Annotated in this window: 114 protein-coding genes, 3 riboswitches and 1 other annotated feature (1 of these 118 cut by a window edge); of the genes, 32 read left to right on the top strand and 82 right to left on the bottom strand. The window is 34.8% G+C overall.

Features of this window, described 5'->3' with window-relative positions; genetic code table 11:
- Both AB1K81_RS14325 and AB1K81_RS14320 read left to right on the top strand, forming a co-directional pair.
- A protein-coding gene (locus AB1K81_RS14325; RefSeq protein ID WP_412977334.1) for a biotin transporter BioY crosses the window boundary here: on the top strand, positions 1–87 show its final stretch. It extends 504 nt beyond the left edge of the window; 87 of the gene's 591 nt are visible here — the last part of the coding sequence; the start codon falls outside the window, past its left edge; the stop codon is at positions 85–87.
- A gap of 121 nt (positions 88–208) precedes the next feature.
- The gene (locus AB1K81_RS14320; RefSeq protein ID WP_412977333.1) at positions 209–682 is read left to right on the top strand and encodes a divergent PAP2 family protein; all 474 of its coding nucleotides are present in this window, start codon (positions 209–211) and stop codon (positions 680–682) included.
- A gap of 39 nt (positions 683–721) precedes the next feature.
- On the opposite strand, the gene AB1K81_RS14315 is transcribed toward AB1K81_RS14320, so the two are convergent.
- From AB1K81_RS14315 to AB1K81_RS14305, 3 genes are all read right to left on the bottom strand, one after another.
- Positions 722–1414, bottom strand: coding sequence for a 3D domain-containing protein (locus AB1K81_RS14315; protein ID WP_412977332.1), 693 nt, complete (start codon positions 1412–1414; stop codon positions 722–724).
- Between the two features lie 78 nt (positions 1415–1492).
- A complete protein-coding gene (locus tag AB1K81_RS14310) occupies positions 1493–1804 on the bottom strand; it encodes a YuiB family protein (RefSeq protein ID WP_412977331.1) in 312 nt (103 codons plus the stop codon).
- Between the two features lie 117 nt (positions 1805–1921).
- Positions 1922–3136 carry an NAD(P)/FAD-dependent oxidoreductase gene (locus tag AB1K81_RS14305; protein WP_412977330.1) on the bottom strand — a complete coding sequence of 405 codons (1215 nt, stop codon included), beginning with the start codon at positions 3134–3136 and terminating at the stop codon, positions 1922–1924.
- Positions 3137–3408: 272 nt separating this feature from the next.
- On the opposite strand from AB1K81_RS14305, the gene AB1K81_RS14300 reads away from it, so the two are divergent.
- A complete protein-coding gene (locus AB1K81_RS14300) occupies positions 3409–4398 on the top strand; it encodes an NAD(P)/FAD-dependent oxidoreductase (RefSeq protein WP_412977329.1) in 990 nt (329 codons plus the stop codon).
- A 56-nt stretch (positions 4399–4454) separates the two neighbouring features.
- On the opposite strand, the gene AB1K81_RS14295 is transcribed toward AB1K81_RS14300, so the two are convergent.
- From AB1K81_RS14295 to AB1K81_RS14285, 3 genes are all read right to left on the bottom strand, one after another.
- Positions 4455–4811 (bottom strand): HesB/IscA family protein, encoded by a 357-nt coding sequence (locus AB1K81_RS14295; RefSeq protein ID WP_412977328.1) that lies wholly within the window; start codon positions 4809–4811, stop codon positions 4455–4457.
- Between the two features lie 79 nt (positions 4812–4890).
- Complete coding sequence (gene dapF / locus AB1K81_RS14290) at positions 4891–5745, bottom strand: diaminopimelate epimerase (RefSeq protein WP_412977327.1); 855 nt, start codon at positions 5743–5745, stop codon at positions 4891–4893.
- Between the two features lie 9 nt (positions 5746–5754).
- Complete coding sequence (locus AB1K81_RS14285) at positions 5755–6093, bottom strand: YuzD family protein (protein ID WP_412977326.1); 339 nt, start codon at positions 6091–6093, stop codon at positions 5755–5757.
- A gap of 157 nt (positions 6094–6250) precedes the next feature.
- On the opposite strand from AB1K81_RS14285, the gene AB1K81_RS14280 reads away from it, so the two are divergent.
- Positions 6251–6478, top strand: coding sequence for a NifU family protein (locus tag AB1K81_RS14280; protein WP_412977325.1), 228 nt, complete (start codon positions 6251–6253; stop codon positions 6476–6478).
- A 44-nt stretch (positions 6479–6522) separates the two neighbouring features.
- On the opposite strand, the gene AB1K81_RS14275 is transcribed toward AB1K81_RS14280, so the two are convergent.
- Positions 6523–7500, bottom strand: coding sequence for a protein kinase family protein (locus AB1K81_RS14275; RefSeq protein ID WP_412977324.1), 978 nt, complete (start codon positions 7498–7500; stop codon positions 6523–6525).
- 85 nt (positions 7501–7585) lie between these two features.
- Here AB1K81_RS14275 and AB1K81_RS14270 point away from each other — a divergent pair, with 85 nt between their 5' ends.
- Positions 7586–8086 (top strand): phosphatidylglycerophosphatase A family protein, encoded by a 501-nt coding sequence (locus tag AB1K81_RS14270; RefSeq protein ID WP_412977323.1) that lies wholly within the window; start codon positions 7586–7588, stop codon positions 8084–8086.
- Between the two features lie 32 nt (positions 8087–8118).
- Here AB1K81_RS14270 and AB1K81_RS14265 read toward each other — a convergent pair whose 3' ends face one another.
- Positions 8119–8889 (bottom strand): TIGR01457 family HAD-type hydrolase, encoded by a 771-nt coding sequence (locus AB1K81_RS14265; protein ID WP_412977322.1) that lies wholly within the window; start codon positions 8887–8889, stop codon positions 8119–8121.
- A gap of 12 nt (positions 8890–8901) precedes the next feature.
- Entirely contained in the window at positions 8902–9339 is a 438-nt protein-coding gene (gene hepT / locus AB1K81_RS14260; protein WP_412977321.1) for a type VII toxin-antitoxin system HepT family RNase toxin, read from the bottom strand.
- A 153-nt stretch (positions 9340–9492) separates the two neighbouring features.
- On the opposite strand from hepT, the gene AB1K81_RS14255 reads away from it, so the two are divergent.
- Positions 9493–9774 (top strand): hypothetical protein, encoded by a 282-nt coding sequence (locus AB1K81_RS14255; RefSeq protein WP_412977320.1) that lies wholly within the window; start codon positions 9493–9495, stop codon positions 9772–9774.
- 63 nt (positions 9775–9837) lie between these two features.
- On the opposite strand, the gene AB1K81_RS14250 is transcribed toward AB1K81_RS14255, so the two are convergent.
- The gene (locus tag AB1K81_RS14250) at positions 9838–10110 is read right to left on the bottom strand and encodes a YutD family protein (RefSeq protein ID WP_412977319.1); all 273 of its coding nucleotides are present in this window, start codon (positions 10108–10110) and stop codon (positions 9838–9840) included.
- Between the two features lie 139 nt (positions 10111–10249).
- Here AB1K81_RS14250 and AB1K81_RS14245 point away from each other — a divergent pair, with 139 nt between their 5' ends.
- Positions 10250–10819, top strand: a complete 570-nt coding sequence (locus AB1K81_RS14245; protein WP_412977318.1) for a YhcN/YlaJ family sporulation lipoprotein — start codon at positions 10250–10252, stop codon at positions 10817–10819.
- 44 nt (positions 10820–10863) lie between these two features.
- Positions 10864–11835 (top strand): M23 family metallopeptidase, encoded by a 972-nt coding sequence (locus AB1K81_RS14240; protein ID WP_412977317.1) that lies wholly within the window; start codon positions 10864–10866, stop codon positions 11833–11835.
- A 45-nt stretch (positions 11836–11880) separates the two neighbouring features.
- Here the strand turns inward: AB1K81_RS14240 and AB1K81_RS14235 are convergent, their stop codons facing one another.
- From AB1K81_RS14235 to AB1K81_RS14160, 16 genes are all read right to left on the bottom strand, one after another.
- Positions 11881–11982, bottom strand: a complete 102-nt coding sequence (locus tag AB1K81_RS14235; protein ID WP_412977316.1) for a MetS family NSS transporter small subunit — start codon at positions 11980–11982, stop codon at positions 11881–11883.
- A 1-nt stretch (position 11983) separates the two neighbouring features.
- Positions 11984–13513, bottom strand: a complete 1530-nt coding sequence (locus AB1K81_RS14230; protein ID WP_412977315.1) for a sodium-dependent transporter — start codon at positions 13511–13513, stop codon at positions 11984–11986.
- Between the two features lie 255 nt (positions 13514–13768).
- Entirely contained in the window at positions 13769–15304 is a 1536-nt protein-coding gene (locus AB1K81_RS14225; protein ID WP_412977314.1) for a Na+/H+ antiporter NhaC family protein, read from the bottom strand.
- Between the two features lie 135 nt (positions 15305–15439).
- Positions 15440–15616, bottom strand: a riboswitch (Lysine riboswitch).
- Between the two features lie 47 nt (positions 15617–15663).
- On the bottom strand, positions 15664–16443 hold the full coding sequence (yunB, locus tag AB1K81_RS14220) for a sporulation protein YunB (protein ID WP_412977313.1): 780 nt from the start codon (positions 16441–16443) through the stop codon (positions 15664–15666).
- 56 nt (positions 16444–16499) lie between these two features.
- Complete coding sequence (locus AB1K81_RS14215; protein WP_412977312.1) at positions 16500–17582, bottom strand: HD-GYP domain-containing protein; 1083 nt, start codon at positions 17580–17582, stop codon at positions 16500–16502.
- A 136-nt stretch (positions 17583–17718) separates the two neighbouring features.
- A complete protein-coding gene (locus AB1K81_RS14210) occupies positions 17719–18024 on the bottom strand; it encodes a YunC family protein (RefSeq protein WP_412977311.1) in 306 nt (101 codons plus the stop codon).
- 71 nt (positions 18025–18095) lie between these two features.
- Complete coding sequence (locus AB1K81_RS14205; protein WP_412977310.1) at positions 18096–19493, bottom strand: bifunctional metallophosphatase/5'-nucleotidase; 1398 nt, start codon at positions 19491–19493, stop codon at positions 18096–18098.
- A gap of 12 nt (positions 19494–19505) precedes the next feature.
- Positions 19506–20324: a sulfite exporter TauE/SafE family protein gene (locus AB1K81_RS14200; protein WP_412977309.1), complete on the bottom strand. Its 819-nt coding sequence runs from the start codon at positions 20322–20324 to the stop codon at positions 19506–19508.
- A gap of 231 nt (positions 20325–20555) precedes the next feature.
- Complete coding sequence (sufB, locus tag AB1K81_RS14195) at positions 20556–21953, bottom strand: Fe-S cluster assembly protein SufB (RefSeq protein WP_412977308.1); 1398 nt, start codon at positions 21951–21953, stop codon at positions 20556–20558.
- Positions 21954–21986: 33 nt separating this feature from the next.
- Positions 21987–22418 (bottom strand): Fe-S cluster assembly sulfur transfer protein SufU, encoded by a 432-nt coding sequence (sufU, locus tag AB1K81_RS14190; protein ID WP_412977307.1) that lies wholly within the window; start codon positions 22416–22418, stop codon positions 21987–21989.
- Positions 22408–23628: a cysteine desulfurase gene (locus AB1K81_RS14185; RefSeq protein WP_412977306.1), complete on the bottom strand. Its 1221-nt coding sequence runs from the start codon at positions 23626–23628 to the stop codon at positions 22408–22410. The genes sufU and AB1K81_RS14185 overlap by 11 nt, the downstream gene beginning before the upstream one ends.
- Complete coding sequence (gene sufD, locus AB1K81_RS14180) at positions 23628–24935, bottom strand: Fe-S cluster assembly protein SufD (protein WP_412977305.1); 1308 nt, start codon at positions 24933–24935, stop codon at positions 23628–23630. The genes AB1K81_RS14185 and sufD overlap by 1 nt, the downstream gene beginning before the upstream one ends.
- Positions 24936–24952: 17 nt before the next feature.
- Complete coding sequence (sufC, locus tag AB1K81_RS14175) at positions 24953–25738, bottom strand: Fe-S cluster assembly ATPase SufC (RefSeq protein WP_412977304.1); 786 nt, start codon at positions 25736–25738, stop codon at positions 24953–24955.
- A 521-nt stretch (positions 25739–26259) separates the two neighbouring features.
- Positions 26260–26430 carry a YuzK family famiily protein gene (locus AB1K81_RS14170; protein ID WP_412977303.1) on the bottom strand — a complete coding sequence of 57 codons (171 nt, stop codon included), beginning with the start codon at positions 26428–26430 and terminating at the stop codon, positions 26260–26262.
- A 264-nt stretch (positions 26431–26694) separates the two neighbouring features.
- Positions 26695–28755 carry a peptidoglycan D,D-transpeptidase FtsI family protein gene (locus tag AB1K81_RS14165; protein WP_412977302.1) on the bottom strand — a complete coding sequence of 687 codons (2061 nt, stop codon included), beginning with the start codon at positions 28753–28755 and terminating at the stop codon, positions 26695–26697.
- A gap of 18 nt (positions 28756–28773) precedes the next feature.
- Positions 28774–30786, bottom strand: a complete 2013-nt coding sequence (locus AB1K81_RS14160; protein WP_412977385.1) for a penicillin-binding transpeptidase domain-containing protein — start codon at positions 30784–30786, stop codon at positions 28774–28776.
- Between the two features lie 200 nt (positions 30787–30986).
- Between AB1K81_RS14160 and AB1K81_RS14155 the strand changes: the two genes are divergently transcribed.
- Positions 30987–32765 (top strand): BlaR1 family beta-lactam sensor/signal transducer, encoded by a 1779-nt coding sequence (locus AB1K81_RS14155; RefSeq protein ID WP_412977384.1) that lies wholly within the window; start codon positions 30987–30989, stop codon positions 32763–32765.
- Positions 32766–32800: 35 nt separating this feature from the next.
- Positions 32801–33196, top strand: coding sequence for a penicillinase repressor BlaI (gene blaI, locus AB1K81_RS14150; RefSeq protein ID WP_412977301.1), 396 nt, complete (start codon positions 32801–32803; stop codon positions 33194–33196).
- A 124-nt stretch (positions 33197–33320) separates the two neighbouring features.
- On the opposite strand, the gene AB1K81_RS14145 is transcribed toward blaI, so the two are convergent.
- From AB1K81_RS14145 to AB1K81_RS14115, 7 genes are all read right to left on the bottom strand, one after another.
- Positions 33321–34136 (bottom strand): MetQ/NlpA family ABC transporter substrate-binding protein, encoded by an 816-nt coding sequence (locus AB1K81_RS14145; protein WP_412977300.1) that lies wholly within the window; start codon positions 34134–34136, stop codon positions 33321–33323.
- A 28-nt stretch (positions 34137–34164) separates the two neighbouring features.
- On the bottom strand, positions 34165–34833 hold the full coding sequence (locus AB1K81_RS14140; RefSeq protein WP_412977299.1) for a methionine ABC transporter permease: 669 nt from the start codon (positions 34831–34833) through the stop codon (positions 34165–34167).
- On the bottom strand, positions 34826–35848 hold the full coding sequence (locus tag AB1K81_RS14135; protein ID WP_412977298.1) for a methionine ABC transporter ATP-binding protein: 1023 nt from the start codon (positions 35846–35848) through the stop codon (positions 34826–34828). The genes AB1K81_RS14140 and AB1K81_RS14135 overlap by 8 nt, the downstream gene beginning before the upstream one ends.
- 103 nt (positions 35849–35951) lie before the next feature.
- Positions 35952–36064: riboswitch (SAM riboswitch) on the bottom strand.
- 81 nt (positions 36065–36145) lie between these two features.
- A complete protein-coding gene (locus AB1K81_RS14130; protein WP_412977297.1) occupies positions 36146–36463 on the bottom strand; it encodes a thioredoxin family protein in 318 nt (105 codons plus the stop codon).
- A gap of 19 nt (positions 36464–36482) precedes the next feature.
- Positions 36483–36839, bottom strand: a complete 357-nt coding sequence (locus AB1K81_RS14125; RefSeq protein ID WP_412977296.1) for a toprim domain-containing protein — start codon at positions 36837–36839, stop codon at positions 36483–36485.
- Positions 36840–36956: 117 nt separating this feature from the next.
- Positions 36957–37340, bottom strand: coding sequence for a glycine cleavage system protein GcvH (gene gcvH, locus AB1K81_RS14120; protein WP_412977295.1), 384 nt, complete (start codon positions 37338–37340; stop codon positions 36957–36959).
- A gap of 68 nt (positions 37341–37408) precedes the next feature.
- Complete coding sequence (locus tag AB1K81_RS14115) at positions 37409–37768, bottom strand: arsenate reductase family protein (protein ID WP_412977294.1); 360 nt, start codon at positions 37766–37768, stop codon at positions 37409–37411.
- 264 nt (positions 37769–38032) lie between these two features.
- Between AB1K81_RS14115 and AB1K81_RS14110 the strand changes: the two genes are divergently transcribed.
- Complete coding sequence (locus AB1K81_RS14110; protein ID WP_412977293.1) at positions 38033–38575, top strand: VanZ family protein; 543 nt, start codon at positions 38033–38035, stop codon at positions 38573–38575.
- A gap of 45 nt (positions 38576–38620) precedes the next feature.
- Here AB1K81_RS14110 and AB1K81_RS14105 read toward each other — a convergent pair whose 3' ends face one another.
- From AB1K81_RS14105 to AB1K81_RS14090, 4 genes are all read right to left on the bottom strand, one after another.
- On the bottom strand, positions 38621–39391 hold the full coding sequence (locus tag AB1K81_RS14105; RefSeq protein WP_412977292.1) for a phosphotransferase family protein: 771 nt from the start codon (positions 39389–39391) through the stop codon (positions 38621–38623).
- 21 nt (positions 39392–39412) lie between these two features.
- Entirely contained in the window at positions 39413–40168 is a 756-nt protein-coding gene (locus tag AB1K81_RS14100; protein ID WP_412977291.1) for a hypothetical protein, read from the bottom strand.
- Positions 40165–40683, bottom strand: coding sequence for a sigma-70 family RNA polymerase sigma factor (locus tag AB1K81_RS14095; protein ID WP_412977290.1), 519 nt, complete (start codon positions 40681–40683; stop codon positions 40165–40167). Before AB1K81_RS14095 ends, AB1K81_RS14100 begins: the two co-directional genes overlap by 4 nt.
- A gap of 138 nt (positions 40684–40821) precedes the next feature.
- Positions 40822–41367, bottom strand: a complete 546-nt coding sequence (locus AB1K81_RS14090) for a redoxin domain-containing protein (protein ID WP_412977289.1) — start codon at positions 41365–41367, stop codon at positions 40822–40824.
- A gap of 107 nt (positions 41368–41474) precedes the next feature.
- Here AB1K81_RS14090 and AB1K81_RS14085 point away from each other — a divergent pair, with 107 nt between their 5' ends.
- Positions 41475–41957, top strand: coding sequence for a CBO0543 family protein (locus AB1K81_RS14085; RefSeq protein ID WP_412977288.1), 483 nt, complete (start codon positions 41475–41477; stop codon positions 41955–41957).
- Between the two features lie 246 nt (positions 41958–42203).
- Here AB1K81_RS14085 and AB1K81_RS14080 read toward each other — a convergent pair whose 3' ends face one another.
- The 3 genes from AB1K81_RS14080 to AB1K81_RS14070 form a co-directional block, all read right to left on the bottom strand.
- Complete coding sequence (locus AB1K81_RS14080; protein WP_412977287.1) at positions 42204–43988, bottom strand: acyl-CoA dehydrogenase FadE; 1785 nt, start codon at positions 43986–43988, stop codon at positions 42204–42206.
- Positions 43989–44139: 151 nt separating this feature from the next.
- On the bottom strand, positions 44140–45315 hold the full coding sequence (locus AB1K81_RS14075) for an acetyl-CoA C-acetyltransferase (RefSeq protein ID WP_412977286.1): 1176 nt from the start codon (positions 45313–45315) through the stop codon (positions 44140–44142).
- Positions 45316–45331: 16 nt separating this feature from the next.
- Positions 45332–47731: a 3-hydroxyacyl-CoA dehydrogenase/enoyl-CoA hydratase family protein gene (locus AB1K81_RS14070; protein ID WP_412977285.1), complete on the bottom strand. Its 2400-nt coding sequence runs from the start codon at positions 47729–47731 to the stop codon at positions 45332–45334.
- A gap of 313 nt (positions 47732–48044) precedes the next feature.
- Here AB1K81_RS14070 and AB1K81_RS14065 point away from each other — a divergent pair, with 313 nt between their 5' ends.
- The 6 genes from AB1K81_RS14065 to AB1K81_RS14040 are packed head-to-tail and all read left to right on the top strand — an operon-like array spanning position 48045 to position 51828.
- A complete protein-coding gene (locus tag AB1K81_RS14065) occupies positions 48045–49061 on the top strand; it encodes a metal ABC transporter solute-binding protein, Zn/Mn family (RefSeq protein WP_412977284.1) in 1017 nt (338 codons plus the stop codon).
- Positions 49062–49074: 13 nt separating this feature from the next.
- A complete protein-coding gene (locus tag AB1K81_RS14060; RefSeq protein ID WP_412977283.1) occupies positions 49075–49827 on the top strand; it encodes a metal ABC transporter ATP-binding protein in 753 nt (250 codons plus the stop codon).
- A 16-nt stretch (positions 49828–49843) separates the two neighbouring features.
- Positions 49844–50692, top strand: coding sequence for a metal ABC transporter permease (locus AB1K81_RS14055; protein WP_412977282.1), 849 nt, complete (start codon positions 49844–49846; stop codon positions 50690–50692).
- On the top strand, positions 50689–51102 hold the full coding sequence (locus AB1K81_RS14050; protein ID WP_412977281.1) for a Fur family transcriptional regulator: 414 nt from the start codon (positions 50689–50691) through the stop codon (positions 51100–51102). Before AB1K81_RS14055 ends, AB1K81_RS14050 begins: the two co-directional genes overlap by 4 nt.
- Positions 51087–51491, top strand: a complete 405-nt coding sequence (locus AB1K81_RS14045; protein WP_412977280.1) for a fluoride efflux transporter FluC — start codon at positions 51087–51089, stop codon at positions 51489–51491. Before AB1K81_RS14050 ends, AB1K81_RS14045 begins: the two co-directional genes overlap by 16 nt.
- Positions 51472–51828: a fluoride efflux transporter FluC gene (locus AB1K81_RS14040; protein ID WP_412977279.1), complete on the top strand. Its 357-nt coding sequence runs from the start codon at positions 51472–51474 to the stop codon at positions 51826–51828. The genes AB1K81_RS14045 and AB1K81_RS14040 overlap by 20 nt, the downstream gene beginning before the upstream one ends.
- Here the strand turns inward: AB1K81_RS14040 and AB1K81_RS14035 are convergent.
- The 7 genes from AB1K81_RS14035 to AB1K81_RS14005 all read right to left on the bottom strand — a co-directional run bounded on the left by AB1K81_RS14035 (position 51811) and on the right by AB1K81_RS14005 (position 58796).
- Positions 51811–52125: a DMT family transporter gene (locus tag AB1K81_RS14035; protein WP_412977278.1), complete on the bottom strand. Its 315-nt coding sequence runs from the start codon at positions 52123–52125 to the stop codon at positions 51811–51813. The two genes, AB1K81_RS14040 and AB1K81_RS14035, sit on opposite strands and share 18 nt — an antisense overlap.
- Positions 52125–52466: a DMT family transporter gene (locus AB1K81_RS14030; protein ID WP_412977277.1), complete on the bottom strand. Its 342-nt coding sequence runs from the start codon at positions 52464–52466 to the stop codon at positions 52125–52127. The genes AB1K81_RS14035 and AB1K81_RS14030 overlap by 1 nt, the downstream gene beginning before the upstream one ends.
- Before the next feature lie 59 nt (positions 52467–52525).
- Positions 52526–52615, bottom strand: a riboswitch (guanidine-I (ykkC/yxkD leader).
- 32 nt (positions 52616–52647) lie between these two features.
- Positions 52648–53859 carry a hypothetical protein gene (locus AB1K81_RS14025; RefSeq protein WP_412977276.1) on the bottom strand — a complete coding sequence of 404 codons (1212 nt, stop codon included), beginning with the start codon at positions 53857–53859 and terminating at the stop codon, positions 52648–52650.
- Between the two features lie 94 nt (positions 53860–53953).
- Positions 53954–55150, bottom strand: a complete 1197-nt coding sequence (locus AB1K81_RS14020) for a hypothetical protein (protein ID WP_412977275.1) — start codon at positions 55148–55150, stop codon at positions 53954–53956.
- Complete coding sequence (locus AB1K81_RS14015) at positions 55140–56357, bottom strand: DUF58 domain-containing protein (protein ID WP_412977274.1); 1218 nt, start codon at positions 56355–56357, stop codon at positions 55140–55142. The genes AB1K81_RS14020 and AB1K81_RS14015 overlap by 11 nt, the downstream gene beginning before the upstream one ends.
- The gene (locus tag AB1K81_RS14010) at positions 56354–57298 is read right to left on the bottom strand and encodes an AAA family ATPase (protein ID WP_412977273.1); all 945 of its coding nucleotides are present in this window, start codon (positions 57296–57298) and stop codon (positions 56354–56356) included. The genes AB1K81_RS14015 and AB1K81_RS14010 overlap by 4 nt, the downstream gene beginning before the upstream one ends.
- A gap of 184 nt (positions 57299–57482) precedes the next feature.
- Positions 57483–58796 (bottom strand): hemolysin family protein, encoded by a 1314-nt coding sequence (locus tag AB1K81_RS14005; RefSeq protein ID WP_412977272.1) that lies wholly within the window; start codon positions 58794–58796, stop codon positions 57483–57485.
- A gap of 301 nt (positions 58797–59097) precedes the next feature.
- Between AB1K81_RS14005 and AB1K81_RS14000 the strand changes: the two genes are divergently transcribed.
- On the top strand, positions 59098–59691 hold the full coding sequence (locus AB1K81_RS14000; protein ID WP_412977271.1) for a YitT family protein: 594 nt from the start codon (positions 59098–59100) through the stop codon (positions 59689–59691).
- A gap of 16 nt (positions 59692–59707) precedes the next feature.
- Here AB1K81_RS14000 and AB1K81_RS13995 read toward each other — a convergent pair whose 3' ends face one another.
- The 4 genes from AB1K81_RS13995 to aceB form a co-directional block, all read right to left on the bottom strand.
- On the bottom strand, positions 59708–61204 hold the full coding sequence (locus AB1K81_RS13995; protein WP_412977270.1) for a BCCT family transporter: 1497 nt from the start codon (positions 61202–61204) through the stop codon (positions 59708–59710).
- A gap of 170 nt (positions 61205–61374) precedes the next feature.
- Complete coding sequence (locus AB1K81_RS13990) at positions 61375–62562, bottom strand: C40 family peptidase (RefSeq protein WP_412977269.1); 1188 nt, start codon at positions 62560–62562, stop codon at positions 61375–61377.
- Positions 62563–62969: 407 nt separating this feature from the next.
- Positions 62970–64241, bottom strand: coding sequence for an isocitrate lyase (gene aceA, locus AB1K81_RS13985; protein WP_412977268.1), 1272 nt, complete (start codon positions 64239–64241; stop codon positions 62970–62972).
- The gene (gene aceB / locus AB1K81_RS13980) at positions 64238–65833 is read right to left on the bottom strand and encodes a malate synthase A (RefSeq protein ID WP_412977267.1); all 1596 of its coding nucleotides are present in this window, start codon (positions 65831–65833) and stop codon (positions 64238–64240) included. The genes aceA and aceB overlap by 4 nt, the downstream gene beginning before the upstream one ends.
- Positions 65834–66285: 452 nt before the next feature.
- Here aceB and AB1K81_RS13975 point away from each other — a divergent pair, with 452 nt between their 5' ends.
- Positions 66286–66435 carry a hypothetical protein gene (locus AB1K81_RS13975; protein ID WP_412977266.1) on the top strand — a complete coding sequence of 50 codons (150 nt, stop codon included), beginning with the start codon at positions 66286–66288 and terminating at the stop codon, positions 66433–66435.
- A 33-nt stretch (positions 66436–66468) separates the two neighbouring features.
- Here AB1K81_RS13975 and AB1K81_RS13970 read toward each other — a convergent pair whose 3' ends face one another.
- The 4 genes from AB1K81_RS13970 to AB1K81_RS13955 form a co-directional block, all read right to left on the bottom strand.
- Positions 66469–67302 carry an undecaprenyl-diphosphate phosphatase gene (locus tag AB1K81_RS13970; protein ID WP_412977265.1) on the bottom strand — a complete coding sequence of 278 codons (834 nt, stop codon included), beginning with the start codon at positions 67300–67302 and terminating at the stop codon, positions 66469–66471.
- Between the two features lie 13 nt (positions 67303–67315).
- Positions 67316–67924, bottom strand: a complete 609-nt coding sequence (locus AB1K81_RS13965; RefSeq protein ID WP_412977264.1) for a DedA family protein — start codon at positions 67922–67924, stop codon at positions 67316–67318.
- 241 nt (positions 67925–68165) lie between these two features.
- Positions 68166–69122 carry an LLM class flavin-dependent oxidoreductase gene (locus tag AB1K81_RS13960; RefSeq protein ID WP_412977263.1) on the bottom strand — a complete coding sequence of 319 codons (957 nt, stop codon included), beginning with the start codon at positions 69120–69122 and terminating at the stop codon, positions 68166–68168.
- A 10-nt stretch (positions 69123–69132) separates the two neighbouring features.
- A complete protein-coding gene (locus tag AB1K81_RS13955; RefSeq protein ID WP_412977262.1) occupies positions 69133–69747 on the bottom strand; it encodes a DUF1836 domain-containing protein in 615 nt (204 codons plus the stop codon).
- A 132-nt stretch (positions 69748–69879) separates the two neighbouring features.
- On the opposite strand from AB1K81_RS13955, the gene trhA reads away from it, so the two are divergent.
- Positions 69880–70527, top strand: coding sequence for a PAQR family membrane homeostasis protein TrhA (trhA, locus tag AB1K81_RS13950; protein WP_412977261.1), 648 nt, complete (start codon positions 69880–69882; stop codon positions 70525–70527).
- Between the two features lie 28 nt (positions 70528–70555).
- On the opposite strand, the gene AB1K81_RS13945 is transcribed toward trhA, so the two are convergent.
- Positions 70556–71317 carry an AraC family transcriptional regulator gene (locus tag AB1K81_RS13945; protein WP_412977260.1) on the bottom strand — a complete coding sequence of 254 codons (762 nt, stop codon included), beginning with the start codon at positions 71315–71317 and terminating at the stop codon, positions 70556–70558.
- Between the two features lie 146 nt (positions 71318–71463).
- Between AB1K81_RS13945 and AB1K81_RS13940 the strand changes: the two genes are divergently transcribed.
- The 5 genes from AB1K81_RS13940 to pgmB all read left to right on the top strand — a co-directional run bounded on the left by AB1K81_RS13940 (position 71464) and on the right by pgmB (position 77935).
- Complete coding sequence (locus AB1K81_RS13940) at positions 71464–72741, top strand: extracellular solute-binding protein (RefSeq protein ID WP_412977259.1); 1278 nt, start codon at positions 71464–71466, stop codon at positions 72739–72741.
- Positions 72742–72834: 93 nt separating this feature from the next.
- Complete coding sequence (locus AB1K81_RS13935) at positions 72835–74061, top strand: carbohydrate ABC transporter permease (protein ID WP_412977258.1); 1227 nt, start codon at positions 72835–72837, stop codon at positions 74059–74061.
- Positions 74062–74139: 78 nt separating this feature from the next.
- Complete coding sequence (locus AB1K81_RS13930; RefSeq protein WP_412977383.1) at positions 74140–74907, top strand: carbohydrate ABC transporter permease; 768 nt, start codon at positions 74140–74142, stop codon at positions 74905–74907.
- 46 nt (positions 74908–74953) lie between these two features.
- A complete protein-coding gene (locus tag AB1K81_RS13925; protein WP_412977257.1) occupies positions 74954–77239 on the top strand; it encodes a glycoside hydrolase family 65 protein in 2286 nt (761 codons plus the stop codon).
- A 27-nt stretch (positions 77240–77266) separates the two neighbouring features.
- Entirely contained in the window at positions 77267–77935 is a 669-nt protein-coding gene (gene pgmB / locus AB1K81_RS13920; protein WP_412977382.1) for a beta-phosphoglucomutase, read from the top strand.
- Between the two features lie 68 nt (positions 77936–78003).
- Here the strand turns inward: pgmB and AB1K81_RS13915 are convergent, their stop codons facing one another.
- The 9 genes from AB1K81_RS13915 to aroD all read right to left on the bottom strand — a co-directional run bounded on the left by AB1K81_RS13915 (position 78004) and on the right by aroD (position 87283).
- Positions 78004–78519 (bottom strand): GrpB family protein, encoded by a 516-nt coding sequence (locus AB1K81_RS13915; RefSeq protein WP_412977256.1) that lies wholly within the window; start codon positions 78517–78519, stop codon positions 78004–78006.
- A 176-nt stretch (positions 78520–78695) separates the two neighbouring features.
- Positions 78696–79751, bottom strand: a complete 1056-nt coding sequence (locus AB1K81_RS13910; protein WP_412977255.1) for a M42 family metallopeptidase — start codon at positions 79749–79751, stop codon at positions 78696–78698.
- A 145-nt stretch (positions 79752–79896) separates the two neighbouring features.
- A complete protein-coding gene (locus AB1K81_RS13905; protein ID WP_412977254.1) occupies positions 79897–80835 on the bottom strand; it encodes a hypothetical protein in 939 nt (312 codons plus the stop codon).
- 108 nt (positions 80836–80943) lie between these two features.
- Positions 80944–82239, bottom strand: coding sequence for a UDP-N-acetylglucosamine 1-carboxyvinyltransferase (gene murA, locus AB1K81_RS13900; protein WP_412977253.1), 1296 nt, complete (start codon positions 82237–82239; stop codon positions 80944–80946).
- Between the two features lie 5 nt (positions 82240–82244).
- A complete protein-coding gene (locus AB1K81_RS13895) occupies positions 82245–83039 on the bottom strand; it encodes a DeoR/GlpR family DNA-binding transcription regulator (RefSeq protein WP_412977252.1) in 795 nt (264 codons plus the stop codon).
- 168 nt (positions 83040–83207) lie between these two features.
- Complete coding sequence (locus AB1K81_RS13890) at positions 83208–85445, bottom strand: hypothetical protein (protein WP_412977251.1); 2238 nt, start codon at positions 85443–85445, stop codon at positions 83208–83210.
- A gap of 1 nt (position 85446) precedes the next feature.
- On the bottom strand, positions 85447–85773 hold the full coding sequence (locus AB1K81_RS13885) for a hypothetical protein (RefSeq protein WP_412977250.1): 327 nt from the start codon (positions 85771–85773) through the stop codon (positions 85447–85449).
- Entirely contained in the window at positions 85733–86311 is a 579-nt protein-coding gene (locus tag AB1K81_RS13880; RefSeq protein ID WP_412977249.1) for an RNA polymerase sigma factor, read from the bottom strand. Before AB1K81_RS13880 ends, AB1K81_RS13885 begins: the two co-directional genes overlap by 41 nt.
- Before the next feature lie 210 nt (positions 86312–86521).
- The gene (gene aroD, locus AB1K81_RS13875; protein ID WP_412977248.1) at positions 86522–87283 is read right to left on the bottom strand and encodes a type I 3-dehydroquinate dehydratase; all 762 of its coding nucleotides are present in this window, start codon (positions 87281–87283) and stop codon (positions 86522–86524) included.
- A gap of 250 nt (positions 87284–87533) precedes the next feature.
- Between aroD and AB1K81_RS13870 the strand changes: the two genes are divergently transcribed.
- From AB1K81_RS13870 to AB1K81_RS13855, 4 genes are read left to right on the top strand one after another with little or no spacing between them, the layout of a single operon-like run.
- Positions 87534–88451 carry an ATP-binding cassette domain-containing protein gene (locus AB1K81_RS13870; protein WP_412977247.1) on the top strand — a complete coding sequence of 306 codons (918 nt, stop codon included), beginning with the start codon at positions 87534–87536 and terminating at the stop codon, positions 88449–88451.
- The gene (locus tag AB1K81_RS13865) at positions 88444–89223 is read left to right on the top strand and encodes a DUF2705 family protein (protein WP_412977246.1); all 780 of its coding nucleotides are present in this window, start codon (positions 88444–88446) and stop codon (positions 89221–89223) included. The genes AB1K81_RS13870 and AB1K81_RS13865 overlap by 8 nt, the downstream gene beginning before the upstream one ends.
- A gap of 10 nt (positions 89224–89233) precedes the next feature.
- Positions 89234–89905: a response regulator transcription factor gene (locus tag AB1K81_RS13860; protein ID WP_412977245.1), complete on the top strand. Its 672-nt coding sequence runs from the start codon at positions 89234–89236 to the stop codon at positions 89903–89905.
- Positions 89906–89924: 19 nt separating this feature from the next.
- The gene (locus AB1K81_RS13855; RefSeq protein ID WP_412977244.1) at positions 89925–90827 is read left to right on the top strand and encodes a sensor histidine kinase; all 903 of its coding nucleotides are present in this window, start codon (positions 89925–89927) and stop codon (positions 90825–90827) included.
- 247 nt (positions 90828–91074) lie between these two features.
- On the opposite strand, the gene AB1K81_RS13850 is transcribed toward AB1K81_RS13855, so the two are convergent.
- Together AB1K81_RS13850 and metG are read right to left on the bottom strand one after the other, a co-directional pair.
- On the bottom strand, positions 91075–91521 hold the full coding sequence (locus tag AB1K81_RS13850) for a GNAT family N-acetyltransferase (RefSeq protein WP_412977243.1): 447 nt from the start codon (positions 91519–91521) through the stop codon (positions 91075–91077).
- Between the two features lie 54 nt (positions 91522–91575).
- On the bottom strand, positions 91576–93243 hold the full coding sequence (gene metG / locus AB1K81_RS13845) for a methionine--tRNA ligase (protein WP_412977381.1): 1668 nt from the start codon (positions 93241–93243) through the stop codon (positions 91576–91578).
- Between the two features lie 31 nt (positions 93244–93274).
- Positions 93275–93542: a binding site (T-box leader), on the bottom strand.
- Positions 93543–93656: 114 nt separating this feature from the next.
- Between metG and AB1K81_RS13840 the strand changes: the two genes are divergently transcribed.
- A complete protein-coding gene (locus AB1K81_RS13840) occupies positions 93657–93794 on the top strand; it encodes a hypothetical protein (protein ID WP_412977242.1) in 138 nt (45 codons plus the stop codon).
- A gap of 49 nt (positions 93795–93843) precedes the next feature.
- On the opposite strand, the gene AB1K81_RS13835 is transcribed toward AB1K81_RS13840, so the two are convergent.
- The 8 genes from AB1K81_RS13835 to AB1K81_RS13800 all read right to left on the bottom strand — a co-directional run bounded on the left by AB1K81_RS13835 (position 93844) and on the right by AB1K81_RS13800 (position 102896).
- Positions 93844–94359 carry an RNA polymerase sigma factor gene (locus AB1K81_RS13835; RefSeq protein WP_412977241.1) on the bottom strand — a complete coding sequence of 172 codons (516 nt, stop codon included), beginning with the start codon at positions 94357–94359 and terminating at the stop codon, positions 93844–93846.
- Positions 94360–94363: 4 nt separating this feature from the next.
- Positions 94364–96610, bottom strand: coding sequence for a sensor histidine kinase (locus AB1K81_RS13830; RefSeq protein ID WP_412977240.1), 2247 nt, complete (start codon positions 96608–96610; stop codon positions 94364–94366).
- Complete coding sequence (locus AB1K81_RS13825; RefSeq protein WP_412977239.1) at positions 96588–97280, bottom strand: response regulator transcription factor; 693 nt, start codon at positions 97278–97280, stop codon at positions 96588–96590. Before AB1K81_RS13825 ends, AB1K81_RS13830 begins: the two co-directional genes overlap by 23 nt.
- 519 nt (positions 97281–97799) lie before the next feature.
- Complete coding sequence (locus AB1K81_RS13820; protein WP_412977238.1) at positions 97800–97976, bottom strand: type II toxin-antitoxin system antitoxin; 177 nt, start codon at positions 97974–97976, stop codon at positions 97800–97802.
- Positions 97977–97988: 12 nt separating this feature from the next.
- The gene (locus tag AB1K81_RS13815) at positions 97989–98834 is read right to left on the bottom strand and encodes an SPFH domain-containing protein (protein ID WP_412977380.1); all 846 of its coding nucleotides are present in this window, start codon (positions 98832–98834) and stop codon (positions 97989–97991) included.
- A gap of 195 nt (positions 98835–99029) precedes the next feature.
- Entirely contained in the window at positions 99030–100520 is a 1491-nt protein-coding gene (gene glpK / locus AB1K81_RS13810) for a glycerol kinase GlpK (protein WP_412977237.1), read from the bottom strand.
- A gap of 58 nt (positions 100521–100578) precedes the next feature.
- A complete protein-coding gene (locus tag AB1K81_RS13805; RefSeq protein ID WP_412977236.1) occupies positions 100579–101139 on the bottom strand; it encodes a glycerol-3-phosphate responsive antiterminator in 561 nt (186 codons plus the stop codon).
- A 104-nt stretch (positions 101140–101243) separates the two neighbouring features.
- Positions 101244–102896: a glycerol-3-phosphate dehydrogenase/oxidase gene (locus AB1K81_RS13800; protein WP_412977235.1), complete on the bottom strand. Its 1653-nt coding sequence runs from the start codon at positions 102894–102896 to the stop codon at positions 101244–101246.
- Positions 102897–103374: 478 nt separating this feature from the next.
- Here AB1K81_RS13800 and AB1K81_RS13795 point away from each other — a divergent pair, with 478 nt between their 5' ends.
- Positions 103375–105405, top strand: coding sequence for an alpha/beta fold hydrolase (locus AB1K81_RS13795; RefSeq protein WP_412977234.1), 2031 nt, complete (start codon positions 103375–103377; stop codon positions 105403–105405).
- 115 nt (positions 105406–105520) lie between these two features.
- Here AB1K81_RS13795 and AB1K81_RS13790 read toward each other — a convergent pair whose 3' ends face one another.
- The 7 genes from AB1K81_RS13790 to AB1K81_RS13760 all read right to left on the bottom strand — a co-directional run bounded on the left by AB1K81_RS13790 (position 105521) and on the right by AB1K81_RS13760 (position 115238).
- The gene (locus AB1K81_RS13790) at positions 105521–108607 is read right to left on the bottom strand and encodes a GNAT family N-acetyltransferase (protein ID WP_412977233.1); all 3087 of its coding nucleotides are present in this window, start codon (positions 108605–108607) and stop codon (positions 105521–105523) included.
- Between the two features lie 383 nt (positions 108608–108990).
- Positions 108991–109218, bottom strand: coding sequence for a hypothetical protein (locus AB1K81_RS13785; protein ID WP_412977232.1), 228 nt, complete (start codon positions 109216–109218; stop codon positions 108991–108993).
- Positions 109219–109307: 89 nt separating this feature from the next.
- Positions 109308–109727 carry a hypothetical protein gene (locus AB1K81_RS13780; protein WP_412977231.1) on the bottom strand — a complete coding sequence of 140 codons (420 nt, stop codon included), beginning with the start codon at positions 109725–109727 and terminating at the stop codon, positions 109308–109310.
- 347 nt (positions 109728–110074) lie between these two features.
- A complete protein-coding gene (locus tag AB1K81_RS13775; protein WP_412977230.1) occupies positions 110075–111229 on the bottom strand; it encodes a mannitol-1-phosphate 5-dehydrogenase in 1155 nt (384 codons plus the stop codon).
- Entirely contained in the window at positions 111230–111667 is a 438-nt protein-coding gene (locus AB1K81_RS13770; protein WP_412977229.1) for a PTS mannitol transporter subunit IIA, read from the bottom strand.
- A 14-nt stretch (positions 111668–111681) separates the two neighbouring features.
- Entirely contained in the window at positions 111682–113778 is a 2097-nt protein-coding gene (locus AB1K81_RS13765) for a BglG family transcription antiterminator (protein ID WP_412977228.1), read from the bottom strand.
- Positions 113779–113810: 32 nt separating this feature from the next.
- Positions 113811–115238, bottom strand: coding sequence for a PTS mannitol transporter subunit IIBC (locus tag AB1K81_RS13760; RefSeq protein ID WP_412977227.1), 1428 nt, complete (start codon positions 115236–115238; stop codon positions 113811–113813).
- Positions 115239–115343: the final 105 nt, after the last annotated feature.

Genomic DNA, 115343 nt, shown 5'->3' with positions numbered 1-115343 from the left:
GATATTGCTTTATCCTGTTTAGCAGCGGTCTTTACCGTTCGAATAGCTAATCGCATACCTTTAAAGTGGAAAACAGTAAAAGCATAATATAATGAGGAGATTCTTCTTGGAATCTCCTCTTTTAGTTCTTTCGCATAATTCTTATCACCATAACCAAAGACTATGATAAAATAACAATCATATAAATATGTCTGAAAGGAACGACATCATGGATCTATTTTCTAATTTCCCGATTACTGCAGCACTATTGGCTATTGTATTTGCCCAACTTATTAAAATTCCTATTCATTTTATTGCAACAAGAGAGTTTGTTCCCGGACTCGCGTTTAGCACTGGTGGGATGCCTAGTAGTCATTCTGCAGCAGTAACCTCGCTATCTACAGCTATTGGAATAATTGAAGGGTTTAGTTCAACAATATTCGCTGTAGCAGCTGTATTTAGTATCATCACGATGTATGACGCTTCGGGTGTAAGAAGGCACGCTGGAAAACATGCTACATTACTTAATCAATTAGTAAAAGATATTCAAGTACTAGTTGAAGGAGCTAAAAACTGGGAAAGTAAAGGAACATATGAGAAACGAGAAGATTTAAAAGAATTACTTGGTCATAAACCTATCGAAGTATTTTTTGGAGCTATAACCGGAATTGTTGTTGCACTAATTCTTAATATCTTTTATTAGCAGAAAGAGAGGAGACATGTTGAAGTCTCCTCTCTTTCACTAGCTTTTATTAATCTGTTCCCGAAACACTTGTAGTGCTTTGTTTTCATTCAGTTTTTGTAATACTTCTTCTGAAAGTTCACCTGAACCTTTTTTAATAATATAGACTTCAACTTCACGTTTTCCCCACTCTGAATATACATCTTCTACAGAGTCAAAATACAAGTCTATTTTATTACCATTTATTGCTCCACCTTTATCTGCAACTACGCCAAATCCATAATCTGGAATCCACAAAACCGTCCCGATTGGATAAATGGATAAATCTGCTGCAATCGTAGAATATAAATCCCGCTTTACTTTAACACCTGAATACGTAATCCCATATTGTGGGTGGTCTGGAGTTTTACCAGTCGATTCCACTCCTGCTGTATAACCGGTAGCAATTACGGTTGCCTTCGGATAATTATCTATATTAATTGCCTCTTCTACAGTTTTAGGTCCTTCAATCTGTTCACTAGAAATGTACCGCTCTTGTTTTGCTAGTAGGATTAAATCTTTTTCTTGTAAAGCTATCTTTCTATGTTCCGCTGGCTTAACTTCATCATAATTTGCCGATACGGAATGATCTTTCCGTAGCATAATCGCTAAATCTGCATAAGTCACATTGGAAATACTGGATAATGTTGTCCAAAATGCAAGCAGAAATAAAACTGTCATGCCAATTCTTCTATATATTTTACTGATTTTCAAATAACAACACCTCTCTGGGTGTCATCTTTTCCAATCTAGTAAGATTTTATTCAAAAGGTAATATATAGGACATCACTATTAAAACATTTGGTAACCATTTTTTCGCAAAAATTTAATAACAAATCCAGATACAATTGTACCTAAAAATCCAGATGATAATATAACCACATCCCAGCCATTTATAGAAACTAACTCTGTAAACGCCTTCGAAAACGCCTGTCCTGGAGAGGAAAAGTAATCCCCAATAGCTATTTTATCTACAATGAATAGTACGATAAACGGATAAATAAATGCCATCAACCATGTTCTTCTCAGTAACATGTTTAAGATAAAAGCTATTCCAAAAAATATAACAAAAAATAAGATAACAGAAACAATTAATTGGATCAATTTATGTAATCTCCCTTTCCTTTTAAACACTAACTATACACACTAATTCTATTAGCATTTCATAAAAAAAGCAAAGACGAGGTTGCGCCTTTGCTTTATTGACTTTAAGTTATGGAATTAATAAAAGAAATTAAATTTTCCTTTTTTAAGTAATAGACTGATTCCGCCTAATTTCAATAGGTAACGGTTATCACTCATCTTCTTCATGAATGTTGCTTTCCAACCGAATAATTTTTTATCTCCGAACACAACACCCATACCATCATTGTGACCAAGAGATGCTAAAGTACCAAGTGGTTTGTATTCAAACCCTTCAAGCTCCTTGTGACCTTTAACAAGTGATTCCACATTATGGGCTACTGTTGCAGATTGTTGAATCGCAATCTGAGCAGTTGGAGGGAATGGTCTTCCACTATTTTCATCCATAATTAACGCACAATCTCCGATAACGAAGACATTGTCATATTCTGGAGAGCGCATGTCTGGACGTACTTGAATCTTACCACGGTTTGTTTCAAATCCGGATTTTTCAACGATAGAGTTTGCTTTTACCCCAGCAGCCCATACAGTTGTAAGAGTCGGGATTTCGTTTAGCTTACCATCTTTTTCATAGACAACAGCATCTGGCTTACTTTCTTTAAGCAAAGCACCTGTAATAAATTCAACTCCACGAGCCTCAAGAGAATTCATTGCATATTCTACTAATTCTGGATCAAATCCAGGTAATACAGTAGGTGCGCCTTCTACATTAATAATACGAACTTGTGATTTATCAATATCATACTCTTTACATAATTCTGGAACTTTATTAGCTAATTCTCCAACAAATTCAATTCCAGTAAATCCGCCGCCACCTACAACAATGTTTAGACGAGCTGGGTTTTTATCTTTATGATATTCTGCAAAATTAAAATCAAGATGTTCTCTAATTAAACGAGATGAATTAATATCATTAATCATTAATGCATTTTCTTCAAGTCCAGGAATACCGAATGTTGCTGATTCAAATCCTAAACCAATTACAAGATAATCATATTCTAATTCGCCATTTTCTAGTTTAACTATATTTTCTTGTGGCTTAATCTCAACAACAGAGTCTTGAACAAAGTTAACCTTATGTTCATTAATAACATCTTTAATAGAAATTCTAGCTTGATCTTGATGAACCGTACCGGCTGATACTTCATGTAACCAAGTTGTTTGGTAATGATAGTCGTTCTTGTTTACTAGAGTAATGTTTGCTTCGTTCGCGCCTAGAGACTTCTGTAATTTCACAGTTGTCATTATTCCACCATAACCTGCACCTAAAACAACAATGTTAGGCTTTTTCATTCATCATCACATCCAATTTTCATATTATTAACCTATTACTTTAAGAATGTGACATTTTTCACTTAATAAAATAAAAAAAGATAATAACTATACTAAAAGTGGATGTCACATATTCGTAATATATTGTCCAACCTATATATTAGACCTTTTCCTTATAATTTTCAAGCATAAAATGAAATGTTAGTTATTAAGTGAAAAGTCAGTTCCATTACAAGTATTCTTAATATGTGTTACTATGTTATTGGTATTTTTGAAAAAGGAGGCAATAGAATATGTCTGACAAAGTATTTGACGTTACGATTATTGGTGCTGGCCCTTGTGGGTTATTTACTGCTTTTTATGGTGGAATGCGCCAAGCTAGTGTTAAAATTATTGAAAGTTTACCTCATACTGGTGGGCAATTATCTGCACTTTATCCAGAAAAATATATATATGATGTTGCTGGGTTTCCAAAAGTTCGCGCACAAGAACTAGTGGACAATCTAGAAAAACAAGCTAGAATGTTTGACCCTACAATTGTTTTAGGGCAATCTATTGAAACCGTAGAACGCTTAGAGGATGAAACATTTAAACTCACCTCAAATACTGGCGAAATCCACTATACAAAAACAATGATTATAACGGCTGGAAATGGAGCATTCCAACCACGACGGTTGAACGTCCATAATTCGGAGGATTTTGAAGGCATTAATTTACATTATTATGTAAAAGATATGAATCGATTCAAGGATAAAAAAGTTGCCATTCTGGGTGGTGGAGACTCTGCGGTAGACTGGGCATTAATGCTTGAGCCCATTGCTGAAAAAGTTTCTTTAATTCATCGACGTGATGAATTTAGAGCACATGAACATAGTGTGGAACAGTTAAAAAATTCCAAAGTGGAAATATTAACACCTTTTACTCCTAGTGATATTGTTGCCTCTAATACAATTGAGAAAATACTACTAGAAGAGGTAAAAGGTGAACGTAAATTAGAGCTTGTTGTAGATGATGTAATTTGTAACTATGGATTTATTTCAACGTTAGGTCCGATTAAAGACTGGGGTCTAGAAATTGAGAAAAACAGCATTGTTGTTAATACAAAAATGGAAACCAATATCCCAGGTATCTATGCAGCTGGAGACATTTGTACATATCCTGGAAAAATCAAACTAATCGCAACAGGGTTCGGTGAGGGTCCAACCGCCATCAACAACGCCAAACAATACATCGATCCAAAAGCAAGAGTACAACCGAAACATTCAACAAGTATGTTTGAATAGGTATAGCAAGAACTAAAAAAAGCATGGAAAGGAATATTCCTCTTCATGCTTTTTCATTAACATTTTTCAGGTGCTCCAACAGTTTCCTTCGTACGGAAAGAAGACCCACATCCACAAGAAAGAATTGCATTCGGATTATCAATACTAAATCCGCCACCCATTAAATTTTGCTTATAATCAATTGTAGTACCTTCAATGATTGGTATATCTTGCTTCGTAATAACGACCGGAATACCATTTATTTCCTCAATAAGATCTAACTCTTCATTTACATCTTGATCGAATCCGAGTGAATAAGACAATCCGCTACAGCCGCCACCCTTTACACCAAAACGAAGCCGAACATTTTCGGTTTCATTTTTCATCATCTCTTGAATTTGGAGACTTGCACTTTCTGTTAGGGTTAAAATCATCTTTATTCCTCCTAAATAAAATACTTATATTAAGTATACATACAAAAATAGCAAGTTTTCAAATAATAAGTTTTTCCAATTACTTATAATGATAGATACCAGTTGCAATGACATCGGCTCCACCATTCATCCAAACATAATTATCTTCATCCCAAGTGATGAATAAATCCCCTCCCTCTAAGTGAACCGTGATGGACTTATTTTTAGGAATTAATTGATTTAGTGTTGCGGCAACTACAGCTGCACAAGCTCCAGTACCACATGCAAGTGTAACACCAGATCCTCTCTCCCATACACGGAAATTCAATTCCGTATCATTTACAACTTCTACAAATTCCACATTTACTCCTTCTGGAAAACGTGGATCTTTCTCAACCATTTCACCCAGCTCATATAAAGGAGCATTCTTAATATCATCTACAAAAAATACTGCATGAGGATTCCCCATTGATACTGCGGTAAGCTTTAATTCTTCTCCATTGATAATGAATGTTTCATTTACAATTCTTTCTTGTTCTTCGCCTATCATAGGAATCAAAGAACGCTTCAGAATAGGTTTCCCCATGTTTATCGTAATTTCATTAACCACTTCGCCATTTAACTTAACCTCTGCCTCCACATTACCAGCTTTCGTTTCTATTTGAAAATTAGTATTTTGAACAAGTCCTTCTTCGTAAGCATACTTAGCGGTACATCTTAATCCATTTCCACAGCTCTTTCCTTCAGATCCATCCTTGTTAAATATCCGCATCCCTACTTCTGCTTTTTCACTAGGATGGATTAAGATTAAACCATCAGAACCAATTCCAGTATTAATATTAGAAACCTTTTGGGCAATATCAGGTAATAGCCCCTCATCTATTTCCTGTTTAAACAAATCAAGATAAATATAATTATTACCTAAGCCATGCATTTTGATAAAAGGAATCTTCATCTTTTACCCTCATTTCAATTCGTCTAGTAATTTTACATTATGTTGTTCCAATGCTTCATAGATTGTTCTTAATCTAGGGATACCCTCTGCTACCATTTCATCATTGACGAACACAATAGGATAAAATAAATCTTCCTCAAATATTCGTTCCACAAATTGTTGATGTTTTTCCTCTTCTTGTGACGTATTTATATCAACATATTCATAGCGAATCTTGTCTGCTTCATATTTTCTTGCAATTGCCGCTTGCAACCATTCATACGTATCTTTAGAGCCTGGAGCACCTACACAACTAGCACAGATTTGTTCAGCCCCATAAACCGTAATTAACACTTTATTGCTACTCATTCCAACCTCCCCTTTCCCCAGGTTCTTGCAGTTACTTTTATTTTACAAAATCTTTATATAAAGATAAAATGATAGTATCTAATTTAATCGTAATAATTGAAAGAATAGATTTTTCGGCTAAACAAATATATAATAAGTTTAGGAAAGGAGAAGATGGATGATGCGTGAACAAGTTCAAGAAGTATTAAATAAACTACGCCCATTTTTACTACGTGATGGTGGAGATGTGGAATTAATAGATGTGGATGATAATGGCATTGTACTTCTTCGTCTCATGGGTGCATGTGGAAACTGCCCGAGCTCAACAATTACGTTAAAAGCAGGTATCGAGCGTGCATTAATGGCTGAAGTACCAGGTGTAAAGGAAATCGAACAAGTATTTTAAACTAATATAGATAAAGCAGACAACAAAGTTCGTTGCCTGCTTTTTTATTGTTTTAGCCAATTCAAAACTGGTAATTCATATCTTTTATAATCAACATTAACTACTTCAAAAAAAGATGCCAGCCGTTTCTCATAAGCTTCCTGTTTTTTTATCATCTTCTTTAAATCAGCATAATATCGTTCATATTCTTTCCCCTTAAAACTCTCTTCAAATAAATCATAAAAATGAATTGGATATAAAAGCCTTGCATATAATAATCTCCAGCTAAAAACAGATAATGCTCGTTGTTCTTGATAATCATTAATAAACGAAATGATGTCTTTTTTATCAACGTCATCTTCTAACAGCTTATAACGAATATATTCTGCTAAGTCTCGAGTAGGATGGTCATATACAAGCTCATCTGTCCAAATAACTGGACTAGCTAAATGCTCCTTATATCTGCGGAAGGCAAAAACACCTTGATCACTTTGATGAAATCGCTTATCTGTTTCACTTTCTTGCATGTATTGAATTGCATTTTCGCTTAAACCAATAATATAAGGAAAGATATCCACTAACAATCGATAATAATTATTTTGAATCGATAAAGAGTCATGTTTAATCTTTTGCTCATAGGCTATTAATTTTTTTATCCACAAATCTTTCCACTGCCCATAGCTTGATATTTCTTGCGGTTCATAGCTATATGTAGCTGTTTGATTATGAAACTCAGCCAACAATCTACCGTGTGATTTTGCAATCTGCTCTTGGATGTTGGAAACTCGTAATACAAAATAATGGTTATTATCTTTCTCTACAAACCAGCTATTTCCCATAGTTGGAATAGGAACTGCTGTATGTTTGTAACCAAGTTCGGAAAGATAATAGGCAAGTGCTGCTTGTTCTAAATGAATCATTTCCTTGTTGTTCGCAGAAATGATAAAATAAATATAATCTTGATCTCGGAATCCTTCTCTACCATTTATCATAACCTGTTCCTTTACGTGAACATTGTAATTCACTAACAATATTTCTTTCATCATATTTCCCTCCCACACACCATTACTATAAATGTATGAGAAACTTAGCTAATTTTAACCAATAAAAGGAGAATCGGTGATAAACATGGATAAAAAAATTAAACATGATGTATTAGAGCAAAAAGCTAGAGAATTATTAGAAGAAAGAGGAGTTACCTTAAAGGATATTGCAGAACTCGTTTATTACTTACAATCCAAGTATCACGATAATTTAAGTATGGATGATTGTCTATACAATGTTGACCGTGTATTGGAAAAACGAGAAGTGCAAAATGCAATTCTTACTGGTATTCAACTAGATAAGCTTGCAGAAAAGAAAATGTTAGAGGAACCATTACAAACAACTATCGAAATTGATGAGGGATTATATGGTGTAGATGAAATAATCGCGTTCTCGATTGTAAATGTATATGGTTCAATTGGATTTACGAATTACGGTTTTATTGATAAACAAAAGCCTGGTATTCTTCAAAAGTTAAATGATAAATCAACTGGAGAATGTCATACATTTTTAGACGACATTGTTGGTGCAATTGCAGCTGCTGCTTCTAGTAGGCTAGCGCATGCTGCAGAAGATGCTAAGTAACATAGGGTGAAGGGGCTAATTGCCCTTCCACCCTATTTTTTAAACCACTTACTTAAGTTTTGAATAAAATAAGTTGGTTTAATTGGTAATGATTCATATTCTTCAAATTTTGTTACTCCAGTAAATACCATCAATGTATCCATACCAGAATTAATCCCAGCTTTTATATCTGTATTATAATTATCACCAACTAAGATAGTTTTATCTGGTTTTGTGCCTAGAACTTGAAGTGCCTCTTTCACGATAATGGTTTCAGGCTTCCCGATAAATTGTGGATCTACTCCAGTACTAACTGATACTACTGATGTAAAAGCTCCGTTTCCAGGCATTAGGCCACGTTCCGTAGGTAGAGCATTATCACTATTTGTTGAAATAAAGGTAGCTCCATTCCTTACAGCTAACGTTGCCTTCGCTAGCTTTTCATACGTAATATGGCGATCTATTCCCATGACTACTACATCGCAATCTATTTCTTCTGTAACCGTTATACCCTCTCGTTCTAATGCATCAAATAAACCTACTTCACCAATACAATAACAACGAGCACCTGGATACATTTGCTTAATATATTTTGCTGTAGCCATACTACTTGTAAATACATTTTCAGGAGTTGATTCTACTCCCAATTGATTTAACTTCACTGATATTTGATCCTGTGATTTAGAAGAATTGTTCGTGAGAAATAAATAGGGAATATTTCTTTTTTTTAGCTCTTTAATAAATTCCGGTGCTTCTTCAATCACTTCATTACCCCGATACACCGTTCCATCTAAATCAATTAAATACCCTTCATAATTATTCAATGCGAAATCTCCTTACTCTTTTGTAAATGCATTTGCTACGTCAAGTTCATTTTTTAAATACTCACGAATTCTAAAAGAAAATTGGTCCAAAACTAATTTATTTTCCGATAAAACATGATATATTTTTTCATGATCCACATGTAAATAATCCTTTACGAGCATTTTCCGAAGTTCGACAACTGCTTTATAAGCTTTACTTTCTGATTCAGGAATGACTTTTTCATCCTCTAAAATATCAATAATATCTTCATAACTACCTGGGTCACGCATGATAAACCCGTCAATCATCATATTCCCAACATCAATTATCGATTCAATTAATAATTGCATTAGTCTTTCTAATGCAAGCTTTTCTCGGTAAGACTCAAAAGGAGTTTCTTTATATTCTTCTAATAGCATTTCAATAAATTGTAATGTTTCTTCTACCTTTTTTCTATCTACAAAATACATATCAATAACCTCCAGCTTTATTCTACATAGTAATGATAGCACAAATAAATTAGATGTATTACCTTTAACATTCTGAGTAGGGATTTGTTAATAAATGGAAAATTAATATACAGTCACAACGGAAAGGATAATGACATGAAGGGGTTGAGGAAAATGGGTAAACACGATAAAAAACAATTCTCTGATTTCTCCAACGTTCGAGACCAGAAAAATTATCTAATCCCTGAGGAATTTCCAGAAGGGGCATTTGGTTCTAGTATAAATAAGAACGAGCAAGTATACAGTAAATCAACTCCATGGCAAGATGGTCAACGGAGACTTAGTGCATTTGTTTATCCTTATAAACAGTTACACGAAGATTTACCGAGACAAGTTGAAGGAGCTCATCCTATTCATGACCATCCAGATGATGTAAATCCCGAACAAGAGGAGTAATTCTTTATTCAACAAAGACAGCCTTTAAGCTGTAAATGCTTAAGGCTGTCCATTTTCAAAAGATTAATCCTTTTTCTGTAAAACGAAGTAAGCACAACCAAAGTTGCAGTATTCATATAAATAGTCATCTAATGAGCTAATTTTAGAATCCTCAGGTGCCTTCGTATTACTATCATGATAAAAGCCTCTAAGTCGTAGCTGCTCATAGCCCCAATCACCAACAATAAAATCGTATTTTTTTAATATGTCAGAATAACGATCTTCTAAGGCTTTTTGTTGAAAACCATCTTTTACATTTTCAATTAGCTCGTAATTTTTTCCAAATAGTTCGATCAAGCATACTCACCCCTCATAATTAGTTATAGTTTACCATACTTTTGGCTATATCATCTATTCTGTTTTTCATTGCATGATTTCTTATTTTTTCAACAAACTACAAGTAATGCTATTTGTAACTTATTAGGAGGAATAAGAAATGATGAGAATACTAACTATTCTAGCACTAGGGATAGTCCTAACAGCTTGTGCCCATACAGATAACTCGTCAGGTGAACGTGATCAAATGTTAGATGAACTAGATCCAAATAGAGAAAATAAAACAGAGAACACATCTAATGTGGATGATAAATTAGGATATGTAAATTATACAAAAGACCAGCTAGATATGGATACAGAGACTGATCATATGGGGGCAATAAACCGTACACAAATGGCGGATATGATTGCCAGAATCATCCTTCGAAATGAAGGGTTTAACAGAGTAGCTGCTCTAGTAACAGATGAAGAGGTACTAATTGCTTATGAACGCGACGCAGAAATGGATCAAGTAATTGCATCGGACATTGCAAGCAAATCCGCTAAATCGATAATGCCAGGTTTTTACCATGTATATGTATCAGATAATCCATCATTAATACAAGATATCCAAAGCTTGCATAATTCATCTAGTCAAAATCAAGATTATCATAATACTATTGACCAGATAATTACTGAGATGAAAAAATCACCACAAGGGAATCCAAATAATGAGGAAGATGCGGACTAACGAACAAGTTAGTCCGATTCCCTTTCAAAAAAAGAGGTGAAAAAATGAATTATAAAAGGTCCTCTCACGTTCTCCTATTACTTGTCTTTTTTTGTCTCTTGCCTATATCAGTACTCGCAGAAGAAAAGAAAGAAGAGTCGATTTATGACAAGAGGATGGCTTTGTATAAAAAAACCGAAGCACTGACAGAAATTCCTTGGTATTACATTGCAGCAGTGGACCAATATGAAAGACAAATTTACAAAGATATTAAAGACGACCAGGTTATTTCTATTCGAATCCCACCTGAATTATGGTTTGGACCAGGAAATACTTCTGTGGACATAAAAGCTATTCAAATATTTGGTGGGATTGGGAAAGATGGAAATGGGGATAAAAAAGCCGATCCTAATAACGGTGAAGATGCGTTATTAACTATGGCCTCCTTTATTCAGAAATATGGTTACAATGAAGATGACTTTAAAATTGCATTATGGAACTATTATAAAAGGGATCTAACTGTCCAAACGATAAAGAATACTGCAAGAGTGTTCAAGAAGTATAATGGTATCAATTTAACTGATCGAGATTTTCCTGTTGCGATAAAATATAATTACAGCTACCGAAATACTTGGGGTGATCGCCGAGGATTTGGCGGAAATCGGATTCATGAGGGAACTGACATTTTTGCCGACTATGGTACACCTGTCCATTCTACTACTTATGGAGTTGTTGAGCTTAAAGGTTGGAATTTATATGGTGGTTGGAGAATTGGTATTCGCGACATATTCAATATATATCATTATTATGCTCATTTAAGTGGCTATCAAGATGGAATAGAAGTTGGACAGATTGTGAAACCTGGGGATGTACTAGGTAGTGTTGGTTCAACTGGATATGGTCCACCTGGCACATCAGGAAAATTCCCACCCCACTTACATTATGGGATGTACAAAGATAATGGGTATAGTGAATGGTCCTTTGATCCATATCCTTATTTAAAAAGGTGGGAAAGGATGGCTAAAAGCAAAAAATAATGCAAGTAAAAAACTGTCCTAGAATTTTCTAGGACAGTTTCATGTTTAATTTGCTTCTTTTGCTTTTTTCACAGCCCACCAAATACTTGCTGCTAAACCTCCCCAAACAATCACAATAGATAGTATCATAAAAATAATCCAACTCATCTTATTGCGCCTCCTTCTTGAGAGATTCTTCTTCTACTGAGGACTTTTTCCATTTTGTCGTTGCTAGAATTATACCGATTACTAAGGCACCAATGGCTACTGCCCAGCCACTCCAAAGGATAAACGAATCAGCGTAGTTTCCATAGTTACCAGAATCCGTTTCAAATTGCTTAAATATGTTTTGTACCAATAAACCATACATCATATAGCCTAAAACGATTGGCGTTATAATTGACAAGCTAATTGTCCACCAAGCTCCTAATTTAATATCAGAAATCTCATTGGCATGACCCTTAAGATCTTGTAATTGTCTTAAAACCCATGCAATAAGAATAACTTCAACTAATCCAATTAATGCTACACCAAACTGATTTATAAAGTAGTCAGCAACGTCTAGGAAATTTAATCCTCCTTGTGTAGCAAATAAAAGTGAAATTAATGCTGCCAAACCTCCACCAAATGCTACTGCCTTACCACGAGAAATTTTAAATTTATCCATTAAACCAGCTACATATGTCTCTGTAATGGACATTAATGAAGTTAAACCCGCTAATACTAAGGATGCAAAGAATAAGAATCCAAACAATTCATTTAGTACAGGAAATTCATTAATAATTTGCGGGAATACGACAAATGCTAATCCGACCCCATCTGATACAACTTCACTAACAGGTACACCTAATTGACCTGCCATGTAACCTAGAACTCCAAATACTCCAATACCTGCTAAAATTTCAAAACTTGAGTTACCAAACCCAGTAATGAACGCATTATTCGTTATATCTGATTTTTTCGGTAAGTAGCTTGAATACGTAATCATAATCGCAAATGCGATTGATAAACTAAAGAAAATTTGCCCATAAGCAGCTACCCATACATCTGGATTTAAAATACTTCCAAAGTCCGGTGTAAAGAAAGCTTGTAACCCATCAATTGCTCCAGGTAGTGTAATTGCACGAATAACTATAATTAGAAAAATAACAACCAATGCTGGAATAAAAATTCGGTTTGCAATTTCAATACCTTTTTTAATACCTTTAAATAAGATTCCTAATACAACTACCCATACTAGTATAAGTGGAATTAATACTCCTGGTACAAAACTACCGACCTCACCCGCTGCTGATGTTTGTAGATAGTCACCGAATAAAAATGCTTCTGTATCTTCTCCCCAATTTAAATTAAACGAAAAAACCGAATAAGACATTGCCCAGGCAATAATAACTGAATAGTATGTAGAAATAACGAATGCAACTAATACAGCCCACCAGCCAATACCTTCTGCCTTCTTATTCATCCTTCTAAAAGATAATGGAGCAGAACCTTTGTACTTATGACCAATTGTAAATTCCATGATCAAAATTGGAATCCCTGCAGTTAAAAGAGCGAATAAGTAAGGAATTAAGAATGCTCCTCCACCATTTTCATAGGCTACAGCAGGGAAACGCCAGATATTTCCTAGCCCAACAGCAGATCCCACTGCAGCCAATATAAACCCTGCTCTTGTCCCCCATTGAGAACGTGTTTCCATGAAAAGACCTCCTCATAAAGTTTTTCCCATTACACTAAGTAATAAGTTTGGTATAAATACCCATTTTCGGTAATTTCTTTAAAATTAAATTATATTATATTTTTCAGAAATTACTGAACTTGTCTGTATTATAACGGTACTTTTTTCTTATGTCAAAGTATTTTTTATAATTTTCATTCAATAAAAAATATAGGGTCAAACCCCAGTAAACACAACGAAATGTGATACTTTCGGTTTGACCCTAACAAAATATTTTTATTGATTTTTGTTTAGCATGTGTAATAGTAATGCCACTATAATAATGATGATAACTGTTGCTAATAGACCTAATAAAGCGTTACTAGTTAATCCAATAATTAGGTACCCAATAACAGAAGAAAGCGCAACAATTAGTGCATAAGGAAGTTGTGTTATAACGTGATCAATATGATTAGCTCCTGCTCCAGTAGAAGATAGAACGGTTGTATCAGAGATTGGTGATACATGATCTCCAAATACAGCACCTGCTAGTACTGCAGCAAGTGAAGGAATAATTAATGACGGATCTGCAATCGCCATTACTTCAGCTGCAATTGGTAACATAATTCCGAACGTTCCCCAGGAAGTTCCAGTCGCTAGTGCCATAAAACCAGAAAGTACAAAGAAAATAACTGGTAATATACTAGAACTAATATTTACATTTTCAACAACCCCAGCTAAATATTCACCTGTTTGTAAAGTAGAGATAATCGTCCCAATCATCCAGGCAAGTAATAAAATATATATGGCAGGAAGCATTGCTTTAATACCTTCGATAAATACTAAACCATTTTTTGCTTCTGGGTTACGTTGTATTAGGTATAAAATTAAAGCGACTACCACTGCTGTAATACCACCAATAAACAGGGAAAAGTTTACATTTGTATTCTCAAAAATAGATAATAAAGAAACCGTATCTCCACTTGCTTTTGCACCAGTAATGAACATAGAGCTAATAGTTGTTCCTATTAATACTATAATAGGAACTATAAGGTGATAAACTCTTCCCTTTGAACTTGGTTCAAATGAATTAGTTAAGTCTCCTGGAACCGTTGTACCCTTAGGGATAACTTCACCTGTTGAAGTAGCTAAACTCTCGTGTTTTTTCATTGGTCCAATATTAAGATTAAGAAATGCAGTCAGGAAGACTAGTAACATTGCTCCAAGAGCATATAGATTGTATGGTATCATTTTTACAAATGCTTCTAATGGTTGTAATCCTGTCATTGCAACTAAACCACCGACTAATCCAATCAAGTAAGCTCCCCAACTTGATATTGGAGATATTACTGTTACAGGTGCAGAAGTTGAATCAATATAATAAGCTAGTTTAGCCCGAGAGATTCGATGTCTGTCTGTTAAAGGTCTTGCAATTTGACCAACAGCTAAGGCATTGAAGTAATCATCAATAAAAATAATAATTCCTAATATAGGAGCCATTAGCTGTGCCCTTCTACGTGTCGTGATTTTTTTTATCATCCAGTCTCCGAATGCTTTACTACCCCCAGAAGCCTGAAGAAATGCGGTCATAATGCCTAATAGCAATAGGAATCCAATCAATTGGAGATCCCCAGTATTAAGTGCCCCATCCGAAATGAAAATACCATAAAATGTATTCCATATTTCCATTAAACTGTTCCATACATTAAAATCATGAATAAATAAAGCCCCTAAAACAATCCCTACTCCTAAAGATAGGAGTACTCTTCTTGTTAATAAGACTAAAACAAGCATTAGAATTGCGGGAATAAGAGAATAAATTGTTCCTTCCATTGTTTCTACCTCCATGTTATTTATAGTTTATGCTGTAAGACCATGGAGATACGTAACAGAAAAGATTTTTCCACACAAAAAAGCAACGATAGAAAATAACCTATCATTGCTTCTGCATATACGTTATCCTCCATCTCGATCTGTAGTCCTCCATGCCCACTTCCAGCATGACAGTTTGCCTTTTATTCAAAGACACCCCAGCAAGTAATAAGTTTGACCCTTATTATGCTTCGGCAAACAAGCCTTTCATCAATAATCATAGTTGTCATCCTCCTATTGATTACTCATCTTGTTCGCACCTCTACCTCACCGATCTGATAAGGTTATATATTAAATTATGAATATACTATACTATGTTTTTACTCTTCTTGCAAGTCATCTTTCGGAACTGCAATATTTGGATCAGCACCTGTGCCACCATAAAAATCTGGTACTTCTCCCATTACGAGAACTTTATCGATCAATATTTTAGTACTGACATGCGTAACGTCAGTCGTAAATGGGATGACAATTTGAACATCAGCTTCTACTTTTACATATAGTGAGACTAAGACACTATTAATCCCGTACTGCTCTGTTTCATCTACCAATTCTGTTTCTACACTACCTACTAATTCTAGATTTACCGGTATTTTAGGTCCTAGATTTGCTAGTATGGAGTTTCCAGTTGCTTGCCCTAATGGAATTTCAATCACCGTTGGATCACGATAAACTAATTCCTCAACAGTATCTCCGTATACCTCTGGTTCTCCAAGTGGATCACTGTACTGTGGCGGTGTTCCACGATTCATACTATGAAAAAATTCCTCCACTCGATCAGTTGCTGCCCGATTAATCTTGTTTACAACAGAGTTATCCCAACCGACTATCGAGATATAACCTGCTTCCGTTTTTTCCGTTAGGGCGATATCGTCATAAGTATATTCTTCTGCAAACTTGACAGCAGAATTGATACCCCTTGTAGCAAACTCTCTTGTTTTTGTCTCGGCAATTTCTTCTATTGTCGGGGTAATTTCTTCATCAATAAACTCTAAACTAAAATAAGTAATAACAATCACTAAAATAAATGAAATCATTAAAATATATCTCGATGGAGGTGCAGTTCTTGCTCCTTTAAATCCCATTCGATGCCTTCTCATAGAAAACCCCTCCTCAGTACAATCTATGCTTGTTCCAAGAAGGGTAGGACTAAAAATTAGACTAAATTACATTTTGTAATAATTACATTCAGTTGTTTGGAAAGATCAATCGTATATGGTTCCACTTTTTGCCCTCTTTCTTTCAATATACGAACCACTGGACGATCACAAATGTGCTTATTCTGTTTCAACACAACACCTTGTCGGTTATCATTCAACTCTACCGAGATTCCATTAGGATAAACAGCGACACTATTTTTAAATGCTTCGATAATACGGATATCAAATTGGTTAACGGCACTACTATATAGGAGCTCAAGTCCTTCATGAGGAAGCATTGCCTTACGATATACTCGATTACTCGTAACCGCATCAAATACATCAGCAGCACCTATAATTTGAGCAAATAGATGTATCTCACTTCCCTTTAATCCTCTTGGGTACCCTGTCCCATTAATACGCTCATGATGTTGAAATGCACAATGAGCAATTACAGAAGAATAATGGCGATTTTTGCGTAGGTAATCATATCCTAGTGTAGTGTGTGTTTTCATCATTTCATATTCTTCATCGGTCAATTGATCTGGTTTTTGTACAATATCTGGATCAATAAAAAGCTTTCCAATATCATGTAGAATAGCACCTTTACCTAGCTCTGATAATTCTTTTGCATTCAATTTCAATTGTGCCCCTATTGCTAAAGAATAAATGGCTACATTTAATGAATGCTGGAAAATATAGTCATCTGTTAAATAAATATCCGTTAATAGAGAAATAGATTCCTCATGACTATCAATTTCTCCCATAATTCTAGAAATAATATCGCTTAGATTCCGTGTCTCGTCAGCTATTACAGAAGTATTCGCTTTCAATTTACTTTGTTGAATATTTCCAAACAGTTTCTTCATAGATGACGTAGCATCCTGCCTTAAACGTTCCGATATAGCTGGCTCGATATCTATATCCTTAGTCTCTTCATCTTCAATATAAACATATGTAATTCCTTGCTCTTCTAAACGTTCTATTAGCCTTTTTGTAAGAGGCACACCGTTATGGAGTAAAATGGTACCATTATCACGATGTATAGTTTGCCCTAGTATATCTCCTGGTTGAATGGTTGCTGTAGCGACTAATCTCATTGAAGTACTCCTAACCAGCCTTTGTAAAAAACGGCATTATTCGACAATTTTATATAATAATACTATCAAATCTATTTTTAAAAAGCTACCTGAAAGAATTCTAAATAAAAATGCCTCACGATGGAGACATTTTACTTTACGAAATTCGCTTCAGAGCTTCTTTTCCAATCATTCCAACTTCCCATCCATATTGTTCTTTGGAAGCTTGCGTTACTTTTTCAAGAGGAGCCTCTAGTAAATCTTCAATTGTTCTTACGCCTACTGCTCTTGCAGCAATTATTTGACGTTCCTTTAATTTTTCACTTAATAAATCTACATCTAATGCCCCACACATGATATAACCAATTTCATTTGTAATCATTAAAAGGTTCGTTTTGGGAAGTTCAACTTTAATGGCAGTGAACATAATACCATTTACTTCGAGAGGATTTATCGTAATCATAAACAATGTTGCCTCCTTTTGAGTGCTACTATACACTATGCAAAAGGAAGGTCATATGTCACGAAAATTGATTACGCTCCAAAGTGTTCCTTCAACGTATCAGCTAAGAAATCACGGATAAATTCTGGTAAAATATATGACTTTTTCTCAGATTTTGCAACTTCTGGTAATAATCTACCAAAGGTAAATGAGTCAGCTGTTACAACACGATAAACACGTTGAATATCTACAGGTTCATGATTCATAAGTACCTTCACTACATATTCTTGCCCATTTTGATGCACGCCTGTTTCAATTTCCACCCCAGAAAACACCATTCTCCCTAGTACTTTTCCTCTGAAACCAAAACCCTTTAATGGAAATTCCATAAACTCTTTTGTCAACGTAGCTCGAACAACTTCAATTAGTTCGGCACCAGTAAGTTCAACAATACAAGGATTAATTGGATGTGGGCAAACTCGGTGAATGTCAGCTTTAGTAATTTCACCTTTTGGAAAACCCTCTAATAATAATCCTGTATTAAACATCGCACAATCTGCATCAGTAACCTGTTTGATTTTATCTGTCAAAAGTTGCATTAATAGGGAGTGTTTATACCAATTTATTTCAATGGATTCAGCTAGTGTTATTACTTTTTCATTTAAAATAATGTCTGCTTCTGCCTGTAAACTCTCTAACCTTATTTTCGTTTCTATATCATTAGGAAAACCCGATATATCGGTAGTATAGGCTTCTTTATGAATTAATTTATGTTGTTCATGGTCCCATGTTAAAATAACCTCGCCAACATAATAACAATGCTTTCCTGCAGCAGTAAGGATGGCTTGATTTACCTCTTCACCCGTACGTAATAGATGATGAGTATGGCCACCTATAATGGCATCAATATCAGGAAACCTTCTAGCTATTTCCTGGTCCTCACTAATACCTAAGTGAGACAACAATACAACGACATCCGTTTTATCATTAAGCTCTTGCATTACATTCTTTAATACTTCATACTGGTCAGCTACATGCCAACCTAACAACTCATAATAATCATTGAACGGTGCAGTAAGACCTATTACGCCTATTCTCACCCCATGAATTGTTTTGATTTCAACCGATGGATATAGCCATTTAGGCAATTGATTATAAAGGCTCTGTAAATTTGCGCAAACCACTTGAAAATCTGCCTCGTCATAAAGTTGAAACAGATCATCATGTGAGAAAGTAATCCCTTCATTATTCCCTATCGTTACCAAGTCATAGCCAAGCTCATTTAATAACGAAACATTTCCCTTTCCCTTTAATGCTTCAGAAATCGGGTGCACGCGGTCTACATGATCTCCAATATCAACCAACCAGTAGGATTCATTTGCATTTTCGCGCTTTCGTCTTGCTTCTTTCATAAATGTAGCTACCTTTGGCCACTGTTCAAAATTACTATGTAAGTCATTTGTATAATAGAAATATATTTTTTCTTGCACTTATAAAACTCCTTAACTTGTTAACCCATTTATAATCATTCGTAATCCGATAAGCACTAACGTTATTCTTAATATCCACTCTAATGTATTACTTTTCAATAACTGACTTGTTTTTGCACCAAGCTTTCCACCAATCCAGGCTCCAGGTATAAAGAATAGAACATACTCCCATTCAATGTGCCCAAGTGCGATATGAGTTGATGCTCCGATAATACTAACAAAAAAGATCATAAACATCGATGTTGCAGTTGCGATATGTACTGGAAATCCAAATAGTAAAATCATGGCTGGCACCATTATAGAGCCACCACCGATTCCAAATAGTCCGGACAATGTTCCTACAATAATGGATAGGGAACATGCAAACCAAGTAGAAAAGGAATATTGATAAATCTCTCCATCAATGTGAAATGTTCTAAGATTTTCCCCATCTAATTGCCTATTATTATCTGGCCGTTGTTTTAGGAAAAATAAAATGGAGATTCCAATAATTAAGATTCCAAAATAAAGTAAAAAAGCATCTGTCTCCATAAATTGATTTAACCAAGAACCAAATACACTCCCCGGTATACTTCCAATTAGAAAGAGTAACCCAGTCTTATAATCCACTCTACCTTTCTTGAGATAAGTTAAGGTCGATGCTAACGAAGTAAAAATCATCGTTATTAATGATATGCCGACAATTGCTTGTGGTGTGGCCCATTCAAATCCTGGTACAAATTGATAGAATAGAATAAGGATTGGTATTAATATCACACCTCCACCAAGCCCAACTAAGCTACCAACAAAAGCAGTTAATATCCCAATAAGTATACAAAATATAAATAGCAAGTTAAAACCCTCTGTCTATTTTCATTTTCTAATGTCCATTTTAGCATTGTTTTGTAAAGATTCCTATAAAGCTATTTTAGGAAATCTTTACTAAATGGTGAAGTTTAAATGAAGCTGTATTTTAGATAACTTCGTCAGTTATGCTTGTTTTCTACTTATGAACAATATTAAATCTTCATAAGCAAAAAAACTCCAGTACAAATTATCTTGTACTGGAGTTTGATGAAAAGATTATCCGATTGAACCTTCCATTTCAAACTTGATAAGACGGTTCATCTCTACTGCATATTCCATTGGAAGCTCTTTAGTAAATGGTTCGATGAAGCCCATAACGATCATTTCGGTAGCTTCCTCTTCAGTAAGACCTCTACTCATTAGGTAGAATAGTTGCTCTTCAGATACTTTAGAAACCTTTGCTTCGTGTTCTAATGAGATATTGTCATTTAGAATCTCATTGTACGGAATAGTATCAGATGTTGACTCGTTATCGAGGATAAGTGTGTCACACTCGATATTGGCACGTGCACCATCTGCTTTACGTCCGAAGTGTACGATTCCACGGTAAGATACTTTACCACCTTGTTTCGAGAATGACTTCGACACAATTGTAGAAGACGTGTTTGGTGCTAAGTGATGCATTTTCGCACCAGCATCTTGCACTTGACCTTTACCTGCAATAGCGATAGAAATCGTGTTACCACGAGCTCCTTCACCTTTTAGGAGAATTGCAGGATATTTCATGGTTAATTTAGAACCGATGTTACCATCAATCCATTCCATTGTAGCATTCGCGTCACATACGGCACGCTTTGTTACTAGGTTATATACGTTATTTGCCCAGTTTTGAATAGTAGTGTAACGACAATATGCATCTTTCTTAACAATAATTTCTACAACCGCACTGTGAAGTGAGTTAGTAGTATAAACTGGTGCAGTACATCCTTCTACATAGTGTACAGATGCACCTTCGTCAACGATAATTAATGTTCTTTCAAACTGTCCCATATTCTCAGAGTTAATACGGAAATAAGCTTGAAGAGGTGTATTAGTTTTCACACCTTTTGGAACATAGATGAATGATCCACCAGACCACACTGCAGAGTTTAATGCAGAAAATTTATTATCAGAATATGGAATTACTGTACCGAAATATTCTTTGAATAGCTCTTCATTTTCTTTAAGAGCAGTATCCGTATCTTTAAATACGATTCCAAGTTCCTCTAGATCTTCTTTTAAGCTATGGTATACAACTTCTGATTCATACTGTGCAGAAACCCCTGCCAAGTATTTTTGCTCTGCTTCTGGAATACCTAGACGGTCAAATGTTTGCTTGATTTCTGCAGGAACTTCATCCCAAGTTCTTCCTTGTTTTTCAGAAGGCTTAACATAGTAAACAATCTCATCGAAATCAAGTCCAGATAAATCTCCACCCCATTGTGGCATTGGACGCTCATAGAAATGCTCTAATGCTTTTAGGCGGTAATCTAGCATCCACTGAGGTTCTTCTTTCATTTTAGAAATTTCTTCCACGACTCTTCGTGTTAAACCACGTTCTGTACGGAAAATAGAAACGTCTTTATCACGAAAGCCATATTTATACTCTTCTATTTCAGGCGCTTTCTTAGCCATTGTATACCCTCCTTATAGTATCGTACTCAACTACTATTTCTCATTAACTCCCTTTTCCATTGCTTTCCAAGCTAAGGTCGCACATTTAATTCGGGCTGGGAATTGTGATACACCACTTAGTGCTTGTGCATCTCCTAAATCTAAATCCGAATCAAATTCTTCCCCAAGCATCATCTCAGAAAAGAGCTTAGACATTTGTAATGCATCGGAAACTTTCTTTCCTTTTATTGCTTGAGTCATCATAGAGGCAGATGACATGCTGATAGAACATCCTTCTCCTTGAAACTTCGCATCTTGGACGATCCCATCTTCTACTTGTAATTGAAGTTGAATTCGATCTCCGCAAGTAGGATTATTCATATCCACTGTAAGTGCGTCACCTTCAAGTTCGCCACGATTTCGAGGATTTTTATAGTGATCCATGATGACTTGTCTGTAAAGTGTTTCCAAGTTATTAAAAGACATGACCGAAAAACTCCTTCGTCTTCAAGAGTCCGTCTACTAATTTTTCTACATCGTCTTCCGTATTATATAAGTAGAAACTAGCTCTTGCAGTAGCTGTAACATTTAACCATTTCATTAATGGCTGTGCACAATGATGACCAGCACGAACTGCAATACCAAAGGAATCTAAAGCGGTAGCGACATCATGTGGATGAACATCTCCTAGATTAAATGTTACAAGAGCAGCTCTATGTTCTGGTCCATATATTTTAATGCCTTCAACAGTACGTAAACGGTCCATCACATAGTCTGCTAATTTTTGTTCATGTTCTAGAATGTTATCCATTCCAACTTCTTCTAAGAAGTCTATCGCAGCAGCTAGACCAATTGCACCACCAATTATAGGTGTACCACCTTCGAATTTCCATGGTAGCTCTTTCCATGTTGAATCTTGTAAATCAACAAAATCGATCATTTCGCCACCAAATTCAACCGGCTCCATATTTTCGAGTAATTCCCTTTTCCCGTAAAGAACACCGATACCTGTTGGAGCAAGCATCTTATGTCCAGAAAAAGCATAAAAGTCACAGTCTAGGTCTTGTACATCAACCTTCATATGAGGAACACCTTGTGCTCCATCTACAAGAAGTATAGCACCTTTGCTATGGGCAATTTTTGCTATTTCTTTCACTGGGTTTATTGTTCCCAATACGTTTGAAACATGTGCAATCGCTACAATCTTTGTATTATCAGTAACTAGCTTCTTGTAATCCTCGAGATTTACTGTCCCATCCTCTTGTAGGGGTACATATTTTAATGTTGCACCAGTAGCTTTTGCTGCCTGTTGCCAAGGAATAATATTACTATGATGCTCCATTGGTGTAATTAAAATTTCATTACCTGGCTTTAAATTTGCTCGTGCGTAGCTTAATGCAACTGAATTAATTCCTGTTGTTGTACCACGATTAAAGATAATTTCTCCTGTACTTTTAGCATTAATGAATCTGCGAACCTTTTCACGTGCACCTTCATATTGATCAGTAGCACGTGAACCAAGTGTATGAACACCCCGATGAACGTTAGCATTATCAAAACGATAGTAGTTCTCTACAGCTTCAATTACGGAAATTGGCTTTTGAGATGTCGCAGAAGAATCCAAATAAACTAACGGATGACCATTGACTTCCTGATCAAGAATCGGAAACATTTGCCTGATGGCTTTTACATCCATTAGTTAACTTTCCTTTCAATTACTTGTTTCAATTGCTTCTGAACCGCTTCAATTGGTAACTGAGAAACCACTGGATCAAGGAATCCATGAATGATTAAACGCTCTGCCTCTTCTTGCGTAATACCACGACTCATTAGGTAATAAAGTTGCATTGGATCAACACGCCCTACAGAAGCTGCGTGACCCGCAGTTACATCATCTTCATCAATAAGTAAGATAGGATTAGCATCTCCACGAGCTTTCTCACTTAACATGAGTACACGTGAGGTTTGCTCGTTATTAGCACCAGATGCACCATGCTCAATTTTACCAATTGCATTAAAGATAGAAGTTGCACTTTCTTTCATTACACCACGTTGTAAAATTTGTGCATCAGAATTTTTGCCCCACTGTGCTATTTTTGCAGTAAAGTTTTGAATTTGTTTACCGCGTCCAACTGTTACTGCATTGGCATTAGAAACCGAACCATCTCCAATTAAATGAGTAACATTTTCTGAAACTGTATTTCCATCGTTCATTTGACCAAGAGCCCAGTCAATTGTAGCGTGACGGTATGCAACACCACGACGGTTTATATAGGTAGTCGTACCAGCAGCAAAGTTATCAACAGCACCGAACGAAATTTTTGCATTATCTTGTGCAATTACTTCGGTAACAATATTAGCAACTGTTGTTTCCTCTTTATTGTTTGAAATATAGTTTTCCACATAAGTTAGTTCACTATTTTCATCAGCTACTACTAATACATGGTTCACTAAAGCTACTTCTGGATCTTCTTGCCAAAATACCACTTGAAGTGGTTGTTCAATTTGTACGTTCTTTGGAACATAGACAAAAATTCCACCGTTCATTAAAGCTGCATGTAAAGCTGTAAGCTTATGTTCATCAACTGAAACAGCATCTTTCATATAGTAACGTTTTACTAAATCTTCATGTTCTTTCAACGCTGTAAAAATATCAGTAAAAATAACACCTTTATTAGCTAATTCTTCGTTTAATTTAGCAAATGCTACAGTATGGTTACGTTGAATTACAAGATTTTCTGGTAAATCTTCTACATCAAAGAAATCTTGAATTTCGGTAGGTAAATCTGTTAAAGATGAAATTGTTTCTCCTGTAGCGACATGCTTAAATCGAGTAAAATTCCAATTACCAATCTTAGTCTTATCAGGTTTTGGTAATTCTAAAGATTCAGCTTGTTCTAGCGCAGTCAGACGTAATTCTTTCATCCATGTAGGCTCATTACGTTCGCTAGAATACTGTTCAATATAACTTCTATCATAAGGTAGCTTTGTGTCTACAGTCATATTACCCCTCCTAACTATTAAGCGTTTTGCCCAACTGTTTCGTCTTCGATACCTAATTCCTCTTTAATCCAGTCATATCCTTCTGCTTCTAAGCGATGAGCTAATTCAGGACCACCAGATTTCACAACGCGACCTTGCATCATAACGTGTACAAAGTCTGGAGTAATATAATTTAATAGACGTTGGTAGTGTGTAATGATTAAGCAACCGAAGTTTTCGCCGCGCATTTTGTTTATACCTTTTGAAACTACTTTTAATGCATCGATGTCTAACCCAGAGTCAATCTCATCTAGAATTGCAATATCAGGCTTAATTTGCATTAATTGTAGAATTTCATTACGCTTCTTTTCTCCACCAGAGAAGCCTTCGTTTAAATATCTAGTTGCCATGCTTTGATCGATTTCTAGGAAATCTAAATCTTTATCTAAATCTTTAATGAACTTCATTAGAGGAATTTCATCGCCTTCCTCACGACGAGCGTTAATTGCAGAACGTAAAAAATCAGAAGTTGTTACACCGCTAATTTCACTAGGATATTGCATAGCTAAGAATAGACCAGCACGTGCACGCTCATCTACTTCCATTTCTAGTACGTCTTCTCCATTTAATAGAACTTCTCCTTCAGTAATTTCATACTTTGGATGTCCCATAATTGCAGAAGCTAATGTTGATTTACCTGTTCCGTTTGGACCCATGATTGCATGGAATTCGCCGCCCTTAATTGTTAAATCAACGCCTTTTAATATTTCTTTACCTTCAATCGAAACATGAAGATTTTTAATTTCTAATGTAGATCCTGCCATATCGATACCTCCATATATTGTTATCTTATTTGGATATGTTAAATAATGATATCCATTCTCAATTTATTCTCATTACAATCTTATAGCATTTCGAATTGATTATCAACTTTTTTAGGTTGTTTAAATTTGTCCATTTTATAATCGTTTTAATTATAATTTATAGTGATTCACTTAGTCTTCTGGCCATACCTGTGGCCCGAATACACTTCGCTTTCACTTCACAGCACAAGTGCAACATCTGCTCGTAAGAACCTCGCTGTGTCTTCTTTGCCACGGCCTGCTGGTGAGCCAGGCTACTACTTGAAAATACTTCTTTGTAGCCTCACCCCGTGGAAGCCTACTGCGTAGCGATTCTTGCAGACACTGGAGCATCACTGGGGTCTCACCGATGCCATTCCTCCCACCGGAGTCTACGTGTATTCGGCCACTCAGAATTAAACCCATTAATATATCCTCTAAAATAACGTACTTAACTAAAAAACTGAGGATACTCATTTGAATATCCTCAGTTTTTTTATTCATTATTTTAAATTAGTATTATCAATTTCGGCTATCATTTGTTTGCATTGGTGGTATTCTTGTTGTCTTTTCTTTTCTACTTCGAGTCGTTTGTCTAAGTTACGGCAGTATTCGGCGTATCCTATGTGGTGTGATGTTTGCATCGCTTTTTCCATTTCGGAAGTGTAATTCATCTTTATTCCACTATTAATAGCGAATCATCCTTTCGTTTTATTAACAATTCTAATGTTACAAGAAACTTGAAAGGACACCAAACTCGAAATGATTCCGTTAGATCATTTCTAACCACAAATATACTCTCTTATTAAATATAAATATCCTTTACATAAACATTTGGATAATTCCTCGCATATACTAACAATTGCTTAATTTTAATCAAATCCACAATGTTAACTGGTAGTTGCTCCCGCGGGAAGCTAGGTATATTAAAAGCTTTCTTATTCATCCTTTATCATTACCTTATGATTCAATTCAAAATACACATCCATAATTCGTTCACCAATTTTAGCACTAACATGTTCTCCCTTTCCCGTATGTGGTACAACTATAGCAAGTGCTACTTCTGGATTCTCCATTGGTGCATAGCTAATTAAGGTTAAGTTTTCTGTATAATCTCCATCAGACACATTCTCTGCAGTACCTGTCTTTCCAACCGGATTATACGTCTTATCATGAAACTCTGAGAAGGCTGTTCCACGCGGTTCTTGAAATACTCGACGAAATCCTTCTTGAACACGTTCAATATTTGTTTGGTCCATTTCAATTCGATTCAGTGCCTTAGTATTAATAGTCTGAAATATAGACCCAATTTTTTCTTCTGAACTAGTCGGATTCCGAACTTCTTTTAGAAAGTGGGGCTTAACACGTAATCCATCATTGGCAATTGTGGAAACATACTGTGCAAGCTGCATTGTTGTATAGGTATCATATTGTCCAATTGCGTAATCCATAAGATTTCCTGCTACTGGATCCGTTCCCTTATAGCCAATTGCCTCATTCGGGAAATCAATTCCTGTCTCGACACCTAGTCCAAATTGATAAAAGTAATTACGCATCTCTTGAAATGCATCAAAATTAAAAGTAACTGGCTTGTTATATTGATAGTTATATTCTCCACCCATCCGTAATGCAATATAAAACATATATATATTAGAAGATTCCTTCAGTGCATCTATGTCATTTAACCAACCTAGGGTGCTATCCGTATAGGAGCTTTTTTCCGGGGTCCCTTTAATTTTCATTGGTGTATCATAAAACATGTCACCTTGTGTAATTACACCTGATTGTAGACCTGCTAACACAGTTGCTCCTTTTATTGCTGAGCCTGGAATATGTTGATCATAGATAGTTTTGTATGCCACATTCTGAAACGTATCCTTTTCTCTATTATAGCGCTGACCGGAAACAGCTAATAATTCTCCTGTTTTAGGTTGTATGACAACTGCTAATGCCTCATCAATATGCCTATTTTCATGCGGATGTTTTTTAATAATTCTTCTTAATTCTTCTTGTATAATCCTATCCACATTCTGCTGTAATTCGATATCAATGGTTAGGATTAAATCTTTGCCACGTTGCCCTTCTACGAGTATCTCTGTCTCAATAACATTACCTTGTCTATCTGTTTTATATTGAATTTGTTGTTTTCTTCCTCGTAAAACAGATTCATACTGTTGTTCTAATCCGCTTTTCCCTATCCGATCATTGAGACTATACCCAAGTGATAAATAATAATCCTCTTTATCAGCTGGTATACCTTCTTGATAGGATGTAACGGTTCCGAGTATGCTCTTCATTGTAGAATTGAACGGATATGTGCGATTCCAATCTATCTCAACATTAACACCTGGAAGCATCGCTAAGTTTTCAGCTACCTTCGCATATTCTTCCATTGTTACACCTTCATTTTTGATGACTTGACGGGTTAATTCCATTGCTTTGTCTAATTCTTTTTTGATTTTAATAATTTCCTTCTCTTTTATCGTGAAATTACTTATTTCTTCCTCAGTAATCAATTCCAATGTGGCATTATATTGCTCTGCATCGTCCAAATTAATCCGCTTATTTACAGATAATCTATTGTTCGCTTCTTGTTTATTTAAGAGATACCAATACTCTCTTAAGTCCCGATTTGTCAGCTCTTTATCAAAATACGTTTCCGGATCCGCTCCTTTTGGAACCATATTTATTAATTCCGATAATCTTTTTGCGACTAGTAATCTTTCCTCAGCTATCGTACCTTTGGATGGTGTGTAGGTAATTACCTTAACTGGTTGGTTATCTACCATTACTCGAAATTTCCTATCATATATTTTACCTCTAGGAGTTTGCACCTTTATAGTTTCCAGATTGGTTCGGTCTATATCAGCTTGAAATTTCTCTCCATGTAAAATTTGAATAACGCCTAATTGGATAATTAATACGGAAAATAGGATAAATATAATAAGATAAAGGATATTAAGGCGAGTTAGTAGTACAGTTTGTTTTTTCTTTTCCATTCCCAAATCTTCCCTTACTTACTGCTTATAGAATTCAAAAATATCTCTTACTTTAGGGATTGTGTAACTACTTCCACCTCTTTGTTTTACATCCTCTATCATCATCGTTAAAAGAAGTTCCGGATTATCAGAATTAAACCCTATAAACCATCCATTTTCCGTCCCGTTTTGATCGTCCTTACTAGATTTTATTTCTGCAGTCCCTGTTTTACCCGCAATGGAGATTCCTGGAATAAACACACCATGAGCTGTTCCAGCAGGGACTTCTACTACTTGTATCAAGTAATCATTTAATTGATCAACGATATCAGGTTTTATCAAATTTTTCTTCCACACCTGTCGCTGACCTTCTTCTAAAATAAATGGATATAATAAATCTCCATTATTAGAAAACGTCGTATATATTGCCGCAAGATGGATTGGGCTCATCATCACTTCCCCTTGACCATATGCAGTATCCGCCAATTGTATCTCACTTTTGATTCCATCATTGGAAAGGGCAGAAGGTGTAATAGGAAATGGAAACTGTATTTCCTCATCAAATCCGAACATATTCGCTTCTTTTAAAAATGCTTCTGTTCCCATTTCTAACGCTTCTTGAGCAAAATAAATATTATCAGAGTAAACAAAGGCATCTTTTAAATCGACAGATGTTTTTTCATGAACACGTGTTATGTAATAATCGCCCCACGACTCATCCTTTGCCCAATACAATCCTTCAATTCGTCTAACTTCGTCATAGCTGGTTACCCCTGTTTTTAAGCCAATTGCAGCTGTAATGGACTTAAATACCGACCCTGGTGTATAACGGTTTGTAAAACGATTTAAAAAAGGACTGTCTGGGTCATTGCTCCACTCCTCCCAACGTTCTTCCGTTAGCCCCCGAACAAATGCATTCGGATCGAATGAAGGTGTGCTGACTAACGATAAGACTGAACCAGTATTAGGATTAAGAGCTACTGCAGTTCCTGCATCTTCAGCCAGTTGCTTATATATTTCCTCCTGTAAAATCGCATCAATTGTCAATTGTATGTTCTCACCATGTACTGGGTCCAATTTAGCTAATGTTTCTTTGAAGGTCCCATCAGGATTCTTAATAAAAATATGTCCTCCATTTTTTCCGCGTAACTTCTCCTCAAAAATAGCTTCGAGACCCATCTGCCCTAATAAATCCCCAACCGCATAGCCATCATCTCGAAGTTCCGAAAGCTGTTCTGCGTTAATTTCACGTACATAACCAGTCAAATGTGCAGCTGATTCTCCAAAAGGGTATGTTCTTACAATTTTTTCTTGAATGGCTACACCAGGAATTGTTACATATTCCTGTAAATCTTGCTCTCCTATTGGAAGTGTACGAATAGGGACAAATAATTCGGGCTTCACCCAGGAATCGTTTAGTTTTCCATCAATCTCCTCAACAGAGACCTCAAGTAATTTAGCTAGTCTTCTCTTAGATTCTTCTGGATTTTCTCCAAGTTTATTAGGTACAATACCAATAACATTTGCCTTAGCATTAATAGCTAAACCACTTCCATGCCTGTCTCTAATTTCACCTCGTGATGCTTTTAAAATTTGTACAGATACTTGTTCACCCTCTTCCATAGATGGAAAAATAAGTGATGGTCCCCAATCAATATACCAGCCTTTTCCGGCATCATTTTCCTCTTTCACTAATGTTGCTTGGTTGGTAAATTCTATTGGACCTGCTAATGTTTCCATGCTTACCTGATAGTCCAAAGTAATCGAATCCTGATCTTGCGACTCCTTTTCCTTCTTCTCTTTCAAACTCTTGACTTGTAAACTACTTACTCTCATTCCAGAATAGATATTTTCATATCGTTCTATAAAGTTCTGTTTATCTATAGCTTCAATTGATTGCTGAGAGAGATATCCATACATAGCTTCAAAATCCATTTCCTCCCAACTAGAGAGATATGCAGTGAATATATCTTCAGGATTTTCATCCTCAGAACATCCCGTAATAGTTGTTACAATTAGTCCAATTAGTATAAAAACAATCATATTCTTCATCACGTCATCTATCTCCTTCTCATAGTCAAATAATTTCAGATTACATTCGTAGTATTATACTACAAGCGTAATCTGAAAAAGTCAATTGCTTTCTTAATAATCATTAAATCTTAAATATTAGAATGAGATTGATAATGCTTGAACGAAGTGCTACTATTTATGTATTACAAATGAAATCTCAAGAAATGGAGACGGGTGCTATGTTCCTTACTCAACTTACCATATGCTTCATCGTTTCTTCCTTTACCATAGCCATCATAATGTGCATTAAAAAAGTTTTCCGAAACCAATTATCAGCAAAATGGCAATACAATATTTGGTTTCTCTTGTTAATCGCGATGCTACTACCATTTATCCCAAGTCATGTTATTAACTTTAGTGAGAATTTTATTTCATTAGATTGGGATTATCATGAGGAAATAAGTACGACTCCCATAAATTCTGGGGATGAGCTTTTACAAGGGAATCAAAATTGGATAAAGGATTTTACAATTTCTGTTAACCGTAGAACTTCGGAGACCTTAAATATGTTAATCGGGAGTATATGGATAGTTGGAATATTTGTTTCAACTATACTAGTGTCTATAGCATGGTTTCATTTAAGGAAAATAAAACGGAGTGTCTCTGTTTTAAACAACAAAGAATATATAAAAATATTTGAGCAATCCAAGCAAGTATTAAATATTTCGGAGCATTTGATTGTTGGAGAATCCTCGCTCATAAAATCTCCGATGACTTTTGGACTATTCAAGACTTATGTCGTGTTACCATCTCATTTTGATAAATATCTTACTAAGGAAGATATTTACCATATTTTTTTACATGAGCTGAACCATTATAAATGTAAAGACATTGTTTCCAATTACTGTATTGTATTTTTTCAAATTCTTTATTGGTTTAACCCCCTTGTTTGGTATGCATTTAGAGAGATGAGATTAGACAGGGAAATAGCTTGTGATATAGCTGTATTAAAATCGGTGAACCATGTACAATACTTAGATTATGGAAAAACCATTCTACATTTTATAGACATTTCTTCCAAGCAAAAGTCTATAAAATTCGTAACGGAACTGAATGGCTCTAAAAAGCAACTAAAAAAACGTATTGAAAAAATTGCATCCTTTAAGGCCGAACCAACAATATTGCAACTGAAAAGTATAGTCATATTTTTATTAGTTGGAGCACTCGTTTTAAGTCAGATACCATTTATTTCTGCCATGACCGCAGATGAAAGCCATTATCATTTTGAAAACAACCGAACTGAGTATATTGATTTAAAGGATTATTTCACAGGGTATAATGGAAGCTTTGTTTTATATGATAGTCAAGCGAAACAATATAAAATTTATAATAAAGAATTAAGTACTACAAGAATATCTCCAGATTCTACATATAAGATTTATAGTGCTTTGTTAGGTCTGGAAACGAATGTCATATCCTCAGATAATACGTTTATCGAATGGGATGGTACCAAGTATAGTTATGATGCTTGGAATCAGGATCAAGATTTGTCAACTGCAATGGCAAACTCAGTTAATTGGTACTTCCAAACTATTGATAGTGAAGTCCCAATCAATACCATTCAAGCATTTATCGAACGCATAAATTATGGTAATCAAAATCTGTCTAGTGATAACGAACCTTACTGGTTGGAGTCATCCTTAAAGATATCACCTGTAGAACAGGTCAAATTATTGGATGCCTTTTATTACAACCGATTTGGATTTAATGAGGGGAATATACAAACCGTTAAATCTGCAATAAAATTAGAGGAAAAAGGAGAAGCTTCACTCTATGGAAAAACAGGTACTGGAAATGTAAACGGCAAAGATATTAATGGTTGGTTTATAGGATTTGTCGAAACAAAAAATAACACCTACTTTTTCGCAACAAATATTCAACGAGATCACAGTACCTTTGGAAGTAAGGCGGCAGATATTACGTTATCCATCTTAAACGATTTTGGCATTTACAAATAAGACAGTTGCAAAGCTCTATAAGGAGGAGATTATATATGTCAAATAATGTACCAAGTATCTCTGAAGCGGAATGGGAAGTAATGCTTACACTTTGGAAAAATAGTCCTCAAACAGCAAATGAAGTTATTTTATCTTTACAGGATCAAACCGATTGGAAGCCTAAAACAATTCGTACACTGTTAGATCGTCTCGTCCATAAAAAGGTTGTCGGTGTAAATAAAGACCAAAAAATATATACTTTTTATCCGCTCTATTCACAAGATGAATGCCAACGAGCAGAAGCTCAATCTTTTATTAAAAGAATCTATGGAGGCACACTAAAATCCATGTTGGTCCAATTCATTAAAGAGGATTCCTTAACAGAAGAGGAAATTAACGAATTGAGAAGTATGTTAGATAAAAAGGAAAAGAAGCAGTCATCTAAGCAATGAAAAGATACTTCTAGGTAAATGACCAAATTTCCAATTGGGAATTGGTCTTTTTATTTCTACACATATCAAAGAAAAAATAAATGAAGCCAATAAATGTATAAACATTTATTGGCCTTACTCAAAATTAGTTATTACCACCTACAGGCACTACTGCACCATTATAATTTTCAACAATAAAGTCTTGAATTTCTTCAGACTGTAATACTTCAACTAGTCTCTTTAAATCTTCATTTTCTTTATCTTCTGCACGTGCAGCAATAATATTTACATAATCAGATTCTTCACCTTCAATAAATAATGCATCCTCTAAAGGCGATAATCCTGCTTCTATTGCATAGTTTGTATTAATCGCTACTAATGCATCTTGCTCATTATTATACGCTTCAATTAAAAATTCTGCGTTCACTTCTCCAAATAAGAACTGTAGATTTAATGGGTTTTCAATAATATCATCTTGGCTAGGATGAGCTGTGTCAACATCATCTGAAATTTTAATTAATCCTTGTGCTTCAAATAATTGAAGAATGCGATAATGGTCTGGATCATTTCGGCTAATAATAACCTCAGTTCCTTCTGGAATTTCATCTAAACTTGCAATATTTTTTGAGTACACTCCCATTGGCTCGATATGAATACCACCTAAATTAACAAGATCATATCCTTTTTCTGGGTCATTTATATCATTTTCAAAAAACGGAATATGTTGAAAATAGTTAGCATCAATAGTTCCTTCATTTAAATCAACATTCAATAGGTTATAATCGGAATACTCTTCAATTTCTATTTTTATACCTTCTTCTTCCAATATTGGCTTAGCTTTTTCTAGCACTTCGGCATGCGGTGTACTTGTCGCACCAATTTTAATAACATCCTCATCATTTCCACAAGCAGCTAATAACGCAATAAGTAAAATAGATAAAACAAATAATAATTTCTTCATTTTGTAATCTCCCTTTTGTTTTTTATTTTTATCTTTTATCCAATTTATTAGTAATAAAATCACCAATGAATTGGAATATGAACACAATAATAATAATTAATACCGTACATACAAACACGACATCAAAGTCTCGTCGTACAAATCCGTGGTAGTAAGCAAAATCTCCTAGACCGCCTGCTCCAATAACACCAGCAACTGCTGTATACCCAATTAATGCAATGGCTGTTACGGTTATGCCAGAAACTAATGCAGGCATGGATTCTGGAAGTAACACTTTAAAAATAATCGTTTTCGTTTTGGCACCCATGGATTCGGCAGCCTCTACTACTCCTTTGTTTACTTCACGTAAACCTATTTCAACTAATCTTGCATAAAATGGCGCAGAACCAACTATTAATGCAGGTAGTGCAGCGTTTGGACCTCTTATCGTTCCTATCAAGAAATTCGTAAAAGGAATTAAAAGTAGAATTAATATAATGAAAGGAATCGCACGAAAAACATTCACGATAGTTGCTACGATAAAGTTCAATATTTTATTTTCCCAAAGACCACCATTAGATGTTAAGTAAAGTAAAAGTCCTAGCAATACTCCAATAATGACTGTTCCTACTAACGCAAGTAGTGTCATATAAAAAGTCTCTCCCGTTGCTACAAGTAAATCTTCTATCACAACATTAGGAAATAATTCATTAAGCATTTGTTAAAACCTCCGCTTCTACCGAGGTTTTTTCGGCAATATATTGAAGGGTACTTTTAATCTCATTTTCGCTTCCAATAAGTTGGACGACGATTGTTCCATATGCACCAAGCTTCGTTTGTGTTATTTTCCCTTGAAGGATATTCACTTCAACGTCAAACGCCTTTGATAATTTGCTAATTAATGCTTGGTTAGCGGACTCCCCGACGAAGTGTAACTTGACCACTTCTCCACCTGGATAAACCTTTAAGAGCTGATCAAAATCACCATCCGGGTCCCCCATAACCTGCTCTACAAATTTCTTTGTAACAGGTTGTTTTGGTTTTAAGAAAACATCTATTACATCACCTTGTTCCACAATTTTCCCATTTTCCATAACAGCAACTCGATTACAGATTTTTTTAATTACATGCATTTCATGTGTAATTAAAATAATTGTTAATTTTAAACGTTCGTTGATATCAACTAGTAAATCCAATATGGAATCGGTTGTTTCTGGATCCAAAGCAGACGTAGCCTCATCACATAGTAACACTTTCGGATTGTTAGCAAGAGCTCTAGCAATTCCTACTCTTTGTTTCTGACCACCACTTAGTTGAGCCGGATAGGCACTTTCCCTTCCATTTAAACCAACTAGTTCGATCAGTTCTTTAACTCGTACTTCTCTTTCATTAGCAGGTACCCCTGCAATTTCAAGAGGAAATGCGATATTTTCACTGACTGTTCGAGACCAAAGCAAGTTAAAATGTTGGAATATCATCCCAATATCCTGTCTTGCTATTCGAAGCTCCTTCTTATTCATCGCAGTAATATCTTTATTCTGTATCGCGACCTTTCCTGAAGTAGGCTCTTCTAATCGATTCAATAAACGTATGAATGTACTTTTTCCCGCACCACTATATCCTATAACACCAAATATTTCTCCATCTTCAATTGTTAAGTTTAATTTATCTACTGCTGTTATTTCTTTCTGATCGAAGCGAAATATTTTTGTTAAATCCTTTATTGATATCATGCAATATCCCTCCTCTTTTTATAATGTGCAAAAACAAATAAAAAACGCCTTTCTGCAAGAGAACAGAAAGACGTAATATTAAGCAATATTAAATCCTAACGTTCTCTCATCTTTCAAAGCATGATGCTTTGTAGGACTTGGCACCTTTTTCAAACACGAAGTTTGAAGGTTGCCGCGGTTTCGTAGGGCCTTTCCCTCCACCGCTCTGGATAAGAGATAAATTTATCATTCATTTTTCCGATAGAAATTACTATATCACCAGTACAGAAATGTGTCAACATAAAAAACTATATTTTTTTATTTTTTATCGTAAAATAACCCAGGTTCATATTTTAAAAGATAGCTATAAATATTCGCAATTGACTTGAATGCGTATATTTTTTCTTTCAATTCATTTTCCTTTTTTATAACCAGACAGGGAACACTCTCTATTTTATTTTCTTGCATAAAATCAGGAAAAAGAGAAGCATTCATTTCATAGAAAATAGTCTCATTATGTACCGATTCTATTTTATCTAGCATTGTTCTCGCTACATGACATGTACCACAAAATGGAGTATAAATGTAAAGTAAAAATTCGTGTTCTTCGAGTATTTCGTGAGAAATCTTTCTCAAATCATCACCTACTTGTAAGCTATACTAAATAATGAGGATGAACCGCAATATGCTTACCAAGTAAAAGCATTGCCAAAATTCGTTCTGGTGTCGCTGCTACTTCTCGGTACTCACTACTTACGTAAATATGCTCTGCATGTGGTAGCTCTAACGATAACCGTTTACGCAGCTTCATTCCGGATTGATCTTCATCAACAAAGATATAAACATCTTTCTCATCCAATTGATAAGTTTCTAACATTTCATCAAATCTTTCTATATCAAACGTTCCATTCGTACAAATAATCGTAATTTGATCATCAATAACTTTCTCGAGTTGCCTTTTGTCAGTTAAACCTTCAACAATGATAACACGTTCAGATTGTTGTGAAATCATGATAGATCCCCCTCACATTATAAAAAGCTAGAAAGAATAGCAGGAGCTTGATATCTTTGAAAGTGAAACTGACTCTTTTCCATAAAGGAAAAAAGTCAGTATTTGATTTATATGAAATTAGTCTTGCTCAATTAATTCTTTATATGCTTCTGGAGATAATAGATTATCAAGTTCAGACTCATCACTAGGTTCGATAATAATCATCCACGCACCTTCGTATGGAGATTCGTTTACTAGCTCAGGGCTGTCTTCTAATTCTGTATTCACTTCGACAATTTTCCCACTAATTGGCGCATATAACTCAGATACTGTTTTGACAGACTCTACACTACCAAATGGTTCATCAACTTTAATTTCATCTCCAACCTCTGGCAGCTCAACGAATACAATATCTCCTAATTCATCTTGAGCAAAATCAGTTATACCAACACGTACTGTGTTACCTTCCTTTTTTACCCATTCATGTTCTTTTGAATATAATAAGTCGTTTGGTAAGCTCATTACAATCCCTCCGAATAATTGGTTGTACATTAACTATACAACCTAACATACTTTTACGCTAGTATTTATTAATCCACCCAAATAGTTTGGAACTCATCTTCTTTAAAACCAACGGTGACTCTCTTGCCATCTGTTGCAATTGGTCGTTTAATTAACATACCATCAGTAGCTAAAATCTCTGCCATTTCTTCCGTGGTAGCATTTTTTATTTTGTCTTTTATATTTAATTCGCGATACTTTTTACCGCTTGTATTAAAGAATTTTTTAGCAGGAAGTTCGCTTTTTTCAATAAGTTTTAATAGCTCTTCCTTGGAAGGCGTTTCTTCCACAATATGTATGCTTTCATACTCAACGTTATGCTCATCAAACCATTTCTTCGCATTTTTACAAGTTCCACAGTTTGGATACCAATAAAAAGTTAATGCCATCATTACCCCTCCTTTTTCTACGTATATTTTATCATGAATTAATAGGAAATATAAGGGTAATGGATTTGATAGAAGAAGAGCTACCTCTATTTAAAACTTTGATAACTTCGGGTCAATTTGTGAAAACTTCAGGTAAAAACCATGGAACTTTGTGTCAAATTGTGAAAACTTCGCGTGAATAATAAGATTGTTCGGGTTATCTATTAAAATGAGTAAAATTACTGCTATACTATTCTTAATGAATGAATTTTTTAAGGAGAGCTAATGAAATATATAAACGATATTCCCATTTTGCTGATAGCTATTACTTTAATGATTTACGTGCCTCTACGGTTAATTTATCGTAAACGTCATTTTATTAAAGATCAATACATACGGGAGATAACGATAATATTATTAATCGCCTATGTAGAGACAATCCTATATTTAACACTATACCCATCTACTCCAATATTAACTAACAATGTTTCTATTAATCTAGTTCCATTTAAAACAATTAATTTGTACATAAATTTTCAAGGTGATACATTGCTACAAATAATTAACTTGTTTGGCAATGTCGTGGTTTTTGTTCCCATAGGGATTTTTGCATTGATTTTAATGGAACGGGTATCCTTTTTCACCATGATACTAATCGGATTTGGTAGTACTCTATTTATTGAAGTGATGCAATTAATCTTGTCAATCAATGAGGTCATTGCTAGAAGTTTTGATGTAGATGATCTTATGTTGAATACTATAGGTGTGCTAATTGGTTATTTGATTGGATTAGTAATAAAAAAACTATTTCCACATAATAGACATTAGAAAAAGCTTGAAATCTGTTCCAAGCTTTTTCTGCTTACTATTAGATTAAAAAAACTCATATAACCCTTCATCAAAATATGTATACTCTTCCTTTGAGACCTTATATCGTGTATATCCTTCATAAAAGGAGTTTATTAGCTCTGCATCATCAATAAATCTGCCGATTGCTAATGCTTCATCATAACGAGGGTCACCAATAGTCATACCGGCCACATCGATAAACAACTTTACTTTACCATCTACAACAAGTACATTATCGGTTGTACAATCACCATGAATGATAGTCTGTTTGACAGGTTGAGGTTTCGTTACTTTTAGTTTTTCTAAAAGCTCTGCATCTCCTTCAGCCTCCCCCATCTCTAAATATTCTCTTGCTTTCTCCAATTGTCCAGCTAACCAATCACTAGGAGATTGGAATGTATCTATCAGTTCCACTTCGTGAAGTGTCTGCAACATTTGTCCAAAACTTTTAACTAACGCCTTCTTTTCTGTTAGATTATCAGCCCCTTTTAATGCAGTCGTTAATGTTGTACCTGGTTCGAATGACATAATTAAGTGACTGCTAGCTGCTTCTTCCATAAATCCGTAATATTTTGGTACAAGTATATGGGTTTGACAAGATAACTTTTGCAATACAGCTGCCTCGTTCCTTAACCACTCTCTATACTTTTCTTTAAATGAACTTTTTAAAATATAAATATTCTTTTCCGAAATTACTTTCTGTACTTGAGAAGTACATCCTTGTTCAGCTAAGAGCTCAATGCTTTTAATTTTCCCTATAAATTCGGTTATCCTAATTTTTAAATGCTGATCCATTTTCCCCCACCACTCAATCTATTACTTTGGTCTATCAGGACGTTCTATTTTTTCTAGCTTCTCATACATTTCTTCTACCCATTCCATATCGATTGGTCCATTTAACACTTTATAATACTCTCCACTATTAAGATAGTTTAAGCGATTTTCATAAATATTGGCCATAAACGGTTTATCATTCGAATAAATAGTAAGTTTAAAGCCTCTTTCCTTTGAAACATCACTATTCCACTCATGATCTTTCATCTTTTCCACGCGATACTGGCTTAAGAATTCATTTAATTCTTCTACATACTCTTTATTATCTGACATCAATTTATCGTTAATAATTATGTAATCCACTTTGTTGGTATTAATACGAATTACTTCGTTTAAGCTCTTTTCTCTATAATCATTATAATTATAAAAAGAGAATAGAAGAATTGGAATAATAATTACTGAAACAATAAAAATCTTAAAGTTCTTATCCTTTCCTAATCCCTTACGTGCTGCTAATGAAGCAAGTTTTTCAGCAAAAAAAGCTGTTAAAGGTATAAAAACTATGAGATAAAATAATATCATCAAAATATCAATCGAATAATCTCTCCACGTTATAATATAGTTAATTACAAATTTATACATATATTTAAAAAGATAAAGACTTACAATAAAAAGGATAATAAAAAATATAATATACAATGTCTTTGCTTTCACTTGATTAATTCCTAGTGCGCTTCTCTCACTTAACTCTTTCGGAATCATAATTTTATTTAATTCTTGTTTAATTTTATTACTCAAAAGTCATCACCTACCCTTATCTTTTCCCGAAGCTTTTCCAAAGCCCTATAAAGAATGGTTTTAGCGGAACCTAATGGAATATCGAGAGTCTCTGCGATTTCTTTAAAGGTAAGGTCCTCGTAAAATCTTAATAGGATTACACTTTTCTCCATTTCATCTAAATTCTCCATTAAGTCATGTAACGTTATTTCTAATTCAACATCTTCCCTAATTTCAACTGCTATGTATTCCTCGAACTCATATTTCAACTGAAGATCTTTTCGCTTTTTCTTTAGTAAGTCTAAGGAGCAGTTAATAGCGATTTTAATTATCCATGTTTTAAAGTATTTAGGCTCTTTCAATTTTTTTATCGTCGAGAAAGAACGATAAGCCGTTTCCTGTACTACATCGAGTGCATCATTTTGATTTTTCACATAGACAAAGGCCATCCTATAAATATCTTCTTCATACTTTTGAAACAGGCTTAAAAATGCTTGTTTACTACCTTTTTGTGCTTTTTTCACGAGTTCCACCAAATACTAAATACCCCCCTTCGAACTTTTCTTTATATTTATTAGACTTTTATTCTAGTCATTTGGCTTTAAAATTATATAAAAAATATGAATGAGGATCCATCTATTTATAGGACCTCATTCATATTTTTCAAGCGATAGTTAATCCGTTGTAAGTAGTTCACTTACAATCTTGTAAAGTTCTTCCTCACTTAGCTCTCCTATATGAATTTTATTAAGTGAGCCATCAGGTTCCACAAAATAGGAAGTAGGTAAAGAGTGAACCATATAATCCGTACTAACAATATCATCATCTAGAAGTATCGGGAAACTTAAAGGATACTTTTCTAAGAAATCAACTATCCTTTCTTCTTTTTCCCCTAGATTGATTGCTAATACTTCAAATCCTTTTTCCTTAAATGAGTTGTATACATTCTCTATTGCTGGCATCTCCTTTTTACAAGGACTACACCAGCTTGCCCAGAAATTAATCATCATTCCATTCCCTTTATAATTGCTTAATGCAACTTCTTTACCATCTAAAGTATTTAAAGTAAAGTCAGGTACATTATCTAGTTCAGGAAAAGGAATACTACTCTTAGAAGTTGTCAATAGCGTTAAGTTTTTAACTAAAATGAAAACTAAACATAAAAATATTAAACTCCAAACTATTCTAAGGATGATTTTCTTTATGATTCTCTCCCCCATACACTTTGTTCTTTAAAAAATCAATACATACATTTTTTTTACTACACAACGAATACTAATCCCAAAACATAGAAAATTACTCAACTAATAATAGAGGTGAAAGTAATTTGAAAAAAAAATTAGATAAACGAATCGAAATATCCTCTTGGATTATCGTTACCATATTATTGATCAAATTTATACCTAGAGATAAAATACGAGAAGCTCATACTTCCTTTTTCTTTAAACAATTTATTACTTGGCTATTTGGTTTACTTGTAGTCGAGAAAAAATTCATCTCCTACCCTAACCGCATGTTCTTTAAACACGCGAATAAAACAAGCTTCACATTTGAATATTTTGTTTATCCAGGTTTATGTACACTATTTAATTTGTATTACCCTTTAGAAAGGTCTAACATTATCAAAATACTTTACTACCTATTACACACGTCCATTATTACAGTGTTTGAGGCATTAGCAGTAAAGTACACAAATTTAATAAATTACAAAAAATGGACTTGGTATTACAGCTTCATTACAGTATGGCTAACTTATTATTTATCACATATTTACCATAAATGGTATTTTAAAAGACATGAAAACAACTAGTCTTATACTTATCTTTAATACTAACATATTATTCAAAAAAATAAGATAACCTACATTTATTGTATTTCATTTTAGCATAATACTGGAGCAGTCTGTGTAATCGATTAGGTTAAACTAAATCAATACTATAAAATATTCCTACTTGATAGAAAAAATAAGTACCCTAAAAGTAGCTTTCAAGCCACTTTTAGAGTACTTTACAATATTAGTTAAACTTTAATTTATACTATAACCTTACCCAATTAATTAAACAGTATATTTCTCAGCTTCAATAATGCCTGCTGCAATTTCACGCTTTTTCGCGATTACATTCGTAGGAGTGTGGCGAGTAAGCTTACGAAGTGATGAAAGCATCATACGTAAAGTATCTCCTTCTTCTACTGCGATCAACGTTTCTTTCGCATCAGCTTCAATTCGGTTAAACGCCTCTTGTACATATACTTGTGTATAAAGAAGTTTTTGCTTATTCTTTTCTGCGCCAGTAGCATTGATTGCTTTTTCTGTACGAAGAATTGCACTTTCCATGTTGTATACCTCTGCAACCATATCTGCAAGATTTACCAAAATTTCTTGTTCTTGATCAATCTTTTGCATGTACTTTTGCGCAGCTAATCCAGCACCAAGTAATACGATTTTCTTAGCGTTTTTCAATAGATACTTTTCTTGCTCAAGAGGTTCTGTACCTGGTTCTTCTGGCATTAACATCATTAATTCTTCTTGTAAGCTCATTGCTTTTTGGAATAGAGGTAATTCACCCTTCATTGCTTTCTTGAGAAGTGTACCTGGGACTAATAAACGGTTAATTTCGTTTGTACCTTCAAAGATACGGTTGATACGAGAGTCGCGATAGATACGTTCTACTTCGTATTCTTGCATGAAACCATATCCACCGTGCATTTGAACTGCTTCATCCGCAGCATGGTCTAATAATTCTGTTGCCATATACTTGTTCATAGAGCACTCGATTTGGTATTCAGCGATAGCACGTGCAATTTCACGTCCATCCTTTAATTGTTCATCTGTCAATGATCCCATACGTTGTTCAAATAAACCAACTGTACGGTAAACTGCACTTTCATTTGCATAGATTTCAGATGCGATAGTTGCTAATTTTTCTTGTGTAAGTGAAAACTTTGAAATAGGTGTATTGAATTGTTTGCGTTGGTTGACGTATTGTGTGGCAACTTCTAGTGCACGTTTTGCTCCACCAACACCACCAATTGCTAACTTATAACGACCAACGTTTAAGATGTTAAATGCGATTACGTGACCGCGACCTTTTTCACCTAGTAGGTTTTCAACTGGAACTTCTGCATCTTCCAAAATTAACGTACGAGTAGAAGATGATTTAATACCCATTTTCTTTTCTTCTGGACCTGTAGAAACTCCTGGGAAGTCACGTTCTACGATAAATGCTGTAAAATGCTCGCCATCAATTTTTGCATATACAACGAATACATCTGCAAATGCAGAGTTTGTAATCCATTGCTTTTCACCATTTAGAATGTAGTGTGTTCCAGCTTCATTTAATTTAGCAGTTGTTTTCGCTCCTAAAGCATCTGAACCTGATCCAGGTTCTGTTAATGCGTATGCAGCAATTAGTTCACCTGTTGCAAGTTTAGGTAAATATTTTTCTTTTTGCTCTTCGTTACCGAAAAATACGATTGGTAGAGAACCAATACCTACATGTGCTCCGTGAGAGATGGAGAATCCACCTGCTCGTGAAAATTTTTCTGTGATTAGAGATGAGCTGATTTTATCTAATGCAAGACCTCCGTATTCTTCTGGCACGTCAGCTCCTAATAGCCCTAGTTCTCCGGCTTTTTTCAGCAGGTCTACGGAATGTTCGAATTCATGATTCTCTAGTTTTTCGGTTAATGGTAGTACTTCTCCTATTACGAAGTCTTCAGTAGTTTTGGCAATCATTTTGTGTTCGTCTGTAAAGTCTTCTGGTGTGATGATGTCTTCGCCTTTAAGATCTTCTACTAAGAAGGATCCGCCTTTGAATAATTTTTCTTTTGTTTCGCTCATTTATTAACATCCTCTCTTAAAATAAAAATTAGTTATAGCACCTAATCCGCGAGTCGAATACACTTCGCTTAGAGCAACATTGATAGTCTTTCTTCCATACTAATCTACCAAGCTTATAAATACGTATTTTCATGATTAATCAACTACTAACCTACAAAAGTTCAAATACTCCTGCTGCTCCCATTCCGCCACCGATACACATGGTGACTACGCCGAATTGGATGTTACGGCGTTTCATTTCGTAGGCTAAACTCAGGGTTAGCTTTGTTCCAGTCATGCCTAATGGGTGACCTAGGGCGATTGCTCCGCCGTTAACATTTACAATGGAAGTGTCTAAATCTAGTGCTTGAATTACTCGAACAGATTGAGAAGCAAATGCCTCATTTAACTCGAACAATCCGATATCAGATAGGCTCAGTCCTGCTATTTCTAAAGCTTTTGGAATTGCTTTTACTGGACCTACTCCCATTATTTCTGGTTCCACACCCGCTACTGCAAATGAACGGAATTTTACTAAAGGCTTAAGACCTTCTGCCTCCGCCTTTTCACGATCCATTACCAGTACGGATGCTGCTCCATCACTCATTTGCGATGAATTACCTGCTGTTACTGTACCCTTTACATGAAATGCTGGTCGCAACTTTGCTAGTACTTCCAATGTTGTATCTGCCCTTACACCTTCGTCCGTATCAAAGAGGAAGGTCTTTTCTTCTACTTTGTTGTTTTTTCCTATGAAGCGTTCTGTTACTTCAACTGGAACAATTTCATCTTTAAATTTACCTTCTGCAATTGCTTTCGCAGCACGCTTATGACTTTCTACAGCAAACGCATCTTGATCTTCACGGGAAATTCCAAAGCGATTTGCTACTTCTTCAGCGGTATGCCCCATTCCCATGTAATAACCTGGTGCACTTTCAACTAAGGTAGGGTTTGGTTTAATAACGTGACCCGGCATTGGTACTAGACTCATAGATTCTGCACCACCAGCTATTATCGTGTCACTAGCTCCAAGCATGATACGTTCTGAGGCATAAGCAATACTTTGTAATCCCGAAGAACAATAACGGTTTATTGTAATACCTGGAACGTCATGCTTTAGACCTGCTAGCCCAGCAATATTACGCGCCATATTCATTCCTTGCTCTGCTTCAGGAATAGCACAGCCAATAATGACATCATCGATATTTCCATCATAGCCACCGGCACGTTTTAACGTTTCTTTAATCGTTAATGCCGCTAGATCATCTGGACGAGTATCCCTTAACGAGCCTTTTTTTGCCTTGCCTACAGGGGTTCTAGCACCTGCTACAATTACTGCTTCTCTCATCCTTACTTCCCCCTATCTAATTCCTTAATGGTTTTCCTTTTAATAGCATGTGTTGCATACGAGCTTGTGTCTTCGGTTCTGCGATTAAGCTTAAGAATGCTTCACGCTCTAAATCAAGCATCACTTGCTCATCAATTAATGTACCTTCTTTAATACGTCCACCTGATAATACATATGCTAATTTTTCAGCGATTTTTACATCATGTTCTGATGCATAACCGCCAAATTGTAACGTTTTTGCTCCTAATAACATCGCTGCATATCCAGCTTCACCAACAACAGGAATCTTCTCACGCTTTGGTGCACGATATCCTGCATTTGCTAATTCAAGTACCCGTTGCTTAGCGTCATATATTAAGTGATCTGGATTAACACTAATACGGTCATTTGCATCTAAGAAACCATTTTCTCTTGCTTCCTCAGCAGATGTTGAAACTTGAGCCATGGCAACCTTTTCGAATACGTCATTTGCAACCTTCGTTAAATCAAAGTCAATACCCTTCGGAAGATTACGAAGTTTTTTCATATAAAGCTCTTTCGTACCGCCTCCGCCAGGGATTAATCCTACCCCGAATTCAACGAGGCCCATATAGGTCTCAGTTGATGCTTGAAGTGCTGCAGCTGGTAGTGAAACCTCAGCACCGCCACCTAGGGTCATATTAAATGGCGCAACAACAACTGGTTTGTCTGAATACTTAATGGTTGTTCCCATATCTTGGAACATTTTGACAACCATATCTAGCTCGAAGAAGTTATCATCTTGAGCTTCCATCAACATTAATGCTAAGTTTGCACCAACACTAAAGTTCTTCCCTTGGTTACCAATAACAAGACCTTTATAATTTTTGCTTACTTCTTCAATAGCGTAATTTACCATTTGAATGGTATCGAACCCAATAGCATTACTTTTCGAATGGAACTCTAGTAAAGCAACACCATCTCCGATATCAATTAAACTTGCACCAGAATTTTTCTTAATAACACCATTTACATCTTTTAGTCGCTTAATATTAATTTCTTTTGGATTAAAATCTTGTTGTTTATATTCGCCTTTTTCAAAGTAAAAAACATTTCCATTATCGTATTTATAGAAAGATTCATTTCCTGCTTCAAGCATTTCTAGTACCCAATTAGGAACGGTTTCTCCTTCTTGTTTCATTCTTTCTACTGACGATTTAAGTCCAATTGCATCCCACGTCTCAAATGGACCGATTTCCCAACCGAAGCCCCACTTCATTGCTTGGTCAATTGCAACGATATCATCAGCAATTTCGCCAACTAGCTCTGCCGAGTATATTAATGCTGGCTTTAAAATGTTCCAAATTAAATCACCAGCACGGTCACCTTTTGCGGATACAAGCGCTTTCAATTTATTTCGAGAACCTTTAGCCTGCTTTGCCATTTCTATAGCAGGAGATTTTAATTTCTTACGGTCTTCATATTCTAATGTTTCGGGATTTAATTCATAAATCGCACTTCCGTCTTTACCTTTTTTCTTCAAGAAAAATCCTTGGCCACTTTTTGCTCCAAGATAGCCTCGTTCTTGCATCTTATGCATAAATTCTGGAATATCGAATACTTCCTTCTCCATACCACCTACTTGTTCATAAACATTGCGAGCAACATGGACAAAAGTATCTAATCCTACAACATCTAACGTACGGAAAGTTGCACTTTTCGGTCTACCAATTAATGGTCCTGTTACGGAATCAACTTCCCCAACACTATAACCACCTTTGAGCATTTCTCTAACCGTTACTAACAGTCCATAAGTTCCAATACGGTTAGCAATAAAGTTCGGTGTGTCTTTTGCTTCTACAACACCTTTTCCTAAAACATCCTCCCCGAACTGCTTCATAAAGCTTAGCACTTCTGGATCTGTATGCTTTGTTGGTATTACTTCAAGCAGCTTTAAATATCTAGGTGGATTGAAGAAATGTGTTCCTAAGAAATGCCTTTGGAAATCTTCTGAACGTCCTTCAACCATAGCTTCCACAGAAATACCAGAAGTATTTGAGCTCACGATGGAACCTTGCTTTCGATATTGATCCACCTTTTCAAACACTATTTTCTTAATATCTAGTCGTTCCACTACTACTTCGATAATCCAATCAACTTCTGATAACTTCTCCATATCATCATCCATATTTCCAACTTCAATTAAGTCAAGGTTTGATTTGGATGTGATAGGTGATGGTTTTTGCTTTAATAAAGCCTTTTTACTTTCCGCTGCAATTTTGTTCCGTACAGCCTTATCCTCAAGAGTAAGTCCTTTTTTCTCCTCTTCCTCTGTTAATGCTCTTGGTACTATATCAAGCATTAAAGTTGGAATCCCTATATTGGCTAAGTGAGCAGCAATTCCGGACCCCATTACTCCTGAGCCTAAGACAGCAGCACGCTTGATTGTTCGCTTCATGTTTTGTCCCCCAATCACACTTGAATGAATACTCATTCATTTTTTTGGTAAAAAATTAAGGACAGTCTCCTATCCATCTATATTTACTATAAATTATATTCAGACATTTCGCAATAACCAAATACAATTTATTATAAAATCTTATTTATTTACAATTAACAAGGATCATTCGTATACATTATCTGAAATAGTGGAAAATTACGATATAGGATAACTAAAGAAAAATCGTAATCATTCCTATTTACAAGACCGTAATCATTACGATATTATATGATATACGGTAATATAATTTTATGACTTAGTGAGGAATAAAATGAAACCTATTTCCGTCCTTCTTACGATTATATTATTGAGTATACTATTTTTCGGTTGCCAAAGTGAAACCAGTAATATAGATCAAAATCATAAGCTAACTATCTATACGTCTTTATACCCGATTAACTATTTAGTTAATCGTATCGGGGCTGAGACAGCTGTAACTAAATCAGTCCTTCCCCCTGGAGTAGACGCACATGCATTTGAGCCAACTATCAAAGCAATTACCCATCTAGCAAGAAGTGATGCGTTCATATATATGGGAAAAGGAATGGAAGGATTTACAGAAAATATAGCGAATGCTTTAGAATTACAGGATATTAAACTTCTAGCTCTAGGGGAATACGAAGAACTGTTTCACGGAATAAGGCATTCCCACGATGGGGATGTTTTTCAAGCTGTTAAACAGCAACATACAGATAAAAATAAGGAAACAAACCAAACAAACTTAAATCAGATAGACCCTTTTGGGCATGAAGGTCATAATCATAGCGGCGAAGATCCACATGTATGGATTGATCCATTACGGATGATTGAAATGGGACATATTATAGCAAGCTTTTTAATAGAACTTAACCCAACAAATAAAGATTCGTATATAACAAACTTTAACTCATTAAAAGAAGAGCTTTTAAAGTTAGATAAACTTTTTGTGAATACATTGGATTCAAAGATTAATAAAAAAATTCTTGTCTCACATGCTGCTTATGGCTATTGGGAAGAACGTTATGGAATCGAACAAATCTCTATAAATGGAATTTCTTCCTCATCTGAACCATCTCAAAAAGATTTAGTAGATATCATAGAACAAGCAAACACAAGTAATCTTCACTATATAATTTTGGAACAAAATACTAAAAATAACGTATCGGAAATTATTCAAGAATATATAGATGCAGAACTACTTAACATTCACAATCTTTCTGTTTTAACAGATAAAGATATTCATAATCATGAAGATTATTTTTCTTTAATGAAGAAAAACCTTAACGTATTAGATAAAGCAACCAAATGAAAGGAAGCTAGGCATGAATTCGATTATTTCATTAAACGATATTAGTTATTCCTATGACAAGAAACCCGTACTTCAGCATGTTAATTTTGAGTTACCTAAAGGTGCCTTTGTAGGATTACTAGGTCCAAATGGTGGCGGGAAAACAACTCTAATTAAAATCATTCTAGGTATGGCACGACCTGACCAAGGAACAGTCACCCTCTTTAATAAGCCGATAAATGAATTTAAAGATTGGAATAAAATAGGGTTTGTTTCTCAAAAATCAAATTCCTTTAATAAAGGTTTTCCTGCAACCGTGTATGAAGTAGTTTCTACTGGATTAACGAGTAAGGTTGGTTACTTTAAATTTTTCAAACAAAAAGATAAAGAAAAAATTCTAAGTGCGATTGACGCTGTAGGCATGAGCGAATATACAAACCAAAATATAGGTAACTTATCAGGCGGACAGCAGCAGCGTATATTCATCGCCCGAGCATTAGTAAGTGAACCTGAGTTAATTATTCTGGATGAACCGACAGTTGGTATTGATTCAGAGAATGTCCAACGTTTCTATGAATTATTACATGATTTGAATAAACATAATGGTATTACCTTACTTTTAGTTACACATGACACTGGAACGATGACAAAGTATGCTACCGATATTGTTTGTCTAAATAGAACACTTCATTTTCATGGTAAACCGGAAGAATATGCACGCTTAACAGAAAAAGAGATGTCAAAACTTTATGGTCACCCGGTGAATATCGTATCCCACGACCATTAATGTTGGAGGAGAACTAATGATAGCAGATTTATTAGCATTTGATTTTTTAAGGCAAACATTTTTAACAGGGATATTAATAGGAATTATTGCTCCATTGCTTGGGACATTTATAGTAGTTAGAAGACTCTCATTAATAGCCGATGCATTATCCCATGTCACGTTAGCAGGGATTGCATTTGGACTATTTGTAGAAAAAAAGTTTGCTTTCTATATGTTTCCACCTTTATATGGTGGATTACTATTTTCTGTACTAGGTTCCATATTTATTGAAAAACTGCGTAGTGTCTATAAAGCATACCAAGAAATAGCGATACCAATTATTCTATCTGGCGGAGTTGGTCTCAGTGTAATCTTTATCGCACTAGCTGACGGCTTTAATACCGAACTAATGAATTATCTTTTCGGCTCTGCTTCAGCTGTTAGTAAAACTGACTTTATCACGATATTAATTATTACTGTCTTTGTTTTATTTATTATAACGATGTTTTACAAAGAGTTGTTTACGTTATCTTTTGATGAAGAGCATTCGAAAGTGTCAGGCATTCATTCGAAGCAAATACATCTTTTGTTTATCATCTTAACTGCTCTAGTAATCGCTGCTTCGATTCAAATTGTAGGGGTACTATTAGTGTCTGCATTAATGACATTACCTGTTGCAGCTAGTATGCGAATCGCAAAAGGTTTCAAACAAATGATGTTTTTAGCTATTGCATTTGGTGAATTAGCTGTTATGATAGGATTAATCTCAGGTTATTATTTAAATATTCCACCTGGAGGAACAATTGTAGTTGTAGCAATCATTATTTTATTGATTACTATTGGCTATAGACGACTTAAAGAATCAAAACTGGGGGCTAAATCATGAAAACCCAAGAAGCAATTGAATTATTAAAGAAAAAAGGCTATAAAACTACTGGAAAAAGAAAAGATATTTTAACATTTTTCGAGAATGCTGATGGTTACCGAACTGCTAAGGATCTTATCCAGCATTTAGAAGAGACTTACGAAGGTATCAGCTTTGATACGATTTATCGAAATCTACACCTTTATAATGAAGTTGGTATTTTAGAAGTGACCGAGTTAAATGGTGAAAAACATTTTCGTATGAATTGCACAAGCCATCACCACCACCACTTTATTTGTAAAGATTGTGGGAAAACGAAAGAAATAGAAGTTTGTCCTATGGAAGAGGTAAAAAGATCTTTATCTAACTATGAAATAGAGGACCATAAATTTGAAATTTATGGATTATGTCCTTCATGTCAAACAGTTTAGCAATATATTTAGCTGTTGGAGTCGGTGGTATGTTAGGTGCAACCGGCCGATATCTATTATCAGTTTTTTTTCATAGTGGATATATATTTCCATTTGGGACGTTACTTGCAAATTTAATAGGCTGCTTCTTATTAAGTTTTATAATAAATCAGCCCCTTCTTAAAAATAAAGTTTCAACTCCAGTGTTTACAGGAATTAGTACTGGTTTAATTGGGGCTTTTACCACTTTTTCGACCTTTGCAGTAGAAACAATCCAGCTAGGTTATCAAAATTTCGTTCTAGCTATAGTTTATGTTTTCGTTAGTCTTTTTGGTGGACTTCTCGTATGTTTTATTGGCTATAAATTTGCTTTAAAAGGACAGAAAAGACATGAACATATTATTAATTAGTGTAGGAGGATTTATTGGTAGTATCCTCCGCTTTTATATTTCTCGAATACTAAATAAACGATTAATTAGTACTTGGATTGCAAATATTACTGGATCCTTCTTACTAGCGATAACTGTATACTTATATGCTAATGGAGTAATCTATGAACGACTTTGGGCAATTTTAGGTATAGGGTTTTGTGGTGCTTATACTACCTTTTCAACGTTTGGAAATGAAGTCATACAATCACTTTTGCATAGAAACTACAAAGAAGCAGTAGTCTATGTTACAACTTCTATTATAACTGCTACTCTAGTTGTACTTATAACATTCTTTTTACTAGGATATAAGTTTTAATCCGATTGCTGCGGTTAATACCATACAAATAAATAGAATTCGTAATAAATCTTTTGACTCATTATACAACACCATTCCTATAATCACACTACCAACAGTGCCAATACCAGTCCAAACTGCATATGCTGTTCCCATAGCAATGGTTTGCATAGAGATGGCTAAAAAGATAAAACTTAAGCTAAAACCACCAATTAACAACGAAAAGCTCCAAATGCTTTTCCTCTTGTTAACTTGACTAATTCCCATCACCCCTAATATTTCGCCAATCCCAGCTATAATTAGATAAATCCAATCCATTATTCCTGTACCCCTTCCTGTTCCACTTTCTTAGTAACAACTTTCAACCCAATTACACCAACTAAAAGTAATAGAATTAATGCAATCTTCATCAGTTGAAAAGGTTCTCCAAAAACAACCATCTCAACCAACACAGTTCCTGCAGTTCCGCTACCTGTAAATACTGCGTAAGTTGTACCGGTTGGTAATTTACTAGATGCAACTAGCAATGCATGCATACTAACGTAAATAGCTATTATTGTTAACCCCCATGTCAACATACTATCAGCATGCTTTAAGCCAACAACCCAGCAAACTTCAAATAAAACACCTAACCAAACTAAATTCCAATACTTTTTCATAACTTCACCTCAAAAATTCATTAAAAAAAGCCCAGGAGAGATATCATCATTTACAGATATCCTCCCGGGCTTTTATCCCTCCGTGTACACTCTCGTGCGTTTTCTCTCGGTCCAGACCAAAAAATTGCGGAACCCTAGAAAACATTCTAGTACCTATTATTACATAAAAAACAATCAATTACTACTTAGATTCATTTTCCTTATATTTTACCAATTCCTTTTCGAAGTCCTTTAACATATTTCTAAATTCTACTTCTTCTTCAGGGGACGAATTCATTTCACCATATCGTACCTTTTGATAAATTTGTAGATCTGCTTCTAGGCCAAGCCGCTTAAACCAATTCTCGATTGATTCGTGGCTTAATCTACCAAGTTCTAATTTTGCTGCTTTCTTTTCAAAATCATAAACTAACCTTCGAATAGGATTAGTTGGCTTTTTCCCTCTCTTCCTAGACGATTTTTTTGTAAAAGATTGATTACCGACAATCTCTTCTTCTCGTAATTCAAAACCACGTGAGTCATCTTGGACTACTTCTTTCCCCTTCTCCTTCATCGCCTTATACAAGATAATTATAAAGGCTACTAAAAGTAATCCAAATATAGCAAACAAAATAATATTGACATCTACACCTTCAGTATATTCAAAGCTAGGCATCTCTGCTTGTTCCGCTTCCTCAAAACCACCCATTTCAATTGGTTCTAACTCATCCACTCCTGATTTAAAGAAATCACTAATACCTAAGAATTCAAAAAATCTAGCAATCCCTCCTGCAAAGAGGGTTATAATACCACCGATTGCACTCCAAACTTTGGCTGTCATGCTTGTTATTGTATTGGAAAACAAATAAATGAATAAGATAACCGTAGCAAAAAAGCCTCCCCATTTAAACCATTCAAAACGATTAATAACTCTTCGCTTTTCAGGCTCAATGACAAACAAATGGCTAAATGTATGCCCTAAAAGAATAATCGCTATTTGTAGTATAAGATAAATAACAACTTCAAAATCACGCGCAATAAATAATGCTAATATAGTAAGTAGTATCGTCGCTCCTAAGTAAGTTGCTTCATTTCCAATAAACGTATTGCCTCGAATAGAGATAAACCTCCAAGCTAGTAATCCAGAAAACAACATACTTAACAATAATGTATACCCTACTGTATAAAACAAAATCACTAGAATAGGAATCGATATAACATATAGGACATAATTTTTTGCATACTTAGAGATAAAAGAATATGCTAACGAAATTCCAATAACTAACGCCATATACTTCCATATCGAAACATTCTCATAGTAAGTAAATGAAATAGGCAATAATGCCAAATAGATAATGATAGCTTCGTTTATAAAATGGTAAGCATGCGTTATGTAATATAATTTTAAATGCATGACTTTCATCTCCATGTGATTAATTATTCGTATTACTTTAACAATACGCCTAGATTTTAAGAATAAGAGGGTAGTTTTTAAATTTAAACCCCTTCTATTTACCAAATAAAACATCTTCCATATGTTTTAATTCCCTTTTTAATTGTTGCTGTTCTTGGTCACTTACTTCTTGATTACCATAACGGACACTTTGATAAATATTGAGATTAGCTTTTATACCAACCCGTTGAAACCAGTCCTCCACCGTTTCAGACGGTTTTCTGCCCTTCTTATATTTAACAGCCTTCCGCTCAAATTGATAGACCATTTTTCTTATAGGGTTGTTAGGAATATGTTGGTTACGCTTAAATAACGATTTCTTTGTAGATTCAACCACTGCATCTTCACGATAAGTTGAAATAGGACTTTGTGGTTTAGAATGATTTATTTCCACCAATGTCATCCGCTTCTTCACTTGTTTTTTTACAACTGAAATAATAAGAAGAATAAGTACAACTAGTAATACTAATATTACCCCTAAAACAACAAGTCCTGAAATTTCTTCCATCAAATTATACTCTTGAAGCTCATCCCAATAGCCATCCCCATGCTTTGCCTCTTCTGGAGTCTGCTCTGGCCACCCACGTTTTTCTACTTGAAAAAAACTTAAAAAGTTTGACACGCCAAGTATAGAGTTGCCTGTAAAGTTTATAATTCCCTTCCATAAACTAGAAGTGATTTGGCGCAGAACTGGATATGCCAAGAAAAATAATCCAGCAGAAGCAACAAGTAAACCAACAAAATAGAATGGAATCTTGCGATCAATTGCTTTCAAATCATTTTTCCTGACGTGAACTAGATGACTTGCGATATACCCAAATGACAATAGGACAAATTGTAAAAATGGATAAATCATCACAACACTATCATGCACAAAAATACTTACATAAATTGTTGCTATAACAGTTAGTAAAATATAAAGCGATTCTCTCTTCACTACTTCTTGCTTTCTTATATTTAGATAGCGCCAAACAAGTAATGGCGAAAATAAAATGCCGATAAGGATGGGATATTCTAAGAGAAAAAACACTACAAACAATAAAGGTGTAATCAGCATATAAATATATTTGTTCACCTTAAATTTCGTGCAAAAAGTAAATAGTAAACTTGTTAATCCGATTACTACCAAATAACTCCAATACGGAACGAATAAGTAGCGATGATATAGTACTGGTACAAAAATCATAAAGATAAGGATTGCTTCACATAAGAAGTGATAGGAGTAAGCTATAAGTGGATGATTACGTTGCATTCCTTACAGCCCCCCTCAAAGCAGCAGGCCTTATTGCCGCTCCTCCTTCTCCTTCCACCAAGTGATAGACACTATTTTGTGTCTGCTTCCAAGAATTCATCATTTCCATAGAACCACTTGGAAGATCTCCAATAAATATAATCGTCTTCGGTTTAATAAATTGTTTTCCAATATGGAACATCATTTTATTAAATGGTAGGATAGGTGCCTGCTTATGTACTCTAGCTAACATCTCTAAGGCATGCATATAATGTGTTTTCCCTTCCCCTTCGTGTAAATGAACATAAGGAACTTTACCGGGTTTCCGTGCATTAATATAAATCTCAAAAGGTATCCGCATTTTCGTAGCATATTCACTTAGATATGCCGTATAGGATAATAGATTTTCTAAGTTTTTATTAAAGCTGACCATGTTTTTATCGTTTTCCGTGCTTAAGTTAATAATAAATACAAAGGTCCTATCTACAACCTTTTCGTAAATATTCGTCTGCATTTTTTGTGTTTTGACTGTTGCTTTCCAGTTTATTTTATGAAAAGGATCACTATAATTATAATCGCGTGTCCCTAAAGGGCTTTGTACCTCTTCAAATGGAGAATAATTTAGCCTACTATCACCTGGCATCATATGAAATACGGCATTCACTCCTTGAACTGGTAATAACTTCGGATAAACGATAAATTCCGTTTGAAAAAAATCGTAATATCGCAGTCGAAGCCTACTAAAATTCAGTAAATGTGGAAAATCATACGATATGTTTTTAACTCTTGCAACACCACGTTGCTCTGCTCTAATGGGAAACTCTAATACGGTTTTCTTTTTCTGAATGATAGATAATGGAAGCTTTAGCTCTTTCCAATAATCCTCATCTTTCGCAATCGTATATGCTTTAATGGCAGAGCCAATTTGAAATGTGAACTCCCCATTAATGAGGGGAAACATCGATTTATTTTCTATTTCAAATTTAAAGCTTTCTTCCTCCCCTGGAAAGAGTTTAATTGTTCTCTTTTGGTTCTTTAAAGAAAGGCTTTTTAAAATACTGTTGTCATAAATTTTATATCCGATTAAATAGGCAGCAAATATACCAACTGCAATAAAAACAACCGAAGATCGGAAAATGACTCCAATGATAAAGAACACAAATAAAGCTAAGAGGATATAGTCAAAGCTTCTAGAATCTCCTGTTCCTTCTTCCTTTCTCCACATCATTGTGAAACGGCCCCTTCTTCAACAGGTACTGGAACTGCTTCTAGAATTTCCTTCACGACTTGTTCGGAAGTCTTCTTAATCGATCCTTCCATTGTCAATATTAAACGATGCTCAAACACATATGGAGTAAGAGTCTTAATATCATTTGGCGTTACATATTCTCTTCCTTGTAATAATGCACTAGCTTGACTAGCACGCATTAATGCCAACATCCCACGCGGTGAAATTCCTAACTCAACTTCATGATGATTTCTTGAAGCATGAACTAAATCTAGTAAATAATCATAAACTACTTCAGAAATCATAATCTCCTTAATATCCTCTTGGATAGAACGAATTTCTTCTAACGATAATACAGCTTTAATTTCTTCATATGGATCATTCATACGGTATGTTGATAGGATTTGCTTTTCTTCTTCTTTCGTTGGATAGCCAATATCCACTTTAAATAAGAATCGGTCTAATTGAGCTTCTGGTAGTGGGAAGGTACCATAATTACTTTCTACTGGGTTTTGAGTAGCGATTACGATAAATGGAGTCTTGATTTTAATTGTCTCACCATCAATAGTAGATTGATATTCTTCCATTACTTCCAATAGACTTGATTGCGTTTTTGGAGTTGCGCGGTTAATCTCGTCCGCAAGCAACACGTTAGACACAACAGGTCCTACACGTAGCTCAAATTCCTGTGTTTTAGGATTAAAAAATCTAATCCCTGTTACATCACTTGGTAATACATCTGGTGTAAATTGGACACGATTAAACTTGCCGTCCATTACTTTTGCAAAGCTCTTGGCAAGTTTAGTTTTTCCAGTTCCAGGTACACTCTCTAGTAACACATGCCCTTGTGCAAACAGTGCTGTAAACAATAAATCTACTACTTCTTCTTTTCCATAGATAACACGATTTAATGCTTCTTTAGCTAGTCTTATATTTTCCATTTCTCTCTATTCCCCCTAATAATTTTAAAAATTAGATAATTAATGCAATTATAACATATCTTTATGAACTGAATCGACATAAAAAACACAAGATAGCGTTATTCAACAATGCCTGAATGGAATATATAAAGAAAGACACTGCGATTCTTATCAGAATGCACAGTGCCTATACACAATATTATTTCTATTCTTCAGTATCTTCATCATGTTCGCTTAATTCTTCGGGTTTAACAATGCGAATTTTTTTAACTTGATAACCATCAATTTCTTCTACAATAAACTGATAACCATCATGTTCTACTGTTGTTCCTTGATTTGCTTCAACATTGTGATTAATGATCCAACCAGCAATTGTATCTACTTCATCTTCATCCAAATCAAGGTCAAAGTACTCATTGATTTCATACAATAAGACTTTCCCATCGACTAAAATAGATCCATCTTCTTGTTCTTCAATCATCGGTGTTTCATTCGCATCAAATTCATCGCGAATTTCACCAACAATTTCCTCCAGAATGTCCTCTACCGTTATCAAGCCAGCAGTACCACCATATTCATCCACAACTATTGCCATATGAATTCGTTCCTTCTGCATTCTTAATAGCACTTGCTTAATTGGCGTTGATTCGGAAACATGAAGGATAGGTCGAATATGAGGCTCAATAGATTCTTTTTCACTCGTTATATGACCAGTAAATAATTCTTTAATATTTATTAATCCGATTATATGATCTTTATCTCCATCCGCTACCGGGTAGCGAGTATATTGACCTTCGCGAATAACATTTATATTCGTTTCATAGCTATCTTCCTTAAAAAAGCAAACCATCTCCGTACGTGGAACCATGATTTCCCTAGCAACACGTTCGTCAAATTCGAAAATATTGTTCACATACATCATTTCCGCTTTATTAATCTCACCATTTTTATAACTTTCGGAAAGGATTAACCTTAGCTCTTCTTCTGAATGAGCATCGTTTTCTTGTATGGATTTAAATCCAAGCAATCGAACGAACACTTTTGCTGCACCATTTAAAATGATTGTAATAGGAAATAAAATAATACGAACGAAAATTAAAGGTTTTGCTAAATTTAAAGCGATTGCCTCTGCTTTATTTGTAGCAACTGCTTTCGGAACCAATTCACCGACTACAACTCGTATAAACATAATAATGAAAAAGGCTACGATAAAATATAAAAAGCTAGATAAACTGGAAGAATCCATATGATCAAATATTGGATGTAGGGCTTGCTCTATGGAGCTTTTCCCTAACCAGCCAAGTCCTAATGCAGTAATCGTGATACCTATTTGACATACATTAATAAATGCATCCAAATTATCATCAATTTTCTTTAAGCTTACCGCTCTTGAATTTCCTTCTTCAATTAATTGATCTATCCGGCTAGAACGGACCTTTACAATGGCGAATTCGGTTGCTACAAAGAATGCACTTAAGACAATCAATGCAACAACCCAAAGTAAGTTAACTATATCCAATTAATATCCTCGCATCATGTGATACGTAGGATTTCACCTCCTGATTTTTATCAAACTTAAAACGTATCATGTGATAAACCGATCCATTTCGTAGATGATTCTATCCATTGGGATATTAAAACATCAGCGAAATTAATTTTATTTAACAAAACTATTGCCTTCCCATCAGAATCACCTACCTTCCTAACTTAATTATATTCTATCTAAAACATTCAGTCTACAAAATTTTTCTAGTCCCTTTCATCATATGGACAAGTCCTTCATACAATAGGATGAGACATATGACAAGGTGGTTAATAACTTGGTACAAAAATCGTTGGCAATTTTAGTTGGAAGTCTATTTATTGCGTTTGGAATTAATTTATTTGCTATTCCACATCATTTACTCGATGGTGGGATGATTGGACTTGGCTTAATTGGGAAATATGCATTTAATTTCCCGCCTGGTTTAACGATTATTATATTAAGTATTCCACTTTATATTATTGCATTCTATTATAATCGTAATTATTTTTATAATGGCATTCATGGCTTATTGGTATCTTCCTTTTTTATTGATTTATTTCGCCCTTTATCGTTCTATTCATACACTCCTATAGTTATTAGTAGTATCTTAGCGGGATTGACGATAGGTATTGGGATGAGCATTATGCTACTAAATCATATCAGTACCGGTGGTTCAGATTTAATAGCTTTGATTTTTTCTAAAATCACTTCCATAAATGTCGCTTTAATTATTCTTGTTATTGATAGTCTTGTAATATTAATTGGATCCATCGTTATTCCAGAATCTAAAATTTTATACTCTGCCATATTAATTATAGTTGTCGGTTTTACTACTTTTTTCATAACAAGTATTTGGGAACATAGAAAAACAGTTACCCCCAAGGAGTAACTGTTCATGCATCCTTTCATTCTTTCTTTGCGGCATAGTTTACTTTTAGAAGCTTAATAAAGGCAATTACAATAATAATTAATATGATTGTAAAAGGTAATGCGGAGATGAGGGAAGCAGTTTGAAGAGCATCTAACCCGCCAGCTAGTAATAATACTACTGCTATTGCTGTAATTAATACTCCCCATATAATCTTTACCATTAATGCAGGATTCAAACTTCCCTTAGATGTCATACTACTTAGAATATACGTTGCAGAATCAGCAGAAGTAACTAAAAACGTAAATATTAGTAAGATTGATAAAATAGACATTAAAATTGTTAGTGGCATAACGCCGAACGTTTCAAATAGCGCAACTGCCACATCGCGATTTACCGCTTCAGCAATCTTAGTTCCATTCATAAGGTCACTATGAAGTGCTGCACCACCAAAGGCTGCAACCCATAAACAAGCAATAGCTGGTGGTACTATTAATACTCCAATAACAAATTCTCGTATTGTTCTTCCTCTAGAAACCCTTGCGACAAAAGCTCCTACAAATGGAGACCACGCAATAGCCCATGCCCAGTAAAATATCGTCCAATCACGAACCCAGCTTCCTCCTTGATACGGTGTTAACCGAAGGCTGTATTCAATAAAATTAGTAAGATAATCTCCTAGACCGAGTACTAAAGAGTTTAAAATAAAAACGGTAGGACCTACAAAGAAAACGAACAATAATAAAAGTAATGCTAGTCCAAGATTAAGATTACTTAGCCACTTAATACCTTTATTAAGTCCTGTACTAGTAGAGAGTAGATACAATATAAGTATTACGACTGCTATAATAATCTGGAGAAATGTAGAATTTTGAAATCCAAATATACTCGATAATCCTCCAGTCATCTGCAATATACCAAGCCCTAATGATGTGGCAACCCCCATTACAGTTGCAATGACCGCTAATGAATCAATCGTGTTCTTAATAATTATATTTTTCCCTACAACTGGCTTTATCGCTGTGGAAATAAGTCCATTTTTTTCCTTTTTAAATTGATTGTACGCAATAATCAATCCTACTACAGCAAATACAGACCACTGGCTTATACCCCAATGGAAAAAGGCATAACCCATCGCGACTCTAGCAGCTTCTTCTGTCTTACTCCCTAGTTCTGGAAAAGGAGTCTCAAAAAAGTGTGACATTGGTTCAGCAACACCCCAAAATACTAAACCAGATCCAAACCCAGCTGAGAACAGCATCCCAATCCAAGTGAAAAAAGGATACTCTGGACGAGAATTTTGTGGCCCAAGTCTTGTCTTTCCATGTTTACTAACAGAAAGCGCGATTAAGAATATTACAAACATAAAAACAGCTAATAAGTATAGCCAACCAAAATTAACTGTAGTAAAGCTAAATAGCGTTTGAGCCACTTCACCAAACTGTACTGGTAATATTGCTCCTATAATTACGAGTAATAAAATGATTGAACCCGATATATAAAATACAGGATTATTATAGGATTGTTTTTTCATACTAAATCCTTTCCCTATAAAAATTTCAAAAGACAAGGGTTATTATTCTACAACTAACATATTTTATACTTTGCACGGGTTAAGGGTTTCCATGTTAAAAAATAAATAAGGGCCAAACTCCTCAAATAAATTGAAAAGTTTGGCCCTTATATCAATGGATTTTAAAATATTTAGTTTACTACTCTTCTTACATGACCACTAAAATGATTTTTCCAATATCCGGATGTCATATTAGCAATTGCCAACCCTGTCGAATTTTGTGCACCGATGAATTTACCATTACCTATGTAAATTCCTACGTGACCATTTGTCTTATATGTGTTAAAGAATACTAAATCGCCAGGTCTAATATCACTGTATGAAACCTTTGTTCCGGAATATTGCATTGCAGCCGTACTTGATGGTAGTGAAATACCCGCTTGTGCGTAAGCCCATGAAACAAACCCTGAACAATCAAATCCACCAGGACCTTTACCAGCCCATACATAAGGTGTTCCTAAATGAGGATACCCTGCATTGATTGCAGTTTGAACTACATTACTTGAAACAACTGGTGCACTTTGCGAATTATTCTTGCTTAATTGAGTTAACGTACCATTAGAATTCGATGTATTATTATTTCCACTTGAAGCTACTGGATTTGAAGCAGTACGATTTGCAGCTAATTGACGATTAACTTGAGCTTCAATGGATGCTAATTGACTATCTTTTAATTGTAAGTCTTTAATTTTTGCTTGGAGACTGTTTTCTTTTTCGCTTAGTTCTTTTTTCTTCGCTTCATTTTGCTCTTTTTGCGCCAAAATAGTTTCTTGCATTCCTTCAAGCTCGATTTGAAGGTCAGATAACTCTACTAACTTTTTAGCTACGGTTTCTTTATCTTCTTCTAATTGGTTAACTAAATCTGCATCAGAAGAAGTAATCTTATTAACTGCTGTTAAGCGACTAATAAAATCGGCAAAACTATTCGATCCAAAGATTACATCTAGAAACCCAAGGTTTCCACCATTCTTTTGATAATTTACCATTCTATTACCCAAAATATCATATCGAGTATCAATTTGCTCTTCTAATTCAGCAATTTCTTCTTCTGTCGTCTTAATTTGGGCATTTGTATCATCAATCATGTTTTGGTTTGATTTTAATGCACTATCTACTTGCTTGATTTCTTCATTTAATTCTTCTAACTCTACCAAAACATTGGCAATTTCTTCCTCGGTGCTAGAAAGTTTATTTTGAATATCAGATCGCTCACTTTGAATAGTTGATAAACTTTTTTCTGCATGTACCGAATCAATAGCAAAATTACTTGTTAAACCAATGATGGCAACTGTGGTAATGGTAATGAAAGACTTTTTCAATTTCTTTCCCCGCTTTCTAGACATCCAACTAGTCTACTAAATCTATGTATCTATTTTCCAAATCTATTAAGTCTATTATTAGTTAATTAGAAGTATATCATTACTTAATTTCATGAATATTATTGTTCTGTTACAAAAAGATTTCAAAAGATAGTAGTAGGTACTAAGACAGGGGAGATTTCTAATGAGAGGAAGAGTAATAGGGCAATTTACTTAGGAGTTAACAGATCTCTCAGGGTAATAATTTTTTTATCGGTGGTGCTAGTTTTGTTGAATAAATTCTTCTGGTTGTGATGAAGTATTCTCAGTCCATTATTCCTTCATTACACTATGTGTCCTACAAAAAGAAAAACATCATGAGACTCATACTCACGATGTTTTTCATAAATTTCTATAAATCTATTATATTAAAATTGTGCCTCTTCTGTTGATCCTTTTAACGCTACCGTAGATGATGTTCCTCCTGAAATGACTTGAGCAATTTCATCAAAGTACCCTGTTCCGACCTCTCTTTGATGCCTTGTCGCAGTATAACCAAATTCCTCACTGGCAAATTCTTTTTGTTGTAGCTCGGAATATGCAACCATTCCCGACTCACTATATTCTCTTGCTAATTGAAACATACTATGATTTAAAGCATGGAAACCTGCTAATGTTACAAACTGGAATTTATATCCCATGTTCGCAAGCTCATCTTGGAAACTCGCAATCTCTTCATCAGAAAGCTTTTGCTTCCAGTTAAATGATGGAGAACAGTTATATGCCAGTAGTTTACTTGGATATTTCTCATGAATAGCATTAGCAAATTGCCTCGCTTCTTCTAGATTAGGTTCAGATGTTTCACACCAAATTAAATCAGCATATGGAGCATACGATATTCCCCTAGCAATTGCCTGCTCAATTCCCGCTCTCGTTCTGAAAAATCCCTCTGTAGTCCTTTCATTAGTTATAAAATCTGCATCACCAGGATCGATATCACTTGTGATTAAATCGGCTGCATTAGCATCGGTTCTAGCAATTATAATTGTTGATGTTCCCATTACATCTGCCGCAAATCGAGCTGCAATTAAATTTCTTATTGCTGTTTGAGTTGGAAGTAATACCTTTCCACCAAGATGACCACATTTCTTTTCTGAAGACAGCTGATCTTCAAAGTGAACTGCTGCTGCTCCCGCCTCAATCATTGACTTCATAAGCTCAAACACATTTAATTGCCCACCAAACCCAGCTTCTGCGTCAGCAACTATTGGGACTATCCAGTCAATGTCTTCTTTTCCTTCTAAAAAATGTATTTGATCTGCACGTTGTAATGCCTGATTAATACGCTTTACTACTGTTGGTACGCTATTTACTGGGTATAAGCTTTGGTCTGGATACATTTGTCCTGCGACATTTGCATCTGCTGCCACTTGCCACCCGCTTAAGTAAATTGCTTTTAATCCCGCTTTAACTTGTTGTACCGCCTGATTCCCAGTTAACGCCCCCAATGCTTTGACATAAAAATCACTACGTAGCATTTCCCATAGTTTTTTTGCACCGATCTTTGCCAACGTATATTCTATATCTATTGATCCCCGTAACCGAACCACATCTTCTGCTTTATAAGGTCTTTCTACACCTTCCCATCTACTGTTATTCTCCCAATCTTCTTGTAATTGTTCAACACGTAAATTGGTCATCGCAATCTTCTCCCTTCTTTTAATAACACCTCATAGGCAGGTAAAGTTAAAAATTCGATAAACACATCACTCTTTAGTAACTTAGTAAAAATTTCAGAGGCCTCTACGTATTTACTTGTGTCGAAATCTTCCCCAATTTTTGTTCGAATATTTTCTAACTCCGATTTAACAATCTTATCTACGAGTTCAATCGTAATCTTCGTATTATCTTCTAGTTTTCCTTTAGGGTGCTTAACCCACTGCCAAACTTGTGCTCTCGAAATTTCAGCTGTGGCAGCATCTTCCATTTGGTTATTTATAGGGACCGCGCCTATACCCCTTAACCAAGCAGCAATATATTCGATACTAACACTAATGTTAATCCTCAAGCCGTCAAAAGTTATTTTCCCTTGTGGTATTTCTAGTAATTCCTTGCTTGTAATATGATATTCTAATTTTCTATCAATTTGATTAGAACTAGACATTCCTTTATTAAATACTTCTTTTACAAGTGAAACCATTCCCGGATGAGCAACCCATGTACCATCATGTCCGTCTCGAACTTCTCTTTCTTTGTCAATACGCACTTTGTTAAAAGCAACTTTATTGAGAGCAGCATCATTCTTTACTGGAATTTGTGCTGACATCCCTCCTATTGCTGGTGCATTTCGTTTATGACAGGTTTTGATGAGCTGTAAAGAATAGGCTCTCATAAATGGAGTCTCCATTGTAACAGAAGCACGGTTTGGAAAAATTACACTATCATGCTGGTGGAATTTCTTTATAAAACTGAAGATGTAATCCCATCTTCCACAATTTAAGCCTGCCGAATGTTCCTTTAACTCATATAAAATCTCATCCATTTGAAATGCAGCAGTTATCGTTTCTATTAATACGGTAGCTTTAATCGTCCCACTTGGAATACCTAGCCATTCCTCTGCAAATAAGAAAACCTCATTCCACAGACGAGCTTCTTTATAATGTTCTAGCTTTGGCAGATAAAAATATGGCCCGGTGCCATTTTCAATTAGTTGTTTGGCATTATGAAAAAAGTAAAGACCAAAATCAAATAAACTACCAGACATCGCCTCACCATTTACGGTCAAATGTTTTTCTTCTAAATGCCATCCTCTAGGTCTTACTATTAGGACTGCTGTTTCTTTATTTAATTTATATTCCTTCCCGTTTTCAGCAACAAAATCTATTTCTCGACGAATGGCATCACGTAAATTTAGTTGGCCATGGACCATATTTTCCCAGGTTGGCGATGTTGCATCCTCGAAGTCAGCCATAAATACATTTGCACCAGAATTTAACGCATGGATAATCATTTTCCTCTGAACTGGCCCTGTAATTTCCACTCTTCTATCCTGTAAGTCTTCCGGAAGTGGTGCAATAGTCCATTCACTGTTTCGGATAGTAGCTGTTTCTTCTAAGAAATTCAGCGTGTTCCCCTGGTTAAGTGTTTCTTGCAATTCTTTTCTCTTTCCTAACAGTTCTTTTCTCAGATTATCAAAACGAAAGTGAAGCTCTTTTAGAAAAAGTAAAGCTTCATCAGTCAATATTTGTTCCTGATTGATTACATAACCAGAAACTTCTAGTTGATGATTCATGCAACCCCTCCCAATTGTTGTAATACACGATTATACGCGAAAATATGTTATATAACAGGGTATCCAAAAAAAATTACTCTTCTTTTTTTGATAAGCAATATTCACACTCAAGCGTAAAACCTAAGTTTTCAACGTAAGTACCACATTCGGGGCATCTTTCAGTTTGTTTTTTCAACGAATACACCACCTTTTATATAACAGTTAATAATATTATAAAATTGTTATGATACACAATATGATGTTATTCCTTTTTTGATACTATCTTTTTGATCTTGCTCTTAAATATACATAAATAGAACTACAGAAAGTATAGAGGGGATAAGGCTATATTTAAGAAACCCGTATTAGGAATTAGAATAATAACTTCTGTTGCGATTTTTTTACAGCAATATATGTAAAAAATTAAATTCACCTCCGTTTTTTGCAGTTATAACAACAAATTAAGATTTCAGTTGTTTTGGGAAGATAATGAGGAAATTACGAAGAATAGTGAAAAGCATCCAACTACTTTCCAACCTGAGCTAATTAGTTTATTTGAGTTACTAACAAGTAGTGGATTAGTAAAACGATACTTTCAATTAGACCAAAGAGGATATATCTAATGAGTTTACCACTAGATATATCCTCTTTTCATCTTATAAGAAAAACACAAAGATAATCACAACTAATATAATACGATAAACCGCAAACGGTACTAATTTAATTCGATTAATCAGTTTTAAGAAAAATTTAATCGAAATTAAGGCAAATACAAAAGCACTTATGAATCCAACTATAAAGAATGGTAATGCATCAACAGTAAAGTATTGCCAGTTCTTAAGCAAGGAAAGGAAACTTGCACCTGCCATAATCGGTACCGCCATAATAAAAGTAAAATCTGCAGCAGCTCTATGACTCATCCCCATTAACACCCCGCCAGAAATGGTTGCTCCTGACCTTGAAAAACCAGGCCATAGTGAGAAACATTGAATTAACCCTACAGTAAGTGCTTGTTTATAGGTAATTTGATCAACTGATTCCGCCGGTGGCTTAGGTGAAGCATATCGGTCGGCAACAATCATTAATATAGCACCAAGAAGTAAACCAATTAATACAGTTTCTGTTGAGAACAAATATTCATCAATATAATCTTCAAATAATACACCAAATACCCCTGCAGGAATAAGACCTACAATGACTTGAGATAACTTAAGACGTTGTTTGTTTGGTACGGCTCGTTTATTTATAAGTCGATTAATCCCTAATAAATCAACAAATCGTCTCCAAAAAACTACTACAACTGCTAATATAGATCCTAGTTGGATTACAATTTTGAATGTATTCGCAGGGTATTTCCCGAGAAATTCCTCTGATTTTAGCCACATATCATCCACTATAATCATATGACCGGTTGATGATACCGGGGCAAATTCCGTTAAACCTTCTACTAAACCTAAAATAATAGCTTTTAGAATTTCATAAAACTCCATTTTAATTTCTCCTTTATTTTCGAATCCTCTTTACAATAAACAAGATAACAACTATTATCACGACTCCAGTAATAAATGCATAAGTTATGGTTGAATACATATCCATAAACCCTAATATATCTTGCCAGTTTTCCCCTAATACAACACCAATCATGATTAAAATGACATTCCAAATTAATGTACCGATCAAAGTAAACAATATGAACAAAGTAAAACTCATATTAGACATACCAGCTGGTATCGATATTAAACTTCTGACTAATGGTATCATACGACAAAATAATACAGTCCAATAACCATATTTATCAAACCAACGATCTGCTTTATGTATATCCTCTTTATTTATTCGAATAAGGTGTCCCCATCTATCTATGATTTTTTCCAATCGTTTTACATCAATTAGTAAGCCTATACCATAAAGAATTATTGCCCCAAGTATTGATCCAGTAGTGGCAGTTACAATTACTCCGGAAACTGTTAGTGCTGAGTTTGTCGTCATAAATCCCCCAAATGGTAAAACAATTTCAGATGGTATTGGGGGAAATACATTTTCTAATGCCATCATAAAGAAAATACCAAGATAGCCGAATTGTTCCATAATACTCGTTATCCACTCTTGCATATAGTACCTCCATAAGACATATTACACTTTAATATTGTTTGTCCATATAAATATAATCTTGTTTTAGGTTATATATGCACACTTTACTATATCTGAACTATGAACAAGTAGTCTAGTGTAAAATGGCATTTTTAAAGTAAATTTACCCTAATGGAAAATACGCTTTCTAAAATTAATAATTATATCATTTACACTATAATATAATTTTCTTCAAAAAAGTAGCCACTCTCATAAAGAGTGGCTACTGTTCCATTAGTATTGCTTCTGCTAATAGTTCATAAGATTTATTTCTTGATTCATAGGTAGGTGTATTGGTTAGCACCATGAACTCACTAACTTGATAATTTTGTTCGAATTCATATAATGTCGCTTTTACTTCTGTCGGATTACCAATGATCATTTTATTACGTAGTTCATTAAATTCATCTTCTTGTTCCTTCGATAACTGTGAATCTTTATTTACACTCCACTTAAAGCTTTCATATGCAAGCCTTTCAGCTTCCTCTGATGATTGTGCACAATAGATATTTACCGCAAGAATTATGTTAGGATTTTTGTTAGGATGATTTTCTTTCATCAACTGTCTATATGTAGAAATAGTAGGTTTTACGTCTTGATCACTCATAAAATGTCCAAATGCATAATTCATTCCTTTTTCTGCTGCTAATACTGCACTTTTTCCGCTTGTTCCTAAAAGCCATGGTACTGGTAAAATATCAGGCACTGGAGTTGGTTTAATTTTGGAAAACAAATTATCCTCATTAAAATCTTGATGAAAAAAATGCAGCAATTCATCCATTGCCTCTGGCATGTTTCTGACATTTTCTAAAAAATTCCCTGACAAAGCAACTGATGCTTCAGCAGAACCTCCCGGGGACCTTCCTAATCCTAAATCTACTCTACCTGGATACAAAGTTGCTAGTAGATTAAAGGTCTCAGCCACTTTGTATGGTTTATAATGCGGAAGCAATATCGCACCTGCTCCTATTCGTATACTCGTTGTCTTTATTCCGATTGCACCAAGCATTACCTCTGGTGCTGGACAAGCAAGTCCATTTAAGTCATGATGTTCTGCAATCCAGTAACGATGATACCCTAACCTTTCCCCTAGCTGCGCTAAATTAACAGACTCTTCTAGAGCATCTTTTGCTGATTTCCCTTTTACAATTGGTGCTTGATCTAATATACTGAGTTTCAAAATATATCACCTACGAATCCTTTTTCTTATTCTCTTTTACCTTTTCTTTTACTTCTATTTCTCTAGGGAGATTATCCACTAGCTTCTCGGCTAATTTACGGTAGAGATTACTCATATTAACTAATGAGGCAATTAGTAGAAGTTGCTCTAAGTACTCCGAATCCTCATCTTGTAATTCGCTTACTTCTCTAGCTACTTCTTCTCGTGCATCCTTAGTATCACCAGTAAATCGTTCTATATTAAATTCTGATAGCTTCAAATAACTACTATATATTTTCTCTACGTTAAAATCGTCATTAGTAATTTTCCCATTTAACTTATCAAGGGTTATCTTAATATCATTAATGGAAAGAGCCCCTTTTAATTGATAAATAAGACTAATTAACACTAAATGCTTTTTAGAATATTTCTTGTTCTGAATAGGAAAAAATAGTTTACCTTTCGCATAGTTATTGATCATAGTCTTGGTTAAGACTTTGTCCTCTTCATTTCGTTTAGACTGTTGTAATTTATTCTCAAAAATTTGTATTACTTGGTCCATATACAATCCTAAATCAGGCATTTCTTCTAATAATAATTGATTATCTAAATGTAACTCTTCTATTAAATTATCTATATTTTTCAATGTCAAAATCCTCTATGTTTATTTTTCTTCATTATACTTTAACTTTTCCCAGAAAGTAAACCTTGACTACATGATGAAATACATGTATTGTTATATGTAGTTATTAAAACTACATTAAGAGGTGTTATTAACATGAAAACCTATATTCGCGAACCAATTAATGGTTTTACACATTTATTTGGAGCATTACTTTCTTTTGCCGGACTATTAGCTTTAGTAATTAAAGCTTCTATCGACACAGGTTCCGTATTAGCAATTACTGCGGTGATCATCTTTGGAATAAGCTTAATTTTACTTTATTCGGCATCTGCTACCTATCATATGGTAGTAGCAAAAGATCATATTATTGCTTTCTTAAGGAAAATAGACCACTCGATGATATTTGTCTTAATCGCAGGAACGTATACACCAATTTGTTTAATAGGACTTGGCGGGACTATGGGATGGGTAGTTTTTGCTATCGTAAATGGACTGGCTATATTAGGTGTTTTATATAAATTAATTTGGTTCAAAGCACCTCGATGGTTATCTACCGCTATATATGTTGTCATGGGATGGCTTATCATTTTCTTTAGTCCTTCCTTAGTCGACATCATGTCTCCAGTTGGGATGACTTTACTTATACTGGGTGGTATATCATATACAGTTGGAGCTGTTATCTATTGGTTAAAACCAAAGTTTCTTGAATTTAAACATATGGGATTTCATGAGATTTTTCATATTTTTATATTGGTTGGTAGTTTATTTCATTTCTTGTGTATCTATTATTATGTATTATAAGATTAACGAGTGGCTCAATTGCCACTCGTTATTTTTTGCTATAAGTTTGGTTTCCTAATTGTCTGTACTTTTTCGGTGTTATCCCATTATATTTTCGAAACAATACTGTATAGTAGCTTTGGTCACTAAATCCAAATAAAAGAGCGATGTCAAGTAACGAAGAATTAGTATGCTCTAAAAAATACTTTGATTCCTCAATTTTTTTCCTATTAATATATTCTTTCAATGGAATCCCAACGACTTTATGAAACAGGGATGATAAATAATTTGCACTAACATTTGCTGCATCTGCTACTTCAGATAAAGAAATAGACTGCAAAATATGATCATGGATATAATGAATTGCCTTATCGACAATCTCATTTTGATACGGATCTTTTCTATAATCTCTAACAGCTTTAATAAATGTTATGACCATTTCATATTCAATAGCCTGTAACTCCTCTGGCAAATCAACCTTTTCAATCTCTCGTATATAAATATCACTTAAATCAAAGGCGTATTCAGGAGTAACTCCCGCCTTAATAGTCGCTCTAGTGAATAATGTACAGGAACAAATTAATGAGTTTTTTAGTGATCGAACAGGGTTAGGCGAAAGCTTTGCTTTCTCTAAATTATTTATTTTTAATAGAACATCTTTTGCCTTCTCCTCATCTGCCTGTGTTATCCAATGAAGCAATTCTTGTTCAAGTTGATAAGAAGGATGTGCAAAAAATGATTCCTCATTTTCTTTCCTTGTTACAAAGAACTGTTTAATTACATCGTGTTGAATAGTCGATACCTTTTTCATCAACTGCCTCCCAACACCTTAATATATTTATAAAAATCTTAATATTTAAATATAATTATATTATGTAAGCCTTTACAATACAAATTAAAGTAATACGGCATTCTATTTTGTAATGACCGTAATACTAATAATTAGGGGGGACAAGAATGAAAATCCTAAAATCGTTTTTCTTTTTATGTATTTTATCAGTGGTATTAACTTTAGCTGCTTGCTCTGGTGAGGACAATGATAATACTAATACAGACTCGAATAATGACTCTACTCATGATACTGATACAACAACCGATGAAAAAATTACACTTAAGCTAGGTTTACAAAACGATAACACACCTGCTACACAAGCATTAATCGATGCGTTTAATGCTAGTCAAGATAAGTATGTTGCTGAGTGGGATGCTTTAACGAATGATTCTGCACAAATGCATGACCAACTTTTAAATTCGTTAAATAGTGGGTCTAGTGAATATGATGTTCTTTCACTTGATGTAGTATGGGCTGGAGAGTTTGCAGGTGCAGGCTTTTTAGAACCGATTGATGTAATGATGAATGAGGCAGGATTTAGTAAGGACCAGTTTAATGCTGGATCTATGGCTTCTGGTAATTATACAGGTAAGCAATATACATTACCTTTCTTCCCTGACCTAGGGCTATTATATTACCGTAGTGATATTGTCAGTGAAGAAGATGCTGCAATTTTAGACAGTGGAGAGTACACATATGATGACTTATATGCGATGGCTGAAAAATATACAGGTGAAGCCGATACAAAATATGGTTTTCTATACCAATCCCAACAATATGAAGGTCTAACTGTAAATGTTACCGAATTTACTAATTCCTTCTCTGATATTCAGGCTGGTTTAGAAGCAATGTATAAATTTACAACAGCGGAGTTCTCGCCTAGTGACCTATTAAACTATACAGAAGCAGAAACCCATACTAACTTCGAGCAAGGAAATGCCGTATTCTCTCGTAACTGGCCATACCAATTTGGTCGTATCAGTGGCCAAGAAGATGGCGTAACGATTTCACTTGATCAAGTAGGAATTGCCCCACTACCAAATGGTGGATCTGTCGGTGGTTGGTTACTAAGTATTAATAAAAACTCTAAAAATATTGAAGGTGCTTGGGAATTTATCAAATTTGCAGCTGGTGAAGAAGGACAAAAAATTATGGCTACTGAAGGTGGATATTTACCTGGCTTTAATGCATTACTAGAAGATGATGAAGTAATAGCTGGAAATGAATTACTTTCTTATCCTGGATTCCAGAATGCATTAGCAAATACCCTTGCTCGACCTGTTTCACCTGAATATAATGCTGTATCTGACACTATCCAAGTGGAAGCTCATAAATATTTAAGCTCTGGTGAAGGAATTGATGCAGCGGCCAGCGCAATTGAAGAAGCTACCAAAGCAGAATAATACGTCTAAATATTATTTTGATAGAAACTCCTTATGAGCTACTTTCATAAGGAGTTTCCCTTTAATAGCAAGCTCACATTTGACCTTTGAGAGGTGAAAGCATTGAAACATAAATTGGGATTTACCGGTTGGTTATATTTATTACCTACATTAATCCTTATCGGGGTATTCTCTTTGTGGCCAGTTATCCAATCTGTGACCTACACATTATTTGATTATAAGTTGAATGATCAACAGAAAGCCGGTTTATTTGTAAACGAAAGATTTAATACCGACTTATTTAACGAAACCGCATTATATATTGATTTATTTCTTTCTGAAGACCTTCATAATATAACCAATAATCAAGATAAACAAAGGACAGAGGAAATATTAGACCAAGTAAAAAGTGTTACGCAACCATATAAGGAATTAAAAGGTGTAATTCAAATTACAAATGAAGAACGAACAGAGATTGTCCAACTCTATGAAAACACTAAGCGCTTGATCCAAGACTTAACATCAAATTATACCTTAACACACAAAGACAGTCTTCCTCTTCTCGTTGAAGATTTAAATAAAAGCATCATTCCATCTAACTTTATCGGATTACAGGCTTATAAGGATGCATTAGGAGATAAACGGGTTCACATTGCATTATGGAATACGATTTTGTTTACGGTTGTTTCCGTTTCTCTTGAACTTGTTCTTGGATTAGGACTTGCTTTAATACTTAATAAAGCTATTAAAGGGCAAGGATTGGTTCGGACTACTTCCCTTATACCGTGGGCAATACCTACCGCAGTTGCCGCATTAATGTGGAGCTATTTATATGATGGCACTAGTGGCATTGTTGCACACTTCTTTGAAAATCTAGGACTTATTAGCCAATCTCAAGATTTATTACTTAGCCAGGGCGGGGCAATGGTTGCTACTATTCTTGCAGACGTTTGGAAAACAACCCCATATATGGCCTTACTACTACTCGCAGGGCTTCAGACTATTCCTGGTAGCTTGTATGAGGCTGCATCAATTGACGGTGCATCGAAGTTCAAGAGTTTCTTCTCTGTCACACTACCGTTATTAAAGTCTTCTATTTTAGTAGCTTTGTTATTTCGAACACTCGATGCTTTCCGAGTATTTGACTTAATATTTGTATTAACTGGTGGTGGACCTGGTGGTTCAACCGAAACGATGTCTATCTATGCTTATAAAACGATGTTTGGTCAAACAAACTTCGGTTATGGATCAGTTGTAGTAATGATTATGTTTGTATGTGTTGCGATTATCGCGATCATTTTCGTTCGACTACTCGGTACAAATTTACTTGACCGAAAATAAGGAGGGAGTTAATTGAAAACATCTAAAAGAAAGTTACTCTTACTGTTTGGCATTGTTGTCACTGGCTATTTATTTATAATGGTTTTTCCTTTTTTATGGATTTTCATTACTTCCTTTAAAACGAATGGTGAGATTTTTGGTACCGGTGCTTTCAATATCATTCCAGAAGAACCAACTCTGAAAAACTATATCACGATTTTGTTTGAGAAAGGAATTCTACGTGCTATTTTTAATAGTTTCGTTGTTGCAACATCGACAACTATATATGTCATTCTGGTTGCTTCACTTTGCGCTTATGCTATCTCGCGTTTTCATTTTAAAGGAAAGAGCATTTTACTTGGGCTAGTGCTAGCCGTTTCTATGTTTCCACAAATGATTATTACAGGTCCTGTATATAATTTATTCTATGATTTAGGTTGGCTAAACAGTTATTTTATTATTTTGCCTTATTCTACAATCACATTACCTATGGCAGTATGGATTTTAGTTACACACTTTAATCAAATACCGCTTGCCCTAGAAGAATCAGCGAAAATTGATGGCGCAACGAGAGTCCAAACACTGACCAAAATTGTATTCCCATTAGCAGCACCTGGAGTTTTCACAACTGCTATCATTACTTTTATAGCTGCTTGGAATGAATTTTTATTAACAATAACATTAAATACTGAATCCAAATTTCATACTGTTCCAGTAGCAATCTCATTTTTACGCGATCAATTTTCCATCCTATGGGGAGAAGTTGCTGCTGCGACTACGATTGTAACAATACCGACCCTAATTATCGTATTAATTTTTCAAAGACAGATTGTTTCTGGACTGACATCTGGTGGCGTTAAAGAATAAGTTGGAAATATTATCTATTATTTTAATGGTCAAGGAGTGATACATCTTGTCGTGGAAGGTAAAATCTACTGCAGTAGATATCGAATCATTACATATTGAAGAAAGCTTGTATTTTAACGGCAATGGTTACATTGGCATTCGTGGAAATTTAGAAGAAGGATTACCACCACATACAAAAACGATTCAAGGCTCCTATATTAATGGGTTTCATGACATTGTAACAATACCATATGGTGAAAAATTATATGGTTTTCCTGAGAATCAACAAAAACTTCTTAATGTTATTGACACGCAATCTATAGAAATATGGGTTGGCGAAGAAGGAAATCAGGAAAAAATATCCCTATTTTCTGGGGAAGTACTTCACTACGAGCGTATTCTTCATTTAGATCAAGGGATAACAGAACGTGTTTTACATTGGAGGTCAAGTAATGGAATTGAAATAAACGTCAATTTCAAACGTCTTGTTTCATTTCATACTCGCGAACTTTTCCAACAATATATTACGCTTACTCCGATGAATGGTAACGTTCCTATAAGCGTTATCTCTCGAATAAATGGTGATGTGAAGAACTTTGCAGATAAGGATGATCCCCGAGTTGCTAGTGATGATTCTAAACGATTATCCATTATTAACCTATCTTGGATTGAGGATAGTAGTTATGTAGATGTAGAAACCGAAACGTCTAAATTACGTGCTGCTGTACTTTCTCATGTAAATGTTTCTGATTCTAACGCATCCTACCGTTATAAAATGAACGAACTAGATATTGAGACTAAAGTAGATTTTACTTTAACAGAGAAAACTTTTATTGATAAAAGAACACTTATTACCGATTCAACTAAATATGAAGATTTACAAGAAGCTCTGTTATCTCTAAAGAAAAAGATAACAAATCTTTCTTTTCATGATTTGTTACATCTACAAGAAGAATACTTGGCTTCATTTTGGAAAAATACAGATGTTTGTATTTACGGTGATGACAAAATACAAGAAGCAATTCGGTTTAATCTATTCCATTTACTTCAGTCTGCTGGCCAAGATGGAAAAACAAGTATAGCTGCTAAAGGATTATCAGGTGAAGGATACGAAGGTCATTACTTCTGGGATACGGAAATTTATCTTTTGCCTATGTTCATTATGACTAATCCCGAGCTTGCAAAAAAATTATTAATCTACCGATACTCTATACTGGATTTTGCTAGAGATAGAGCAAAAGAAATGGGACATAAACAGGGCGCTCTATATCCATGGAGAACGATTTCAGGTACGGAATGCTCGTCCTATTATCCTGCAGGAACTGCGCAATACCATATTAGCGCAGATATTGCATATAGCTATGTTCAATATTATCTTGCTACAGAGGATTTAGAATTTATGAAGGAATTCGGAGCAGAGGTACTAATAGAAACAGCTAGACTTTGGTTAGACATCGGTCATTATCATGATGGGAACTTTAAAATCAATACTATTACTGGCCCAGACGAATATACAGCCATTGTCAATAATAATTATTATACGAATGTAATGGCTAAATATAATTTACAATGGGCTCTCAAGATAGCAAATATATTGAAACATGAAGATTCAGTACACTGGGAATATCTAAAGAATAGAATCTCACTAAATGATAAAGAATTAAAAAGCTTTCAAATGGCAGCAGAAAACATGTACTTACCAGTCGATAGAGATTTAAATATTAATCCACAAGATGATACGTTCTTACAGAAGGAAGTTTGGGATTTTGAAGGAACACCTGATGACCATTATCCATTATTACTTCATTATCATCCATTAACCATCTATCGCTATCAAGTTTGTAAACAAGCAGATACCGTGCTTGCTCATTTTCTAGTAGAGGATGAACAGCCAGAAGATGTCATAAAGGCGTCTTATCAATACTATGAAAAGGTAACGACTCATGACTCTTCATTATCTTCATGCGTATTTAGCATGATGGCAGCTAGAATTGGTTATCTTGAGAAAGCATACAATTACTTTCTTGAGACTGCTAGATTAGATTTAGATAATCTACATGGCAACACAAAAGATGGACTTCATATGGCTAATATGGGCGGTACTTGGATGGCAATTGTTGCAGGATTTGCCGGTTTACGCTTAAAGGAAAGTGGATTACATTTCCGTCCAAGATTACCAAAACAATGGGAAGGCTTTGCATTCCACATCCGATATAGAGGTCGTTTACTGCTAGTTACTAAAACACATAAGGAATTCAGAGTTGAACTATTATCAGGAGAACCTATTAGTTTGTATATTTGGAAAGAACATTACACCTTAACAAAGAATCAACCAGTAGTTCTAACCGTTTAATAAATTTAGATTGGAGTTTTCTTGGTGATAAAAGCATTTATTTTTGATTTAGACGGTGTGATTACAGATACTGCTGAATTACATTTTCAAGCTTGGCAACAATGCGCCCACCAAATTAACATCTCTTTAGATACTACATTCAATGATCAGTTAAAAGGAATATCTCGAATGGAATCCTTAGAGCGAATTCTAATTTTTGGTCAAAAACAACAAGACTTTACAGAAGAAGAAAAAGTCAAATTAGCAACTGAGAAAAACAACTACTATATAAAATTACTCTCACAGTTAACACCTGACCATTTACTACCTGGAATTCACGATTTATTAATAACCATTAAGAAAGAGGGATATAAATTAGGATTAGCTTCAGCTAGTAAAAATGCCCCCACTGTTCTGAGGGCACTTAAAATAGATGATTTGTTTGATGCAATTGCGGACCCCAACACCGTAGAAAAAGGGAAACCTGCTCCCGATCTATTTTTAAAAGCAGCTTCCATCCTAGAAGTAAGTCCAGCAGAATGTATTGCTATCGAGGATGCTAAAAGCGGTATCGAAGCCATTATAAACGCAGGTATGTTTTCTGTAGGAGTTGGTGATCCTATCTATTTACAGGGAGCAGACTATATAGTTAAAACAACTTCAGATCTGTCTTTAAAAGAAATGATAGATGCTTGGAAAGTAAAAATTGATAAATAGCCATAGAAAAAGGAGCATAGCAGCTCCTTTTCTTTATAACATAGCATTAAAATCATTGTATCTATTACCTACTTTTTACTATCTTTCGCCCACAATACGGCTCTTTGTTCCAACTCAGTTACAAATTGCTTTTTAGCTTTGCTATATTCCCTTGTATCTTCAAATCGCGAGGCTAATTCTTGTTTATATTGACTATACTTTTCTACTTCATCAGGACATGACCTTAAATAATCACGAAGTATTAAATGACGTTCAATCTCAGGGTTATCATATTGATAAAAATGAATATGATGTGTTCTATTTTCCCCGCCCTTTCGAAATAGCCTTCTACCACTAATTCCCCATTCTAAAGCAACATCATAACCAAATGAAGACATTTTACTATTATACAAATCTATCTTCCCTATGTCTTTTACAATACAGAGCATGTCAATAACGGGCTTAGCTTTCATTCCAGGGACTGAAGTACTACCAAAATGTTCACAACGGATAATTTCATCGTTAAATATTGTTTTCAAAAAATCGGCCTCCGACTGATACATTTTCAACCATTCTGCACAATAACCTGTAAGTCTAACTTTCATTTTGAAATGCTCTCCTTAGGATTCATACTACTTAGTGAAATAAAGTATAACATTATAGCCTGTTCCTTATAAGTTAATGCCATTAATAGTACGAATCAAGATATTTTCAACACATTTTCCAACTTCTGTTCAACTACTAAAAAAATGGCGTACTATATAAAGTACGCCATTCTTCCTTAATAAGATATCATATCAGATAAAACATAATGGTAGACTAATTTTTCCGTATTAATTAATGACTTTTCATGCGTACGCTCGTAAGCATGAGAAGAATCAATTCCCGGACCAATTAAACCATGAACAATATCATGTCCTGATTTAATTGCTGCCGATGCATCCGAACCATAAAATGGATATATATCGAGCTTATATCCTATACTATTTGCTTCTGCTAGCTCTACTAATCGTTTACGCAAGCCATAATGATATGGACCAGTAGAATCTTTCACACAAATCGATACCGTATACTCATCTGTGGACTGGCCATCTCCCATCGCCCCCATATCAACAGCTAAATATTCCACTGTTTCTGGCGTTATATTGGAATTACCACCGTAGCCGATTTCTTCATTATTAGAAATAAGAAAATGAGTAGTGTATGGAAGAGTAGTATCTTCTTCCTTTAGCCTTTTAATTAGTTGTAATAATATTGCTACACTTGCCTTATCGTCTAAATGACGGGACTTAATAAATCCATTATCTGTTATTTGAACACGTGGATCGAAGGAAACAAAATCTCCTACTTCAATTCCAAGGTTTCGTACATCATCAGCATTATCTACTAATGCATCAATCCGAACTTCCATATTGTCTTGGTTTCTCTCTGCTTTTCCAGCATCTTTATACACATGGACTGAAGTCTGATGCATCAGAATAGTACCAGAATAGACTTTGCCACTTGATGTATGAATTTCACAATATTCTCCTTCGATAGAGTTATAACGGAATCCACCAATTAAATCTAGCTTTAGACGACCATTGCTTTTTACTTCCTTCACCATGGCTCCTAACGTATCAACATGGGCAGTAAGCATACGGTGCTCATCTTGATTTGTCCCGGGTAATGTTGCAATTAATCCGCCTTTACGATTACGCTTTGTTTCTACGTTTAATTTTTGCAGGAATTCTTCTGCAAACTGGATAACATTAGTAGTAAATCCGGTCGGACTAGGAATAGATACTAGTTGTTTAATAAGATCTTTTGTTTCTTGGACATTTGGATATGTAGTCATGTTACTCCGCTCCTCTTTAAAATTCTTAGTTATATCTTACTGTTTATTGAAATTCTTGAACAGAAATATCAATTTATTACACGAAGGAATTATTCAAATTTTCAAAAAGTATTCTGGATTACCCTTAGTTTAACATTCATATACCTTATATACTTTCAAGTATTTCTTGCCTCTTTTCAGTGATTTCCACTAACTTATTTTGTAGATTAGTTTTCTCTTTTATTAAATTCCTTAATATATTTCTAACTTTAGCAAGTTGATCTTGTACTTGATCTAGTGAACTATTAATACGACCTTGAACCATCCAATCTACTATTAATCCATCAAAGAAAAAGTCTGCGAATTTCAATAAACCTGATACATCCATGTCAACATGAATCATTTCATCAATATCCAGTAACTCCTTTTGAAAATTTCTCATTCTACTTTGAGCGATATGGATATGATTCGATGCATCATCCATTCTACTATGTTTAATGGCACTAGAAATCATACCTCCCCCTAACATATCAAAAGTTCCCCAATTAGAAGCAGAGTTCAGTGATTCTGCAGCATTTGTAAGTGCTTGTTGTGCATTTTCTCCAGCATTTATCGCCTCATCGATTTCTTTTAAATAGGCTTGAATTTCTCCTTCTTGTTCACTCAACCGATATAATTCATCAGCATAACGCGAGTCACTATTCTTAATAAGTAACTCTTTTTTCTCTAATAATTCTTCATACAGTTGTTCATTACTCTTAACCTCATTTAGCTTTTTACGTAAATCTAAAATAGATACGGAAATCTCATCCCTCGTCTTTTCAGCTTCTTCTAATTGCAATTGAACCGCTAAAACTTCTCTATTTTCCTTATCTAGCTTTTCATATTTTGTTCCTGTGATAGTAGAGAAAAAATTAGTAATATGAAAGCCTTCTAGCTTTTTAACGTCTGCCTTTTCTTCAGCCAATTTACCTTTTAGCTGTCTAATCGTATTTTCAATATGAGTTAGTTCATTGTTATAATCTTGAAGCTGTGAATCAAGTTTATTTTTCTGACGGATTTTACCTTTCACTTGAATAATTTGGTTATTTAAATCACTGATCATCACTATTCCCCCTTTTATGCTGTACTAGTACATACGATATAGTCCCTCTAAAAGTTTCAGAGTAAATACAAAAAAGGAAGTGCCTTATACTCCTGCACTTCCTACTCATTATTGTACCTCATCAAGAAACTGACCGCTATATCCAAACGGAATCGATTCTTTAGTTATTTTTACTCCTAAAGATTGGAATGCTTTTACTGCATCCTCATAACCGCGTTCGATATGCTCTACGCCAGTAATATACGTAGTTCCTTCCGCTACCATTCCTGCTAAAATTAATGAAATTCCAGCTCGAATATCGGAAGTTGAAACTATAGCACCTTTCAAATTGCTTTTTCCTTTAACAAAAGCAACACCAGAACGTACCCGGATGTCTGCTCCCATTTTATTTAGTTGTGCAACATGCTTGAAGCGATTCGGATAAATTTTCTCTGCAATGATGCTTTTTCCGGAAGCTTGTGTTAATAGTGTAGTCATTGGTTGCTGCAAATCTGTTGCAAAACCTGGATACATACCTGTTCGAATACGTGATGCTTTTAATTTTCCAGTTGAATGGGCAGTTATCGCATTATCCATTATGTCTAGTTCTACCCCAATTTCCTTAAGCTTCGCAATACAAGAGCCTAAATGCTCTGGGATAACATCTTGCACCGTTACACTACCACCTGCTACACCCGCAGCAATTAAAAATGAACCAGCAATTAATCGATCCGGGATAACACGATGTGTCCCACCTGTTAAATGATTTACTCCAGTAATACGAATGGTGTCAGTCCCTGCACCACTTATATGAGCTCCTATTTTGTTTAAGAAAATAACAGTATCAATTACTTCTGGGTCACGTGCTGCATTAAGTAAAATCGTTTCACCTTTAGCTCGTACTGCAGTAAGTATCGCGTTTATAGTAGCACCTGAAGTAATCGTATCAAAATAAATAGTAGTACCACGTAATTCTTTAGCCTCTACAACATAATAATCTTTATGATACGTAAAGGTTGCTCCCAACATTTCTAATGCCTTAATATGCTGATCAATTGGCCTACTAACAAAATCATCGCCACCTGGATACCCAACGGATACTCTTCCGTATTTAGCTAATAATGCTCCTATAAAATAATAAGCCGTTCTAAAAGAGGAAGATTTTTGCGGATCAAAATCTGTAGATGAAATAGATCTAGGATCAATTGAAATATCCCCTGTTATTTCTCGTTTTATTTTGAGTCCTACTTCTTCACCCATTTCACAAATAACACGAAAATCAGCTATATTTGGAATACCTTCAAATGTAATGGTTTCATCAGAAAGACAAGCTGCTGCAAGTAAAGCAAGTGAACTATTTTTAGAACCTGGAACTTGTACAACACCATTTATATTAGGTGAATAATCTACACGAATAGCTTTCAAAAGTTTCACTCCTTGGATGGAAGAGCATCTGCAAAAATTATTTCAGTTTTTGTCTTTTCAATTTCATGTATGACTTTTTCAGAAGCTGCTTCATCAGTTATAATTGTATCAATATTTATTATTGGAATAGAGGATATAAACATTTGCTGTCCAATTTTTTCATGAGGAGCTAAACATATATTCTTTCTTGATACTTCTGCTACTTTTCTAGCAAAAGCTGCTCCTTCAGGTGTGGCTGTGCTGATTCCCGTCGCTGTAATCCCGCCACCTGTGATAAATCCTATATCTAAAGAAAATTTGCTCATCATTTCTACTGCAAGTGTATCGATAATACTACCTGCTGATTCTGCTCTTAATTTTCCTCCAATTAAATAAGAGGTAATATTTTCTTGTTTCCGTACTATTTCTGCAATCTTCATGGAGTTCGTCACTAACGTAAACGAAAAATCTTTCGGAAGATGTCTTAACATCCCATATTGAATTCCCGCTCCTCCAATAAATACGGTATCATGCTCTTGGATATAAGAGGCTGCAAGTTTGGAAATGGCATCTTGGTGAGGTTCTGGTTCGCCGTATCGTTTACCCTCTGAAGAAGGTAATGTTCTTACCTTTTGAAGTGGTTTTATTGCTATAGCTCCACCATATGTTTTTTGCAACAATCCTTGATTTTCCATAATGGCAAGATCTCTTCTTACCGAATCAACAGAGATATGGAATAAATCGGAAAGTTCTTTAGCAATTACTCTACCATCTTTTTGAAGAATTTCAAGTATTATCTGCCTGCGCTCTTCAGCTAACATATGATCACACCACCCATTTTACCAAGTATAAGTTATTTTCATACTATGCTTTTTTGTTCCGTTTTGTCAATGTTGTTTCCGTTTTATTCGTTTTTTATCCTAATTTAAATATTGTCTTAAGTCAACGTAAAAAATCAGAGCTATTCTAATTATGAATAGCTCTGATTTTTATTTTACTGATTTAATTGCCTCAATTAACTTTTTCATTTGAGGTTTATTAGTATAGGCTAACCAATTATCTAATTCTTCAGTATCTCCGGCAAAGAAAATTTCTAATACTTTAGTTAATTCTTTTTCATAATCAGAAAAGCTTTTACTTTCTTCAATACAGTTATTTAATATCACTAACCAGTTGGCTTCATTACCGCTATAGGAATGAAAAGGATTATCTTTTGCAATTTGGGTGACATATTCCGTGAGCCCTTTCCGATACAATTCATTAGCAATCCAATGACCAACAAAGCGGTTACTTCCATCCTTTTTCATAGCTTCTTTAAACTCATGGTCAGCATCTTCATGATAACCTTGTTTCATTAATGCACTTGCATAGATGGACTGAGTATATTCATTAAGTTCTTTAACTATATCAATGTATTTATCAAACCACTTTTGAAAATCTTCCCATTTATTTTCATCATAGTAATAATGCATTAAACGAAATAGAGTAGATTCAGAAGGAGATTTTATAGCTAAATCTTCTAAGTATGAGACTACTTTTTCATCTTCCTTCTTACCATAACCTACGTCTTCCACCCCAATTAGCCTTGTAATCATCCTGAGACTATGAAGATCGTTTGAATCGTTCTCGTAATTTATAATATATTCTTTTAATGCTTCATCCTTTTGATTATCTAATAATAATTTATCAGCATTAGTCAATTCTCGCTCTTTCAAATAAAAGAATGGTAAATCTCCAATTGATTTATCATCTAATCGATAACCGTTACTTTTTGTAATCAGATTTCCATCTTCATCAAAAGCTGATACATTCCAGTTAAAACGATTTTCTGGATTAGTGTATGCCAATAATGATACAGGATCTACTACTCCCTCTTCATCTATAGATATACCACCGTTTATGTTGTAGATATCATCAATCGGTATGTCAATCTCTGTGCTGCTAATTCGATTAATTGATCCTGTGCCAATTGATCCACCCTCAATATCAAATCCAAATCCAATATTATAATAACTAGCACCTTCTACTGCTTCCCACTCAAAGTGAACAATCTTATCCTTAATAATCTTCTCATTAACCGGTTCCCTTATCTTAATTAATTTTTGAAGTACAATATTGTACGTAATATTTTTACTACCATCTACTGCAATCCATTCATCCATATTCACCGACCAGTTCCAACCACTAATCTGAGAATAGTAAAAACCTAAAGTTATTTGATAGTCTTTAGGAATAACTCCATTAAACACATATCGACCTTCGCTATCCGTAATCACTTGGAAGGAATCTTCTGGACTAACACTTCGATTAGCATTTTGTTTATCTCGTAAGAATACTCCCACCCCTCTCATAGGTGTGCCATCACTACGAACTACTTTTCCTGATATACTAACCGGTTTCCCAGTGTTATTTGATACCTTCAATGATCTCTCCAATGTTTTCAAACTTTGATAATAAACATGATTTTCGATTGAAGGAAAATTATCCTTTTCAGAATCTGGTACTTCTTCTATATCTTCTTGGTATTTTTCCTCATAATTTTTAATAGCTTTCTCTACTTCTACTAATGCTTTTTCTATATCACCTTGTTGGAGAATTATCTCTGCTTTTAGTTGAGCAATTTGTGCGATTATATCATGATGACTTTCATCAAGTGAGTCTAGTAATTCTTCTATATATTGATTCGCCTCATCAAACTCCCTGTAATTTTTAGCAATTCGAATACGCTCTATTAACAGTTCCTCTCGAAAATATGAATCTTGAGCAGTAAACCGATGAGAAGTATCATGTAAAACCCTTTTCGCTTTTTCAACCTCTCCTTCACTTTGAAAAATAGAAGATAAAACCATAGCAGCACTATGTAAATATCCATCGACAGGTGCCTCTTTAATATACTCTTTCAAAAAAGGAATTTTCTCATCACTTGTAAAGTAAATGGTTGAATCATCTATCGGACTACCACCCATGGTAAAGGAAGGACTGATGTAAATATCAAATTGTCGTGATAATCCATCTTCTATCATGTACTTTTGGATTATTTCCCATTTTTTTGATTCTATTTTAGTTGTATTTAGTAACTCTAAAATTTCCTGCTTCTCTTTTTCATTGCCTTCCGTTATGTTCTTTTCCGCTAAATACAACTCAACTCTTGGAAACAAAACATTTAAAATCAAAGGGACTAGAATTAAAAAACCTAAAACCAGCAATACAAGATGTTTTACTTTCATCTTAATTCTCATTTTTTAACAACGCCCTTTCAAATTCGTCCTTCCAATAATAATTACCAGCAACCTGAATTATTACCTTTTCTTGATTCGGGTTATTTATCTTCTCAGATGTATTAATTTCAACATATCCTATTGCGATAACCATTAAGGCAAAGACGGTACTAACTGGTATTAAAGGTATAGAAATCTCTTTGTTCCAAAGCTTATGAAGTTTTTGTTTCCAAGTAGTTGGATAAACTTGCTCAAGTACTTCCTGATGCTTAGTAAATTGAATGCTCTCCACTTCTTTATCGAGGTTGACTTTTAATTGCTCTTTCGCTTTCATCAAGAAATTCCTCTCCCTTCACCAATATATCCTTCAATTTTATTCGTGCCCGCTTTAGCCTCGATTTTATCGTGTTTTCCTTTTCTTGTGTTAGCTCAGCAATCTCACTAATTTTCATTTCATTAAAATAATATAATGTTAAGACTTCTCGATATTTGTAATCTAATTCATGTATCGCTTCACTTAAGCTTGAGTTCCATATCCATTCCATTAATTCCTCTTCAGCCGACGGTGTCGCTTCATCGTCATGGATATGGTTATTCTCAATTGCTAGTAATATATTTTTCCAACTCCATTTACGCATTCGAGATCGACAACAGTTCGTTACGATAGCGGTAAGCCAGCTTTTAAGTTTCATCGGGTCTTCTAATTGCCTAATCTTTTCAAAAGCAATGACGAAAGTATCTTGAACCGCTTCTTCTGCAGTTTGATGATCCTTCAGTAACAGAAAAGCTGTTCGCACTAAATAATCACCATATGTATTCATTAATTCTAGTAGTGCACTTTCCTGTTTATCTATTAATCTCTCAACAAGTTGCAAGCTGGCCCCCCCTTTCTAATACATAGATGCGTCCATTCGTTAAAAAAGTTGCAAAAAGATTTGATTTAGTTGTTAAAATTATAACATGTTCAGATTCACCGAAATCAGGCAACAAAAAATCACCCTTTCTAAATGGAAAAGGTGATTTCGTATAACTAGACAAGCTTCAGATGAGGAGTTAAAGGGTTTATATTATTTAAAAACTAGGTCCTAGCTATATTTATAAATAGTCTCTAATACATTCTTTAACTCTGTGATAGTTATTTGACCTGGAGCTGAATCATTTACACCTGAAGCAAAAGTTGCTGCAGAACCAAACACATGACCTGTAAGTCGACTAATTAATCCTACACGTCCCATAGAAACCGTAATAAATGGCCGATCTGAAAATTTTTCTTTCATTGTATTAGTAGCATCTAATATGGTAAGAACGTCTTCATTTCCATTAGGCATAACAGCTATTTTCGGAATGTCAGCGCCAAGCTCTTGCATTTTTCTCAATCGAAAAATGATTTCATCCTTCTCAGGTGTTTTTTCAAAGTCATGATTAGACATGACTACCAAAACCTCATTTTCATTAGCAAGAGAAACTAGTTTCTTTAATAAACGCTCTTCTAAAAACAGCTGAACATCAATCAAATCAACTAATTTTGATTGAATTACTTTTTCTAGTAGATGCTCATAGTTTTCCATTGAAAGTGACTGTTTACCACCTTCTTGAAAAGTTCGGAAGGTAAAAAGTAAAGGGACATTTTTTATTAGCCCTCTTAATTTTTTAAGAGTTTTCAAAACAGAATTTAGATTTTCTACTAGTTTATATGAATCCACACGCCATTCAATTATATCCGGATTCATTGCCAAGACTTTTTTTATTTCAGAAAGTAGTTCCTGCTCTAAACTACTTACTAAAGGTACAATTATTTTCGGTAATCCTTCCCCAATCGTTATATCCCTAACCCTAATGGTTTTCATCGTTAGTCTACTCCTTGCTCCATGTAACTTATTTCCATCTTAATCTATTTTTCTCATCTTAGTAAAGCCTCGATTACTTATGGCCAAATAATCTTCTGTTTCTATATGCAAAATACATTTATCGTGAGATTCGCAAAATTACCTTCATTGCACCCATTCATTTCTTTACACTTTTTTTATACTTTTATAGTCTATTTATTTATACCTACTCCTTATACTAAACTTATCAACTTTGAAAGGAAGAATTATCATGTCGGAAACAATTCTTAAAGCAACCAATATTTCTAAAACATACGGCGAACATAAAGCACTAGATAAAGTATCGATCGAAATAAAACGAGGAATGATTTATGGCTTAATTGGAGAAAACGGTGCAGGTAAATCAACATTCATGCGTACAATTATGGGGCTAATCAACATTAACGAAGGTGAAATCGAACTGTTTGGAGAAACTGGCGCAAAAGGGTTACAACATGCACGTAGAAGAATGGGGCAATCCATTGAAACACCAGCATTATATCCAGAACTAACTGCACGGGAAAATCTTCGCGTACAGGCTGCAAATGGTGGGGTTAGCGAACGGGAAATTGATGATTTACTTCGTCTAATGAACCTTCAATCTACAAATAAGAAGAAAGCTAAAAATTTCTCATTGGGAATGCGTCAACGATTAGCAATTGCTTCAACGCTAATTACAAACCCTGAATTTTTAATTCTAGATGAGCCAACCAACGGTCTCGATCCATCCGGCATTGTGGAAATGCGAGAGATTATTCAGCGATTAGTAAGGGAGCGTGGAATAACGGTTTTACTATCTAGCCATTTATTAGATGAGCTATCTCAAGTGGCTACCCATTATGGTATATTACACGATGGCAAACTAATTAATGAACTATCCAAAGAAGATTTATCCCGAGAAACCCGCCAGCATATAGAATTAGAAACTACTGAAGTAGAAAAGGCTGTCACGGTGTTAGATGAAATTGGAGTTAGTGATTACGAGGTAATTAACAAGACAGAAATTAACATCTATGAACAATTGGATAATGTCGCAAGCATCAACCGCTCATTAGTTCTAAATGATGTGACTGTATCTAGAATTGGGACGACTAGACAAAAACTAGAAGACTATTTCTTACAACTAACAGGAGGTAACAATCATGCTTAATCTATTAACAGCTGAAAAAATAAAATTAATACGAAGTAAGAAACTTTGGATTGTTCTTGGCATTTTGGCCGTACTTCCTATTCTCCAAGCAATCAATAGTAAAATTGCTGTGAATTACGGAACCACATTAGTACAAGCAAAAGATACAGTGATCAATGGAGCAACAGGTATTTTGATGATGGAGAAAAACGGACTTACAATTTTACTGATAATGTGTGCTTTTATCAGCTTTTTTATCGGTGAAGAATTTCAAAATGGGACGATTCGAAACGCCCTATCGTTAGGGCGGAGTCGTATGCATTATTATTTATCTAAATTTGTAATGGCTGCTATTGTTACGTTAATTGGTGTAATCCTATTAACTGTACTAGGAATAGGGAGTTTTTCAGTAGTTTTCGGCTTCGGTGAAGTTGCTGAAATTAACGATTATGTTAGCTATGCTATTAAATCATTTACTACTCTCTATCTATTAATGATGGCAAACGTATCTATCTATGTCATGATTAGCTTTATTACGAAAAGTAGTAGCATTTCCCTTGTTTGGAGTTTTCTATATACGATAGGAACTGGGTTTGGTGCACCAATTTTCATGCAAACAGAACATTTTAAATTTATAACATACTGGTTTTCAGAAGCTTTTCTATTTTATTCCGATTTTGCGAATCCAGCTGATATTGCAAGATTTCCTGAAATGGTATTAGTCAGTATTGTCACAATCGTGTTATCATCAGCTATAGGTATCATTCTATTTAAACGAACAGATATAAAGTAGGTTGATTAAATTGACAACGATATTAATTATTGAAGATGATATATCCATTCATTCTCTTATTAAAGAGGCTCTGGAATTACACGATTTTGAATCTATAAGCGCATACTCAGGTACAGAAGGGAAACTTTTGTTTGAACATAATCAAGTAGATCTAATTCTCTTGGACTTAATGCTGCCAGGAATGGATGGTGAACATTTTCTCCAACATATTAGAGAAAAGTCCAATAAACCAGTAATCGTAATTTCTGCAAAGAATGACCAGGAATCGAAAATAGAGCTTTTATCTAGTGGGGCTGATGATTATATTACAAAACCATTTGACGTGAAAGAATTAATTGCAAGAGTTAACATTCAATTACGACATGCAACAAATGCTTCCATAAATGATAAAAAAGAACTAGTATACAAGAATATTCGAGTGGATTTGGACACCCGTGAGGTTAAGATAAATGACCAAACTGTTCATCTTACCGGCCGTGAATATGCGATTCTTTTGCTATTTCTAGATAATCCGCACAAAGTTTTCAGTCGTGCCAATATTTATGAAAGTGTTTGGAAGGAAGTCTTTTTTGATAGTGATAAAACGATTAATATGCATATCAGCAACTTACGAAATAAACTAAACTTGGAAGACACAAACTATATCAAAACAGTATGGGGTATAGGGTTTAAATTTGATTAATGAAAGGAGCGTAAATGTTATGTGGCTTTGGATATTTGTCTTATTAACACTTACGCTTCTATTTTATATTTTTTTCTTAAAACGAGAACTACATAAGTTAAAGCATAAAGTGCACGAAATCCCGAGTCGTTCTATTTACGGAAGTCGGCTCTCTCTAGATTTCCGTGAAAAGGCATTAATGGAAATAGTGGATGAATTGAATAAGATGATTGATATTTTTGAAGAAAAAAATCGTAACGCTAAACAAATGGAGGAAAATGTAAAGTTATCTATTGCAGGACTTTCACATGATTTACGTACACCGCTTACTTCTATTAATGGCTATGTACAACTATTACAAGCGGCCACCGATGAAAATAAAAGAAAAGACTACTTAAAAATTATTGAACGCTCAGTGATACGTTTAATTGAAATGACTGACCAGTTTTATGACCTTGCACGGATAGAAACAAATCAAAAGGAAATTCAGCTTTCTACGCTTTCTCTTTCTAATTTCGTGGAAGAAATTTTCTTATCCTTCTACGAGCAACTGGAAGATAAGAAAATTGAAATTGAATTTTCGAATCAATTACAGGATAGGCAAGTTATAGCCGATCAATTAATGCTGGCCCGTATTATCCAAAATATCGTTCAAAACATACTCCGCTATGCTAGAAGTCGCGTGATGATACATTACAAAATTGATAATAATTATGTCATCCTTACCGTTAAAAATGATATTAAATCACATAGCAAGCTTGCCATAGAAAAAGTATTTACACGCTTTTATACCGAAAATAGTAGTAGAACAAATACAGAAGCAAGTGGGCTAGGACTTTATTTGTCTAAAAAACTAGTGGAAAAGATGAACGGGAAGATGATCGCGGAATTGGATGATCAATGGTTTATTTTAAAGGTCTATCTTCCTATGTCTAGAAATTAAGTTACTCCTAAAAGGCTGGGAGTTAAGTATGTTAGTTAAACGAATAACCGAATATAATGCGCCTACCACGCACCGGAAATATACTTTCGGTTACTTCCAGTACAAGTGCGACATCTGCTCGAAGGGGCATCAATGTGGTCTCACCGATGCCTTTCCTCCCGCTGGAGTCTCCATATATTTTCAGTGCTGAGTATTATTCGACTTTACATTTGTACTATTTTGTTATGTCCCAGCCCTCTAGTAGTTATTATAAATTTAACTCCAACCATTCATTCGTTTCCTGAAAACCAAACCTTTTATATACTGGCCTTCCTAATTTCGAAGCACCTAGCCACATGTTAGTAATTTCTAAATGTTTAGCCTCATCAACTAGTTTTGTTAATAGACGAGTTGCCAATCCTTGACCACGGTAAGCTTCCCTAGTATACATGTTGGTAATATATGCCTTTCTGCCACTCTTGTTGGTATAGGAAGGTGGAAATTCATAAATTATAATTGCACCTGTTGCGATTATTTCTTCTTCCTCTTCAACAAGCCATTGAATTAAAGATCCATCACTTAGTTTATTTTGAAAGAAATCGTATAGTTCCTTATCAATATCTACAGTAGGTTCAATTCCTTCATCAATTAATTGTTTTTTTCTTAGTTCGACCATTTTGTTAATATCTTCCCAGTTCGCTTTTCGATAGTTCATTTTTCAATACTCCTTCTTATGTCTTTCCTCTTCTAATAGTTAATTACAACACATTTAGTCAGTCCCTTGTTTTGAACTCTCCTTTAACTTAATCGTCTCTTCCTCAATCCGAATAATATCAATTCTCTCATATAAGGGCTCAACTTCATCTAAAGATAAGTCGTTATATTCAATCAAGCTCCATTTTATTTCTGTAATTCTTAACATTTTCTGAATCCTCTCTGATGAAAAAGGGAGAAATGGATTCAAAACTTGGGCTAAATTTGCAATAATATACACACAGGTTGCAAGAATATTAGCACACTCATTCTTGTTTGCTTTAATTTTTATCCATGGCTTTTGTTCATCGAAATATTTATTAGCATAACGGACAAATTGAAATATCTTATTTATGGCAGTTTTAAACTCTGCCATCTCAATCAATGCTCCTACTTCCTCATAAAGCTGAATGATTTTTTCTTTAAACAGAACCTCTACTTCACCGTTTGGCAATTTTCCATCAAATGACTTTTCAACAAATTTTAATGTCCGATTCACGAAATTCCCATAAGCCCCAAGTAATTCACTATTATGACTATAGATAAATTCTCTCCATGAAAAATCCGCATCTCTACTTTCTGGAGCATTAGCAATTAGAAAATAGCGAATAGAATCCGGATGATATCGTGTTAAAATGTCTGGAACCCAAATAGCCCAATTTCTACTTGTAGATAATTTTTTCTGTTCTATCGTTAAGAATTCATTGGAAACAATATGAGTAGGGAGTGGTTTTTTGTTAATACTCTTTAGTATTCCTGGCCAAATAATTGAATGGAACGGAACATTATCTTTACCGTGAACATAATAGGCTTTCGTATTTTCGTTCCAAAACTCCGCTTCATCTCGAGCATTATCCAAAGCCCACTGTTTACTTGCTGAATAATATCCAGTTATAGCCTCAATCCACACATAAATTTTCTTTTCTTCATAACCTTCCACTGGTACTGGTACTCCATTTGGTAGATCTCTTGAGACTGCTCTGTCTATTAGCCCTTCTTTTAAATAGCGCTCAGACAAGTGAATTGCATTTTCTCTCCATTTTCCATCCTTTTTAGCTTCAGATACATAATGCTCAAGCTCCTTTTGTAAAGAACTTAATTTAAAATAAAAATGCTCAGTCGTTTTAACGATTGGTTCATTACCACAAGTCTTACAAATTTTATCAAGAAGTTCGATTGGATTTAATAGTTGTGAACAGTAGTCACATTGATCTCCTCTCGCTTGTGATTTGCAGTGGGGGCAAGTACCTTCTACAAATCGGTCTGGAAGGAACTGTTCACAAGACTCACAATAGCATTGATCTTCTTTCTTCTTATAAAGCTTTCCATTATCCAGCAATTCAAGAAATACGTTCTGAACTACTTCATGATGTAATGCTGTATCCGTTCGGGTATAGCAATCAAACGTAAATCCCAATCTTTCAAAGCTCTCTTTAAATTCTTGATGATACTTGTCAGCAATATCTTTAGGTGTCACTCCTTCTTGTTTCGCTTTAATTGCTATAGGAGTTCCATTGCAATCACTTCCAGAAACGTACAGTACCTTCTCTCCTTTTAAACGGAAGTACCGCGCTAAAACATCTCCTGGTAATAAACTCGATAAATGTCCAATGTGCAAAGAACCATTGGCATATGGCCATGCACCACCTATAAAAATACTCATCTTCTTATCCTCCTTTTTAATATATAAAAAACCCTCATCCTTAAGACTTAAGTCTAAGGACGAGGGTTAACTCGTGTTACCACCTTAATTCACTAATAACTCACATTATTAGCCTCACTAAGTACGGAGTGTTATACACTCTTATACTCTGACATTTATAACGAGTGCCAAATCTCGTCAGAATCTATTTTCTAAATAGAAAAGTCGACTCTGAAGCTCCAAGGCCATTTTCAATCAACGATTTCCTGCTTCTTTTCAGCTACCGAAGCTCTCTGGGAAGAAAATGTGTGTTGATTTACTTTCCTTATCATCGCTGGTAAAAAGTATTTTTATTATTATGGCATAAAATTAATTGATTTTAAAGAGCTTTTTCTACGTTTCTGTTTCATAGCTTTCTATTTCCTCGGTAAGAATATGGATAAGGAGGAGATACAATGAACAAGAAACATGCTAAAGAAGATCAAAAAAATATAAAAAGCTATGACGATAAAGAAAAGGACCAATTCATTAACAACCTCGCACAAGCACTAAACAGCAGTAAATATAACGACAAAGATAATGAGGATATGTGAATGTAGTTAAGAAAAAAATTGCCCCCTTCAAGAGGGGGCAATTACACATTTAAGCACTAATCCGCTTTTCATACTGAGCCTTCAATTGCTTTCTTGCACGATGAATTCTTGTCTTGACGGAGGATAGCTTAATATTAAGCTGGTCAGCAATTTCTCTTTCTTTTAAATCGTACTTCATTTTCAAAATCATCACATCTCGATATGAACTATTCAAACTTCGTATTTCTTGTTTTACTTCTTTTAATAACAAATAATAGGCTACTTCATCTTCCACATTTGGTGTTTCTTCCATTTTCATATTAACAAGTAATTCTTGTTCTGTAGGAATACCTTTATTGCTTTTCACTTTACGTAACATATCGATTGCAGCGTGATTAGTTATGACAGATAACCAAGCTGAAACTTTCTCCTCTTCTTGAATCGTATCCATATTTAGCAATACTTTTATAAAGGTTTCTTGAACTACATCTTCTGCTAATTGCATATCCTTAACGATAGCGTAGCTTATATGAAGTAACCGATTATAATGTTTTGTATATAGATCAGATATATCCATGCTACACATAATTCTATACCTCTATCCTCAAGTTAATTGTTACTTTAAACAAATCACCATCTGTTTCTATGTCTAACATTCCATCATGGAGTTCAACTATTGACTGAGCAATGGCAAGTCCAAGACCGCTTCCTTCAGTATGTCTAGACGTATCTCCTCGTTTAAACCGTTCAAATAATTCATCGGTATTATCTTTTAATTCATACTTGGAAACATTTTTAAACGATATGATTGCCATGCCCTCATTAGCTGTTAGATTAATATATACACGAGAGTTTTCTAAGGAATATTTCAAAATATTACCAATCAGGTTGTCAAAGACGCGCCATAGCTTTTGACCATCCACAACCGCATTGATCGGTGGTTCATCATGAGTTACTCGAAACTGCAGGCTAGAGTCATTAATCATATCATCATATTCCGCTAATGCCTGCTGCAATAGCTGTACTAACTCTACTTTCTCCTTCTTCAATTCAATATTCCCGCTAGCCATTTTAGATACTTCAAATAAATCATCTATCAATACTTTTAATCGTTTAGACTTACGATCAATTATTTCTACATATGCAGCACTTTCCTCATCCACGTTTCCTTGCTCTTTTAATAGTTCTGTGTACGTAATAATAGAAGTTAAAGGTGTGCGCAAATCATGACTAACATTTGTTATTAATTCTGTCTTCAGTCGCTCACTTTTCGCTTGTTCAGTTTGTGATTCTTTTACCCCTTGTTTCAGTACATTGATGTTATTTGCTAACTTAGCTAATACTGACCCACCTTCAACTTTAAGTTGGTGACTAAGATTTCCATTAGCTAATTCTGTTGTATTTTTTACAATCCCGTTAAAATCACCAATTTTTTTCATAATGGCCATTGCTAGTGGAATTCCTACACCAGCAAGTATTACGATATAAAACAGTACAAAGATTGGGTGCATTAAGACCATAACAGACATTAATCCTAATACAAATACAGCAGTAAACATTAATACGATTTGAGTACCAGTTGTTTGATCTAGGAAGGCCTCTTTTCCTAAGTGAATGAATTTAATACTATATTTTTTGGTTAGCAAGTACCCTTTATAAGTTAAACTCTTCTTCCATTGGCTTAGGAATGATTTCCAATTTTTAACGGTATGGTATAGAAAATTGGATTGAATTCCAGTCAGGACTAACCCAACCGAGAAGAACAGAATAGATAACACTAATTCAATAGAGGGGAAATAATCATCCATTGTCAATTGGGTACCGTAGATGATTATAGGTATCATGCAAATAGTTGAAATAACTGTTATCCCGTATAGCGTTATCCTAATATCTAATGGAAGTTTATTGTAGTAACGATCTAACTTCCGTACTTCCTCACGTGATTTCTTAGCCCTTTTTATGATAATCAATGATAATAATAATGAAATCAAACTCAAGGCAACTAAACTAAAAAATAGAGTTTGCTCTTTTTTATAGCTTTGATATTCCATCATGAAAGGATTTGACCCTGACAAATTATTTGGAACAGAAAACACCCCCTTGAATGAGCGATTATCGTTGGTTAACATTTCATAAACGTCATCACTTCCGTCAACGTTATCAAGAACCAATTTCCAATTATTGAATGTATAGTTATCGATAAAAAACAAGGAATTGTTAGATATTAGATTTACCGCTTCACTCTGTTCAGTAGTCTCTAGATTCGTATAAACTTCACCCGTGTTTGTATCGGTAATATAATAATTAATACTATCCTTATAGCTTTCATAATTATCCCGATGTTCTTCTAATTCGTTAAAATAGTCTTTAATTTCCTCTTCTTTTTCTTTCACAATTTTATCACGGACATGATTATAACTTTCGAAGTTTTTGGTTATGTCTTCGATTTTGGCATCTCTTTCGCTTATATATGCATCAGCTACTTTTTGATTATCTTCATCCAATGCCTGTTGAATCAAATTTTCATATTGTGACTCGATACTTGCAATCTGTTGTGACAAATCTCCATAGCGATAACGATGCTCCTCAACCTCTTCATCGGTTACCGTAATGTTTTCTAACGCTTCATCTAAGGTCAATTTATTTATTTCAAATATTCCTATATACCTAGAAATCTCATCTATTTTTTCATATTTAAATTGAGGGGAATAAAAATAATTCTTGTGAGCATAGTTATAACCATCATCGGCTAATAGAACGATTCCGGTTATTCCAATCGAAAATAGGAGTGAACATATCATCAATACAATAAAACTACTTTTCCATTTTATACCCAATTCCCCACACCACCTTTAAATATCTTGGATTTTTTGTATCAATTTCTATTTTCTCTCTTATTTTTCGAATATGAACAGCTACCGTATTTTCCGCATTATAGTTCGGTTCTTTCCATACACGTTCATAAATTTCATTTATAGAAAAAACTCTCCCTGCATTCTTCATCAATAGCTCAACTATTTTATATTCTATCGGGGTAAGTTTTACTTCCTCACCGTGTACCGTTACTTGTTTTGAAGAAGGATCTAAAGTCAGTCCATTTATATCAATGACTTTATTCGCCCCTTCAAAAGTACCAAGCGTTACATACCTTCTAAGCTGTGATTTTACTCTTGCCACTAGCTCCATTGGGTTAAATGGCTTTGTAACATAATCATCCGCCCCTACCTGAAGGCCTAATATTTTATCGGTATCTTCACTTTTAGCACTTAAAATAATAATAGGAATGTTCTTCTTTTCTCGAATCTTATATGTAGCTCCAATTCCATCTAGCCTTGGCATCATAACATCGAGTAAGATTAGATGCACTTCATGCTCATGCAAAATCTCCAATGCCTCAATACCGTCCTTTGCCTTGAGCACTGTTACTCCTTCATTCTTCAAATAAATCTCAATCGCATCTCTAATTTCCTTCTCATCGTCCACAACTAAGACATTATAATGATCCAATTGTTCCCCCAACCTTCTATTTTTTTCTTGTCTATATGATAGCCATTAAATCTTAATATTCATTTGATAAATTTCTTAAGAATTTCTTAAGGTTTCTTTAAAACTATAGTCCTATTATATACCTTTAAGGGAATATCTTATAAAAAAACTAGACTCGTTGGTGGTTATATGATGATTCTCTATTTCCTTTTCCTCTGCTTTTGCTTCTTTTAGGGATTAGAGAATGAATTTCTGTTACCTTTTTATACGCTTTTTCTAATTTTTAGGATAAGACAAAGGGAGTCTCTTACCATATTCCTTGCTTTCTCCTAATTAAGGTATCAGAGATCCATATTCTATTACCTTTTCTAGGATCTCCCTCTCAAATTATGTATCAGATAACGGGGGTAACAATTCCTTTTTACTCTACTCTCTACTTCTAAAGTAAATACAAAAAACCACCACAGTACATAACACTGTGGTGGTTGAAATACCCCTATCCTCTAAGAAAAGGATCCTGAATATAGCCTTTTCAAATCCTTATTCCCCTTCACTATTTTCCTGTTTCTTCGGTAGTCTTCCCGCCTTTTTCATGGCCTCTCTTAGTAGGAATTCGATATGACTATTGACGCTACGGAATTCGTCATTAGCCCACGATTCAAGAGCATCATACAGTTTGGGATCAATGCGTAATGGGAAATTCTTTTTTTTCGTCATCTTATCACTTCTTTATTGGTATAGTGACCCTGTATTTATAACCGGCTGTGTCCCGTGATCGGATACAATGGATACGAGGAGGTTATTAATCATTGCAACTCGACGCTCATCATCTAACTCAACAATCCCTTCTTTTTCTAAACGTTCAATTGCATCCTGTACCATACCAACTGCACCATCGACAATCTGCTTACGGGCAGAAATAATAGCACTTGCCTGTTGTCTTTGGAGCATCGCTTGTGCAATTTCTGTGGAGTATGCTAAATGCGTTAATCTTGCTTCAATTACCTCGACACCTGCAACCATTAATCTTTCTTGTAGTTCTTCTGTTAATTCCGTAGAAACTTCTTCTGCATTTCCTCTTAACGTTAATTCATCGACATCGAAGTTATCATAAGGATACTTTGTAGCTACTGCTCGAATAGCAGTTTCGCTTTGGATTTCAACGAATTGTTCATAGCGATCTACATCAAAAACTGCTTTTGCAGCGTCAATTACTTTAAATACTATTACTGCTGCTATCTCAATAGGATTACCATTTACATCATTTACCTTTAATCGATTGCTGTTAAAGTTTCTAACACGAAGAGAAATAGTTCTTCTAACGGAAAATGGTACTGTTAGAACGATTCCTTCACGGCGTATGGTTCCCATATATTTACCAAGAAAAATAACGACTACGGATTGGTTTGGCTGAATCATCGTTATACCTGAGCCAAGCACAATCGCCAACACAATAAATATCCCACCAAGAATAAATTGTTGCTCCACAAAACTAAATACTGTTCCAGCAATTAATCCGGCAATGACAAGTATCCCGAAGTAACCATTCACTACCCAAGCATTTCTCTCTTTCATTCCATTCATTACATATCCCACCTTTTATTTTTATATCACTTCTATATCATTATGATATCATGTTTGTGAATTTTTTAAAAATTATTTGATGTAATTATTTAAAACTTTCTCTCGCTAATTCTTATGACTTATAAATATATATTTAACAAAACGAAAAAAGGCTTGTCTATAAGACAAACCTTTGTACTGACCTAACTATTTAAATAACATCGTTGCTTGAACGGCCTTTTTCCAGCCTTTATACAAATCCGTTCTTCTCGATTCTTCCATTTTAGGTTCAAATACTGTATCATGACTCCTTTGGGTCGCAATTTCTTCTTTACTATTCCAGAATCCCACTGCTAGCCCAGCTAAATACGCAGCACCTAGAGCAGTAGTTTCATTAATAGAAGGTCTTTCAACTGGTACGTTTAATAAATCACTTTGAAATTGCATAAGGAAATTATTCGCTACACTTCCACCATCAACTCTTAAGGATTTTAAGGATATTCCAGAATCTTTGATCATGGAAGAAAGAACATCCCTTGTTTGATATGCCAATGCCTCTAAAGTCGCTCTTACAAAATGCTCTTTTGTCGTACCACGTGTTAATCCAAACACTGCACCACGTGCATCACTATCCCAATAAGGTGTACCTAATCCTACAAATGCTGGCACCACATAGACACCTTCCGTAGAGTCTACTCGTGTAGCATATTTTTCACTGTCAGTAGCATGTTGAAACATTCTCATGCCATCGCGTAACCATTGAATAGCTGATCCTGCAACAAAGATACTGCCTTCAAGAGCGTATTCTACCTTTCCATCAATGCCCCAAGCTATAGTCGTTAATAAGCCATGTTCGGACTGTACCGCTCGCTCACCTGTATTCATCAACATAAAACAACCAGTTCCGTAAGTATTTTTAACCATGCCTTCTCGGAAGCAAGCCTGTCCAAATAATGCCGCTTGTTGGTCACCAGCCACACCTGCTAAAGGTATTTTTTGTCCAAAAAAGTGATCGTTATCTGTTGTACCATAAATTTCAGAAGAAGAACGCACTTCTGGTAGCATCGTTTGGGGTATGGTAAGAATATCTAATAATTCTTCGTCCCATTTTAGTTCATGTATATTGAACATCATCGTGCGTGAAGCATTGGAATAATCTGTAACATGAACTTTACCACCAGTAAATTTCCAAATTAGCCATGTATCGATAGTTCCAAATAGTAGGTTACCTTTTTCAGCTTTTTCCCTTGCTCCGTCTACATGATCAAGAATCCACTTAACTTTAGACCCAGAAAAATAAGGGTCTACTAATAATCCCGTTCTTTCCCTAATTAGCTTCTCGTAGCCATTATCCTTTAAGTCCTGACAGATTGCTTCAGTTTGACGTGATTGCCAAACTATCGCATGATATACCGGAATTCCAGTGTTTTTATCCCATACTACCGTTGTTTCTCGTTGGTTAGTAATTCCAATTCCAGCTATTTGCTCTGGTTTGATGTTTGATTCTACTAGGGCTGTCGCTATGACAGATAAAATGGAACCCCAAATTTCATTTGCATCATGCTCCACCCAACCTTGGTTAGGAAAATACTGTGTAAACTCCTTTTGCGCAATATGAACAATTTCACCCTTTTTATTAAAAATAATTGCACGTGAACTAGTCGTGCCTTGATCAACTGCTAGTATATATGTATCCATTATGTAATCCTCTCTTTATTCCCATCTCTCTTGAAATCACTTTACTTAAAAACTATTTTTACTTTTCGTCATAATAATCCCAAAGCTCTTTAGCCGAAGTTGTGATTGTAGTTGCACCAGCATCTATAGCCTGCTGAACCTCTTCCACGGTTTCAATAAATCCACTTGCGATAATTTCTTTATTCGTTTGTTGACTAAACTGGCGTATTATCTTAGGGACAACACCAGGGAGTAATTCAATATAATCCGGGTTAGTTCTTTCGATAATTTTGCTACTTCTTTCAATTGATTGGGAATCCAATAAAAAAATACGTTGAAAAGTCTGAACCCCTTTTTGTTTTGCTTTCATAATAACATTTGGCTTCGTTGAGATAATGCCAAATGGCTTATATTCCTGACAAATATATTCTGTTGCATATTCATCAGCTTTTAACCCCATGATTAAATCAATATCAAGTAATAACCTTTTATCGTATTGCTTAGCCATTTGAAAAATCGATTTCAGTCGTGATATATGTGCATTTAATATCGCAAAATACTCATAGTTATATAATGCTAGCTTTTCCACATCTTTCATTTCACCTATTACTGGTATAATTGCTTGCCCTTTAAAGTTCATTGCTCTCCCCCCTTTGCATTTTACCAACAGATGGATAATATAATAATGATCAAAAACGGAATATAGCATTTCCGTTTTTGATCATATACTAATCTTGGTAAAAATTAATTTTTGAAAGCTGCATCATCTAATGCAATTTCCAATTGTTTCTTATAGGTTTCACTAGTATTGCGGTCCCATCCAAAATAATCTTGCATATAGTTTAGCACATTTTCTTTATATTCTCTCACAGTTGCAATATCAAACAGGATTGCTCCAGTTCTACGGTTGAAAAAGTCAACAGGTGTTACCGCCATTTCATGCTCTAACGCATATTGTAATTTAGCAAATAGGGTTAATGGAAGATTATATTTCACTGATACTTCGGAACTATCCTTGATAATTTCAAATAGGACTGGTACATTCGACCCGTACATGTTAGCTAAATGTCTTGCCTCTTCTTCCGCTAAACCGATATCTATTCCTACTGAAATTTGTTTTTCGATAAATGGCTTAAAATTAGCAGAACCGCCGACATCCCCACCTGATATAGGGATATGTCTTGTTTCACAAGTAGAGAATAATTTTTTCTGTTCTAATTTAAATTTAGATGCTAATAAATCTACAATACTTTCAGCCATTTTACGGTAACCAGTTAATTTCCCTCCAGCGATAGTTAATAAGCCAGATTCTGATTCCCATATTTCATCTTTACGAGAAATCTCAGATGGATCTTTCCCTTCTTCCCAAATTAATGGACGCACTCCAGCCCAGCTAGACTCTACATCATTCTTCGTAACATGAACTTCAGGGAACATATAGTGAATAGCGTTTAATAAATAATCACGATCTTCTGTTGTCATCTTTGGACTCACTGGATCATTTTCATAAAACGTATCTGTTGTTCCAACGTACGCTTTTCCGTCACGTGGAATCGCAAATATCATCCGTCCGTCCGGGGTGTCAAAGTATACTGCCTGTTTTAATGGAAATTTAGATTGATCAATGACAATATGAACACCCTTAGTTAATCGAAGCACTTTACCTTTTTTAGAATTGTCTTTTTCACGAATTGTGTCTACCCAAGGGCCTGTTGCATTCACAACTTTCGTAGCACGAATTTCGTATTGCTCTTTTGTTAGTTGATCCTCCACAACAGCTCCAACCACTTTACCATTATCATAAACTAAGTTTACTACCTTAGAATAATTCAGTGCTGTAGCACCTTTTTGTACAGCAGCCTTCATTACCTCCATGGTTAGTCTTGCATCATCCGTTCTATATTCTACATAGATACCACCACCAAGTAAATCTTGTTTCTTCACAAGGGGAGCTTTTTCTATAGTTTGATCTGCAGTTAACATATATCTTCTTTCATTTTTCTTCACTCCTGCTAAGAAGTCATACATTCTTAAGCCAATTGAGGTCATAAACTTGCCGAATGTACCACCTTTATGAAATGGCAGTAACATCCATTCTGGCGTAGTAACATGTGGCCCATTTTCGTAAACAATGGCACGTTCTTTCCCTACTTCCGCTACTTGTTTTACATGAAATTGTTTTAAATAGCGAAGCCCACCATGAACTAACTTAGTTGAACGACTTGAAGTCCCAGCTGCAAAATCCTGCATTTCCACTAAGGCAACTTTCATACCACGAGTAGTTCCATCTAAAGCAATCCCTGCACCAGTAATTCCACCACCAATGATAAGGACATCAAATTTTTCATTTTTCATAGTATCTATGAATTGATTACGATTTTTATTTGAGAAATTCATAAAACATTCTCCTTTTCCGCTTAGCATTTGTAATATCAAGGTATTCATAATAAATCATATATACATAAAAAGAGACCACAAAACATTGTCGAATTTAGTTTCGACACGTTATGCGGTCTCTTATTCTCTACCGTGATATTAACTTATTTTCATTATATCACGGATAAAGCGTTTTGAAAACTCTATATTTTAATTAACTACACTTCATCTGCAATAAAAACACAATTATGCAGCTAGTAAAATATTGTTGACAACGTTTTCACTTCATACTATACTAGCTATCAAGTTAATATATTTGTGAAGAGAACAGGAGACTCACGCTTATTATTCTTTGAATTATTCAAGGAGAGTTTGTGATTCTCTTTTTTTGTTTTTCTTTAAATAACTCGAGGTGATGAATAATACAAGACGTAGTTCTACATATCTATCAAGCATTATTTTAAACTATTAATTATAGTAACTTTAGGGGGAATTTAATTTGAGAAGGTTTAAAAATCCAGTTATATGGGTCATTATTTCATTACTATTAATTATCGTAGGTAGTATATTTGCAAATCAATTTAATAGTTCTAGTGGAAAAGTTGATGTGTCACGTATCTACTTTGACACTCCAAGAGGAGAGCTTTCAGGTCTACTATATAAGCCTGACGGTGCTGACGAAGAACCTAGGCCAACACTAATTGCTACTCATGGTTATTTGAATTCTGCGGAAATGCAGGATGCACAGGCAATAGAAATGTCTAAAAGGGGTTATGTTGTTTTAGCATTAGATCAATATGACCACGGTCACTCAACAGGTACTATGGAAAAACCAATTCCATTTTTCTCATTTTGGCCAAATGCTATGTATGATGCAGTTCAATATATGTATGAACAAGACTATGTGTTAAAAGACGAAGCTGGTAATGGTGTAATTGCTGTATCTGGCCATTCAATGGGTGGATTCTCATCAACACATGCGGTCATACTTGATGAAATGGATTTCCAAGAGACTGGAATTAGAAAAATTCATAGTTCACTAACAATGGGATCAGATTATCAATGGTTATTATCACTTGGCTATTCACAAGATGACATTAATAACGCATACGGGCCAAGATATTCAGGTAAAATTGCCGGAAATTATGATGAATTCTTTTTCGATGAAAACGCAAGAGCCACCGGGCAAACCGTTGTTCGAAAAGATTATGTAGCAACTGAGGAAGGAAAAGGATTCTTAGGAAATCCAGAAAATCCTGAAGTTGGTAAAGTATATGAAGTTGATGGTGGAACACGAGTAATCTACCAGCCGAATGAAATTCATCCATGGAATCATTTTTCAAAAGAATCTACTTCTTATGCAATTGACTTTTACAGCATGGCATTTGCAGATTATAGTAATTTAGTTACTGTCGATGAAGATGGCCAAACCTGGATTTACAAAGAGTACTTTGAATTTATAGCTCTTATCGGATTTTTCCTACTCTTTATTCCAATTATACTGTTAATTTCGAAGTTACCATTCTTCAAAAATATTTATACTAAAATACCAGAACCATTATCTGAACCTAAAACTGCTGGATCTAAAATGACTCGATATATTCTGCTGATTGTAGGTGGACTATTCCCTGCATTATTCTTCTCAGCATTATATGGTTCTAGCGCAAATGAAGCGTTTTATGGTATGAGGTTATTAAGACAAATTAGTCTAGTAATTATTATATCTTCAGCTATTTTCTTAATTTATTCTATAGTTAAGAAATCTGACAAATCGATTCGTTCCGTTTCATTTATTATGTTACTATTAAGTCTAGTTCAATATTTCTACTTGAAAAATCAGGCGACCTTGATCGCTACAACTGAAATGTTTGGAGCACCCACTACAAACCCTGTACTTTATTGGGCTATTAACGTTGCAATAGTAATGTTGATGATTATGGTTTGCTATCATTACATTGCCAAAAAACCAGAAGGTGCAACCATTGCCAATTATGGAGTGAAAGCTAATGTTTCATCAGTAATAGCTTCCATATTAACTGCTATTATTGCTATTGTAATTGGTTATGCTGTTCTATTTGCAATTGATGCTATTTTCAAAACTGACTTCCGTCTTTGGACTTTTGCAGTAAAAACTTTTGAAATGCAGCATGTCATTGCGCTATTGAAATATGCTCCACTATTCTTTATTTATTATTTTGTTAGTGGTATTTCCGTTAATATCAATACGAATGGTGAGAAGTATGAGGGAATAAAAGGTTATATTATTGCTATCCTACATTACGTTGGAGGATTGATTCTTTACTTAATCTATCATTACGGCCTACTATTTATTACCGGAACAGCGGGTTATCCTGAGCAAGCATTATCTTCAATCATCGTTATAGGGCTTGTACCTGTTTTAGCTATTGCGGCAATCTTTAATAGATTCCTATATAGAAAAACTGGCAACGTTTATGTAGGTGCATTCTTGAACACTATATTAATGACCTTAATCACTCTAGCTAACACAGCACTATATACTATCTTTTAATAGATAGTATATTTATAAAGCGAAGGTAAGGAATAACAACTTACCTTCGCTTTATTTTAATTTACAACTGATTTAACCGTAACCGTTAATGATAATGATTCGAATGTACCTTCTTTTATTTAAAGCAAATCTCCTGTAGGTCATACTGTGCTTTATCATCAATTACCGTATCAGTAAAGATATAGAAGTTCGGCTTGGTAAATTGGGTAGAATTCGATGGAACATTTAATTTCTCCCAAGCACCAGTTAGCATCACCGTTTTATTAATATATACTTCTCTCATCGTATTTTCTACATTAGAAATCAATTGAAGATGTTCTTTTCGATTATAGCTACCAACAATAAGGTTCCGATCGACACTCAAATCATTTTCATCTTTCCCAGCCACAAGTTTCAACCACTTTCCGGTTTTATCCTGTAGATTCACCCAGTTGTTTTCCATTACTTCATCAGATTTTAAAAATGCAGTTGACTGCCAGACTTTACCATTGAAAAACTTCCCTGTCTGTTGATCTAGTTCTGAAACATGGCATAAAATAGGTACTCCTGGAAGTGTAAGAAAATATTGATGTGTAGTAAGCCCTTTAAACTCCTCATTCTGTTCAATGGTCGTAGAAAGCTTAATACCTTGCCATTTATTCCCTTTATTATCTATTAGGTTAGCAAAATCAGCCTTTGTAGTTTCTTTTGCTAATGAATGTGGTCTAATTTCTGCTAACCCGCTTGAAATCCCACCAGACCACGGATTCCACCATAGTTTTGGTTGAAGCGTAGGGAAGGAAGTATCTAGCCATTCATGACCTTGATAGGTAAGCGAATGAAGTGCCGGGAAAAACTCTGGTGCTGCTTTAAATTCTATCACCCCATTATTCAACTTCCATACATCCATCCCTTGCTCATCTCCAACAACTTGCTCGATATTACCGTCCCTTTGTTGAATAACAAGTGTTTCTAGTTCTTGAACCGTTGCATCTAGACTTGCGTTTACTTTAACTATTGAAATAGGTGATAGTTCTCCTAATAGTAATTCAGCAGACCACTCCGTTTTCTTCTTTTCTCGATCTACTTTTTCTTCTACAAGCTTTTCTAAATTTGGAAGTGAAACCGACAATTCTCCATGAAGGTGATTTGATTTATAGTCTGTTACTTTTACGATAGCCTTCTCACCTTGAACGAACGGATTGTTATTTTCTAAAGAAACTCTTAAGTGATTAACATGTTTCACTTTTTTAGAGCTCGTATGATTCGCAAATGCTCGGAAGCTCTCCACCTCATGAAAGGCACCGATAGAGAATACGATTGGACTGGTTCTTTGGATACTTCTAGAATCAATTTTCCCTAGTTCATGCTCAAAGTAGTGATACCATGAATCAAAATGTACTTTACTAGGTGATTCCCAGCAAATACCGACTGGATCTATTGCCCCTTTAGAAAATATCCAATTCTCCGTTACTTGACTATCATCCCAATATTCATAGGAATTACCAATCGAGTCAGTTAGCTCCACTACTTCCCCTTTGTAAGGAATAATAGCCTTGTCTAATCCTAAAAAGATAGGCTGATTAACCCAGATCAATTCAGTTGTTTTTACATCTAACACATTTTCTACTTCATAATAGTTTACTACAAGCCCGTCACGATATAACTTGATAATAAAATGTAGTTTAATAGATGGAAGGGCTTTAAGAATATAGGTAATTTTCGCGCCAATCATTGCATCCTCTTCAAAAAACTCTATATTACTATATTTTGCTTTAGCAAGTTCCTCAGAGTATGGTTTCCCAACTTTCGGTGTCATCAGACGAATGCTGCTATCCTGTTTTTTCCTACCTATATCGATGGTATTCCCTTTTTTGTTTAAACTTGCAAAATATTGTCCATTAAACAATTGAACCTTTTCTTCATCAGCTCCAGTGAATTTCGCACCGATTCCTCGTAATGGAATACCGATTAATCTTGTGAATTCGACAGTTTCCCCGTTGTTTTTGATTGCTTTAATAGGTAGAGATGCTTCATAAAAGCCAAATTCTTTTACTACAAACTGGAAAGCTATTGATTTTCTTTCCTTAGGATTCATTTCTAAATGTAATTGTTTAGTTTGTATCTCCATGATTGGTGAATCTGGAAGCTCTACTTCAAAATGAATTTTTTCAGAGAAATTATTCATTAAGTCTAAGTAGAATGTGTTTTTATTCCCTTTAAATGTTAAATCTTCTTGAAAATAGGCTGTAACTTGCGCTGGATATTTCGGTAAAATTCCCAGTTTAAAGGTTGCTTCCTTACCATTAATTTTAACAATTGTCTTCACTGTAGGATGTGTTCGGAATGAATTCTGTTCTTCTTCTATTGGATTTATATAAAAGCTTCCGATAACCTCTACCTCGTCAGTAACATCTATTGATTTTTCAAATGAGTATTCAATATTTTTATTGCTGACACCATTTAAGTCAATCTGCAGTGGTTTACCAGTTTTATTTGTAATGGTGTACCTAACTTCGTACTGGTCACCAAAAACTAGTTGATGCTCATGGACTGATGCTGCAATATAATAATCATCTGTTTCGATTAACCTAATTCCTCTTCCAGTTCGTTCAAATTCTATTCTCAATGTTTGATTCTCTTTTTCCCATGAATATTCATAGTAATGGAAATCATTTTCTACTCTTCCATCAGGCTTTACTTCAATTTCTCTCGTACTCATATCATACCAATTAGCGTCCTTAAAAAAATCGGCTACCGCTTCAGTATGTAACACTGTTGGCATAAAGTTCATTAAATGCGTTGTATCATCGCGCTCTTCCCAGAAAAACCCACATTTTTTATATAATGGAACAGCCTTCGTATTACCTGGCCATGTGTACAAATCTAGTCTTGGCCACTTTAAGCTAATTGCTTCTTCAAGTGCAGTTAGCAATAATTTCTTCCCAATCTTTTTCCCATGATAATCATCACGTACATTTAAAAGCGGAATATATAAAGCCCCTTCATCATCGCGATACTCACTAAATCCGCAATACCCAACAACCTTTTCTCCTTCTAAAGCAAGGAAAGTATGAATATTAGTTGAATTCCTCTCCCGATGTAAAATTGACTCTTCTGTATCTACCGTGTTTGCCCCACCCCAGCCATCGCGACTATGGTTCCACATATCTGCAACTTTAGCTGCATAGCTTTCATCGTACTTTACGATCTTGATGTCCATAAAACTTTCATCTCCCTTTCATTCAATACCTGATTTACAATCTTTAATATCACCTTACTAAAACAAAAAGAACCACCCTGAATAAGAATGGTTCCCCAATTAGATTTATTCATAATGAACAAATCAATCATAATTTAAATTAAAAAACCATAGAATGCACAATACATCCCATGGTATAAATTCAGTAATGGTTAATTAAAGGACTTACGTAACCAGTAGGTTGTATTTCGCGTATTATTTAGTTTATTTAGTGTTTGATTTACTCTGATCATGATATACAACCTCCTTTTATAATATTTTGAATGTTTATTACTCCATCAGTATACAGAAAATTCATTAGGTTGTAAACCTATTTTTTCCATTTTTAAGTACTAATGTTTAACTTAAGGTTTAGCTTTCATATAAGAATATATTAGTAAAACAATCCCTATTAAAAGAAAAGACCACGTAAAGAAATTATCAGGTACTGAATTTTCTGGAGTAGGCGGATATGCTCCCGAATTAATTTGTCCTAACCAATATATATTAGAACTTAACCGTTCGATTGTATAGATTACGCCACCTGTTAGAACGAATAGTGAGCCTAGTATAAACCCAGTATTTTTATTCATGCTATCCCCCTCTTTTCCATTATTTTTATCATGATAACCATTAAATTCATGTTACCGTTCAAGTTCGCCGATGTAATGATCCGATGGTTCTAACCTTCTACTAATGAATGATAAATCAATATCTCATTATTATGTTCCACAATAATTATGCTTGGTGCATCACCTTTTGAATATTCTTTTTCACTGACAGAATATATTTTTGACCCTTCTGGTAGGTTCGTAGCATAAAAGTTTTGGTACCAAAACGGATTAAAGGTCTGTTTCTTAATTTCACCAATTAGTGAACCCTTCGTATAATTACTTTCTTTAAACCATTCCAAATTTGTAGCTTCCGAATATATTAGTCCATCTAGCATCAAAATGTCAACATCCGGATTTCCTTCTAATATATCTTTTGCTGAGGGGTTTCCTATACTGAAACTAGGAGGAAATGAGCCTTTTAAACTTAAAATAATTAATAAAACAAAGAACAAAGATATTCCAATAAATATAATAACTTTCTTTCTCATCCTAATATCCCCCTATACAATCCTACATCCTAACTTCTATTTTGACGTTAAGCCATCAATATGACATAACCAATCACAGTACCTACACTGTAATTAACGTATTCCAATCATGATTAAATCACTTGCGAACCAAGCTAAACTCCAGAGGTAAAATGGGCAATTCGACTATATAAAAAGGGTATCCAATGTCAATCATTAAAGGCAAGTTAATATTACTACTGTAAACTAATCTATTAATAATACGAAAAGGTTGTTATAAATGTTTCAATATTCAAAAAAATATCGATGATTTTGACATGGATATATCAAAACAAAAAAATCACACTTTAAGTGTGATTTTAACAAGTTCACCTTACATGTATATTTTCTAACTCTTTCATTACAATAGAAACTAATGCATGTTCTGCATCAAGTCCAGAAATGCTGATCAATGTATCTTCAAAACCTCTTTTTGTAACCATATTCTTTAATTCAACCGCTTCTGCATCTTCATCATATTCATAATTTAATGCAGCTGCAATAACCTTAGATAGATTCGAAGGGCTTTTTCCCGTTATGTCCATATACATAAGCGCTGGACGAATTAACCGATCATTTGGACCAAGCTTGCGAATTGGTCCTCTCGCCACACGTGTAACCTCATCCGAAATATATGGATTTTGGAATCGTTTAATAATTTTTTGGATGTATTCATGGTGTTTATCTCTATCAAAATGGTAAGTTTGAATAATTGCTTCACCAGATTCCAATAATGCCCCAGTTAAGGTTTCCTGGATAGTCTCATCCTTCATTGCATCAACAATAGTACGATACCCCAGCTTATAACCTAAATACGCTGGAACTGCGTGGCCAGTATTTACAGTGAAAAGCTTCCGTTCAATATATGGTTTTAAGTCATCCACATAAGTAACCCCATTAATTTTAGGAATTTCTCCTTTCACAGCTGACTTATCGACCACCCATTCAAAGTATGGTTCTACCATAACCTCTAAGCGATCTTTATTATTCTGATTAGGGACTATCCGATCAACCGCAGCGTTCGGAAATCCAATAAGTTCATCCATACGAGCTATTTCCTCTTTTGACAGATGCTCATAAACTTTTTCTCTTAACAGATCACTACCACCTACCATGTTCTCACATGCAATAATATTAAGTGGTATTGGATTCGTTTGTAATCGAGCCCTCAGCCCAGATGCAATGAGCTCAGATATTAATTTCAATATATTTGGACCAACTGCAGTTGTAATTAGATCCGCTTTTGTAATAGCATTGATTACTTTTTCGGAATCTATCATACTATTAATCCCAGATATATCTTTTACATTAAATGTTTCCTTTTCTTCCCCGGCTAGTACCACATTATATTCCTGTTTCTCATTAATTTCATCAATAACTGCACCATTTACATCGACAAATGTTGTGTGGTAATTAGATTGATACAATAGTGCACCAATAAAGCCTCTACCAATATTTCCTGCTCCAAAATGTACAGCTAGCACTTAGTTCACCTCATTAAAAAGACGTAGTATGTCATCTTTGGTTTTTGCTGCTAGGATTTTCTCAATATTAGCTTCTTCCGAAAGAACAATTGCAATTTTCGATAATACGGTTAAATGTTCATCACCTTTACCGGCAATACCGATTAATACTTTAGCAATTTTTCCTGGTCCAAATTCAACACCACTTGGCACTGTAACGACGGATATTCCAGTTTCCTTTATATCTTGTTTAGCACCTTCTGTACCATGTGGAATAGCGACGTTGTTTCCCATATAAGTGGAAGAGAGCTCTTCTCTTTCTAGCATTTTTTCTATATATTCTTCTTCTACATATCCATTCTTCACAAGAATTTTACCCGTATATCGAATTGCGTCCTCTTTGCAATCAAACGCCTCATTTAAATGAATATTTTCCTGAGTTAAAATTTCTTTAGTCACCCTTGATGCACTCCTTAAAATAGATTTTTTTCCTTTAAGAATCGTTGAAATTGCTTAGTAAGAAATTCTTTGATTTTTATTTCATCCCCTAATTCAAATAACCTAATATTCTCTTCTCTTTGGATCAGTAAATTACTAATATAGCTTAAAATTTCTAATACTTCTTTACTCGTATTTTCAGGTGCTAACATAAGCAATATAGTATTAATTTCCATATCTGCTTCATCCATCCCCCGCACGAGGATAGGGTTAGGTAATGTATAGACTCGGAAACAAGGTTTAACAACCTCATCAGACCTAGCATGATATAATGACATCGACGTGTTCGGGATACCCAAACCGCTTATTTGTTCACGCTTTATCAATTTGTCGTGGATGACCCGTTTATTCCGAATAATTTCTAAAGCTTCCAGTTCTGTGCAGATAGTGTTTAATACCTCCATCGAAGTTGGTTCTAATATAGCGTTTACTTGAAAGACTTCTAATAATGAAAGAATAATTTCCGAATATTGTTGTGTAGCCTTCAAATTATAAATAAAATCCTGCCTAAGCTCATTTCCACCACTTGTGAACGGTGTTTCGTAAAGCTTTGGTTTAGATTGTAATTTTCTTTTTCGAATCATTTTCTGAATACGTTGGACCTCTACATCGGTCAACATTGGAGAAGTTACTATATATTCCCGATCAATTCCGGATAATGGAATGGTGGAAATAATAACTTCATAGTCATCTAGATTAAGCTCATCTAAATCGAATATCGATTTATTTTCTACCTGTTCTATTTCTGGTATTTTTTGAAGTAATTTCGAAGCTAATATTTTCGCGGTACCAATTCCGCTAGAACAAATAACTAATGCATGTATCCGAATATCATTTTTATTCAATAATGTCGCTGCAAAGTGTAAAACCAGATAGCCAATTTCAGCATCTGGAATTTTCATTTCGTTAAAAATTTCACTAACACCTTGTCGTATCAAATCAAAGAGCTCCAGATAATCTTCTTTAATGACTTTAAGCATTGGATTTTTAATAGGCATTCCTTGCTTAATCCGGTAGACCGTTGGCTTTAAATGTGCAACTAGGTCATTTAATAATGAGATATTATCCGTTAAATCGACAGATAAATTGGAGCTTACAAATTGTATTAACTCATTCGCTTTTACCGCTATATCCATAGTGGAATCTTCAATAAAATAATTCTTGCTTAATTGTAGCTTTGCCCCCATTAGATGCATCGTAATATAGCCAATTTCATCCGTTGGGATATCAAGAGATAATGCCTTGCCAAGGTCTTGAATAATCTTTCTGGCAATTGAATATTCTATTGTTTCCTTAATTTGATCCATATACTCTGTATCAAATGTAATATGTTCACCTTTTTGAAGTCGTTCCATTGCAAGTGCTAAGTGAACGACCAATCCAATATAAGAATTATCCGCCAATTCATGTGGCAATTCTCGTCTTACCTTTTCGACCACATTTTGTATGATGAAAAGCTTTTTCGGATCAACAGATCCAAGTAAACGACTTGAGATTACTTCTGATGGTGATTCCCATTTAGAAGAAATATCTTGATTTAGCGAAACAATCTTAAATGGCTCAATATACGTTGTGATAATCTGACTTAAGGCAGCTCGCTTTTTAATTTCTTCCCCGTTTATTTCTACCCCATATCCTCTTTTACGAATTAATTGCAGGTTAAAGGACTCGAGTTCTCCTTCAAGTTGATCTAAATCATGACTTATCGTTGCAATCGTTACATTTAATTCATTGGCAAGGGTGAACAGTTTTGTTGGTTCCTTCGCCTCTAAAAGAGAGGATAAAATAATAGCTCGTCGCTCTTCAGATGTAAATTCTGAAAAGGTTTGATTATTCAATGCTTTAAGGAATTCTTGTTTGTTCTGATTCGTTCCAATGATTCGAAGTCCAATTCCAGACCGTTTTACTAATTCAAGATCGTAATCCGATAAAATTCCAGTAATGTTTTTTAAATCTCTATGAATGGTTCGTTCACTAACATCCAGCATTTCCGCAATTACTTTTACCGTGACATCCTCTTCAGACTGAAAAAGAATCTCTATTATTTTTCGCTCTCTACTTGAAATATACAAGCTGTTCACCCCCCTCCAATGATTTTCTCACTTTATTTACTTAATCGCTTAACTAATTCATCATATTTTGGACTGTTTAAGAAATTATCTACCGAAATATGCTCCGCATTTGGAAGCTTTACTTTAGCACGGTCAGTTAATTCTTTTTGTGTAATAACGATATCCGCATCACTAGGCAATTCATTTATTGCGCTGTTTGTAACCTCGATATCAATATTTCCTTCTTTAAATTTGTTTCGTAATAAGGAAGCACCCATTGCACTTGATCCCATACCGGCATCACAGGCAAAGATAATTTTATGGACATCTTGTTGCACAACTGCTGCAAGTTCTTCTTGAGCTTCACTATCACTTTGCGCAAGTGCACTAGCAACTGAGCTTTTCTTCCCTTTTAATTCTTCCATTTTTGAAGTAGCGTCTGATAAATCTTCTGTTTTTTCTTTACTTGTTTTCAAGATTAGTGAAGCAACACCGAAGGAAACAGCAGCTGATACTACAACTGCAAGTATTACGCCAAGATAGCTACCTTGAGCAGTCATAGCTAGAACAGCAAAAATACTACCTGGAGATGCCGGTGCGACAAGTCCAGCGTCAAAAATTGTAAGAGTAAAGACACCACTAACTCCCCCAGCGATAGCAGCTAATAGTAAAGCAGGCTTCATTAAGATATATGGGAAGTAAATTTCATGTATCCCACCTAAAAATTGAATGACTGCCGCCCCAGAAGCAGAGCTTCTAGCTGCACCTTTACCAAATACCATAAACGCTAATAAAATACCGAGTCCGACACCTGGGTTTGCTTCAAGTAGGAATAATACAGAACGTCCAGTTTCAGAAGCTTGTTCAACCCCTATAGGACTTAAAATTCCGTGATTAATCGCGTTGTTTAAGAACAATACTTTTGCAGGTTCAATAATAATGTTAGCTAGTGGTAATAAACCTGCATCGATAATAAAGTCAACACCAGCAGCTAATACCTTATTTAATCCTGCAACAACAGGACCAATAACTTTTACTGCAATACCCGCTAAAATTGCTGCTAAAATACCAGCTGAGAAATTGTTATATAACATTTCAAATCCAGAACGAATCTTTGATTGAAACACTCCATCAATTTTCTTCATACACCAACCAGCAAGTGGTCCCATAATCATGGCACCTAAGAACATTGGAACATCTGCCCCAACGATTACACCCATGGTTGCAGTAGCACCGACTATACCTCCACGAATATCGTAGACCATACGTCCACCAGTAAAACCTATTAATAATGGTAAAAGATAATTAATCATTGGATCTACTAATGCTGCTAAATCTTCATTGGGAATCCAGCCATCTGGAATAAATAAAGCAGTGATAATACCCCAAGCAATAAAAGCCCCAATATTTGGCATGATCATTCCGCTTAAATAACTACCAAACTTTTGAACTTTGGCACGGAATCCTTTATTTTCTGCCATCGTTAACCCTCTCCTATTCTTAATATAAATTTAGATAAGTTCTTCACTCAAATAATACAGCGCTTACAGTAGGACTTTCAATCTATTCTAAACATGAATTTGTCA

The organism is Ornithinibacillus jepli, assembly GCF_047228935.1.
Lineage (GTDB): Bacteria > Bacillota > Bacilli > Bacillales > Amphibacillaceae > Ornithinibacillus.
This window is presented reverse-complemented; position numbering and strand designations above follow the sequence as displayed.

What these genes read in the sequence shown, in the direction of transcription:
- AB1K81_RS14075 (WP_412977286.1), bottom strand. Translation starts at nt 45,315, where the DNA reads ATGAGAGAAGCAGTAATTGTAGCAGGTGCTAGAACCCCTGTAGGCAAG.
- glpK (WP_412977237.1), bottom strand. Translation starts at nt 100,520, where the DNA reads ATGGATACATATATACTAGCAGTTGATCAAGGCACGACTAGTTCACGT.
- AB1K81_RS14145 (WP_412977300.1), bottom strand. Translation starts at nt 34,136, where the DNA reads ATGAAGAAATTATTATTTGTTTTATCTATTTTACTTATTGCGTTATTA.
- AB1K81_RS14230 (WP_412977315.1), bottom strand. Translation starts at nt 13,513, where the DNA reads ATGGAAACACGTTCTCAATGGGGGACAAGAGCAGGGTTTATATTGGCT.
- AB1K81_RS14170 (WP_412977303.1), bottom strand. Translation starts at nt 26,430, where the DNA reads ATGAATTACACTTCCGAAATGGAAAAAGCGATGCAAACATCACACCAC.
- sufB (WP_412977308.1), bottom strand. Translation starts at nt 21,953, where the DNA reads ATGGCTAAGAAAGCGCCTGAAATAGAAGAGTATAAATATGGCTTTCGT.
- AB1K81_RS14105 (WP_412977292.1), bottom strand. Translation starts at nt 39,391, where the DNA reads ATGGATCAGCATTTAAAAATTAGGATAACCGAATTTATAGGGAAAATT.
- AB1K81_RS13970 (WP_412977265.1), bottom strand. Translation starts at nt 67,302, where the DNA reads ATGGAGTTTTATGAAATTCTAAAAGCTATTATTTTAGGTTTAGTAGAA.
- AB1K81_RS13910 (WP_412977255.1), bottom strand. Translation starts at nt 79,751, where the DNA reads ATGACTACATATCCAAATGTCCAAGAAACAAAAGATCTTATTAAACAA.
- AB1K81_RS14185 (WP_412977306.1), bottom strand. Translation starts at nt 23,628, where the DNA reads ATGGATGTAAAAGCCATCAGGCAAATGTTTCCGATTCTTGATCAGGAA.
- AB1K81_RS14240 (WP_412977317.1), top strand. Translation starts at nt 10,864, where the DNA reads ATGAATTATAAAAGGTCCTCTCACGTTCTCCTATTACTTGTCTTTTTT.
- AB1K81_RS14210 (WP_412977311.1), bottom strand. Translation starts at nt 18,024, where the DNA reads ATGATTACGATAAATCCTCTCGAAGTAAATGGTATTATGTTCACTGCC.
- sufC (WP_412977304.1), bottom strand. Translation starts at nt 25,738, where the DNA reads ATGGCAGGATCTACATTAGAAATTAAAAATCTTCATGTTTCGATTGAA.
- AB1K81_RS14215 (WP_412977312.1), bottom strand. Translation starts at nt 17,582, where the DNA reads ATGAGATTAGTCGCTACAGCAACCATTCAACCAGGAGATATACTAGGG.
- blaI (WP_412977301.1), top strand. Translation starts at nt 32,801, where the DNA reads ATGTCAAATAATGTACCAAGTATCTCTGAAGCGGAATGGGAAGTAATG.
- aceB (WP_412977267.1), bottom strand. Translation starts at nt 65,833, where the DNA reads ATGAATCATCAACTAGAAGTTTCTGGTTATGTAATCAATCAGGAACAA.
- AB1K81_RS14295 (WP_412977328.1), bottom strand. Translation starts at nt 4,811, where the DNA reads ATGATTTTAACCCTAACAGAAAGTGCAAGTCTCCAAATTCAAGAGATG.
- AB1K81_RS13835 (WP_412977241.1), bottom strand. Translation starts at nt 94,359, where the DNA reads ATGTGTAGCATGGATATATCTGATCTATATACAAAACATTATAATCGG.
- AB1K81_RS13865 (WP_412977246.1), top strand. Translation starts at nt 88,444, where the DNA reads ATGCTTAATCTATTAACAGCTGAAAAAATAAAATTAATACGAAGTAAG.
- trhA (WP_412977261.1), top strand. Translation starts at nt 69,880, where the DNA reads ATGAAAACCTATATTCGCGAACCAATTAATGGTTTTACACATTTATTT.
- AB1K81_RS14030 (WP_412977277.1), bottom strand. Translation starts at nt 52,466, where the DNA reads ATGAAAAAGTATTGGAATTTAGTTTGGTTAGGTGTTTTATTTGAAGTT.
- AB1K81_RS13785 (WP_412977232.1), bottom strand. Translation starts at nt 109,218, where the DNA reads ATGAATAAAAATACTGGGTTTATACTAGGCTCACTATTCGTTCTAACA.
- AB1K81_RS14155 (WP_412977384.1), top strand. Translation starts at nt 30,987, where the DNA reads ATGTTCCTTACTCAACTTACCATATGCTTCATCGTTTCTTCCTTTACC.
- AB1K81_RS14060 (WP_412977283.1), top strand. Translation starts at nt 49,075, where the DNA reads ATGAATTCGATTATTTCATTAAACGATATTAGTTATTCCTATGACAAG.
- gcvH (WP_412977295.1), bottom strand. Translation starts at nt 37,340, where the DNA reads ATGAGCTTACCAAACGACTTATTATATTCAAAAGAACATGAATGGGTA.
- AB1K81_RS14320 (WP_412977333.1), top strand. Translation starts at nt 209, where the DNA reads ATGGATCTATTTTCTAATTTCCCGATTACTGCAGCACTATTGGCTATT.
- AB1K81_RS13820 (WP_412977238.1), bottom strand. Translation starts at nt 97,976, where the DNA reads ATGACGAAAAAAAAGAATTTCCCATTACGCATTGATCCCAAACTGTAT.
- AB1K81_RS13965 (WP_412977264.1), bottom strand. Translation starts at nt 67,924, where the DNA reads ATGCAAGAGTGGATAACGAGTATTATGGAACAATTCGGCTATCTTGGT.
- AB1K81_RS14305 (WP_412977330.1), bottom strand. Translation starts at nt 3,136, where the DNA reads ATGAAAAAGCCTAACATTGTTGTTTTAGGTGCAGGTTATGGTGGAATA.
- AB1K81_RS13855 (WP_412977244.1), top strand. Translation starts at nt 89,925, where the DNA reads ATGTGGCTTTGGATATTTGTCTTATTAACACTTACGCTTCTATTTTAT.
- AB1K81_RS14080 (WP_412977287.1), bottom strand. Translation starts at nt 43,988, where the DNA reads ATGAGCGAAACAAAAGAAAAATTATTCAAAGGCGGATCCTTCTTAGTA.
- AB1K81_RS14245 (WP_412977318.1), top strand. Translation starts at nt 10,250, where the DNA reads ATGATGAGAATACTAACTATTCTAGCACTAGGGATAGTCCTAACAGCT.
- AB1K81_RS13760 (WP_412977227.1), bottom strand. Translation starts at nt 115,238, where the DNA reads ATGGCAGAAAATAAAGGATTCCGTGCCAAAGTTCAAAAGTTTGGTAGT.
- AB1K81_RS14285 (WP_412977326.1), bottom strand. Translation starts at nt 6,093, where the DNA reads ATGAGTAGCAATAAAGTGTTAATTACGGTTTATGGGGCTGAACAAATC.
- AB1K81_RS13805 (WP_412977236.1), bottom strand. Translation starts at nt 101,139, where the DNA reads ATGAACTTTAAAGGGCAAGCAATTATACCAGTAATAGGTGAAATGAAA.
- AB1K81_RS14165 (WP_412977302.1), bottom strand. Translation starts at nt 28,755, where the DNA reads ATGGAAAAGAAAAAACAAACTGTACTACTAACTCGCCTTAATATCCTT.
- AB1K81_RS14090 (WP_412977289.1), bottom strand. Translation starts at nt 41,367, where the DNA reads ATGGGGGAGAGAATCATAAAGAAAATCATCCTTAGAATAGTTTGGAGT.
- AB1K81_RS14225 (WP_412977314.1), bottom strand. Translation starts at nt 15,304, where the DNA reads ATGGAAGGAACAATTTATTCTCTTATTCCCGCAATTCTAATGCTTGTT.
- AB1K81_RS13915 (WP_412977256.1), bottom strand. Translation starts at nt 78,519, where the DNA reads ATGAAAGTTAGACTTACAGGTTATTGTGCAGAATGGTTGAAAATGTAT.
- AB1K81_RS14025 (WP_412977276.1), bottom strand. Translation starts at nt 53,859, where the DNA reads ATGCATTTAAAATTATATTACATAACGCATGCTTACCATTTTATAAAC.
- AB1K81_RS14040 (WP_412977279.1), top strand. Translation starts at nt 51,472, where the DNA reads ATGAACATATTATTAATTAGTGTAGGAGGATTTATTGGTAGTATCCTC.
- AB1K81_RS14135 (WP_412977298.1), bottom strand. Translation starts at nt 35,848, where the DNA reads ATGATATCAATAAAGGATTTAACAAAAATATTTCGCTTCGATCAGAAA.
- AB1K81_RS14235 (WP_412977316.1), bottom strand. Translation starts at nt 11,982, where the DNA reads ATGAGTTGGATTATTTTTATGATACTATCTATTGTGATTGTTTGGGGA.
- AB1K81_RS14125 (WP_412977296.1), bottom strand. Translation starts at nt 36,839, where the DNA reads ATGATTTCACAACAATCTGAACGTGTTATCATTGTTGAAGGTTTAACT.
- AB1K81_RS14110 (WP_412977293.1), top strand. Translation starts at nt 38,033, where the DNA reads ATGAAATATATAAACGATATTCCCATTTTGCTGATAGCTATTACTTTA.
- AB1K81_RS13995 (WP_412977270.1), bottom strand. Translation starts at nt 61,204, where the DNA reads ATGAAAAAACAATCCTATAATAATCCTGTATTTTATATATCGGGTTCA.
- AB1K81_RS14035 (WP_412977278.1), bottom strand. Translation starts at nt 52,125, where the DNA reads ATGGATTGGATTTATCTAATTATAGCTGGGATTGGCGAAATATTAGGG.
- dapF (WP_412977327.1), bottom strand. Translation starts at nt 5,745, where the DNA reads ATGAAGATTCCTTTTATCAAAATGCATGGCTTAGGTAATAATTATATT.
- AB1K81_RS14115 (WP_412977294.1), bottom strand. Translation starts at nt 37,768, where the DNA reads ATGGCATTAACTTTTTATTGGTATCCAAACTGTGGAACTTGTAAAAAT.
- AB1K81_RS13945 (WP_412977260.1), bottom strand. Translation starts at nt 71,317, where the DNA reads ATGAAAAAGGTATCGACTATTCAACACGATGTAATTAAACAGTTCTTT.
- AB1K81_RS13895 (WP_412977252.1), bottom strand. Translation starts at nt 83,039, where the DNA reads ATGTTAGCTGAAGAGCGCAGGCAGATAATACTTGAAATTCTTCAAAAA.
- sufD (WP_412977305.1), bottom strand. Translation starts at nt 24,935, where the DNA reads ATGACTGTAGACACAAAGCTACCTTATGATAGAAGTTATATTGAACAG.
- AB1K81_RS13800 (WP_412977235.1), bottom strand. Translation starts at nt 102,896, where the DNA reads ATGAATTTCTCAAATAAAAATCGTAATCAATTCATAGATACTATGAAA.
- AB1K81_RS13780 (WP_412977231.1), bottom strand. Translation starts at nt 109,727, where the DNA reads ATGAGAAAGAAAGTTATTATATTTATTGGAATATCTTTGTTCTTTGTT.
- AB1K81_RS13790 (WP_412977233.1), bottom strand. Translation starts at nt 108,607, where the DNA reads ATGGACATCAAGATCGTAAAGTACGATGAAAGCTATGCAGCTAAAGTT.
- AB1K81_RS14280 (WP_412977325.1), top strand. Translation starts at nt 6,251, where the DNA reads ATGATGCGTGAACAAGTTCAAGAAGTATTAAATAAACTACGCCCATTT.
- AB1K81_RS13815 (WP_412977380.1), bottom strand. Translation starts at nt 98,834, where the DNA reads ATGAAAGAGAGAAATGCTTGGGTAGTGAATGGTTACTTCGGGATACTT.
- yunB (WP_412977313.1), bottom strand. Translation starts at nt 16,443, where the DNA reads ATGAGAAGGCATCGAATGGGATTTAAAGGAGCAAGAACTGCACCTCCA.
- AB1K81_RS14300 (WP_412977329.1), top strand. Translation starts at nt 3,409, where the DNA reads ATGTCTGACAAAGTATTTGACGTTACGATTATTGGTGCTGGCCCTTGT.
- AB1K81_RS14065 (WP_412977284.1), top strand. Translation starts at nt 48,045, where the DNA reads ATGAAACCTATTTCCGTCCTTCTTACGATTATATTATTGAGTATACTA.
- AB1K81_RS13870 (WP_412977247.1), top strand. Translation starts at nt 87,534, where the DNA reads ATGTCGGAAACAATTCTTAAAGCAACCAATATTTCTAAAACATACGGC.
- AB1K81_RS13905 (WP_412977254.1), bottom strand. Translation starts at nt 80,835, where the DNA reads ATGATCAGTGATTTAAATAACCAAATTATTCAAGTGAAAGGTAAAATC.
- AB1K81_RS13930 (WP_412977383.1), top strand. Translation starts at nt 74,140, where the DNA reads ATGGTTTTTCCTTTTTTATGGATTTTCATTACTTCCTTTAAAACGAAT.
- AB1K81_RS13940 (WP_412977259.1), top strand. Translation starts at nt 71,464, where the DNA reads ATGAAAATCCTAAAATCGTTTTTCTTTTTATGTATTTTATCAGTGGTA.
- AB1K81_RS14015 (WP_412977274.1), bottom strand. Translation starts at nt 56,357, where the DNA reads ATGATGTGGAGAAAGGAAGAAGGAACAGGAGATTCTAGAAGCTTTGAC.
- AB1K81_RS13840 (WP_412977242.1), top strand. Translation starts at nt 93,657, where the DNA reads ATGAACAAGAAACATGCTAAAGAAGATCAAAAAAATATAAAAAGCTAT.
- AB1K81_RS14055 (WP_412977282.1), top strand. Translation starts at nt 49,844, where the DNA reads ATGATAGCAGATTTATTAGCATTTGATTTTTTAAGGCAAACATTTTTA.
- hepT (WP_412977321.1), bottom strand. Translation starts at nt 9,339, where the DNA reads ATGTATTTTGTAGATAGAAAAAAGGTAGAAGAAACATTACAATTTATT.
- AB1K81_RS13850 (WP_412977243.1), bottom strand. Translation starts at nt 91,521, where the DNA reads ATGAACTATCGAAAAGCGAACTGGGAAGATATTAACAAAATGGTCGAA.
- AB1K81_RS14020 (WP_412977275.1), bottom strand. Translation starts at nt 55,150, where the DNA reads ATGCAACGTAATCATCCACTTATAGCTTACTCCTATCACTTCTTATGT.
- AB1K81_RS14010 (WP_412977273.1), bottom strand. Translation starts at nt 57,298, where the DNA reads ATGGAAAATATAAGACTAGCTAAAGAAGCATTAAATCGTGTTATCTAT.
- aceA (WP_412977268.1), bottom strand. Translation starts at nt 64,241, where the DNA reads ATGACCAATTTACGTGTTGAACAATTACAAGAAGATTGGGAGAATAAC.
- AB1K81_RS14255 (WP_412977320.1), top strand. Translation starts at nt 9,493, where the DNA reads ATGGGTAAACACGATAAAAAACAATTCTCTGATTTCTCCAACGTTCGA.
- AB1K81_RS13890 (WP_412977251.1), bottom strand. Translation starts at nt 85,445, where the DNA reads ATGAAAGTAAAACATCTTGTATTGCTGGTTTTAGGTTTTTTAATTCTA.
- AB1K81_RS14070 (WP_412977285.1), bottom strand. Translation starts at nt 47,731, where the DNA reads ATGAAGCGAACAATCAAGCGTGCTGCTGTCTTAGGCTCAGGAGTAATG.
- aroD (WP_412977248.1), bottom strand. Translation starts at nt 87,283, where the DNA reads ATGAAAACCATTAGGGTTAGGGATATAACGATTGGGGAAGGATTACCG.
- AB1K81_RS14275 (WP_412977324.1), bottom strand. Translation starts at nt 7,500, where the DNA reads ATGAAAGAAATATTGTTAGTGAATTACAATGTTCACGTAAAGGAACAG.
- AB1K81_RS14140 (WP_412977299.1), bottom strand. Translation starts at nt 34,833, where the DNA reads ATGCTTAATGAATTATTTCCTAATGTTGTGATAGAAGATTTACTTGTA.
- AB1K81_RS14050 (WP_412977281.1), top strand. Translation starts at nt 50,689, where the DNA reads ATGAAAACCCAAGAAGCAATTGAATTATTAAAGAAAAAAGGCTATAAA.
- sufU (WP_412977307.1), bottom strand. Translation starts at nt 22,418, where the DNA reads ATGTCTTTTAATAACTTGGAAACACTTTACAGACAAGTCATCATGGAT.
- AB1K81_RS14045 (WP_412977280.1), top strand. Translation starts at nt 51,087, where the DNA reads ATGTCAAACAGTTTAGCAATATATTTAGCTGTTGGAGTCGGTGGTATG.
- AB1K81_RS14160 (WP_412977385.1), bottom strand. Translation starts at nt 30,786, where the DNA reads ATGAAGAATATGATTGTTTTTATACTAATTGGACTAATTGTAACAACT.
- AB1K81_RS14270 (WP_412977323.1), top strand. Translation starts at nt 7,586, where the DNA reads ATGGATAAAAAAATTAAACATGATGTATTAGAGCAAAAAGCTAGAGAA.